The 115,343-nt window shown below is 55.6% G+C and carries 83 protein-coding genes, 1 tRNA gene and 1 riboswitch (1 of these 85 only partly in view); of the genes, 50 read left to right on the forward strand and 34 right to left on the reverse strand.

Annotation, left to right across the window (positions count from 1 at the left end; all coding sequences use genetic code 11):
- On the forward strand, positions 1-498 hold the 3' end of the coding sequence (locus tag SFX18_19365; protein MDX1965314.1) for a hypothetical protein. The gene continues 654 nt to the left of window position 1, outside the view; the window shows 498 of its 1,152 coding nt (coding positions 655-1,152); its start codon lies beyond the left edge, outside the window; it ends in the stop codon at positions 496-498.
- A gap of 113 nt (positions 499-611) precedes the next feature.
- Complete coding sequence (locus tag SFX18_19370; protein MDX1965315.1) at positions 612-1,394, forward strand: polyprenol monophosphomannose synthase; 783 nt, start codon at positions 612-614, stop codon at positions 1,392-1,394.
- A 219-nt stretch (positions 1,395-1,613) separates the two neighbouring features.
- Here the strand turns inward: SFX18_19370 and SFX18_19375 are convergent, their stop codons facing one another.
- From SFX18_19375 to panB, 3 genes are all read right to left on the reverse strand, one after another.
- Positions 1,614-3,581 (reverse strand): trypsin-like peptidase domain-containing protein, encoded by a 1,968-nt coding sequence (locus SFX18_19375; protein ID MDX1965316.1) that lies wholly within the window; start codon positions 3,579-3,581, stop codon positions 1,614-1,616.
- Positions 3,582-3,671: 90 nt separating this feature from the next.
- Positions 3,672-5,765, reverse strand: a complete 2,094-nt coding sequence (locus SFX18_19380; GenBank protein MDX1965317.1) for a thioredoxin domain-containing protein — start codon at positions 5,763-5,765, stop codon at positions 3,672-3,674.
- A gap of 360 nt (positions 5,766-6,125) precedes the next feature.
- The gene (gene panB, locus SFX18_19385; protein MDX1965318.1) at positions 6,126-6,929 is read right to left on the reverse strand and encodes a 3-methyl-2-oxobutanoate hydroxymethyltransferase; all 804 of its coding nucleotides are present in this window, start codon (positions 6,927-6,929) and stop codon (positions 6,126-6,128) included.
- Between the two features lie 224 nt (positions 6,930-7,153).
- Here panB and SFX18_19390 point away from each other — a divergent pair, with 224 nt between their 5' ends.
- Positions 7,154-8,020: a hypothetical protein gene (locus SFX18_19390; protein ID MDX1965319.1), complete on the forward strand. Its 867-nt coding sequence runs from the start codon at positions 7,154-7,156 to the stop codon at positions 8,018-8,020.
- A 121-nt stretch (positions 8,021-8,141) separates the two neighbouring features.
- On the opposite strand, the gene SFX18_19395 is transcribed toward SFX18_19390, so the two are convergent.
- The 3 genes from SFX18_19395 to SFX18_19405 all read right to left on the reverse strand — a co-directional run bounded on the left by SFX18_19395 (position 8,142) and on the right by SFX18_19405 (position 12,373).
- Entirely contained in the window at positions 8,142-8,513 is a 372-nt protein-coding gene (locus SFX18_19395) for a DMT family protein (protein MDX1965320.1), read from the reverse strand.
- Between the two features lie 89 nt (positions 8,514-8,602).
- On the reverse strand, positions 8,603-10,066 hold the full coding sequence (locus tag SFX18_19400; GenBank protein ID MDX1965321.1) for a c-type cytochrome domain-containing protein: 1,464 nt from the start codon (positions 10,064-10,066) through the stop codon (positions 8,603-8,605).
- Between the two features lie 180 nt (positions 10,067-10,246).
- A complete protein-coding gene (locus SFX18_19405) occupies positions 10,247-12,373 on the reverse strand; it encodes a hypothetical protein (GenBank protein MDX1965322.1) in 2,127 nt (708 codons plus the stop codon).
- Positions 12,374-12,559: 186 nt separating this feature from the next.
- A riboswitch (cyclic di-AMP (ydaO/yuaA leader) is annotated at positions 12,560-12,648 on the reverse strand.
- A 444-nt stretch (positions 12,649-13,092) separates the two neighbouring features.
- Here SFX18_19405 and SFX18_19410 point away from each other — a divergent pair.
- The 6 genes from SFX18_19410 (at position 13,093) to SFX18_19435 (ending at position 20,416) form a co-directional block, all read left to right on the forward strand.
- Entirely contained in the window at positions 13,093-14,313 is a 1,221-nt protein-coding gene (locus tag SFX18_19410) for a branched-chain amino acid ABC transporter substrate-binding protein (GenBank protein MDX1965323.1), read from the forward strand.
- A gap of 274 nt (positions 14,314-14,587) precedes the next feature.
- Entirely contained in the window at positions 14,588-15,541 is a 954-nt protein-coding gene (locus SFX18_19415) for a branched-chain amino acid ABC transporter permease (GenBank protein MDX1965324.1), read from the forward strand.
- A complete protein-coding gene (locus tag SFX18_19420) occupies positions 15,538-16,590 on the forward strand; it encodes a branched-chain amino acid ABC transporter permease (GenBank protein MDX1965325.1) in 1,053 nt (350 codons plus the stop codon). The genes SFX18_19415 and SFX18_19420 overlap by 4 nt, the downstream gene beginning before the upstream one ends.
- A 45-nt stretch (positions 16,591-16,635) precedes the next feature.
- Positions 16,636-18,006, forward strand: a complete 1,371-nt coding sequence (locus tag SFX18_19425; GenBank protein ID MDX1965326.1) for an ABC transporter ATP-binding protein — start codon at positions 16,636-16,638, stop codon at positions 18,004-18,006.
- Positions 18,007-18,119: 113 nt separating this feature from the next.
- Complete coding sequence (locus tag SFX18_19430; GenBank protein ID MDX1965327.1) at positions 18,120-18,830, forward strand: ABC transporter ATP-binding protein; 711 nt, start codon at positions 18,120-18,122, stop codon at positions 18,828-18,830.
- A gap of 110 nt (positions 18,831-18,940) precedes the next feature.
- Positions 18,941-20,416: a PhoPQ-activated protein PqaA family protein gene (locus SFX18_19435; protein MDX1965328.1), complete on the forward strand. Its 1,476-nt coding sequence runs from the start codon at positions 18,941-18,943 to the stop codon at positions 20,414-20,416.
- Positions 20,417-20,567: 151 nt separating this feature from the next.
- Here the strand turns inward: SFX18_19435 and SFX18_19440 are convergent, their stop codons facing one another.
- On the reverse strand, positions 20,568-21,251 hold the full coding sequence (locus tag SFX18_19440) for a phosphoribosylanthranilate isomerase (protein ID MDX1965329.1): 684 nt from the start codon (positions 21,249-21,251) through the stop codon (positions 20,568-20,570).
- Between the two features lie 273 nt (positions 21,252-21,524).
- On the opposite strand from SFX18_19440, the gene SFX18_19445 reads away from it, so the two are divergent.
- From SFX18_19445 to SFX18_19475, 7 genes are all read left to right on the forward strand, one after another.
- A complete protein-coding gene (locus SFX18_19445) occupies positions 21,525-22,346 on the forward strand; it encodes a PEP-CTERM sorting domain-containing protein (GenBank protein ID MDX1965330.1) in 822 nt (273 codons plus the stop codon).
- Between the two features lie 483 nt (positions 22,347-22,829).
- Positions 22,830-26,036 carry a hypothetical protein gene (locus SFX18_19450; protein MDX1965331.1) on the forward strand — a complete coding sequence of 1,069 codons (3,207 nt, stop codon included), beginning with the start codon at positions 22,830-22,832 and terminating at the stop codon, positions 26,034-26,036.
- 165 nt (positions 26,037-26,201) lie between these two features.
- Positions 26,202-28,493 (forward strand): SulP family inorganic anion transporter, encoded by a 2,292-nt coding sequence (locus SFX18_19455; protein MDX1965332.1) that lies wholly within the window; start codon positions 26,202-26,204, stop codon positions 28,491-28,493.
- Between the two features lie 117 nt (positions 28,494-28,610).
- Entirely contained in the window at positions 28,611-29,936 is a 1,326-nt protein-coding gene (locus tag SFX18_19460) for a beta-ketoacyl-[acyl-carrier-protein] synthase family protein (protein MDX1965333.1), read from the forward strand.
- A 249-nt stretch (positions 29,937-30,185) separates the two neighbouring features.
- A complete protein-coding gene (locus tag SFX18_19465) occupies positions 30,186-30,707 on the forward strand; it encodes a CBS domain-containing protein (protein MDX1965334.1) in 522 nt (173 codons plus the stop codon).
- Between the two features lie 348 nt (positions 30,708-31,055).
- A complete protein-coding gene (locus SFX18_19470) occupies positions 31,056-31,364 on the forward strand; it encodes a hypothetical protein (GenBank protein MDX1965335.1) in 309 nt (102 codons plus the stop codon).
- 170 nt (positions 31,365-31,534) lie between these two features.
- Positions 31,535-32,650, forward strand: coding sequence for a serine hydrolase (locus SFX18_19475; protein ID MDX1965336.1), 1,116 nt, complete (start codon positions 31,535-31,537; stop codon positions 32,648-32,650).
- A 55-nt stretch (positions 32,651-32,705) separates the two neighbouring features.
- Here the strand turns inward: SFX18_19475 and SFX18_19480 are convergent, their stop codons facing one another.
- Positions 32,706-33,662 (reverse strand): hypothetical protein, encoded by a 957-nt coding sequence (locus SFX18_19480; GenBank protein MDX1965337.1) that lies wholly within the window; start codon positions 33,660-33,662, stop codon positions 32,706-32,708.
- 144 nt (positions 33,663-33,806) lie between these two features.
- Here SFX18_19480 and SFX18_19485 point away from each other — a divergent pair, with 144 nt between their 5' ends.
- From SFX18_19485 to SFX18_19550, 14 genes are all read left to right on the forward strand, one after another.
- On the forward strand, positions 33,807-34,433 hold the full coding sequence (locus SFX18_19485; GenBank protein MDX1965338.1) for a Uma2 family endonuclease: 627 nt from the start codon (positions 33,807-33,809) through the stop codon (positions 34,431-34,433).
- 36 nt (positions 34,434-34,469) lie between these two features.
- Positions 34,470-35,108 (forward strand): Uma2 family endonuclease, encoded by a 639-nt coding sequence (locus SFX18_19490; protein MDX1965339.1) that lies wholly within the window; start codon positions 34,470-34,472, stop codon positions 35,106-35,108.
- Positions 35,109-35,147: 39 nt separating this feature from the next.
- Positions 35,148-37,505, forward strand: coding sequence for a heavy metal translocating P-type ATPase (locus tag SFX18_19495; GenBank protein MDX1965340.1), 2,358 nt, complete (start codon positions 35,148-35,150; stop codon positions 37,503-37,505).
- Positions 37,506-38,035: 530 nt separating this feature from the next.
- Positions 38,036-39,466 (forward strand): TolC family protein, encoded by a 1,431-nt coding sequence (locus tag SFX18_19500; GenBank protein ID MDX1965341.1) that lies wholly within the window; start codon positions 38,036-38,038, stop codon positions 39,464-39,466.
- 897 nt (positions 39,467-40,363) lie between these two features.
- Positions 40,364-41,131, forward strand: a complete 768-nt coding sequence (locus SFX18_19505; protein MDX1965342.1) for a hypothetical protein — start codon at positions 40,364-40,366, stop codon at positions 41,129-41,131.
- Between the two features lie 452 nt (positions 41,132-41,583).
- Complete coding sequence (locus SFX18_19510) at positions 41,584-41,991, forward strand: hypothetical protein (GenBank protein MDX1965343.1); 408 nt, start codon at positions 41,584-41,586, stop codon at positions 41,989-41,991.
- Positions 41,981-42,367 (forward strand): hypothetical protein, encoded by a 387-nt coding sequence (locus SFX18_19515; protein MDX1965344.1) that lies wholly within the window; start codon positions 41,981-41,983, stop codon positions 42,365-42,367. Before SFX18_19510 ends, SFX18_19515 begins: the two co-directional genes overlap by 11 nt.
- A gap of 839 nt (positions 42,368-43,206) precedes the next feature.
- A complete protein-coding gene (locus SFX18_19520; GenBank protein MDX1965345.1) occupies positions 43,207-43,797 on the forward strand; it encodes a hypothetical protein in 591 nt (196 codons plus the stop codon).
- Positions 43,798-43,992: 195 nt separating this feature from the next.
- Complete coding sequence (locus SFX18_19525) at positions 43,993-44,211, forward strand: helix-turn-helix domain-containing protein (protein MDX1965346.1); 219 nt, start codon at positions 43,993-43,995, stop codon at positions 44,209-44,211.
- A gap of 108 nt (positions 44,212-44,319) precedes the next feature.
- The gene (locus SFX18_19530) at positions 44,320-46,278 is read left to right on the forward strand and encodes a DUF3987 domain-containing protein (GenBank protein ID MDX1965347.1); all 1,959 of its coding nucleotides are present in this window, start codon (positions 44,320-44,322) and stop codon (positions 46,276-46,278) included.
- Entirely contained in the window at positions 46,275-46,463 is a 189-nt protein-coding gene (locus SFX18_19535; protein MDX1965348.1) for a hypothetical protein, read from the forward strand. The genes SFX18_19530 and SFX18_19535 overlap by 4 nt, the downstream gene beginning before the upstream one ends.
- Positions 46,464-46,487: 24 nt before the next feature.
- Positions 46,488-46,910, forward strand: a complete 423-nt coding sequence (locus tag SFX18_19540) for a hypothetical protein (GenBank protein MDX1965349.1) — start codon at positions 46,488-46,490, stop codon at positions 46,908-46,910.
- Between the two features lie 149 nt (positions 46,911-47,059).
- Positions 47,060-47,284, forward strand: a complete 225-nt coding sequence (locus tag SFX18_19545; protein ID MDX1965350.1) for a helix-turn-helix transcriptional regulator — start codon at positions 47,060-47,062, stop codon at positions 47,282-47,284.
- Positions 47,285-47,381: 97 nt separating this feature from the next.
- Positions 47,382-48,635 carry a tyrosine-type recombinase/integrase gene (locus SFX18_19550; GenBank protein MDX1965351.1) on the forward strand — a complete coding sequence of 418 codons (1,254 nt, stop codon included), beginning with the start codon at positions 47,382-47,384 and terminating at the stop codon, positions 48,633-48,635.
- Here SFX18_19550 and SFX18_19555 read toward each other — a convergent pair.
- Positions 48,609-48,682 (reverse strand) — tRNA-Val (locus SFX18_19555). The genes SFX18_19550 and SFX18_19555 overlap by 27 nt on opposite strands.
- Positions 48,683-49,097: 415 nt before the next feature.
- On the opposite strand from SFX18_19555, the gene SFX18_19560 reads away from it, so the two are divergent.
- The 3 genes from SFX18_19560 to SFX18_19570 all read left to right on the forward strand — a co-directional run bounded on the left by SFX18_19560 (position 49,098) and on the right by SFX18_19570 (position 53,849).
- Positions 49,098-50,042 (forward strand): AAA family ATPase, encoded by a 945-nt coding sequence (locus SFX18_19560; protein MDX1965352.1) that lies wholly within the window; start codon positions 49,098-49,100, stop codon positions 50,040-50,042.
- Between the two features lie 97 nt (positions 50,043-50,139).
- Positions 50,140-51,336 carry a DUF58 domain-containing protein gene (locus SFX18_19565; protein ID MDX1965353.1) on the forward strand — a complete coding sequence of 399 codons (1,197 nt, stop codon included), beginning with the start codon at positions 50,140-50,142 and terminating at the stop codon, positions 51,334-51,336.
- Positions 51,333-53,849: a DUF3488 and transglutaminase-like domain-containing protein gene (locus tag SFX18_19570; GenBank protein ID MDX1965354.1), complete on the forward strand. Its 2,517-nt coding sequence runs from the start codon at positions 51,333-51,335 to the stop codon at positions 53,847-53,849. The genes SFX18_19565 and SFX18_19570 overlap by 4 nt, the downstream gene beginning before the upstream one ends.
- 34 nt (positions 53,850-53,883) lie before the next feature.
- On the opposite strand, the gene SFX18_19575 is transcribed toward SFX18_19570, so the two are convergent.
- The 3 genes from SFX18_19575 to rsmH all read right to left on the reverse strand — a co-directional run bounded on the left by SFX18_19575 (position 53,884) and on the right by rsmH (position 56,912).
- Positions 53,884-55,482, reverse strand: coding sequence for a hypothetical protein (locus tag SFX18_19575; protein ID MDX1965355.1), 1,599 nt, complete (start codon positions 55,480-55,482; stop codon positions 53,884-53,886).
- A 178-nt stretch (positions 55,483-55,660) separates the two neighbouring features.
- A complete protein-coding gene (locus tag SFX18_19580) occupies positions 55,661-55,951 on the reverse strand; it encodes a hypothetical protein (protein ID MDX1965356.1) in 291 nt (96 codons plus the stop codon).
- A gap of 73 nt (positions 55,952-56,024) precedes the next feature.
- Entirely contained in the window at positions 56,025-56,912 is an 888-nt protein-coding gene (gene rsmH, locus SFX18_19585) for a 16S rRNA (cytosine(1402)-N(4))-methyltransferase RsmH (GenBank protein MDX1965357.1), read from the reverse strand.
- A 715-nt stretch (positions 56,913-57,627) separates the two neighbouring features.
- Here rsmH and queA point away from each other — a divergent pair.
- Positions 57,628-58,680: a tRNA preQ1(34) S-adenosylmethionine ribosyltransferase-isomerase QueA gene (gene queA, locus SFX18_19590; protein ID MDX1965358.1), complete on the forward strand. Its 1,053-nt coding sequence runs from the start codon at positions 57,628-57,630 to the stop codon at positions 58,678-58,680.
- 92 nt (positions 58,681-58,772) lie between these two features.
- Positions 58,773-59,408, forward strand: coding sequence for a phosphoesterase (locus SFX18_19595; GenBank protein MDX1965359.1), 636 nt, complete (start codon positions 58,773-58,775; stop codon positions 59,406-59,408).
- A 5-nt stretch (positions 59,409-59,413) separates the two neighbouring features.
- On the opposite strand, the gene hemG is transcribed toward SFX18_19595, so the two are convergent.
- Together hemG and SFX18_19605 are read right to left on the reverse strand one after the other, a co-directional pair.
- Positions 59,414-60,931 (reverse strand): protoporphyrinogen oxidase, encoded by a 1,518-nt coding sequence (gene hemG / locus SFX18_19600; GenBank protein MDX1965360.1) that lies wholly within the window; start codon positions 60,929-60,931, stop codon positions 59,414-59,416.
- Positions 60,932-61,020: 89 nt separating this feature from the next.
- Complete coding sequence (locus SFX18_19605; protein ID MDX1965361.1) at positions 61,021-62,430, reverse strand: MFS transporter; 1,410 nt, start codon at positions 62,428-62,430, stop codon at positions 61,021-61,023.
- Positions 62,431-62,696: 266 nt separating this feature from the next.
- Between SFX18_19605 and SFX18_19610 the strand changes: the two genes are divergently transcribed.
- The 3 genes from SFX18_19610 to SFX18_19620 all read left to right on the forward strand — a co-directional run bounded on the left by SFX18_19610 (position 62,697) and on the right by SFX18_19620 (position 65,728).
- Complete coding sequence (locus SFX18_19610; protein MDX1965362.1) at positions 62,697-64,142, forward strand: GTP-binding protein; 1,446 nt, start codon at positions 62,697-62,699, stop codon at positions 64,140-64,142.
- 337 nt (positions 64,143-64,479) lie between these two features.
- Entirely contained in the window at positions 64,480-65,361 is an 882-nt protein-coding gene (locus tag SFX18_19615; protein MDX1965363.1) for a hypothetical protein, read from the forward strand.
- Between the two features lie 196 nt (positions 65,362-65,557).
- Positions 65,558-65,728, forward strand: a complete 171-nt coding sequence (locus SFX18_19620; protein ID MDX1965364.1) for a hypothetical protein — start codon at positions 65,558-65,560, stop codon at positions 65,726-65,728.
- Positions 65,729-65,883: 155 nt separating this feature from the next.
- Here the strand turns inward: SFX18_19620 and SFX18_19625 are convergent, their stop codons facing one another.
- The gene (locus SFX18_19625; protein MDX1965365.1) at positions 65,884-67,092 is read right to left on the reverse strand and encodes an inositol-3-phosphate synthase; all 1,209 of its coding nucleotides are present in this window, start codon (positions 67,090-67,092) and stop codon (positions 65,884-65,886) included.
- Between the two features lie 405 nt (positions 67,093-67,497).
- Between SFX18_19625 and SFX18_19630 the strand changes: the two genes are divergently transcribed.
- From SFX18_19630 to SFX18_19640, 3 genes are all read left to right on the forward strand, one after another.
- Positions 67,498-68,694 carry a pyridoxal phosphate-dependent aminotransferase gene (locus SFX18_19630; GenBank protein ID MDX1965366.1) on the forward strand — a complete coding sequence of 399 codons (1,197 nt, stop codon included), beginning with the start codon at positions 67,498-67,500 and terminating at the stop codon, positions 68,692-68,694.
- Between the two features lie 381 nt (positions 68,695-69,075).
- Positions 69,076-70,305 (forward strand): adenine-specific methyltransferase EcoRI family protein, encoded by a 1,230-nt coding sequence (locus tag SFX18_19635; protein MDX1965367.1) that lies wholly within the window; start codon positions 69,076-69,078, stop codon positions 70,303-70,305.
- Positions 70,302-71,468 carry a DUF262 domain-containing protein gene (locus tag SFX18_19640; GenBank protein ID MDX1965368.1) on the forward strand — a complete coding sequence of 389 codons (1,167 nt, stop codon included), beginning with the start codon at positions 70,302-70,304 and terminating at the stop codon, positions 71,466-71,468. Before SFX18_19635 ends, SFX18_19640 begins: the two co-directional genes overlap by 4 nt.
- A 136-nt stretch (positions 71,469-71,604) precedes the next feature.
- Here the strand turns inward: SFX18_19640 and SFX18_19645 are convergent, their stop codons facing one another.
- Positions 71,605-72,864 (reverse strand): aminotransferase class I/II-fold pyridoxal phosphate-dependent enzyme, encoded by a 1,260-nt coding sequence (locus SFX18_19645; protein MDX1965369.1) that lies wholly within the window; start codon positions 72,862-72,864, stop codon positions 71,605-71,607.
- A gap of 328 nt (positions 72,865-73,192) precedes the next feature.
- Between SFX18_19645 and SFX18_19650 the strand changes: the two genes are divergently transcribed.
- Positions 73,193-73,507 (forward strand): hypothetical protein, encoded by a 315-nt coding sequence (locus SFX18_19650; protein ID MDX1965370.1) that lies wholly within the window; start codon positions 73,193-73,195, stop codon positions 73,505-73,507.
- A 269-nt stretch (positions 73,508-73,776) separates the two neighbouring features.
- On the opposite strand, the gene SFX18_19655 is transcribed toward SFX18_19650, so the two are convergent.
- The 6 genes from SFX18_19655 to SFX18_19680 all read right to left on the reverse strand — a co-directional run bounded on the left by SFX18_19655 (position 73,777) and on the right by SFX18_19680 (position 84,433).
- A complete protein-coding gene (locus SFX18_19655; protein MDX1965371.1) occupies positions 73,777-77,394 on the reverse strand; it encodes a BamA/TamA family outer membrane protein in 3,618 nt (1,205 codons plus the stop codon).
- A gap of 318 nt (positions 77,395-77,712) precedes the next feature.
- A complete protein-coding gene (locus SFX18_19660; protein ID MDX1965372.1) occupies positions 77,713-79,029 on the reverse strand; it encodes a glycosyltransferase in 1,317 nt (438 codons plus the stop codon).
- Between the two features lie 12 nt (positions 79,030-79,041).
- A complete protein-coding gene (locus SFX18_19665; GenBank protein MDX1965373.1) occupies positions 79,042-79,971 on the reverse strand; it encodes a GNAT family N-acetyltransferase in 930 nt (309 codons plus the stop codon).
- A gap of 112 nt (positions 79,972-80,083) precedes the next feature.
- Positions 80,084-81,247 carry a dTDP-4-amino-4,6-dideoxygalactose transaminase gene (gene rffA / locus SFX18_19670; GenBank protein ID MDX1965374.1) on the reverse strand — a complete coding sequence of 388 codons (1,164 nt, stop codon included), beginning with the start codon at positions 81,245-81,247 and terminating at the stop codon, positions 80,084-80,086.
- Positions 81,248-81,446: 199 nt separating this feature from the next.
- A complete protein-coding gene (locus SFX18_19675; protein ID MDX1965375.1) occupies positions 81,447-82,535 on the reverse strand; it encodes a class I SAM-dependent methyltransferase in 1,089 nt (362 codons plus the stop codon).
- Positions 82,536-82,765: 230 nt separating this feature from the next.
- Complete coding sequence (locus SFX18_19680) at positions 82,766-84,433, reverse strand: hypothetical protein (protein MDX1965376.1); 1,668 nt, start codon at positions 84,431-84,433, stop codon at positions 82,766-82,768.
- A 251-nt stretch (positions 84,434-84,684) separates the two neighbouring features.
- On the opposite strand from SFX18_19680, the gene SFX18_19685 reads away from it, so the two are divergent.
- Positions 84,685-85,809, forward strand: a complete 1,125-nt coding sequence (locus tag SFX18_19685) for a glycosyltransferase family 2 protein (protein ID MDX1965377.1) — start codon at positions 84,685-84,687, stop codon at positions 85,807-85,809.
- A 233-nt stretch (positions 85,810-86,042) separates the two neighbouring features.
- Here the strand turns inward: SFX18_19685 and SFX18_19690 are convergent, their stop codons facing one another.
- The 4 genes from SFX18_19690 to der form a co-directional block, all read right to left on the reverse strand.
- A complete protein-coding gene (locus SFX18_19690; GenBank protein MDX1965378.1) occupies positions 86,043-88,079 on the reverse strand; it encodes a hypothetical protein in 2,037 nt (678 codons plus the stop codon).
- Between the two features lie 226 nt (positions 88,080-88,305).
- On the reverse strand, positions 88,306-90,132 hold the full coding sequence (locus tag SFX18_19695) for a DUF1598 domain-containing protein (GenBank protein ID MDX1965379.1): 1,827 nt from the start codon (positions 90,130-90,132) through the stop codon (positions 88,306-88,308).
- A gap of 212 nt (positions 90,133-90,344) precedes the next feature.
- Positions 90,345-91,286, reverse strand: coding sequence for an alpha/beta hydrolase (locus tag SFX18_19700; GenBank protein ID MDX1965380.1), 942 nt, complete (start codon positions 91,284-91,286; stop codon positions 90,345-90,347).
- Between the two features lie 114 nt (positions 91,287-91,400).
- The gene (gene der / locus SFX18_19705) at positions 91,401-92,888 is read right to left on the reverse strand and encodes a ribosome biogenesis GTPase Der (protein ID MDX1965381.1); all 1,488 of its coding nucleotides are present in this window, start codon (positions 92,886-92,888) and stop codon (positions 91,401-91,403) included.
- A 270-nt stretch (positions 92,889-93,158) separates the two neighbouring features.
- Here der and ychF point away from each other — a divergent pair, with 270 nt between their 5' ends.
- The 6 genes from ychF to SFX18_19735 all read left to right on the forward strand — a co-directional run bounded on the left by ychF (position 93,159) and on the right by SFX18_19735 (position 101,033).
- Positions 93,159-94,250: a redox-regulated ATPase YchF gene (gene ychF, locus SFX18_19710; GenBank protein ID MDX1965382.1), complete on the forward strand. Its 1,092-nt coding sequence runs from the start codon at positions 93,159-93,161 to the stop codon at positions 94,248-94,250.
- A gap of 329 nt (positions 94,251-94,579) precedes the next feature.
- A complete protein-coding gene (locus tag SFX18_19715) occupies positions 94,580-96,280 on the forward strand; it encodes a hypothetical protein (protein ID MDX1965383.1) in 1,701 nt (566 codons plus the stop codon).
- A gap of 203 nt (positions 96,281-96,483) precedes the next feature.
- Complete coding sequence (locus SFX18_19720) at positions 96,484-97,509, forward strand: glycosyltransferase family 2 protein (protein MDX1965384.1); 1,026 nt, start codon at positions 96,484-96,486, stop codon at positions 97,507-97,509.
- Positions 97,510-97,538: 29 nt separating this feature from the next.
- Positions 97,539-99,227, forward strand: coding sequence for a hypothetical protein (locus SFX18_19725; protein MDX1965385.1), 1,689 nt, complete (start codon positions 97,539-97,541; stop codon positions 99,225-99,227).
- 194 nt (positions 99,228-99,421) lie between these two features.
- Positions 99,422-100,384 (forward strand): 4-(cytidine 5'-diphospho)-2-C-methyl-D-erythritol kinase, encoded by a 963-nt coding sequence (gene ispE, locus SFX18_19730; GenBank protein ID MDX1965386.1) that lies wholly within the window; start codon positions 99,422-99,424, stop codon positions 100,382-100,384.
- 40 nt (positions 100,385-100,424) lie between these two features.
- Positions 100,425-101,033, forward strand: a complete 609-nt coding sequence (locus tag SFX18_19735; GenBank protein ID MDX1965387.1) for a SpoVG family protein — start codon at positions 100,425-100,427, stop codon at positions 101,031-101,033.
- A gap of 42 nt (positions 101,034-101,075) precedes the next feature.
- Here the strand turns inward: SFX18_19735 and SFX18_19740 are convergent, their stop codons facing one another.
- Together SFX18_19740 and SFX18_19745 are read right to left on the reverse strand one after the other, a co-directional pair.
- Complete coding sequence (locus tag SFX18_19740; protein MDX1965388.1) at positions 101,076-101,987, reverse strand: N-acetylglucosamine-6-phosphate deacetylase; 912 nt, start codon at positions 101,985-101,987, stop codon at positions 101,076-101,078.
- A 114-nt stretch (positions 101,988-102,101) separates the two neighbouring features.
- The gene (locus SFX18_19745) at positions 102,102-102,992 is read right to left on the reverse strand and encodes a bifunctional 5,10-methylenetetrahydrofolate dehydrogenase/5,10-methenyltetrahydrofolate cyclohydrolase (protein ID MDX1965389.1); all 891 of its coding nucleotides are present in this window, start codon (positions 102,990-102,992) and stop codon (positions 102,102-102,104) included.
- 68 nt (positions 102,993-103,060) lie between these two features.
- Between SFX18_19745 and SFX18_19750 the strand changes: the two genes are divergently transcribed.
- Positions 103,061-103,843: a sugar phosphate isomerase/epimerase family protein gene (locus tag SFX18_19750; GenBank protein ID MDX1965390.1), complete on the forward strand. Its 783-nt coding sequence runs from the start codon at positions 103,061-103,063 to the stop codon at positions 103,841-103,843.
- A 58-nt stretch (positions 103,844-103,901) separates the two neighbouring features.
- On the opposite strand, the gene SFX18_19755 is transcribed toward SFX18_19750, so the two are convergent.
- From SFX18_19755 to SFX18_19780, 6 genes are all read right to left on the reverse strand, one after another.
- Entirely contained in the window at positions 103,902-104,687 is a 786-nt protein-coding gene (locus tag SFX18_19755; GenBank protein ID MDX1965391.1) for a hypothetical protein, read from the reverse strand.
- Between the two features lie 412 nt (positions 104,688-105,099).
- Positions 105,100-110,607: a hypothetical protein gene (locus SFX18_19760; protein MDX1965392.1), complete on the reverse strand. Its 5,508-nt coding sequence runs from the start codon at positions 110,605-110,607 to the stop codon at positions 105,100-105,102.
- A 359-nt stretch (positions 110,608-110,966) separates the two neighbouring features.
- Positions 110,967-112,223 (reverse strand): prepilin-type N-terminal cleavage/methylation domain-containing protein, encoded by a 1,257-nt coding sequence (locus SFX18_19765; protein MDX1965393.1) that lies wholly within the window; start codon positions 112,221-112,223, stop codon positions 110,967-110,969.
- Position 112,224: 1 nt separating this feature from the next.
- On the reverse strand, positions 112,225-113,382 hold the full coding sequence (locus SFX18_19770; GenBank protein ID MDX1965394.1) for a GspH/FimT family pseudopilin: 1,158 nt from the start codon (positions 113,380-113,382) through the stop codon (positions 112,225-112,227).
- A 73-nt stretch (positions 113,383-113,455) separates the two neighbouring features.
- Positions 113,456-114,406, reverse strand: a complete 951-nt coding sequence (locus tag SFX18_19775) for a prepilin-type N-terminal cleavage/methylation domain-containing protein (protein MDX1965395.1) — start codon at positions 114,404-114,406, stop codon at positions 113,456-113,458.
- Positions 114,407-114,467: 61 nt separating this feature from the next.
- Positions 114,468-115,316: a prepilin-type N-terminal cleavage/methylation domain-containing protein gene (locus SFX18_19780; protein ID MDX1965396.1), complete on the reverse strand. Its 849-nt coding sequence runs from the start codon at positions 115,314-115,316 to the stop codon at positions 114,468-114,470.
- Positions 115,317-115,343 lie beyond the last annotated feature (27 nt).

The following is a 115,343-nucleotide window of genomic DNA, read 5'->3' on the forward strand; positions in this document are numbered from 1 at the left end:
GCGAGCCGCCAGGAGCGGCGGTTGCTGTTGATCGATGGCACGACCGCGGGGAGCTTGGCCGAGTATTTTGGTTGGACGGCCGGCCCCGGTTGGACGGATGTGGTCACCGGTCAGGCGCGACTGAGCCAGACTTTGTGCCAAACACCCTGGCCGACGATCGATTTTCTAGGGGTGGGAACCATTGCAGCCGCCCCACAACCTGATACGGCCGCTTCCCTGGCCGCTATGTTGCAGGCGGTGCAGCGGGATTATCCCGCCACCTGGGTGGTTACCAGTGGACCATGGTCCCCCGTTGCACAGAATATTTCCCAACTCGCCCATGAACGGCAGTTGGTGCTGCATCCCGGCGCTCTGGGAGCGGGAGGAAGTTGGCAGGGCTTGCGGCGGGATTTAATAGAAAATAATGTGCTGATCGATGGGTGGATTGCTCTGGAATCGCCCTCGACTACGTCGAATGGCATGCCGGTAAAAATTCCAGGCAGCATGGTTTCGGCGTAAAATTTGGGATTTTAAGCGAATTTGTCGGCTGGAATTAACCGTTGGGGCGTTTCTGGCCTAAGTTTATAATACCCGCTGTAAAGATTGACCCGCAATTTAATTGGCTATCTTGCATGGCAGACACTTCCTTTGTTGCCGACGCTTCCCCGGTACACCAACAACTTGTCGCGGCAGGCAATCCCCGCGTGTTGGTAATGACGGCGACCTATAATGAGATCGAAAATCTCCCGGCGCTGATCGCCCAAATTCATCAATTCTTGCCCGCGGCCGACGTACTGATCGTCGATGACAACTCTCCTGATGGCACCGGCAAATGGGGGGACACCGCCGCCGCGGCCGACACACGAATCCATGTGATGCACCGCGCGGGCAAACAAGGCCTGGGTACGGCGATCATTGCCGGCATGCAATGGGCGATCGCGCGGGGATATGATTATGTGATCAATGTCGATGCGGACTTTAGCCACCATCCGCGCTATTTACCAGATTTGGTGGCGGGCATGGCCCCGGCAACGGGGGAGCCGATCGATGTGATGATCGGGTCGAGGTATGTGGCGGGAGGGGGAGTCGTCGGCTGGCCCCTCCGACGGCATCTGATGAGCCGGGGAGTCAACCTCTACGCGCGCTGGTTGATGTGGCTGTCTCCGCGGGACTGTAGCGGGGGGTATCGTTGTTACCGGGTCAGTAAATTGGCCGAGTTGGATTTTTCCCGAATGCTATCGCGCGGATATTCGTTTCAAGAAGAAATTTTATGGAGGCTGCGCAAGCTGGGAGCCAGGTTTGGCGAAACGCCGATTACCTTTGCCGACCGGGAAAAAGGCGTGTCCAAGATCAACAACCGGGAAGCTCTCAACGCCCTGGGAATTATCGCGCGGTTGGGTTTGTGGGGCGGGTGAGGGGCGAGTGGAGGATGGGTGGTTGCAGAGTGGGGTTGGGATAAGGGGTCCAGCAGGCTTTCGCGTGTTATAGAAATAAATGGCGCTATGCCCCCAAGGGGGTTATTTATCAATTTTTGCTTTCCGCCGATACCATCGGCGGCTTTGTGTCGTCCCCCCATACCATAAGCGGCTTTGTTTTTGCTGCGGAAGTCTATACCCTTTGCTTGTCCATGAGGGTTATTTTTTCTCGGTTTTTACCTCCGCTAAAAGTTTATTCGTTAATTCATTAATCTTGGCCGGCGGAATATCCTTGTGGCGAATCGTGCCCGTGGCGTCTAAAAGATACGTCGTGGGGTATTCGTCAATTTTGTAATCATCAACCGCCAGTCCCGCGTCCCCATCGAACCAGCAACGCCACGTGATGGTTTTGGCCTCGATGAGTTGTTGTAACCGTTCGGGAGAAGAGTCGCATAACACGCCCAAGACAACGAAAGGGGCGTTTTTGTGCTTATCAGCTAATTTGCGGACCAAGGTGTAATAGCTTCTGCTAAAGGAGTCCTTATCGGCAAAAAAGCATAAAAGCACGACTTTGCCGCGATAATCGCTCAGCATAAAGTCCGTCCCGGTTGCATCGGGACCTTCGATCTCCGGGGCGATGCGGCCAATCGCCAGGTTTTCCAGAATATAAATTTGTTCTTTGACCGTGGCTATCATGTCCGTAAATCCGGCTGGTTCGACATCGGGATAATTTTTGACCAGATAGCGGTAAAAGCTGATCGCTTCGTCAGCGCACTTGGGGTCGCGCTCGGTCTGGCGGGCTTTGCTGGCTCCCAGGCTAAAGCAGGCGACGGCGCGGATCGTCCGGTTTTCGTGCTTTTGGGCCATCCGTTTGAGATAGCTAAAACCCGAGTTGTGTCGGCAGCGTCCTAACAAAAACGCCAATCGGAGCGTTCGTTTGTCGTTCCACTTGGCGGAATCGATGGTCCGCAGCGTTTCCAAAAGAAGCGCGTCGCAACTAGCGGGGCAAGTCTCGTTGCATAGCACCCGCACCAGCATATCCAGCGCGTCGGTTCGCGCGGGGGATTGCGGATGATCCTTGACCATTTTTAATAGTTCCCGCGAGGTGGAAAGGGCGGGATGCTGTTTTTCCAGGCTGGCGATTTGTTCCGGCGTTTTGGCCCGCTCCAACCGCGTGCGGTAATTGTCCATGATCCCGTCATAGCCGCTGATCGCGCTTTTGATCTTGTTGGCGGGGGCGGTTAACTCCGCAAAGGGTACCGCCTTGTCGGTGGTTTTCTTTAGCAGTTCCGCCACATGCAGGCCGCTGGCGGCAAATCCCAGCTTGGCCCGCTCGACAATCCAGGTGTTCACGCCGATAACCTCTGCCGCGCCATTGAGCAACGGACCCCCGCTATTGCCGCCGGTGATCAACGTGGTGGTCTGCACCCATTGATACTCGTCCGGCGCGTCGATTTCCATATTAAATGGCTCGGGCAGTTCGCGGGTCTTTTGCAGGGCGGCGACCTCGCCCAGGGTGGATGTGTAGCGAAATCCCGAAGGATGCCCGACCGCCACCACGGATTCGCCCACCTCGGGCAACTCCGTGGCGATTTTTACGATTTCAAATTTTGCGGGGGGCTTTTCGATTTCCAACACCGCCAAGTCTCCGTCCCCGTCCCAGGCACGGCAACCCAAAACTTTATATTTCTTGCCATCGCGAAAGATCACATCCGCCGCGTGGGCGTCGTCAATCACGTGGTAATTTGTCACGACAAGACAGGCGTCATTGACCACAAAGCCGCTGCCCGTGCCGTAACCACGGCCACGTTCGTCCTTGGCGATGATCTGCACAATTCCGCCATCGACTTTCTCCAATAATTGCGGCAGATCGCTGGGTTCCAGGTTATGACTATGGGACGAAAATTCGTCGATAGCCGACGGTTCCAAAGCGGAACTGGTGATTTCCGTTTTGCCCCCTCTAACCGAGAGCGCCGCTTTCTCGGTCAGATCCACGTCTGGCGAGTTGGACGGATCCGACTTGCGCCGTGCCAACTCTTCCTCATAGATATTGTTGACCCGGACTTCATTCCAGCCGGTGAAATAGACAAACGCGATCACGCTGCTCAGGCCGACGATCGCCATGATCAAGGCGATCCGCACGATCAAGCGAAGTTGCGTAAAGGTATCGTTTTTGGCTTGCCCCATGTGGCCACCCCGCACAAATCAATAATTGTTGAAAAGAATGAGTTGAGCTAAAGTGGCTTTATTTTAACCTCGCCGCTCTGACAAAGCCAACTACCTGTGGAAATGAGTTTGAATTTGCGAAAAACCCAATAACGGCGCGGAGCACTGGTAATTCTGGCAAATATACAGGGTCGGTTGGCCCTCGGCCGTCGCGGGAGCGGTTTTTCCCGCTAATAACGGCTCCAATAGCGGAGAAATCGCATTTTCTTGTGCATTATTTGTCGGTGATAGCGCGGCGATGGGCCACAATACCACGCTCCTCCGCGGGTGCCAGGATCGCAAGACCGCCTGCCGCGCCAGGGGCCAATCGGGATGCTGGGGATCGCCGGTAAGGACCAGTTCCGCCGTTGGACCATTAGCCAAATCGACCGCCAGTAATAATAACCCCGCCGCCGTGGGAAACCGCGTCAAAAGCTGCCCAGCGCTGCGAAAAACTCCCTGTGCGGCGGTGGTATATTCCGTCCGGCCGGTTAAGCTGGCCAGCCGCGCAAACGCCAGCGCCGCTAGCGAATTACCGCTGGGGACGGCGTTATCCTGCAGATCCTTATGACGGGTGAGCAATTCTGCTTGGTCGCTGGCGGTAAAAAAGTAACCCCCCGCTGGGTCGGCAAAGAGTTGCTGCATCTTTTCTACTAATTCCACGGCCCTTTCCAGCCACACAACTTCGCCAGTGGCTTCAAAGAGCGACACCAGTCCATTGGCCAGGGCCGCATAATCGTCCAAATATCCCGCCAGCTTGGCCTGTCCCGCGCGCCAGGTGTGGAGCAGCTTCCCCTGCGAATCACGCAAGTCGCTCCATAAAAAATCAGCGCACTTCCGCGCCGCGGCCAAATAACGCTCTTCGCCAAGGACTCCCCCCGCCACGGCCAGGGCGTCAATCATGAGCCCATTCCAACTGACCAGCACTTTGTCATCCAAGCCGGGCCTGACCCGGGTGCCGCGGGCGGCAAACAATTTTTTACGCGAATCGGCCAATTGCTCGGCTAATTCCAGCTCGGTCATTTGCACCCGGGGGGTAAACGCGGCCAAGGGTAATCGCAGATTCAGGATCGATTCACCTTCAAAATTTCCCGCGGGCGAGACATCATACACTAGGCAAAACACCTCGGCTGCCTCCACGCCCAATATCTCTTGGACTTCCGCTGGCGTCCAAACATAAAATTTCCCCTCGACTCCCTCGCTATCGGCGTCCTCCGTGCTATAAAATCCCCCCGCCGGGTCGGTCATCTCGCGCAGCACATAATCGCACGTCTCGCGGGCGGTGCCGGCATAGGCCGGATTACACGTCGCCTGAAAAGCCTCGATATAACAAAGCACAAGCTGCGCGTTGTCATACAGCATCTTTTCAAAGTGCGGGACCAGCCACCGCTCGTCCACGCTGTAGCGGTGAAACCCCCCGCCCAAGTGGTCGTAGATTCCTCCAGCGGCCATTTTATCCAGCGTGGTGGTGACAATTTTTAAGAATTCGCCCCGCCCGCTGGCCTCCTCCAGGCGCAGCAGCAGTCTCAAATCCATGGGATGGGGAAACTTGGGCGCCCCGCCAAAACCCCCATGTTGCGGATCAAAGGTCCGCGCCAGGGCCGCGCCCGCCGCACGCAGCGTTTCCCCGCCGGGCGTCGCCGAATCCGCGGGGGACTCGGTCTCGGCCATGCTTTGCAAATAACTGGTGATCTCGGCGGCTTGCTCTAGGGCCTGGGCACGGCGATTTATCCAGGCGTCGTGAACGGCCAACAGTACCTGGTCAAAGCCGGGCATTCCCTGGCGACCGGTGGGCGGCCAATACGTCCCGCCATAAAAGGGACGTAAATCAGGGGTCAAAAAGACCGACATCGGCCAGCCCCCCCGACGGGTCAAAATTTGCACCGCCTGCATGTAAATCGCATCCAGGTCGGGACGTTCCTCGCGATCCACTTTAATATTGATAAAGTGTTCATTCATCAGGGAGGCGATTTGAGGATTTTCAAAGCTCTCGTGCTCCATCACATGGCACCAATGGCACGCCGAATATCCCACCGACAGGAATATGGGCTTTTGTTCCCCGCGCGCGCGGGCGAGGGCCTCCTCCCCCCAGGGATACCAATCCACGGGGTTGTTTTGGTGCTGGAGCAGGTAAGGGCTGGTTTCGGTGGCAAGGCGATTAGGCATGGGAGTTGGTGGCGGGACGATGGTTTGGGGAGTTTGGCGTTGCGGGATTTTGAATGTGGAATTATATCTCAGTCAGTCTGCTTGCTGCATTCTAACGCTTCTCCCACGGGGGGAGATTTCATTAAAGAATTAAAATGAAGATTTAATGGAAAATGCAGAAGTCATTTCGCCTTAAGAATGACGCCCACCGGAGAGAAATTAGCTTGAATTGTCGCGCTCCGCTGCGCGTCGCTGCTAAACAGTTGGCAATAAAGACTTAAAGATGAAGAAATAAAATGAAATTGCAGCAATTCTAACTTCATCATTCGTACTTCTAACTTTCCCCTACGGGGTCCTCGCTCAGGCTCGTCCCCCGCCTCCCTATTTCTCATACGCATGCGCCGCGTCGGGAAATTTTCCGGCTCGGACTTCATCCCGAAATTCGCTCACCGCCGCCAGGATCGTTTGGGACACGTTGGCGTACGATTTGACAAATTTTGGCGATGGCCCCGTCTGCCAGCCCACCAAATCATGAAAGACCAGCACTTGACCGTCGCAGTCGGGGCCGGCGCCGATGCCGATCGTGGGAATTTTTAGCTGGGCGGTGATCTTTTTGGCTAGCGGCGACGGGATGCATTCCAGCACGATTCCAAACGCCCCCGCGTCTTGGGCGGCCTGCGCGTCCACCAAGAGCCGCTCTTCGTCCCGTTGGACTTTGTATCCCCCTAGCAGGTGGATGCTTTGGGGACGGAGCCCAACGTGGGCCATGACGGGGATGCCCGCGGCGGTCAGGGCCGCGATAACGCTGGCTTGTTCGGCCCCACCTTCTAGTTTTACCGCCTGGCAGCGTGTTTCCTTAAGGATGCGGCCCGCGGCCGCGACCGCTTTATACGGCCCGAGGTGATTGGTGGGAAAGGGCAAATCAACTACCACCAGGGATTTTTGCACGGCCCGCCCCACCATTTCGGCATGATAGATGATTTCATCCAGGGTCACGGGCAGCGTGGTGTTATGCCCCTGCACGACCATGGACATGCTGTCCCCGACCAGGATCGCTTCGATGCCCGCCTCGTCCAATAGTTTAGCCGTGGGGTAGTCATAAGCGGTGACCATCGTCAGTTTGGGCCCCTCTTTTTTGCGGGCGACAAACCGGGGGACGGACATGGGCGGGGCGGGAGGGGACATGTCTAATAGGGTTAAGGGTAAATGCGGGTATTTGCAAATTTTACCGGGATATTTGCGAAAGTTCGAGCTAAATGCAATTCGCTGGGGGGGCTGGCGGGAATTTGAAAGGAAATAAAGTTCCGAGTGGCGGGCCGCACTTGTTCATGTTAAGTTGAAAGCACGTTTGCTCCTAGGGCCGGGGCAATACCGTCAAAATTCTTTTTTGGGGGAAGCGGGGATCAGTCATGCGGTTTCAACGGAAAAATTTGCCGTTAGCGTCTTTTGGTCCGTTGTTGGTGGTCGCAATTTCCGTATTTGCGTCGTGTTATGGCACCGCGATCATGGCGCAGCAGCAGCAGCCTCCCAAGACGGAAACCATGGAGACCGAGATCACCATTCAGGGGATCAAGGGGAACATCTGCCAAGCCATGATTGGCGAAAAGCCCTGGCTGTTGCAAATCGACCCGAAATTAACGGTGGAAGTGATCGGCACGGCGGAAGTGGACTTTTTGCCCTTGGTGCAGGCCCCCCTAATGCTGCGGTTCAAGGCGGAAGTTCATAAGAAAAAAATGGAAGCGACCGAGCCGGTCAGCGCGTTTGAAGTGATCAATATCTCGGAGCGGGATAAACCGGGCATCATTGACGATTCTCCCCCCAGCCTCGATGAACCCAAAAAAGGCCCTCCGCCCCAGACCGTGCCGGTGATTGTGCAAGGACCAGTGACTGGGCTTAAAAATGGGATCTTGCAAGTCGGCAAAGTCAAAATCAAAGTCGATCCCGCCGCCGTGATCGAACTTAATCTGACAGATCCGCGGGCGTTAGCGCTGCTCCCGCCCGCGACCCCCTTGACCTGCAAAATCGAATATTACCCCGGCATGGATGGTCGGGGAATTCTTAAGGATGTCAAAGTTAAACTAGCCGAACCGCTGGCCGCTCCTAAAAAGCCGATGCCCAAGAAACCAGCTTCTGCTAAAGATAAAGCCAAGAATAAAGGGAAGGATCCGGAACCCACCGCTGAGGAAAAACCTGACTCCGACAAAAAACCGGCTAATGAGGAAAAAACCGCCGAGACCGAAAAACCAGGGGATGAACCTACGGAAGAAAAAGAATAATGCGGGTCGGCGCAAAGGAAATATTGTGGCGACCAAGTAGTGTGGCGCTAGTGAAGCGCAGGTCGGCCACCCCAGGGTGCTGAACATTCCACTCTGGCATCTAATTCCCCGGAGAGCGTACTTAAGCCGCGGTTGACAGAATTCGCGGCACACAGATCACTAGCACCGCCGCCAGGATCAGCCCAAACGCCAGCCAGTCTCCGGGATGCACTTTTTCCCGCAGGTAAAGCCAGTTAAACAGCAAAAACGCAAGAATTGAGATAACCTCTTGCATGATCTTGAGCTGCGGAGAGCTGATCCCCCCGGCATGTCCCAGGCGGTTGGCTGGAACCTGAAAACAATATTCCGGCAAGGCGATCAGCCAGCTAGCCAAAATTGTTAGCCATAATGCGGAATGACTGAACCGCAAGTGGCCATACCAGGCGAGCGTCATAAACAGATTGGAACAAAATAATAAAGCCGCAGTCTGGAAATAAACGTATGGCATGGGCATGTTTCTTTTGATGTCGAGCACAAGAGTCAGATCCGAATTCAGCAAATCCGCCGTATGAACGAGGTCGAGTCCGCACTCTCAGAAGAGCGCTACGGGCGGGCAAAAAATCGCGCTAACGGTTCCGCCGACCCCGGCTTCCATAAAAGGACTTCCCCCGTGGAGGTGGTGCCCACGATCCAATCCCGCGCGGCAAAGTGCTGGAGGGTTAATAGATCACCGCTGGCTCCCTGGTATCGCTGGACTTGCCGTCGGCTGGCCCAATTTAGCTCATATATTTCACCGTCGATAGCCAGTAGCAGGTTTTCCCCCACCAGCGCGCTGCCGCGAACTTCTCCCTTGGGAATGGTAAACGGATTTCCCCGCTGGGAGCGATTTCGTTCCGCTTCGTCCGGGATCTTTTCCGCGTCTTTTTGGGATTTGGGTGAAAACAACTCTCCTGTATTACCGACCCATTCATGGATTTTTCCCTCGGCGGCGGTCCACGCATATCCAGCTAGGGGAGAGAAATCGCTCCGTCCCCGCGGATGTTCGACATCGGTAAACGTGCTTTCGATGTTGCCATTGCCAGCGTCCAGAAGACGGCTGGTTTTGTCGCGACTGGCGGTCAGCAGATACTTTCCATCGGCGGACCACGCTAAACAAGTCACCCAATCCGCGTGGGGCGACGTTTGCCAGACTTCCTCAAATTGAATTTCGGCTGGTGGATGCTTCTCGGGTGGGGCGGGAGTCTCTGGCTGGGTTGCTGGGGATGGGAAGGCTTTCATGGTGTTGATTTGCCGCCAAACCCGAACCGTCCGATCGGCTCCCGCCGCGGCCAGTTGGGTCCCATCGGGCGACCAAGAGACGGCGGTAAAGACCTCTCCCCCTTGGGCAAGTTCTGCGATTAAAGACTCGTGCTCCAGGTCATAAACTTGGACCACTCCCAACTCCGCGGGAATCCCACCCGCCAGCGCGATCAAATTGCCACGGGGGGAAATGGCCAAGGCTAAAATTCGTTCGGGTAATGGGCCAATACGCCGCAGCAGTTTTCCAGCGGGCAGGCTCCACAAGGTCAATTCACGGTAACCCGCCGTCAACAACCGCGCCGCGGAGTCGGGATTGGAGGCGGAATTTGCCACGGGGATAATTGCCGCCGCACTGATCGGCCAGGCACCTGGGTAGCGCGCGGGTGCCGGGGGGAGCGGCGCGCGGATGGCCACTTCGCGCAGGTGAAGAGTGGGATTGGCATGGTCGTAAGCGGCTCCGGCCACGATCCAGTTTTTTAGCGTTTGAATTTCCTCTGCGGAAAGCGCTGGACGCTCGAGCGGCATCCGCTGGGCGGGGTCGGCATGGGTGATCAAGCGCAACCATTCACTATCGGACAATTTTCCCGGAGTAAACGGAGCGGCCGTGCTAGCGCCGGGTGTGGTCAGTTTTTCCCAGGTATGCAGTTGGTAATCTCCCGCCGGATTTTTCAGACCGTGACAGGCGACGCAGTGTTTTAAGAGGATCGGCGCGATGTCACGGACAAAGCTGGGGGGAGGAGTACTTTCAGCCGCAGTCGCCGAGTTCACAGTCGCCGAGGACGCAGTTGCCGAGGACGCAGTCGGTGAGGCTTCTTGACAAAAGGAGTCGAGCGGCATTGCCAAAAGCAAGCAGACCCAAACCAGCGTTCGCTGGACCGCATTTGATATACAGCTTTGTGTCATATTAGCTTTCCTCCCTATCGTGGTGATCAATACACCTGCTGGATTTTACCCGATAAACACCTGCGGCTGCTTGGCGGGGTCGGGTTCGGCCTTGCGAATCAGTTCGCTGACCATCCAGGGGATGTTTCCTTCGCCAAAGAGCAAAAAGCTAAAACTGGCGGCCATGGGGCTTTCGTTGGACCAGCCAAAGTGAATTTCAGGAGGGGTGCCATTGCGCGAAAGCTCTAATGAAATAATGGCAATCACGTGGGCGATCGACACGCACCGCTGCACGCCAATGACAAACCGCCCCTCTTCCTCGCGAATGGTCATCAGCGGCTTCATTTCAAATTCGCTGGGGTCCCCGAGTTCGGCCTCGATAAACACCACCGGCACCTCCGGCCCCAGGCGGTGACGTTGGCGGATATTGGCGTCCTTTTGGATCAAATCGCGGTTGCCAGGACGATGCGGCACCAGGACGGGAAACTCCAAAAATTTCAGGCTTTCCCATAAAAAACGGGACTGGTCGTCGGCAAATTCAAAACCCTGAAACCGGAGTTCGGTGCTGCGCTGTAACCGCGACCAAAACGAAGCGACCAATATCGACAAGATAAAGCAACTGGCGATAATCATGCCGGTCGGTCGTTCATACACATTCGCGGCGGTCGTATAAAAAAACACGCCCGTAATCAGGGCGTACGCCCAGGGCCAAGCCAGGATACCTTGGTGGCGATGTTCCCGCCATTTGTCAATCAGTGTCGCCAGGCATGCGCTGGACATGAGCACCAGCACGCCCGTGGCATAGGCCGCCCCCTGGGCCGTGACATCGGCGTTAAAGACCCAGGTGACGAATAAATTGATAACGGTAAATAAAATCACCAGCGGCCGCGTGGCCCGCGCCCACTCCGGCGCCATGCCATAGCGGGGGAGGTACTTGGGCATCAGGTTGAGCAAACCGGCCATGGCGCTGGCGCCGGCAAAGGCCAAGATGGCGATGGTGCTAATGTCATAAATCGTGCCAAAAATCTCCCCAAAGATCGGCACATGCAGGCGTTGCAGGTTTTTCCCTTCGCCATGGGCCAGAAAGGCCAGCGTCCGTTCGACCGCCAAGCCACGGTAGCCCTTGGATTGGATTTTGTCCTTGTCGCCGGGCAAGTGATCCAGTTCGGCGGGACTCATCCGCGCGACTTCTTCCACGCTAAAGCGGTGCAAGAAAATTGGATTGACCAGTGTGGCGGTAACAATTGACGACCCGATCAGCATGACCGACATGATAAGCGCCGCCACCAATAACAACTTGCGGGTGTTGCGTATTCTTCCCGCGGGATGATGCGGGTCGTCTCCCGGATCCCCCTGGACCAGGGGCATGACCGCGACGCCGGTTTCAAAACCGCTTAGACCCAGGGCCAATTTGGGGAAAATAAGCAGGGAAATCCCCAAAATGGTCCACCAGCCGGTCCCCGACAGGGGAATATGGTCTGGATTAATTTCCCAGTGTCCGGATTGAACCGAATTGAACCAGTCGAAAAAGTACTGCGGATGAAAGATCAAATAACCGATCCCCGCGCCGATAATGATGGCGTTCAATGCCAAAAAGACCACGGTAATCGCCACGGCGACGCCGATGACTTCTTGAAATCCGCGCAGAAACATGGCCCCCAGCATGGTTAAGAGCGCCAGCGTAAACACCATCCGTTCGCGGTCGATGCCCATTGTAGCCAGCCAGGGGGGGGCATGGTTGACGCGGAATTCTTCCCAATAATGGTTTTCCACCAGATGGACTGCCGCATCCGCCGCGGAGAGCGTTTTTGTAATGATAAAATCCGTCGCGGCAAAGCCCAACAGCACCAGGACCAGGGTTTTTCCCACCCAGCCATGCAGCAGTTTTTCCAGCATGGCGATGGAGCCCTGGCCCAGGGGGGACTTGGATGCCACATGGCTATACACGGGGAGCGCGCCAAAGAGAGTCAAAAGGACCAGGACGCCGGTTGCTAGCGGCGCCAATAGTCCCGCGGCTTCAAACGCCAGGTAGGGCTGATAGCCTAGGGTGCTAAAGTAATCGACCCCGGTCAGGCACATCACCGCTAACCAGGGGCTTTGGTGGTGTTCGGCATGGCCCGGGTCGGTGGCCAAACTGGGAATGGGGGCCGTGGCGCCTTTCGTGGAAGGAAGCAAATTAGCGGCAGCGGTCATAGGAGCGGACATAAAATCGACCAAGGGGCTTGTACCGCGAAGAGCGGGCTTTCTTCAGGGCGCGTACTCTTTGCCCGGCACGGGGGAAGAACATCCCTCGGTAAATACCAGTCTAGCCGCGCGACTAATGCGAAAGCGAGCGTAATGCGGTTCTCTATAATAGAAACAGCAGAAACCTTGACGGATCTACGAGGTTAGCTGACGGGCGAGGGATCAAGGTCTCCCTTCCACAAGGATTAGCCCCACAATTGGGTTCCCCGCTGCCGCGTGGTTAGGGGCGTCTTTACAGAAGTGCGCCACCAAGCATGCCGCGACATTCGATCATCATCTGGACCTCATTGTAAGTTCCGCCACCCTAGAATCAAGAGAGCATTAACTTGGGCAATAAAACTTGTGAAAATTCCAAGTCATGACAAACTAGCGGAAATAAGCGAACTTTTACGCCTGTTAACCGCGATGAGTCAAATTTTTTCTAGGTATAGAGAGGGTGATTGAACCCCAGGGCAGAAATACTCATAAAAACTAGTAACGCCGCAGTTTGGTTTACGCTGGGTTGGGTGGGGTGACCCGCGGGGAGGGCTTGGTCCGCCGACGGGACCACCAGAAATGCCCTCCGATGGCGATCAGCCTCGGATGCGGGCCTTGAATTGACGCTCTACTTGCGGCGTTTTACAATGCGCAAACACTTTCCTTAACTAGACTTGGACCAAGGTGGCACCATGCAAAAATATTTCTTGTGGGCGGGCTTGTGGCTGGCCGCGACCAGTTTGACAACAATTTTTACTGCGGAATGCGGCTTTGCGGCCGAGACGATCAAGATTGTCAGCAGCCTTCCCCGCACCGGCAGCGCCAAGGACCAGACGGATTCGATTGTAAATGGGATCAAACTAGCCCTGGCCGAGGCCAACTACCAGGCGGGGGGGTTTACCTTGAAGTATGAGGACCTGGACGACGCCACCGCCGCCGCGGGCCAATGGACCGCCGAGCGGGAAGGGGCCAACGCCAAATCGGCCGCCGCCGATCAGGATGTGATGGTCTACATTGGGCCGTATAACAGTAACGCGGCAAAAATTTCGATGCCGATCCTCAACCGCGCTCCCCTGCTGATGATTAGTCCCGCGAATACCGCGATCGGACTCACCAAAAAGAACGAATTTGACCGCCAAGAACCGGGCATTTACCGCCCCACCGGCAAAATCAACTACACCCGCGTGGTCGCCACTGATGACTTGCAAGGTCCCTTAGGCGCGCTCTGGGCGAAAAGCCTGGGGGTGAAAAAAGTCTACGTCCTGGATGACAAGGAAATGTACGGCAAGGGTATCGCCACGCTCTTTGCGGACAAGTGCGACGAATTGGATATCGAAGTGCTCGGCCATGACAGCATCACCGTGACCAATGTCGAATTCAAGGCCCTGATGAATAAGATCAAAAAGGCCAATCCCGACTTGGTGTACTTTGGCGGGACGACGCAATCGCAGGGGGGCCAAATCGCCAAGGATATGGTGGCCGTGGGGTTAAAATGCAAACTGATGGTTCCGGACGGTTGCTGCGAGCAAGCGTTTATCGACGCTGCCGGCGCGGATAATCTGCATAATCGCTGCTATGTCACCTTTCCCGGCTTGCCCGAGGATCAATTGACAGAAGTTGGCCAGCAGTTTTATAAGAAGTACGAAGAAACCTATAACATCAAACCGCAACCGTATGCCATTTATGGGTATGAGGCGGGCCGGGTCGCGGTGGCGGCCATCAACAAAGCCAAACAGAAAGATCGCCAGGCGATCATTGACGCCGCCTTGAGCCTGCGGGATTTTCAGGGAGCCTTGGGCAAGTGGTCATTTGACGCCAATGGCGACACGACGCTGCGGCGGATGACCGGATTTGTCGTGCAAGATGGTAAATTTGCCGCCCCCCGTGTGTTGGATGAAATGAATGAGGAATAGTAGTCCTCTCACTCCGTGAGAGGAAACAGCGAATAGAATTTTGACAACCACCTTGTAACTCACATGTCCCATAATACTTATTGTTCATCACACGGAGTGTGATGAGTACACAGTAGTCCTCTCACTCCGTGAGCGGAAACAGCGAATAGAATTAATAACGTGTCGTTGTTCCCCCAACCACTTTTTAATTCCCAAACCCCAGCATCACACGGAGTGTGATGAGCACACTTTTTCAGCGCGAATTACCCCCCCCTCCCTTGATTGTCCAATCGCTATGTTACCAATGCTCTGGGGGGACGCCACGCTTTCCAATTTTTATAATCTGACTCTCACCGGGCTTACCCTGGGGAGTTTGATCGCGCTGATCGCCCTGGGCTACACGATGGTCTATGGCATTATTGGGCTGATTAATTTTGCCCACGGCGACGTCTTTATGCTGGGGGCGGTTCTGTGCTGGTGGCTCTTGGAACAGGCCCAAGTCAAGATGGAAGAACTGACCCTGGGGGGGGCGATATTGTATGTGTTGGGATTGCTGGTCGTGACCATGCTTGCCTGCGCCGCGCTCAATACCGCGATCAACCGCGTCGTCTATCGGCCATTACGCAAAGCCCCCAAACTGGCGGCCCTGGTCTCGGCCATCGGGGTCTCGTTCATCTTGCAAAATCTTGGCCAACTCTGGGCGGGGGCCAGTCCGCAAAATGTCACGCCGATTGTCCAGCGCAATGCCAATATCTTTGGCGAGGATGCTAGCCTTTATCTCAGCCGCTCCGACCTGCTGGTGATGGTTTGCGTGGTCCCGCTGATGCTGGGTCTGTTTTTATTGGTGCGATACACAAAAATTGGCAAGGCAATGCGGGCCGTGCAGCAAAATCCGGTGGCGGCGGAACTGATGGGCATCCCGGTGGAGCGGGTCATTTCGGTCACGTTTGGCATGGGAGGGGCCTTGGCCGGGGCCGCCAGCGTGTTTTATGCCTTTAGTATTGGCTCCGTCAAGTTTCAAATGGGGTACCAGAACGGGTTGTATGCCTTTACAGCGGCGGTATTGGGGGGAATCGGCAGCATCCCCGGGGCCGTGCTGGGGGGACTGCTCATTGGACTGGTAAAAACCTATGCCAGCGGCTACGGCAGCGAACAATGGTCCAACGCGATCATTTTCGGCATTTTAATTCTAATCTTGGTTTTTAGACCAGCGGGCTTGTTGGGCCGCAACACGAGGGAAAAAGTATGAAACCCCTCCGCCACTGGCTCCCCTGGACCTTGGGCGTTTTTGCCCTCCTGCCCATACCCATTTCCGCGCTTTCATGGGATGTGTTTGGCGATACCCTGAGTCTGCTGTTTGTGTATGCCATTTTAGCGCTCGCGCTGAATGTCGTCGTGGGTTACGCGGGAAATTTGCACCTGGGGATCGCGGCATTTTTTGCCATCGGGGTGTACGTGACGGCGATTCTGTGCGCGCAGTCGTATCCATTTCAAATTGGCGTGTTTCCCAGCTTGCTGGCGGCTTTGTGCGCGGCGGGACTGGTGGGGCTTATGGTGGGAGCGCCCACCCTGCGCCTCCGGGGGGATTATCTGGCGCTGGTCACGCTGGGCTTTGGCGAAGTCATCAAAGACACCCTTATGAACTGGTCGGCGATTACCAATGGCTCGCAGGGAATCTCCGGCGTGGTAACGCCCCAGTTTCCCGCTTGGCTGGCGGATTGGATTACCCAACGCGGTGGCAACCCCGACTGGGCCACCAACTACCTGTGGTTTTATTATTTTTTACTGGCCTGCCTGGCCCTGGTGCTGTGGCTTTTGGGAAATCTCGAATCCTCCCGCCTGGGCCGCGCCTGGGTCGCCCTGCGCGAGGACGAACTCGCCGCACAGTGCATGGGTCTTAACGTGACCCGCCTAAAATTGGCGGCTTTTGCCATTGCTTCGGCGTTGGCGGGCTTTGCCGGGGGGCTGTACGTTATGAAAATTCAAAACACGGCCAATCCCGAGTCCTATGGCTTTAACCTGTCGATTGAAATCCTTATGTGCGTCATACTCGGGGGATTGGGGAGCCGCCGAGGCGTGCTCTTGGGCGTGCTGCTGGTCAAGGGTTTTGATTTAATTCTCTTGCCAGCGCTGTCGCAACAAATTGCGGCCAATTCCGAATGGTTAAAGCCGGACAATTATAAATTGATGATTTACGGCATGGCCCTAGTACTGATGATGCAGTTTCGCCCAGCGGGAATTTTCCCGGAGGAACGGATCGCCCATGAACTGCAGGATCCGCCCCCGGCGGCAGCCTAACAGCCTCCTTGGCGCGGGGTTGGACAATATCTCTGGTGTGACACGATGAATCCGCTATTAGAAATCAACAACTTGACGATGAAATTCGGCGGCTTGACCGCCGTGCAGGATTTTACCTGGCAAGTTCCTGCGGGAGAAATCCGTTCGCTCATCGGTCCCAACGGCGCGGGAAAGACCACCGCCTTTAACGCGATTACCGGCATCTATGAACCGACCGCCGGACAGATTCGCTTTGCCGGGCGGACGTTGGAACTATCCCGCACGGCCTGGGTCTGGTTATGGGCCGGATTTGTCGGGCTGGTCACGGCGGTGGCGGCATTTTTGCTGATGGCGGGTCCCAATGAATTATGGCGTACGGCGGTTTACAAAATCTTTCAAGAGCAGCAAGGCTTGATAGAAGATGCAAAGGAAGCCGCAGCCGCTCCCTCTCCGATGATGGATGATGCCGCGCCAGGCAATGCCGTGCCTCCCGCTCAGATACCCCTTTTGCCCTGGAGTAAAGTCCGCGCGGCAATATACGACCATTTATGGGGGACGGGATTGCGAATCGACAAGCGTTCTTCCAAGAATTTTCGGATTGTCAACCAGGAAGACGAACAACTAGGCCGGGCCAGAACCTCCGAGGATGCCGCGGAGCTCTTGGCGACGTTGAATCAGATCATGGCCAGTGGCGTGGCCGACGGTTTGGACAAGCTCCGCGAAGACTCGCGGTTTCGGTCAATTGTGGAGGACGACACAAAATTACGTGAACAAGCGGCCAAAAACCGCCAGCGGGCCTGGTGGTTGTGGGGAGGGACCGCCACGGGTTTTGTATTGGGATTTTTAGGAGCTTTCACCGTCTGGAATAATAGCCGTCGCACACCGGACATCATTGGGAGCCGCGGGTTGGCCCGCACCTTTCAAAATATCCGCCTGTTTCGCGAAATGACCGTGCTAGAAAATGTGCTGGTCGGCGGCGACCGGCATATTGGCGGGACGCTGGCGGGAATGTTTTTGCACACACCCGGCCAGCAACGACAGGAACGCGCCGCCGCCGCCACGGCACGGGAAATATTGGAATTTGTCGGCTTAGGCCACCGCGCGAATCGACTGGCGGGTTCGCTCCCTTATGGGGACCAGCGACGGCTGGAAATCGCCCGGGCCCTGGCAACCAAACCGCAATTACTGCTGTTGGACGAACCCGGCGCTGGAATGAACCCCAGCGAGACGGCTGATTTGATAGAGCTGATCCGCCGCATTCGTCAACGCGGGGTGACAGTGCTACTGATCGAGCATCACATGAATGTGGTCATGGGTATTAGCGACCAGATCGCCGTACTCGATTATGGGCAAAAGATCGCCGCCGGGACCCCGGCCGAAATCCGCGCCAACCCCCGCGTGATCGAGGCGTACTTAGGGAAGGAAGAAGCGGGATAGTTAATTACAAATTACAAATTACAAATTACGAATTAAATACGGCCTTTCCCCTCATTCCTGACCCCTAATCACTGTCCCCTGACCCCTCGCCCCTATCCCCTGCCCCCTAACTCATGCCATTGCTCTCGCTCACGAACGTCTCCGCTGGCTACGGCCCGATTCGAGCCTTGGCGGGGATTTCGTTGACGGTCGAGCCGGGCGAAATTGTTACGATCATTGGCGCGAATGGCGCGGGAAAAAGCAGCACTTTGCGCTGTATCTCGGGCATTATCCGCCCCACCGCGGGGACGATCCATTTTCAAGGCCAACCCATACATGCCCAACCGGCCAATCAGATCGTCCGGTTGGGTCTCTGCCAGTCACCGGAGGGACGGCAGATTTTTCCCCGCTTAACCGTTCGCGAAAATCTAGAGATGGGGGCATTTACCCGCGCGGATGCCCGCAATGTACAGGCTGACCTGACAAAAATGTATCAGCTATTTCCCATTTTGCGGGAACGCGCGACGCAACTGGGAGGCACGCTTTCCGGCGGTGAACAACAAATGCTAGCAATCGCGCGGGCTTTGATGGGCCGCCCGCAATTATTGCTCTTAGACGAGCCTTCGCTGGGTTTGGCCCCATTGATCGTGCACAAGATATTTGAGGTCATTCGCCAGTTAAATGCCGAAGGAATGGCCATTTTATTAGTGGAACAAAATGCGCGCCTGGCGCTGCGCATTGCCTCGCGTGGTTATGTGTTAGAGACCGGCCAAATTACCTTGTGCGGCCCCGCCAAAGAGCTGTTGCACGATGAGCGAATTCGAGAAGCGTATTTGGGGGGATAATTTTTTTGTGGGCCGTCCTGGAAAATAGTGTTACAATCCACCACGGCGGCGGATTGATCGGGCCTGTCTTTTTGCTTTTTATTTTCATTTTTCAATCGAGGGATTTGCGCATGTTAGACCTTTATAAGTTGACTCTTCGCTGTGGCAAAACCATGCTCACGTGTCTGGCACTGTCGCCCGCCAGCCTGGTTTGGAGTCAAACAGCCGCTGCTCCCGCCGCCCTCCCCGTGGGAACATCCCCCGCTCCCGCGGTAACCGCGCCCGCATCCCTTCCTTCCACCGCGGTTCCCGTGGCTGGCGTCAAAGAGGCCGCTCCCCACCCCTCGCAAGCCTTGGCGGATTATATCGCCCGGCCCGATGAAAGTTTTTCTTGGAAAATACGGCGCAAATTTGACCTGCCAAAGGGGCGCGGCGTCGAGTTGATTATGACCTCACAAACCTGGAAAGACATCCCCTGGAAGCACCAACTCTACCTGTATATTCCGCAAACCGCCAGCACCAAGAATCACGCGTTGTTCCTGGTTGATGGTGGCGCTTGGAAGGCGGAGTACGAAGCTCCCGCCGAAAATAATGATATTTCCGTGGGGGGCCGAACAGCCCACTTACTGGAAGCGGCCAACGTGATCAAAGCTCCGCTGGTCATCCTGCGCCAGGTTCCCCAACAACCCATTTTTGATGGCAAGGTTGAGGATGAGATAATCTCTTTGACTTTTGAAAAGTACATGAAAACCGGCCAGGCCGATTGGCCCCTGTTGCTCCCCATGGTCAAAAGCGTGGTTCGTGCCATGGACACCGTGCAAAAGGTCGCCCAAGAAGAATGGCAGCAAAACATCGACAAATTTGTGGTGACCGGCGCGTCCAAGCGCGGTTGGACCACCTGGTTGACGGGCGCGGTCGAGCCACGGGCTGTCGCGATCGCCCCCATGGTGATCGATATGCTGAACCTCTCTCCCCAAATGGAACAACAGTTGGCCTATTACGGCGAATACAGCGAGCAAATCAAGGATTACACCGAAAAAAGCCTCCCCAAAATGCTCAAAACGCCCCGTGGCAGGCAGTTGCAGCAAATCATTGACCCCTTTGCTTATAAAGAAAAAATCACCCAACCAAAACTGATTATCCTGGGTACCAACGACCGTTATTGGACCGTGGACGCGCTCAACCTTTATTATGACGAGCTAGCGGGTGAAACAAACATCTTGTACGTTCCTAACAATGGGCATGATATCCAAGATATGCCCCGTTTGATTGGAACCTTGGCCGCCTTTTATGAACAAGCCGCCGGCGGAGTCACCCTGCCCAAGCTGACGTGGAAATACAGCAATGGTGAACAAGGCCTGCAATTGCAGGTAGGCTCGGAACCATTGCCCCAAAAACTGACCCTGTGGACGGCAACCAATAAAACCCGCGATTTTCGCAATGCGCAGTTTACGCCCACCACCATCGACAACGTTTCGGGCTTGACCACGATCAAGCTACCCCCGCCCGATGCGGGTTATAGCGTGAACTATGTCGAGGCCACCTACGACCGCCAGCCATTTCCCTGCACGCTCTCGACCACGATGCGCGTCCAGGGACAAGAGTAGCCTCTGAAAATTGAGCGTTTAATGTCGCGGCCTAGCGAATTCGTTATTGCTTGAATGATAAGGCGCTAGTCCACGGTTATTGCTGCGGCAACCGTGGGCTAGGGCCCTGTGTCTAATGTGCGCAACCCGAGCCGTTCGCATTGACACGACACTAGTGAGCGTACGCGCTTTTGGCCGCCTGGACAAATTGTCGACACAACTCCGCGTCTTTGCGGCCCGGGGTACTCTCTACGCCGCTTGCGGTGTCCACGGCATCGGGATGAACGGTGGATATGGCTTGGGCCACGTTCCGCGGAGTCAACCCCCCCGCCAATATCAGTGGAATATTTAAGCTCTGTCGCCAACTGGACAGACTTTGCCAGTCGGCGGTTATTCCTGTCCCTCCATAAGCTTTAGGTGTGTAGGCATCGATCAGAATTCCGTCGAGTTTCACACCCAGTTGGACACATTCACCTAAAAACGTATCAATTGTCAAAGTGGGAGGTCCTAACAGCCTGAGTGCCTTGATCAATTTAGGGGGGGAGACTTGGCGGAATAACTTAGACAAGAGGATCTGAATTTGTAAAAGACGGGCTGGAGTTTCGTCCCCATGTATTTGCCAGTAATTTAATGGCAAATCGGACGCGGCTCTTAAGTCCTGGTCTTCGGAGTTGACAAATAACCCCACCGTATGCAGGGAAGCGGGGATATTATTTAGTAATTCCCTCGCCGAGTCAAAAGTGACATAGCGACGGCTATCGGGGTAAAAATTTAGCCCTATGGCATCAACTTGGCTATCAATAATACCCGGTAGATCCGTCAGTTCAGTAATGCCGCAAATTTTAGTGGTAAACATGATCTATTTGTATAATAAAGAGTTTCAAAAGCTATGAAGCGATGGAATTCAAGCGAAAAAAAGATGCAATTGATATTCAAAAATGCCCTCACTTTCGTTGCCCTGACGATATTTTAGATTATAACAAATAGGTAAGGACAAGGGGTGAGTTCATTGCTGCCGCTGATCCGGCGTTGGCCCTGGCCGACGCATCTTGCGCATATTCACGGGGAGTGTGCGTGATTAATGTTTCATTGGATGCGGTAATTTCTATTTTCTTTGAGGAGACAGCTCATGAAGAAGTTTGTGTTATCAGGGCTTTTTATTAGCGCATTGGCCACGCTGGCCCAGGCCAATCCGGTCGTCATTGTCGATACCACGCCGGGTACGGCGGTCAATGATGGCACGATCAACGGCGGCGAATATGTCGGCCTGAGCCGGGGGATCAACGCCGGTTTTGGCAATGTGATTGGCTCCCAGTCGGAATTGCATGTTGATTCCAGTTTGGCTGGTGATCTGAACTTTGGCCTGCGCCAAGGTGGCGGAAATCTCTTTAACCAAGGGGTCATCTACATTGACTCTATTCCCGGTGGGTTTACTAGCACCGCCTCGTTCACGGATGGCGCCGACCCCTTGCGTCGGGCAATCTCCGGATTCAACGGGTTTGGCGGTTCGGGGAATACGCTGTTGCTTTTTGCTCCCGGCTTTGAGGCGGATTACGCCATTGGGATCGAAAGCGGATTTGCCGGTCTGTGGCAATTGAGTGCCGGCTCCCATACCTTTTTGTCGGCGGTCAACCTGACCCCCACCGGCAATCCCAATGCGAGCGCTTTCGAAATCAACACCACTTTGGCGTCAATTGGCGTGCCCTTGGGTGGATCTTTTGATTACGTCATGACGTACCTCAATGCCAACGATGGTGGCGGTCCGTTCCGTTCGGACGAATTTCACGGCGTCAAGCAAGCCACGGTTCCGGGGGGCAACATCGGCCAGGCTGCGTTGACACTAGCCCAAGGGGACTACAACACCTTTGTGAGTATTCCCGAGCCTTCCACCTGGGTTCTGCTGGGGTTGGGGAGCCTGCTAGCGGGTTGGTCCCTCAAACGCCGTGTGTAAATCATGGGTTGGAAAGGGATACCTGTTGCCAATCACGTCCGCTAGGATTTTTCTCCGCTCAATATAACAAATAGTTTCGCGAAACCACCGCATCCCTTTGCGGTAAGCCGCAAACGATTCCTGCAATATCTATCTGCATTTTTGCGAATTTATTACGGCAGGAACTTGCAAACAAAAGCACTTGGGCAATAAACCCCCAAGTGCTTTTGTATTTTTATTGTAATGAGCGGGAATAAAAACATTATTCTAACATTCTTATTACAATAAATTGTTGGGGGACAGATTTTCGGCTATTTCGCACTCCCTTTGCTTATCTTGATGGGGGGACTGACGGAAGTAAAAGGCCGTGAAGAATCATTCAGGAAAAAAATAGCCTTTGCGTGCCTAGAGGGGGTGAGTGGATTTTAAACGCTATTTCTGGCGCTGAGTGATTTGGGGGGGACATCGGGACATGTGGGGGGCGTTTTCTTAGGATAGACAACCATGAAGGCTGCTTGCCGCGCGATTTGTCGTGCTTGGGTGATGGGGTTGGGTTTGCTGGTTGGTGGTTGGGGGACGAGTTTGTCGCTGGCGGCGGATGTCTCTGCCCCCGCGTTTTTTCAATGGTACGAGACCAGTTGGCGGACCATGGAACGTCGCACGGCGGATGTCTTTGCGGCGGGTTATGGCTCGATTTGGGTTCCTCCCGTGGGAAGGGCGGAAGGAGGCCAATCCGTCGGCTATGACGTTTATGACCGCTTTGACCTAGGAAGCACGGGCAGGCCAACGTTTTATGGAACCGAGAGCCAATTAAAGAAAACAATCAACACCTGGCATCAAGCGGGACTAAGCGCTTATGCCGATATGGTCTGGAACCACGCGGCTTTTAGCGATAATAGCACGCCGGGATTTTTTAACGCGGGGGGATATCCGGGACTAAACATCACCCTGCCCGGCGCCATTGATGGCGACTTTCATAGCGCGTTTGCCACCGGCGACCTGGAAGGACGTTTGTCGGGACTGGTGGATATCGACCAGGGGACCAACCATTTTATGATCCGCAATCCCGTGCCGGGATTTGCCAATAATATCCGCGCGGGCACTATTCCCGCCTTTGGCCGTTTGGCGAATGTGCCAAATGAGAATAACCGCCGCTTCTACCCCGACCAACAGCAGCAACCGATCATGTTGTTTGACCCGGTCACGGGAGAGACCAATATCGCGGTCTATCCATTTAATAATTCCAATCCCCTGGCTGGAGACCCGGTGGCCGAAAATGCCCTGGGCTACCTCATGCGCAATAATCAGTGGTTGGTGCAGCATGTGGGCTTTGACGGGTTTCGCATCGACGCGGCCAAGCATATGCCCCTGTGGGTTTACAACTATTATGACCGTGCCGTGTATCGGTCAAATCCGCGAACCAACCTGGATGGCAGCCCCCGCCACGTGTTCGGCTTTGTTGAGGCCTTTGATAGTAGCACCTCCGTGCTCAACAATTATGTGAAAAAAAACATTAATCCGAATGACACTGGCCGGATCGGCGGAAATCGAGATGCGCTGGATTTTTCGCTGTTTGACGCATTTCAGAAAAATTTGACCAGCAACGGTGTGGTAAATAACTGGAACAACGTGCGCAACGCGGCGCTGGACGTGACGGACGACGGCCTGCATAACGGTTCCCGCGGGGTGATGTTTGTCCAAAGCCATGACAGCTTTGGCCCGCATTTAAACAACGTCGCGCACGCCTACATCCTGATGCATCCGGGAAACGCTATTGTCTATATGAATGGCAAGGAATACGGCGACAATCGCGACTTTCCCAAGGCGGGCCGCGGCGACGCCCTGGGCGGAATCTATGGAGACACGATCACCACGCTGGTCGAATTGCGCAACACGCATGGGCGGGGAAATTATCTGGAACGCTATTTGGAGAAGGAAAATTTTGCCTATGAACGGGAAGGCTCGGCCTTGGTGCTTTTAAGTAACCGGACCGACAGCGGGTTTGATTCACGGACGATGGATGTCAATTTTCCCTGGGGGACGTATCTGGTTGAACTGACGGGGAATGCGGCCCTTAATCCCAATATTCCCCAGGTGGTCCGGGTGCGGGATGATTTTTTTGAGGGGCCCACCAAGGTGGATGTGCGTTTCTTGCGAAACGGCGGCACAGGAGACAAAGGTTATCTGATCTACGGCCTGCAAAATCCCAAATCCCAAAACGGCATTGAACTGACCAATGTGCATTCGGTGCTGGAGGGGGGCACTCCCCCGCCTAACGACTATCAAAACGGGATTACTCGTCTGGCGGATATTTCCGTGATCAAAGGAAATACGTTCAACGTCACGCTCCACACGCAGGCCGTAACCCTGCCTAATGGCGTGCGCGATCCCGACGCCGATGGCGACAATGCGCTTTTGCGTATTAACGACGGTTTTGACGCCAATGGCAACGGCCAAGTGGATTATCGCACGCCGGGACCGACAAGCTACGGCTTTGAAGAGTTCGCGACCGTGCGGACACCCGGATATGGCAGCCCCACGGGGAATGGCGTTTACACCCAGACCATCGACGCCACGCGACTGCCGGAAGGGTACAACTTTATCACCACCCGTGCGTACCGCCGCCGTACCGACGGCGGCCCGGCGGTATTTACGGATTTTCGCGAAACAATTTATATCGATCGTCTCTTGCCGGTGAGCGCGGTGGATAGTTTTCACCCGTTTGGTTCCGGCGTGGGCGACAACGACATTTGGATTCGCTCACTTGATAAAACCGCCGACAACGTCAAGGTGTTTCTCAATCTCCCCGCGAATCAAACCGACGCGCAGATCCTGGCCCTAGTGAACGCGGGTCAGGGAAATACCGACCGGCTGGACCAGGATATATTCAAGACGGGATTTTTTGGCATGACCAGCGGCAACAACGCCGTGACGGTTGTCACCTACGAGATCACCGGCACTTACAATATACAGCGGCTGACCGGCGTTCAGCCCGCCAACGCCCGCGGCGCAGGTTTGGCGGATTTGAACTTTGACGGGCAAGTGCTGGTCAATGACCTGTATGGCGCTGGGAGCTTTGAGCAGGTGCTGTATTCCCAAAACGCGCAGTTCAATCCCGCGGCGGACCTGAACGCCGACGGCCGGATCGATAATCGCGATTTGTATGAATTAGGGGAATACTTGGTGGAGCGGCGTTTCTCCCAGTCGGTGCTCAACGAGTATGACCGCCTGCTGCGCCGCCGGGGAAATATGAACGCCCCGTTCAATAATGTCGATAGCTTTGACATTGACGCCTTGCGGGATAATCTTGGCAGCACGGCCTGGGTGTATGATTTGGATGTGAACGGCACCGCCGGACCCGAGGATGTGGATCTATTGGTCCGCACCATCTTTCACACCGACTATGGCGATGCTAACCTGGACACCCTGATCAATCGTGAGGACTTGTCGCTGCTACGAGCCAATTGGCTACTATCGGGCCGTCATTGGGCCCAGGGGGACTTTAGCGGCGATGGACTGGTCAACCAAATCGACTTGGCTTTTGTCCAAACCAATTGGAATTCCCTGTATGAAAATTTCACCCAGGCCAGCACGGCCGTAGGGGGCTTTCCCATTCCCGAGCCGGGTTACTTTTATGCGGTGGGCTTGGCTGTGGGAGCTGGATTCTGGTTTAACCGCGGATGGCGGGTACGCTCACGTTCATTTCTGTAATACTGTATACTGCGAATAATATTTCTTGAGGGACGCGGATTGCGGCTAGCCGAAAGGCGCCGATCCCGACGGTAATTTCTCAATTGCGAGCGGCGATAAGCTTGCTTACACTGTAGCTTCCCTTTGTATTTCAATTGACACTTATTCCCCCGCAAAGCACAAAAGATGACCTCCACCACTGCCAGCGCGGTCGGACTAGCTCCCGTGTGGATGCGGGATTTAATCGCGGGTTTGGCTGTTAGCCTGGTGGCGTTGCCGCTATGTTTGGGGATTGCACAGGCTTCGGGCGCTCCGTTGTTATCCGGAGTCTGGGCGGGTGTGATCGGAGGCGTGGTGGTGGGATGGCTCAGTAAATCCCCGACCAGCGTGAGCGGCCCGGCGGTGAGCACGGCGGCGGTGGTGGCGGCACAGATCCCGCTTTTGCAATCATACCACACATTCTTATTGGCGGTGGTGATCGCCGGATTCATGCAAATGGGGCTGGGACTGTTGCGAAGCGGCTTTTTGTCCGATTTTTTCCCCGGGAGCGTGATCAAGGGGCTTATCGCCGCGATTGGCATCATCCTGATCTTAAAGCAAATCCCGCATCTCTTGGGGCATGACGCCGACCCCGAAGGGGATTTTGCCTTTTTGCAGGTTGATCATTCCAACACATTTTATGAGCTGGGGGAAATGTTTTGGGATATTCATCCCGGCGCGGCGGTGGTGGGTCTGGGTTCCATAGGCCTGTTATGGCTCTGGGATACACAACCAGGCCTCAAAAGCATGCTCATCCCCGGGCAATTGGTGGTGATCGTGTTGGGGGTGGGGGTAAGCCGCTTATTTCAACGCCTCGGCGATGATTGGACGATCATTGCCAATAACTTTGTGCAGTTGCCACTGGTGCCGCAATTGGCGGATTATGCCAAGTTTCTGGCCTGGCCGGATTTTAGCCAGTGGACAAATCTGGCCGTGTATGGTTCGGCTGCCACCATCGCGGCCGTGGCTTCGTTGGAGACCTTGCTCAACCTGGAAGCCGCCGACCGCCTGGATCCCCGCCAGCGTATTTCCCCCGCCAGCCGCGAACTCTTTGCCCAGGGGGCTGGAAACGTCCTGGCGGGTTTGGTGGGGGGGATTCCCATTACCTCGATGATCGTTCGCAGTTCGGTCAATGTTCAAGCCGGCGCGCTCTCTCGCTGGTCCACGATTTTTCATGGTTTGTGGCTGCTAGTGGGCGTTTTATTTTTTTCATTTTGGCTCAACATGATCCCGCTGGCCTGTTTGGCGGCTATTTTGTTTTATACCGGGATAAAGCTGTGCAGTCCGCGGTTGGTAGGACAAATGTGGCAAGCGGGTTTTTACCAGTTTGTGCCCTTTGTGGTGACCGTGGCGGCGATTGTTTTTACCGATTTGTTGATCGGGGTGTTGATCGGCCTGGCGGTCAGCCTGGGCTTTATCCTCAATAGCAATCTTCGCCGCCCGATTCGCCGCATCGTGGAAAAGCATTTGGGGGGGGAGGTGTTGCATTTGGAACTGGCGAATCAGGTCAGTTTTTTGAATCGCGCGGTGATCATCAAAAATCTCGAAGCGGTGCCCCGGGGGGGGCAAGTGTTGATCGACGCCTCTAACACCGATTACATTGATCCCGACATTCTTGATTTGCTACGTGATTTTACCGAAAAATCCGCTCCCGCCCGCAATATCAAAGTCAGCCTGCAAGGCTTTCAAGAGCGTTATTTCCTGCAAGATCGGCTGCAATACGTGGATTATTCCACCCGGGAACTGCAAAACCAGCTTACCCCCGCGCAAGTACTGCAAATTTTGCTAGAGGGAAACCAGCGTTTCCTCAGCGGCCAGCGTTTGACGCGCGACCTGAGAAGGCAAATCGGCGCGACCTCCGCCGGTCAGCATCCCTTGGCGGTGGTGCTCGGCTGTATTGATTCCCGCACTTCCACCGAATTGATCTTTGACCTGGGGCTGGGGGATATTTTTAGCGTGCGGATCGCGGGAAATATCCTCAGCAACGAAGTGTTGGGAAGCCTCGAATATGCCTGCGCCGTGGCAGGCGCAAAACTGATCTTGGTCATGGGGCATACCCGCTGTGGAGCGGTTACTTCCGCCGTGGAACTGGCGCATGCGGGCAAAACCGCCGCTCAAGCCACCCATTGCGATCACTTGGAATCAATTGTCAGTGTGATTCAGGAATCAGTGTCAAAGAGGTTGGACAAACGTTTTGAGCACTTGTCAAAGCCTGAAAAGGATGCCTATGTGGATGAGGTGATCCGGGGCAATGTGGCGCATGTCGTCACTTTGATTCAGTCCCAGAGCAAGATGTTGGGGGGGCTATTAGCGGCTGGAAAAATTGGGATCGTGGGAGCGGTGTACGACGTGGCCACGGGAAGAATTAGCATTCTTTCCCCAACCGCACAGACGGCCACGGAATCCGTGCCAAATCACTATCTATTACGAAATGTGTGATATGGGTTTGCTTTCCTAGATCGTCCCCATTTCCCCACTTGGCCAGTTTGGCCGCTAGCAGGTATATTAAGGAAAGTGGATTCCCAGTAAAGTCTGCCTGGTTTGCGCAAATTTCCCATGCCCCCAGATTCCCGTCGTGTGGTTATCACCGGTTTTGGTCTCGTTTCTCCTCTAGGCGATACGCCCGAGGATTTATGGATCGCATTATCCAGTGGAAAAAGTGGTGTTGGTCGGTTGGATAGTATTCCCGCCGGGGCCTTGCCGGTGAATATCGCGGCCGAGGCTAAATGTTTTACCGGCGATGCCGATAACTTTGGCCCCCTGGATAAGGAATTGAAAAAAACCATTCGCAAAGCACAAAAAGTGATGTGCCGCGAGATTCAAATGGGTATTGCCGCCGCGCAAAAAGCCCTCTTTCACGCCGAATTAATTCCCGGTCCGCGGTACAATCCCGATCGCACGGGGACGCTCTTTGGGTCGGATTATATGCTCTCCTCGCCGGATGAGTTTAGCGCGGGGATAGCCGCCTGCCACGGCGAAAATGGCGAAAATTTTGTCTATGGCAAATGGGCGACGGATGCCTTTCCCCAGTTGTATCCGCTGTGGCTGTTGAAGTATCTGCCTAATATGCCCGCCGCGCATGTGTCGATCTTTAACGACTTGCGGGGACCAAATAACTCATTAACACAGCGGGAAGCGTCGGCAAATTTGGCATTGGGAGAAGCGTTTCGGACGATCGCGCGGTGCCACGCGGATGTGATGGTGGCGGGGGCCACCGGCACGCGCGTGCAACCGATGAAGGCCATCCACGCCGTCCAGACCGAAGAGCTAGCCCAAGCTGATCAGCCTGAACGGGCGGCCCGGCCGTTCGACCGGGACCGGACCGGCATGGTGCTGGGTGAGGGGGCGGGGGTGGTGATCTTGGAGGAATTGTCCCATGCCCTGGCGCGGGGGGCAAAAATTTATGGCGAGTTGGCGGGTCATGCTTCGGCCACGGTGGCCAATCGTCGCGGCGTGGCCGACCGGGCGTTAGCGTTGACGCATGTCATACGACAGACTTTGGCCGATGCGCGAATATCCTCCGCCGAATTAGGCCACATTCATGCGCATGGCCTGGGGACGCGCGAATGCGACAAAGCCGAAGCCCGCGCGATTTTAACGGGTTGCGGAGCGGAGGTTGGGGGGCGGATTCCGGTGGTCGCCGCCAAAAGCAATTTTGGCAATCTTGGTGCGGGAAGCGGCGTGGTCGAGTTGATTGCCAGTTTGCTGGCACTAAGAGAAGGTCGTTTATTCCCCGTATTAAACTATGAAACACCCGACCCGGATTGCCCGCTGCGAGTGGTGCGCGATTCTGATACCCCCGCTGGAAGTTCGGTGCTCAATCTTAATGTGACCCCCCAGGGTCAAGCGGCGGGAATTTTAGTGCGGACCTACACGGGTTGATCGGTGGTGCGCGGTTTTACCACGGGTAACGGGGGTGGTGTTTTTGCCGCGGCGCGCGGTTATAGGGGTCTGCGGGATTAACCATGGGGGAATGGTTAACAGCGGGAAAATGCTTTTTCCTGGAGAATTCGCCGGAATTGTGCGGGTGATTTGCCCATGTTCCTTTTCCAAGCTAACTGTTGATAGCATGATCACGCGCGGCGGCAACTTTGCCATGCGCGTCCGTGCGCTTCTAACGGGAATGCGGCCATGGATCGTCTCGACGCCAAACGAGAGCAAATTGCCGAAGTGATGCGGGAACGTCTGGCCGCCGACCAAATGTCAAATTGGCGGGTCGCGGATTGCATGACCCCCGCCCCTTTATGTATTGAGTCGCATACCAGTGTGGCGGATATCGTTCGGCTCTATCATGCCAAGCAATTCCGTCATTTGCTGGTCACGGATATTTGGCGGGGATTGGTGGGGGTTGTCAGCGACCGGGATGTCCTGCGTTGCTTTGGGCCCGATGGTAAGCAGGATTTAAGCTACCTCAATTCCATCACCGCGGCCGAAATTATGAGCCGCGATATTGTGCTGATCGACGCCGAGTTGCCCATTACCCAGGCCCTGCGGCTATTGCTGTTGCACGGGATAAATTGTCTCCCCGTACAGCGGGAGGGACAACTGGTGGGTATCTTAACCGGCACCGACTTGCATATCATGCTTGAGGCGCTCTTGGTTGCCCATGAGTCCGGCATTGTCGCTCCACGATCCGCGTTGAACGCGGTTTGACCGGCGCCGGCGTTAGGGATGATTAGTTTCTCCGGGCAAATACCCTGCTGATGGATGGGGGTACATTACTGCCACGGGGAAAGATATATGCCAGGCCATCCCGAATTGCTAAACTATCCTGCGGGGGATGGAAAATACCGGATTTGACTCTTGCGCTGATTGGCACAATCGTGAAGCGGGCGGTGAAATTCATCCCCCTCTGGCCGTCCGTGGACGATAAATCCACTATCCCCCAAGTTACGCCGGGATGGGTATATTTACTCTTCTGGCGAAGCATCGTTGATGGTGGGGTGTGCGGGGAAAGGAATCCTCCGGGCATGGTTCTTTCCTCTTACACCCACACGGCTTATGCCAAAAGACACTTTTCGTGTCGTGACTCGCGGCGCTGACGGCAAATTGCGTATTCGGGATTATAGCCAGCCGGACAATCTGCAACGCACCCACACGCAGATCGGAATTGACGACTGTAGCACCGATCTGGGCTTACGGGGAATGCCGGTGTTTCGCGGGTTGATTGGCCCCATGCCGGAGGGCAAAAACATCATTCGTTACGAATCGCCCGAAGTCTTTGAATCGTTGACCAAGGAATGGAGCCAGGCCAAGGCGACCCGTCGGCGGCGAATGCACGCGCCGGAAAACCAAGCCAGCTTGGAATAAGCGATTGCTTTCCCAAACAGATCGCCCCTGCCCGTGCCGCGCTATTGTGCGGCACTTTCTTGCAATTTGCCCCGGCCGCCGTTAACGTAAGGCAAACCCCCGATCAAATATATGACGGGGGAGAGCGTGCCTGTTAGGCGGTTATCTCAATCAGGAAAGGGGAATCAACGATGCGGATGCGCATTGCTTGTGTCATGTCGGCGGTGTTGTTAGTGTGCGGGTGGAATGCGCGGCCTCTGTGGGCGGCGGATGAACAGAGCTTACCGCGGGCCACGCCCGAATCGCAGGGTGTCTCCTCCGCCGCGATTAACGACTTTGTGGCCACTGTCGATCGCGAGATTGACACCATGCACAGTTTTATGCTGCTGCGACATGGAAAAGTCGTGGCGGAATGCTGGTGGAGCCCCGAAGCGGCGGATAAGCAGCATGTGCTTTGGTCGCTTAGCAAGAGTTTTACCGCGACCGCGGTGGGCCTGGCCGTCAAAGAGGGAAAATTAAGCCTGGATGATCCAGTGCTCAAGTTCTTTCCCGATCTGGCTCCCGAAAATCCCGGCGATAACCTCAAGGCGATGCGCGTCCGGGATTTGCTGCGCATGTCCACCGGACACCAGACCGAACCCCCCCGCACCGCCAATGAGCCGTGGGCCAAGACCTTTTTGCATCATCCGGTTCCATTTAAGCCCGGGACCCACTTTTTGTATAACACTTCGGCCACGTACATGCTATCGGCCATCGTACAGCAGGCCACCGGGGAAACCGTGCGAGAGTACTTGACTCCCCGTCTGTTTGAACCGCTTGGCATTCGCAATCCCCAGTGGGAAGAATCTCCCCAGGGAATCACCGTGGGAGGATACGGCCTGCATATCTTAACCGAGGATATCGCCAAGTTCGGGCAATTGTATTTGCAACAAGGAGAATGGCGGGGTAAGCGGCTGCTTACTAAAAACTGGGTCAAGGCCGCCACCGGCCGGCAAACCGCCAATGGCAGCAATCCGGCCAGCGATTGGGACCAGGGGTACGGCTATCAGTTTTGGCGTTGCACGCACGGGGCATATCGGGGGGATGGCCGGGATGGGCAGTTCTGCATTGTTCTGCCAAAGCAGGATGCGGTGATTGTCATGACCGCCAAAAATGGCGACATGCAAAAGCAACTCAGATTTGTCTGGGAAAAACTGCTCCCCGGCCTGCATGACAAACCCCTACCCGAGGATGAACCCAATCAGAATTTATTGCGGCAGACCATGAGCCAGTTAACAGTCCGCCCAATGGCGGAACAATCCCGGTAAGGCTTCTAGGTGTTGTTCGCCACGCCAAAAGCCGCCGGGACAGCGCCTCTGGTTGCTATCGGACCACAGGTTGGAGAGTGGCCCCGTTTCGATTCGCGGGCCATGTCCCGTTCGTCGAACCAGGTGGAGCTGCCGATGGCGACGTGGGTTGCGGGCTGGGCTGGGGTGTTAAACCGGGCAAGGTGTACAGACTAGTCCCGCTGTTAGTGGGGGGCATGGCCGGCGCGCTAACCGGCGTGCTAGCGGTAACCGTCGGCGGTGCGGCGGGGGAAGATGGGGGCGTCGCGCCGCTAGGGGATCGCTGCGCTAAATTGGCCGTTGCCGGAGAGTTTGGGGAGAAAGCGGACGACGCATAGTTTTGGCCCGACACGGGTGCCGACGGCGTCGCTGCGGAAGGAGCCGCAAACGGTTCGCTGCCGCCGCTGGTTGTGGGGGAGGGGGCAACGGCATTAGGCGTGGCGACGAGCGCGGTATTAGCGGGAGTATTTAGCCCCGGCGGCACATCCCGTATCGCCACCCGGCGAATAACTTCTTCTTCGACTTCGCGCTGGACCCACTTGGCCACTTTTTGGGTTTGTTGTTGGGGAACCCAGTTGCGGCGGGTAATGGGAATTTGCTGGGGTTCTTGCCGCCATTCGTAGCGCGTGCGGGGGACATACCGCTGTTGCATGTATGGCGTGGCAAAAGGGTTCCAGCGATTAACCATATATTGTTCAGGCACCCATTCAGTAATGGGAACTTGGTACTGCCGCATGACGGTTTGGTACTCGGTTTTTAGCTCTTCCCGGTAGGCGGTGACGGGCTGGTCCTCGTATTTGGTTTCCCACACGGGTCGCTTGAGAACTTGTCGCGTTTCGCGCAGGGTAACGCCATTTTCGGTCCATTCGCGGACTTGAACACCGTTTTGTTGATATTCACGCACATTTTGAGGATCGGCCGCCAGGCAAAATTGACTAGCCGCAAAGCACAGCGTGCAGGCTAATCCCGAATATAATGATTGGCTGTAACCCATGATTCACTCGTTGGCAGATGGCATCCTGATGTTTGCTAAGATTGGGACGTCTCTGTTATAATCGGCAAAGTCCTCCTAAATTCTCCATGCGCAAGCCGTCGCAATTTTTTTGCTAGCATTGATGAATTCAATGCATTTACACGCATGTCCACCCTAGCAAAAGAAAGCATCACGATCACAGAGTTCCTCGACCAGGAACAGCATTCCCAGGTCCGGCACCAATTTTACCGTGGCGAAGTCTTTGCCATGGCAGGGGCCACGGAGAATCACAATCAAATCGCGGCAAACTTGGGTGGATTATTGCATGCACAATTCAAAGGACGTCCATGTCGCTTTTTCCCATCTGACATGATGGTCGAATGCCCCAGCGGACTATGGACCTATCCCGATTTAGTTGTTTTCTGCTCTGACCCGCAATACACTGATTCCAGAAAGCTAGTTTTGCAAAACCCCGCGTTACTGATTGAAATTTTATCCCCGGGCACCGCTAACTACGACCGCACGATCAAATTCGACCATTACGCCACACTGGAAAGCCTGCGGGATTATCTGCTCATCGCCCAGGACCAACCCCGCATCGAGCACTATCATCGCGAGACCTTAGGCGCGGATTGGGCCTTTCGCATTTATGCCGCTTTAGAAGGTACCCTGCAACTGCCGGATTACGGCCTGCGACTTCCCCTGCGGGATATTTACGAACGGGTCGAATTTCCCCCGCCCGAACCATCCCCGGAAATTCCGCAGGTTATAACCACGTTTCCACAGTTATGATAATGTTATTGCATCCTTTTTGCAGGTATGTACGTCATGTCCTCAGTGGCCAAGAAGTTGATCTCGATAGCAGAGTTTCTAGAGCTAGAGCAAAAGTCCGTCGTGCGCCATGAATACTACCGCGGCGAAATCTTTGCCATGGCGGGCGCGAATGCATCTCATAATCAGATCTCATTTAATTTGAGCGGACTTTTTTATGTGCAATTTAGAAACACAACGTGTCGAAGTTATGTGGCGGACATGCTGGTCAAATGTCCTTCGGATTTACTCTGTTACCCCGATTTAGTGGTTTTTTGCCATTCTCCGCAGTTCGCGGACCAACGCCAATTGACGTTATTAAATCCCTCTCTGCTGATCGAAATCCTCTCTCCCACGACCGAAAAATACGACCGCACGATCAAATTCGACCATTACGCCACACTGGAAAGCCTGCGGGATTATCTGCTCATCGCGCAGGACCAACCCCGCATCGAGCACTATCATCGCGAGACCTTAGGCGCGGATTGGGCCTTTCGCATTTATGCTGGTTTAGAAGATACCCTGCAACTGCCGGATTACGGCCTGCGACTTCCCCTGCGGGATATTTACGAACGGGTCGAATTTCCCCCGCCCGAACCATCCCCGGAAATGCCCTCGCGAAATTTGCTTACCCCGCCAAAGTTTCCACAAAGTTGATCCTTAGATAGAACCAATAATATTAAATATTTGTGTTCCATGCAGACAATCTCCTTGCCGGTGATCCAACCGGACCCGCCCGTGGTCGATCCGGTTTGCGGGATGCGGGTCAACCCCGCGCGGGCCGCGGGTGTGACCGAGTACGCGGGCGCGACATATCATTTTTGCAGCTTGTCTTGTCGTTCCAAGTTTCTGGCAAATCCGCAAAAATATCTAAATGCCGCCGCTGTAGGCTCCTTTTCCAGCATGTCCCCGGGGGAACAGCCAACCACGAATCCCGGCGAAACTGTCGATTATATTTGCCCGATGGACCCGGAGGTGCTAAGTGACCGCCCGGGACCGTGTCCCATTTGCGGCATGGCGCTCGAACCGCGGGTCGTGACGCTCGACAGCGGACCTAACCCCGAATTGATCGACTTTCGCCGCCGTTTTTGGATCGGCTTGGCGTTGAGCTTGCCCATTATTATCGTGGCAATGGCGGATATGGTTCCCGGTTTGACTTGGCATCATTACGCGCAATCGCTGAATTGGGTGCAATTGATTTTGGCGACGCCGGTCGTGGGATGGTGCGGCTGGCCTTTCTTTGTAAGGGCCTGGAACTCCTTCGTCCAGCGCAGCCCCAATATGTTCACCCTGGTTGGCTTGGGCGTGGGGGCGGCATATGGCTATAGCCTGTTGGCCACGGCTTTTCCCTGGTTGTTTCCCGCGGGATTTCGGCAAGCCGACGGTTCGGTGATGCCTTATTTTGATACCGCCGTGGTGGTGGTCATCTTGATTCTCTTGGGACAAATCTTGGAGCTTACCGCCCGCGGCAAAACCAGCCAGGCCATTCAACGCCTATTGGGTTTGACTCCCAAAGTCGCGCGCAAGATTGTCTCACCGGGAGAGGAAGTGGACATCCCGCTGGATCAAGTAAGCGCGGGGGATGAATTGCGCATCCGCCCCGGTGAAAAAATACCCGTGGACGGGGTCGTGCTCGAGGGGCAAAGCGCGGTGGACGAAGCCATGATCTCGGGTGAACCGATTCCTAGCGAGAAGGAGCCTGGGAGTACCGTGCTGGCCGGTACGATCAATACCACGGGCAGCTTGCGAATTACAGCGCAAAAAGTCGGCGCTGATACCATGCTAGCGCAGATAGTTAAAATGGTCAGCGAGGCCCAGCGCAGCCGCGCCCCCATTGAACGGACCGTGGATCAGATTTCGCGGTATTTCGTGCCGGCGGTGGTGGCGATTGCCGCTGCCACGCTGATCATTTGGAGTCTCTGGGGGCCAACTCCCCCATTTGCCTATGCCCTGGTGAATGCCGTGGCCGTTCTGATCATTGCCTGTCCGTGTGCCCTGGGTCTCGCCACGCCGCTTTCTATCATGGTGGGGATCGGGCGCGGGGCCGAGCAGGGAATCCTGGTAAAAAATGCCGCGGCCCTGGAAATTTTGGAACGGGCGACGGTACTGGTCGTGGACAAAACAGGCACCTTAACCGAAGGGAAGCCCCGGGTAACTTCCGTTATCCCCCTTGGTCAATTCAGCGCGGAAGATGTTTTACGCCTGTCCGCCGCCCTGGAACAAGCCAGCGAACATCCCCTGGCCCGGGCGGTGATTCTGGAATCACGCGCCCGCAAGCTGGAAATTTCCCCAATCCACAATTTTACGTCCCACACGGGACTAGGCGTCAGTGGCCAGCTTGGCGACCGGCAATTGCTGCTGGGAAATGCAAAATTTCTCGTCCAACGGGGCGTAAACGTCACAGCCCCATCGGGGCAATTGCCAGACCAGCCCAGCGCGGCGGAGAGCGTCTTATTATTAGCCGTGAATGGTCAATTGGCGGGGCGAATTGGCGTGGCGGATCGCATCAAAGAGTCCACGCCCGAGGCGATTCGCCTGTTACATGCGGCGGGTCTAAAAATTATCATGCTTACCGGGGATCAGCGGGCGGTGGCCCAGGATGTCGCCCGCCAACTGCAAATTGACGAAGTCCACGCCGAAGTCTTGCCGGCGGAAAAGTTGAAAATTGTCCAAGAATTGCAAGCGACGGGAGCTATCGTGGCCATGGCGGGGGACGGCATTAATGACGCTCCCGCGCTCGCCCAAGCCGATATCGGCATTGCCCTGGGGACCGGCACGGATGTGGCCATGGAAAGCGCAGACCTGACGCTGGTCCGGGGAGACTTGCGGGGGATCGCCCGCGCGAGAAATTTATCCACCGCCACCCTGGGAAATATTCGTCAAAATCTATTTTTGGCGTTTGTCTATAACGTGGTCAGCGTCCCCATCGCCGCGGGCATCTTGTATCCCTGGTTGGGGATCATGATTTCCCCCGTCTGGGCCAGCGTGGCGATGAGTCTCAGTTCGCTGTCGGTTGTGACCAATGCCCTCCGTCTTAATGCCCAAAAGCTATAAAATATTTCGTTTGTTTTTAGTATTGAAAGCTGGAGTTGTTACTTTAAATGATCTGAAACCTGCTAGCGACATTCACATGGTATCACCAAAAGGTTAAATCACCATCAAGTGGCGTTATCCAAACAACCGATATTATCCATATTGCCGGTATAAGTAGCTAGTCCTCTGTCAACGATTTGTTTTCGGATGAGCCGTCGGGGGTGAGTCTGTGGTTTGCGCGGCAAGAGCCGTAGGCAGTGCTTCGCGGCCGATCCGCCTCACTCGAATCTTTAGTGTCGACGGAGTACGAGTTTATTTATGCTTCCCATCAGCGTTATGGGATTAGGTTATCCATAATCAATACGACAGCATTTTGGAAAATAATATTTTTTGACACCACACCCTGGCTGGTTGAACGCATCTTCCTTTCTGCTGGCATAGGGATCGTGGCCAGTTCCTAGCGACTTGCTTATTCAACTACCGCAACCATGTTCCTTATCGCGCTTTTCGGCTTTTTCCGTGGTTGCTGTCGCGTGGGTACCAGTAGGGTGATGCGCTCTCTGGTAGGGGTTTTGTATGGCTGTGGGCTGGTGTCATTTTGCTTTGGACAGACGGGCGCATCGGTGGCTCCCCTGCCACCTGTTCCCGATACGACGCTTCAAACTCCCCTTGCCGACGTTCACTCCACCTCAATAGAAACTTTCACCGCCGCCGGTCAAACGGTTATTCCCCCGGTCGCGGCTGTGACCGCCGCCACGCCGCTACCACCCATTACCCCGGAAACAGTCGCTGTTCCGACCCCAGCCCCAGCCTGGAATTTGCAGGATTGGGAACGGTTGGCCCTGCAAAACAACCCCTCCCTGGCGGAAGCTTTGGCCCGTGTTAACGCCCTCCGAGGCAAATGGGAGCAAGTGGGCCTCCCCCCCAATCCTTACGCGGGATACTCCAGTCAGCAGACCGGTAGTGGCAATATCGCCGAGCAACGGGGCGTGATATTTGGCCAGGAATTTGTGTTAGGACATAAACTGCAGCTCAACCGGGCGGTAGCCAGCCAGGAAGTGCGCCGTGCCCAGGAGTTTTATGCGGCGCAAGAATTACGTGTCTTAACGGACGTGCGGATCGCTTATTTTGAGGTGTTAATCGCGCGACAAAGACAGGAGCTAGCAAGCACGATCGTGACCGTGGCGGAGTCGATGGTACGGATCACCCAGCAACGGTTGGAAGCCCGGGAAATTGGCAAGACCGATCTTTTACAAAGCACAATTGAATTGGCTTCAGCCCGTTTGTTGCAACAACGCGCGCAAAACCAAGCTATCGCGGCTTGGCGTAAATTGACCGCCACTGCCGGCCTGCCGACTCTTCCCCCGCAACCCCTCGCGGGAGATCCCGCCGCGCAAATTCCTCTGTTGGAATGGAACGCCATTCTGGGAAGGCTACTTGCGCAAAGTCCCGAAATTGCCGCCGCCCAGGCGGAAATTCAACGCTCCCGCTGGGCGTATCAGCGGGCCATGGCCGAAAAGCGGCCGAATGTAACGTTTGAGGGGACGGTCCAGGACGACCGGGCGATCGATGGCATTAATGGCGCGGTGTTAGTCACGCTGCCGGTCCCCTTGTGGAATAAAAACCAAGGGGGAATCGTACAGGCTGGACACGAAGCCCTGGCCGCCGAGCGGGCGCTTAATACCCTGGAATTGGACTTGCAACAACGTCTGGCCGTGGTTTTTGAACGGTATGACACCGCCCGGGTTCAAGTCGAGCGTTACACCCGGCAAATCCTCCCCATGGCGCGGGAAAATTTGGAATTGATCCGCCAAGCCTATCAAGCGGGTGAGTTTGACTACATGCAATTTTTGCTGGCCCAACGGACTTATTCCCAAACCAACCTTGAGTATCTGTCCGCCGTTCAAGAACTACGCACGGCCACCACCGAGATAGAAGGTCTGCTCCTTAGCAACAGCCTCCAAGCCACGAATAGCAGATAATCGGGGAAAAACTAGCATCTGGCTGGGTGGGGAAAGGGATTCTCAGCCGCAAATGTCGGTTGTCGTTAATACCGCGATGCAAATAACCGTGAATAAGCAAATCAAAAACTCGGAAAATGTTTAGAACTGAAACAGAAGTTACCGGGGAAGCCCACCCAAACCTCTGCAAATGCTTTGTAATTTTCTGCAAACTGCCTAGGAAATGACCGGAAAGGTGGCGAGTTGCCTAAAGAATTTCCCGGGAATATTCATGATGCCCAGGAATACAGCAATAAAGATTGGGCGATACTGGACTCGAAAGATTGCAGTATTTCCCACGAAAACGGGGATTCGCAAGTAAACCTCTGCAAATGCTCTGCAATTTATGAAAATTGCCCCCCGGAACTGCAATCCGAGATAGCCCAACTGGTTGCCCTCTGGCCCAGTCTCTCTCAGCCAACCCGCGAGCGGATTCTTGCACTCGCAAAAGAGAATCCGTTTTGCAAAGACACAATGACACAATGACAGAACCCCTTTTTTCACGGGGATTTCGGGGTTGTGTCAATCGGCCCATGTTCTTACGCGTGGAATTCTGGGGTTGAGAAATTCGGCGACATACTTAAATAGAGTTTGCCTTCGCCATTAGATATGATTAAGCTAGCACGCAGTACTGGGCATTCACTGCAGGGTAAACGCAAACTCTGCATATGACTAGGGTAACTGGGCGGCAACAAAATCAACGCAAATTCAATTGACTGAAAATGCGAATTTTCGTATGAGGATGAGCAACGATGGAAAACGCATATCAAATTCAAGTTGTGTAGTCAATTTAAGTTAGGATGTTTGGGTAGCTGCCTATCCTATTCAAAGTTTGCGTTAGCCCTGGCATTCACTGGAACTCCAATTTGAGCAGAAATTATGAAACAAGCAATAAAGATTCTAGCAGTGTCGATCATGTTTGGATCGGCGATATTCTGCAAAAATGCACTTGCTGATATCGCTTTTACCACAACCGCAATTTATACGCAGCCGCCGCTTTTTTTCGGTAAAGGTATCTGGACTATTGAACGTTCTCCTCTGGGATCAGGACTTCCATTAGCTAGCCCGCAAGATTCGTCTAATGGATTCGTTTTTGCAGATAAAACCATATTTCGATATGTTGCCACATCCGACGCTGTTGGCACAAGTGTTGGATTTAGTTGGGCAATTGAACGTGGGTATTTGGCAAATGATGGTGAATTATTCACACTGCATTCTCAGTTCGCCTACACAGCGCAGCTCTTGGATAGCAAAGGGAAAAGTTCAGCAACTTTTTTCGACATGACAACTGTACACCCACTTATAGGTGGGGGAGCCATTGCACGCGATGAAAGTGGATCACGTGTATTACCCGTGAATGGAGACGTGGAATCGATTCATGCTGAATCCTTCGCTTCGCTAATCATTCCGCCATCTGGAGGGGGGCGACTTGTGCAGGGTGGACTTCTAGTGCTTGGCCCTTCGGCTGCTGGCCAAGAGTTCCTTATTGAATTTGATGGAGTTGTATCTGAGGTATTTCGTTCCAATATTACAAGTGGAGTGCCCGAACCAGCCTCTCTTGCCGTATGGATGGGAGTTGGGATAATTGGCTATATCTCTTTTAATCTCAGGAAAACAACTCCCTGGCGAAGAAGCCTGGGGGGGTAAGTGGGATGGTATGCACGGGCAGGCCCCCCACGCCATTGGATACCTTATTACGTTTCTCTCGACTAAAGTTTACGCCGAAAAAGTCCGGGGCGAATACACATAAGCAAAATAGCGTGAGTCTCTAAACGCTTTCCTGCCAAGCAATAGCTACCAGCAAATGCCACGCTTTAAACAAGCAGCGGCTATTGCGTCAGACTAGTTCAAGTAGACAATCGAGCACGCTCTGGCAAAATACAGGTAAAGCAGGCGAAAATGAAAGTTAACCGTAAGATATTATTCAGTAATGACTTACGGCATTTTTGTGGAATTAGCTTGCAACAAATTAATATTCCCCTGAACCGCCCAGAGAAATACGATATAGTATAAATAGATGATAATGGTAAAATGCGGGATTTTTAAAATGTTCAACGGATTGCCTTGACGTTATTTTGCTATCCGCGCAAACTCTTGTAATGAGTAGCTGGGCACTGAGCATCGAGACAATCCACCCAACCGACCATTTGAAACAATGGTCTGTTGGATTTGAAACGAGTTTGTTGCAGCAATACAAACGCGACATGCTCATTTTGGCTCGTGCAAAACTCGCGCAAACAGTTCTTGAAGGAAATGTGGAAGCGATTTTCAAGGGATGGAACAGGTCCGATACAGACAGAGATTGGGTTTATGTTGGCCGTCCAGCCAATGATTTTCGCAAACTTGATTTAACGACAGGCAAGCCATCGATTGTTTGCCCTGCACCAAAAGGTATGGTGTACGCGATATTCATCAAGGACTGCGGTACAATTTGTAATTGGGGTTGGAAACAGCTCGACAACGACAGACCAGAAGGGGTTAACGGAGACAAAGTTTATGGCCACTGACAATTTGCTAGAAATTGCCGGTTTTGATCCAACAGACTGCGATTTCAGACCATACTGCGCTCATAATGAGACTGCGGATACTCTCCTGATCCGAATCAGGGAGGATGCCGACTACTATGTTCGGCTCAACCAGCACGTTACAAAGCTTTTATCAATCGACACTAACGAGCTTGTTGGCGTTCTGATAAAGAATATCTGTGCCATAACAAGCGATCTTCCAAACTTTGTTAAAATCAAACACGGTAAGGAATGGCTCACGGTTGTATTGCTTAAATCATGGGAACAAGAGCAAGATCAATCGGCAAAGAGGCAAATGGACTCTTTTGCACAAGAATTCTTGGATAATGTTTCTGACGAAAGCTTATGCTCGCATTAAACCCACTTCTGCGTTAAGTTGCTGGAGTTGGATTAGTTCAACCAAAACTTTGATACGCATACTAACGCGATTAAATCGAGCCGGTTTTGCCCAGCAAGATATAGCCCCCCCTGTCCCCCCAAGGATAACAGGGGTGGAATGAATGAATTTTGCTCGTATTTATGCGATTCTAGACGACCGCAATTGCTAATAGCCCCGGGAAGGACCCGGCAAACAGTTGTGAGCGACGTGCCCTAAGTATTTGATTTATAATAAGTTATGTATGATCTGGCTTTCAATGCCCCCTATCTGGATTATGTACTGGTGCGTTAAGCCCGTCGGGCAAAGAAGAATGACTAGCAGGGCCTAGTCGCACATTCTCGACTTTCAGGGTTTTTTGACCCAGACCCCCCTGGCTGAAAAGCACGCGGGGAGTCTGATTATCCCAATTCCGTAACCTCAAAAATAGGTGTTAAATTGGGGTATTTCGCTTGGAGAATAACCGCAGACCCCAGATACCCCACCGCTAACCCTCTGGGAAGCGTCTGGGAATGGCTAATTCCACGGGAAGCGGACGAAATTCGCGGCTGATTGCGCTCGTTTTGGCAAAACTGGCAGAAAACCCCGTAAAAACCGCTTGTTTTGGCCGTCCCTCGCGTGCGCGCGGGAGACTCGACTTTAGCCGCATGGCTTTGCGAAAAATGCAAAAATGGTAAGTTCTATGTAGCGGTGGCTTTCCGGGTTCGAAACTGGAAAGTGTAATCAGACTGGCGTGGGCAGGGTGGCTCTCTTACCTTGCCAAATTGCACGGCACTTTGCCCAGGCCAGCATCCGCAATCTTTTAGGCAAGGATGCGAAAAATGGAAAATGAAGAAGAATTGCTACGCTATGCTCATGGGTTGCAAATATACGCAGACTTGGCAAGGAGAGGCGCAATTCCGCTTGAAAATCAGACAAGTGCTTTCGAATTCGCTCATAATCTTGAACAAGCAAGTTCACTAATCCTGGAAGAGTGGAGATTTGCAAGATACAAGGAAAAAATCAAAACTCAATCTTTACCAACAGAGGGAGCTAAAAGTGGATCTAAACTATGCGATTCCAGCGGCGCGCCCAAAGTTGCCATGCTCTATGGGGGCATTGAACTTAAAGGCAAGCACGCTGAAATAGAGCGGATTGCCAAAGACACAACCCAAACCGTTAACGCGCGGATCGTGGCCATTGACGGGATTCTGAAACTTCCCCCGAATGTAACGCTGAAAACCCTGGCCGAAACATTCGGGGTAACGCGGGCGGCTATCGGCAAGACGGATTGGTGGATAGAAAACCGGGCGGGGAAAGATGACGAAAACCAAGGTCGACGAATACAGGGCCATAAAGATAAAACGTGCATTCCCCAAAATCATAGGGCAAGAAACAACCCCTATGCTGGCATCGATGACAGCGACGAATAGCCCATCAATTAGCATGTAAACTGGTTGGCGCGCGGTTGTCAGCGAAAATAATTTTAGAAATTCGTAATCTGCAATTTACGCTCTCATTCCCCCGCATTCTCTAGCGGGGTTGGCGCAATCGGTTGGCGCAAGGGGATTTGTAGTATCAGCCCAATTTTAGGGCTGGCACTCCACCCTTGAACCCCAGGTGAACCGATGGCCCTTGCAATCTACAAGCAAGCCCCCGCCCCCGAGCAAGCCACCCTCTTGGTGAATTCCAAGACAGCGGCGCGGATGCTATCCATTTGCACAAAAACCCTCTGGCAAATGAGCCGGGACGGGGAATTGCCCTGCCTACGGGTGGGGCGGCGAACGCTCTACAGCCCCGCGAAACTGCAAGCCTGGATTGATGCCCAGGCGGTTGCCAACCCCTAACAACGCCCAGAGCCAGCGCGGCGGCAACCGGCTGGCTCTTGTTGCGATTCACATAACCTTTAGTGTTGGGCGAGCGTGGCAAGCGACAGCCCCCGGAGTGATTATAGCATGGACGCCCGAGAGAGTGAACTCTTGCAACCCCCGCCCTTAGCCCACGAAAGTGAAGCGGCGATTTTAGGGGAATTGATTCTTGACATTGAAAACCAAGCGGCAATTATCGGCAGCCTGCGCAGCGAAACTTTTCATCACGCCTACTATAAGGAAATTGTCACAGCGGCGATTGCCCTTTATAGCCGAACCGGCGCGCTGGATACAACGCTATTGGTGGCTGAACTAAAGGGGCGGGGGCTGGTCGAAAACCCGATGGCCGAAATTGCCAAGCTAGCCCGGGGCGGATTCCTGCCTGGCAATTGGCGGGAACATTTGGCCCGAGTGACAGCCGCCCATTCTCAGCATGAGCGGCATTTTGCACTATTGCGAAATGTGGAACAGAACAAGCTGGGGCAACCCCTGGCGGAACTCCCCCCCGATAGCAGCCCGCGCAAGGCACGGCCCTTATTGGGTTGGGAACCTTTTCCCGTGGATGCCCTGCCCGGCACAGTGCGGGACTACGTTGCGGCGGGGGCGGAATCCATTGGTTGCGATCCGGCATTTATCGCGCTTCCCATGCTGGCGGCACTCGGGGGGTTGTGCGGGGGCGCGGTGCGATTGCGGCTAAAAGATAGTTGGCACGTTAGCCCGAGCATTTGGGCCGTGGTGGTGGCGGAAAGTGGCTCCCAAAAATCGCCCGGTTGGAAACTGGCAACGGCCCCTCTCAGCGCAATCGAGCGGCGGCTGGCCATAGAAAACCAGCAAGCCGAGCGCGCGCATGAAGAACAGCAAATGCTCTATGCCCGCAACCTCAGAGCGTTTCACGCCGGGAAGTTGAGCAGCCCCGGGGAGCAGCCCAGCGAACCGGCCCCCCGGCGGTTGGTTGTGGCGGATTGCACGATTGAAGCCCTGGCCCCGATCCTGGCGGCGAATCCGCGCGGGCTGTTGCTATCGCGGGATGAACTAAACGGCTGGCTGTGCGGGTTTGATAAATACAGCAACTCGCGGGGGGGCGCGGACGCCAGCGCGTGGCTCAGCATTTATAGCAACGCGGATTTTACTGTTGACCGTAAGAGTGGCAAGCCCCGGACGTTATATGTGCAAAATCCCGTGGTTAGCATTTGTGGCACGATTCAACCGCGAACCCTCACACAGGCCCTCGGGAGTGAGCATCGGGAAAACGGGTTGCTGGCCCGTTTCCTAGTGGCGGCTCCCCCGAGCAGCCCGCGCGTATGGCGGGATGCGGATTTGCCCGCGAGCCTATCTGGCCCGATGCAAGCCCTGGCCGAGCGGTTGCATAGTTTCAATCCGCACAACTCCGGGGAAGAATTTCGTCCGGCAACCCTGGAGCTGGACGGGGCGGCACGGCGACGATGGATTCAATTTTACAACGAACACGGGCAAGCAATGGACGGGCTGAGCGGTGATTTGCGGGCAGCCTACAGCAAGCTAGAAGAAACGGCCGCGCGAATAGCCTTACTCTTGCACTTGACGGTATGGGCGGATGAGGGGGGCGGGACAATCGGCCTCCTGGATAGCGGGGTGGTTGGCGGGGCGGTGGAAATTGTGAAGTGGGCGCGGCGGGAAACGGCCAGAGTGTATGGGCTGTTACACGAAACCGATTCCGAGAGGGAAACGCGGCAAATAGTTGAAATTGTCCAGCGGCATGGGGGTGAACTATCGGCCCGCGATCTGATGCGCGCAAGCCCCCAGCAATTTCCCAAAGCGACGGATGCCGAGCGGATGCTATCACGGCTGGCCCGAGAGGGGCTGGGGGACTGGGCAACCCGGCAGGGAGAAACCGGCAGGCCGGCGCGCGTGTTCCGAATGGCCCTCGACAACCCGGCCCATGACACAACCCCCCCCGATACCCCCCTGGAAATTGACACAACCCCCAATAACGCGGGGAATAATGAGTTGTGTCATTCTGTCATTAAGGAAAACAATTTCGGCGCAAGCCGATTGGGGGCGGCATGAGACGCCCCGAGAGACAACTAAAACTCCCCTTTGATGAACCAAAACCGTGGCAAACCAACCCCCCAGATACCACGATTCCCCCCCTCGACAGTGAGCAAGCCCGGATTGCGATAAACAATTTTTTAGCGGAACTCAGAGAGTACCAAGCCAACCGCGAACAACTTCCCGAACCGTTACCATTTTGACAACCCATTTAAGGAGCAAGTTTCATGGCCAAGTCTACCATTCACCAAAAGCTGTTGAGTTTAGCCCGGGAGTATTTTGGTGAGACTGCCTATGTGTCGCATATCAAGCTGGACAGTGACTCAATGGGGCGGCGCAACGCTGCCCGGCGACGTTGCGCAGCAATCAAAGAGCGGCTAAGGGAATGGGAGAGTGACTATTCAACCGCGTCTGAAGAAGTCCGCAATAGAATTTGGCCGGATATATGTGCTATGCGGTGGGATTTAGAGGGGTTGGAAGGCTACATTTTAAGTTACCCCTGGGAGGCGGGCTACACGGATGGCAACTTTCCAATTCCGTTGTGCTACGGCGATACAGCGGAAGAACTTTATGCGGACATTTGTTTTCAGGATATGAGCAATCTTCACTTAAACGATGCTAGGGAATCCAACGCGATTAAATTGCATTAGAGAGCGTTTTGGGCAGCCCCTGGACTTAGAACCCATAATCCACAACCGAGCGTTAGGCGAGCGTTTAGCGTGTTCATCGTATCAAGCGGAACTGTGCGGAATCCCTGGATAAGCTTGCATAATTCGCAAGTGATTCCTATAATTCAAGTATGGCCCGCAAACAACCCACGATCATTGAGCAACTGAATAAAATCCTGGATAACTCGGGAGTTTCACGCTACCGAATTTCCCGAGAGACTGGGATTCCCGAGAGCACGCTTAGCCGACTCGCCAGCGGCAAGCAGAAATTTTCCCCCCGGCATTTAGATACCCTGGCCAAGTTATTTCAAATTGAACTTGTTCCCCACAAACCCAACCCGATCCGCGAGCAATAACATGGCAACCATTTACAGCAATAATGGGCGACGGCATTTACAATTCTCGGATGCCAAAACCGGGAAGCGGAAAACGCTCAGTCTAGGAACGCTCAGCATGGCAGATGCCCGCTTTGTGGCCGCCCAGGTAAGTTACCTTGAGCAAGCCACAGCGGCGGGAGTGATGCCCGGCAAGGGGGTGCAAGAGTGGCTGGAATCCCTTAGCAATGAATTCTACGACAAGCTAGCCAATACGGGTTTATGTGAGCCACGAAAAGCCCCCACAGTGACTACGTTGGGCTATGTGATAGCCGACTATATTAAAGCCCGCCCCGAAGCCAAGCGGGCGACAGTGGCAATCTGGGAACTGAGCGGCAAGCTACTAACAGAATACTTTGGCGCGGATTGCGACGTGACCAGCATCACTAAGGACCAAGCACGCGCGTATCGCAATTGGTTAATCACTGGCAAGCTGGTTAAATCCCGTCAGAAGAACGGGAAGAAGCCCGCCCGCAAGCTTAGCCCCTCGACAGCCCATAAGCGGCTAAGACTAGCCAAGACAATCTTTGGGGAACTGGTTGAAAACGGGGTGTTATCCGTGAACCCGTTCAAATCCATTACCATTACCCCCACAGTTGATTCCCAGCGAAATGTTTATGTCAAAGCCGAGCAAGCCCAGCGATTGATGGAACATTGCCCGGATAGCGAATGGCGACTCTTGGTGGCTCTTGGCCGTTTCGGTGGATTCCGTAACCCTTGTGAGGGGCTTACGCTCAAATGGCAGCATATCGACTGGCAACGGGAAGTTATTCAAATCCATTCCCCCAAGACGGGTTTAAGGGAGATTCCCATTTTCCCCGAATTGCGGCAACCTCTGCAAGAATGCTGGGAAGCGGCCCCAGAGGGAGCGATATTTGTCATAACCCTGCATCGTAGCCAGTTTGACGTTAGCATCGATTCGCGCAGCACCAACCTTACCAAGCCCCTTATGGACATTCGCGCCAAATCTGGATTGCCAGCATGGCCCAAGCCCTGGCACGCATTGCGGGCGGCGTTTGTGACCGATCTAGTGGAACGTGGGGTGCCGATCCCCACTGCGGCAACATGGACAGGACATAGCCCGGCTATTATGGCCAAGCATTACCTACGTGCAACCGCCGATGATAACGCCCGGGCTGTGCGGGGGGAGTTTTCCAACCCCACTATAAAAGAATCAGCCCCAATCAAATCTGCAAATGCTCTGCAATTCTCTGCAAACTGCCTAGGAACTGAGCGGAATGGAGCAGACTTGCCTAGCGAATTTCCCGTGAATATTGATAATGCCCACAAAAACAGCACTATCCAATGGGCGATACTGGGCTCGAACCAGTGACCCCCAGCTTGTCGAGCTGGTGCTCTAGCCAACTGAGCTAATCGCCCGCTCTCGCGGCTAATCAGTCTTATCGTAACATATCACGGGGCAACTGCAACCGACCTCGTGGGGATTCCCGGACAAAATCTGGCTGTCTAACCTGACAAGCGCCAGAATGCCTAGGTTCGCGATTCCCCGCAAATTTTACACCCCAGCACGCGCAAATTACTGAGAAATCCAAATTTTTAGCCTGGAGTCGATGATTTGTGTGCCGGATCCCGGCGGAGGGTCACTGGACGTTCCGGGTGTCCCGCTGTAACATGGGCAAAGTAACAAACGTGGGGAAAAAGTGAGCCGAGGGGGTCTATTATCGACCCGCAAAAGCTGTTGCCCGCGTCTGGGGCACGATTTTGTTTGGGCTTTTCTTAATTTCCGTGGCGGTCGATTCCCTTTGATTTTCCCAGTCCCAGGCAAGCTCGGGGTATGACTTCCACGGAACTCTCGCAGTGCATTGCCAGCCTGGAACACAACATTGGCCAAGTTGTGCTGGGCAAGCCCGAAGTGATTCGCCTGGCGGTGGTGACGCTCTTGGCCGGAGAGCATCTGCTGCTGGAGGATGTACCGGGAGTGGGAAAAACGCTCTTGGCAAAATCCCTGGCTCGGAGCGTGGAGGGGGATTTTCAGCGAATTCAGTTTACCCCGGATTTGCTGCCAACCGACATCATTGGCGGAAATATTCTCGATCCGCGGACCCAAGAATTTCAGTTTTTTGCCGGTCCCGTGTTCGCCAATATCGTCCTGGCGGACGAAATCAACCGCACCACCCCCCGGACGCAAAGCGCCTTGCTGGAGGCGATGAGCGAGCAACAGGTCAGCATTGATGGCGTGACCCGCCCCTTGCCCGATCCATTTATGGTCATCGCCACGCAAAACCCCTTTGAATTTGAAGGGACTTACCCCCTCCCGGAAAGCCAACTCGACCGCTTCTTGATGCGGATTTCCCTGGGATACCCCAACCGCGCCAATGAATTGCTGGTCCTCGCCAACCACCGCTCGGGAGAACCCTGGAAATTGCTGCAACCAGCGGCCAACCGCCAGCAAATTGTGGCGTTACGGACCGCGGTCCGCAGTGTCCAGGTAGAACCGTCTCTGCAAAATTACCTGCTCGACCTGGTTCATGCCACCCGCGAGGCGGACGATCTGCAGGTGGGCGTCAGTACCCGGGGAGCCTTGTGCCTGTACCGGGCGGCACAGGCCTGGGCATTTGCGGCGGGACGCGCCTACTGCATTCCCGACGATATCAAGCATCTGGCCATACCCGTGCTTTCCCATCGGGTGCAATTGCGGCAATACTCGGCCCAAGGTCTGCGCGCCGCACAAGAACAAATCATGACGCGTCTGGTGCAAAACGTCACGCCCCCCCGCTAGCCAACGGAAATTTGATTATGTTCCGCTAAATCTGTTAGAATAAGCAGCATGGTGAAAGCGGTTTTGCGGCCCTATTCTTTAGCTCGGCGCTTCAGCTATGCATCGCCTGTTGTCGTCTTATCCCACGCAAGAGGGTTGGTATTACCTGTTCCTCCTGGCATTTGTGTTTACCGGCGCGATCCTGCGCGAGATCAACCTGATGCTGTTGGTTGGCGGGTTAATGGTGGGACCCCTGGCCTATAATTTTTTTGCCAGTTGGCGCCAACTGCGGGGCATCACATTCAGGCGGCTTTTGCCCCAGGGTTGTTTTGCCCGGCAGCGGCAGTACATTCAACTGGAATTGACCGGCAAATCGCCCAATTTGCAGGGACTACAAATTACCGAAAAGCTGTATCACGCCGATAATCCCGGCGAATCATTCGTGATCGAGGCGACTGTCCCCTGGAATCAATCCGGCATCCCCGCCCAGGCCAGTTATTCGGTGTTGCCGCTCAAGCGGGGAATCTATCGTTTTCACGCCAGCCGGCTCAAATCCGCCCGTCCATTTGGCTTATGGCAAAGCCAGGCCAAGCTGCTAGTGGACTGTGAATGGCTGGTTTGGCCCCGGCTGGCCCAGGTGGATTGGCAAAAGATCTCCATTTTGTGTGGCCAGGCCATCCATGACCACGCGGAACAAGGTCGCTCGCGATTGGCGATGTCGGGTGATTTTGCCGGTTTGCGACCGTGGCGGCTGGGAGACCATCGTCGGTTAATCCATTGGCGAAGCACCGCCAAGCGGGGGGAATTGCTGGTCAAGCAATTTGACGAACCCGCGCAAGAAACCGTGGCCATCGGTGTTGATTTATGGTGCGAACCGTCCGCCGAGCCCGAGTCGGGATTGCGGATCGAGCAACTGCTGGCCATGGCGGGGAGCTTGATTTGGCAACAGCAGCGGCGGGGAGCGCAGCGGTTGCATTTACTGATCGCGGGAAAATCATTTCAAGCTTGGACGGGAGCGGCCCAGCGAACCACCTGCGAACGTTTTTTGACAGAATTGGCCCTGGCCGAAGCGGCCACTAGTCCGGGGCTTGCTCCGGGGCGGATATCCCGGCCGGGTAGCGGGACATTGTTGGTATTGACGGGGCGTGATGTGCGCGCGCGGCGCACCGCGGCGGGGAAAGCCACGGAAACCGCCGGTGAACGATTGCTCCGCTTTTGGGAATCCCACTGGCCGCAAGGCCGGGTCGTTTTGGTCGAGGTCGGCGATCCCCGCTTGACCGCCGCGTTTCAGTGGATCGAGGAACCAACTAAATGAAAACATCCACCTCTCCGGCAACCGCCGCGAATTGGCAATGGTTTTTACCGCAATGGTCCAACCAGGGCCGTGTTTCGGCCGCTCCCGCGACCGAGCAGCAGTTGCCCACTTCCTTATGGCTGTGCGCCGCCCTGGCTTGGCAAACGGCTCTTGGCTCCGCCATGTACGCCTGGAGCCAAAATCGTCCGCTCTTGGGGACGCTGGCCATTATTATCTCGCTGGCCAGCTTTTATTTAACGGATGTCCGGCGTTGGGTCAATTTGCACTGGGTGATCGCAAATGGCGCGGCCCTGGTGGCCGTGTTTTATACCACCACCGCCTTTCAGCGTTTTGATCCCGAACAGCAACTGTTGTCGATCGCGGATTTGCTCTTGTATTTGCAGTTTGTGCTATTGTTCCAGCAAAAAGTCCCCCGGCTTTGCTGGCAAATCACCGTGCTGAGCTTTTTGCAAGTGCTGCTGGGAGCGGCCCTCACCTTTAATTACTCGTATGGCCTGTTATTGATCCCTTATTTTACCGGGGCCATCTGGCTGCTGGTGCTGCTGAATGAGGATCGCCTGGCACGCGTGGCCTGGACTGTCCAGCAGGATCTTCCCCGGCTAGTCCCCACAGGTGAAAGCTCCACCCTGGAGCGGGGGTGGTTGGGAGGGTACCTGCCCCGCTGGCGCCCCGAACATTTACGGTTATTGACGCATTCCCTGGTGACATCCTTGCTGGTCGCCTCGGTCATTTTTTTTACCGTTCCCCGCATCCGCTCCCAAGCCTGGACCCTGTCCAATCAACAAGTCCAAAGCGTCGTCGGCTTTGACGATACCATCAATTTAGGCCAGGTGGGTGAGGTATTTGAAAGTCCCGAGTTGGTCTTTTTGGCTAAATTCACCGACGTCGCCAATCAGCCCCGCATCATTCAAGGGGAACCTTTGTTTCGCGGATCGATCCTGAATCAATATTATCGCGGCAACTGGAAATATTTGGGCTGGCGGATGCAAGACAACGAACCCACGCCGCTGGAACTGCTCCCCCAACGGGCGACGGAGGTCACCAAGCAAGAAATCACAATCGAGCCGCTGGACCAGCCGATTCTCTTTCATGTCCAGCCGATTTACCTAAAAGATTCGCGGGGGCGCCAATCATTTCCGGTCCGTTGTAATGAAAACAATCGAAACCTGTATCGCGAACAAGAAATCGGCCGTATGCGGTTAAATTACGAGGTGCTTACCACGGGCATCGTCCAGGGGCGGCAACACCCGATCATTCCCGAAATTTTAGAGCTGAATGTCCGCGAATGGCAGCAACTGTTGCAATTGCCCGCGCGGCAAGATATTCGCCAGATGCCGGGCGACACGTTTCGCATCCCGCGGGATATCCCACCTGAAAACTCGCGGGATAATTTAGCCGTCTTGGGACAGATTGCCCAGCGGGAAATCGCCGCGGCCAATCTCAATCCGGATGCCGAGGATTACCGCTTTCAGGTGGCGCGTGTTCTCGAGCGTTACCTCAAGTCCGAACGCTTTTCCTATACATTGCTGGGACAACCACGAAATCCCGAGGTCGATCCCATCGTGGATTTCTTGACCGAGAACCCCCGCGGCCATTGCGAGTATTTTGCCTCCGCCCTGGCCCTAATGCTCCGCACCCAGAATATTCCCGCCCGGGTGGTCGTGGGTTACAAGGGGGGTGACTATAACCAGGTGGGCGGATATTACCAAGTGCGGGAAATGCACGCTCACGCCTGGGTGGAGGCATACTTGGAAAAATACCAGGTGCCAGCGGAGCTATGGCCCCCGGGATATGAAAATTATCGCGCTGGGTGGTTGACGCTCGACCCCACCACCGCCGTGCGCGATCCGCAAAGCGCGTTTAACGGCTTGTTTGGCGGTTTGGCCGACCTGGGGGATTACATGCAAATGGTCTGGAACAACTATATCATCGGCATGAATGCCGATCGCCAGAATCAAACCATTTACGCCCCCCTGCGCGAGCAATGGCAGATATTTGCGGATTGGATGTCGGGCCAAGATCTCGATTCCGAAACCATGTCCGCCTGGGCGTATGCCGCGACAATTGTGCTGCGTTGGGGAATTGTATTGATCTTGGCTGGAATGGGCTGCTTTGGCCTTTATCAGCTAATCACCTGGATACGTCGGCATTGGCGCAGCGGAAAAAGCGTCACCGATACGACCGAGTCGCCGTCCCCCACGGACCCCGCGCTGGTTCAAAGCGGCGAATGGTGGCGGCAATTGCTGGCTATTGGCCAACAATTGCGAATAGCACCAACGGCGGGACAGACACCGCGTGAATTTGCCGAGTCCCTGCAAGCCACGTTGCGGGCCACGGACCCCACGTCGGAATCCTGCCACGCTCCGCAAGAGATCGTGGATTGTTATTATCAAGTGAACTACGCGCGGGTCCCCCCCACGCCGGCGCTGGTGGATCGGGTGGAAGCGGCGTTCGGGGTGCTGGCGCGGCACTGCCAGGCAATAGCTGCCCCGGGGCTGCCTTCAACTGGCTAAATCAGCCCGGGTTGCCGCTCATTTTCTTATTGGTTTAGCGGTGAAAAATTAATGGCTGGCGATCCGCCGTGGGATTGACCGCGGACGAAGGAAGCAATTCCGCATAGTTGGCTTTTAAATAGTCAACTGCCGGGATTTCCAATGTGCCCCCTGGCTGCAACCGATCTCCCCCCGGCTGCAAGCGTCGATTATGCTCGTACAACGCTTTATAAAAGGCGCCATTGCCATACATGCGCTCGGCTATCGCATAGTAGCTGTCTTGGGCCTGAACCACGTAACTGCGGGGAATGGTGGAATTTGTGGATCCGGTAGTTGCTTGATTGGAAATCGCTCCTTCCGCCTGATAGCCCAGCTGCTGGGCCGTGAATGCGGGGTCTCTTTCGTTTGGGTTTACGCCGGTATCAAGACCCGGTGGGGGAGAAACTTTGTCCGCCGGAGGAATTCCCGCTGTAGGAGTGCTAAATCGCAGCCGTCCAGGTTCGCTCAATTGGGTGTCAGATCCGTTAGAAGGTGATAAAGGAGCGGTGCTCGCGTTGCCGGTAAAATTTGGAATTCCGCTGACGGAGCCAGAGGAACTATCTTCCGCTGTGGCGGCAAAGGCGGGAGTCCCGGCCCGTGGCACATACGGAGAAGCAGCGGCTACTCCCGTGGAATTCGCCGGAGCGAATCCCGTAGCCACGGTCATGTTGCTACGGGGAGGCAACTCCCGCGCGGCGTCGGGAATCCGGATGGGTTGGGAAGGGGGTTCAATGTCGCTGGACTGCTGGTGACTGATGGAGTTTTCGCTTGTCGCAAGGGGTTGTAAGGGGGAAAGCGGACTTTCATTCGTGAGGGTTGTTTGACGTAATGCGGAATTCGTAGCGCTATCCGCGGAATGATAAGCGGAAGTTTCCGGACCGGACGTATTATTTAATACCGCCGGGTTTTGGGCCTGCTCTAAAGCACCAACTTCGGTGGGGAGGGTGTCATCGGCGGTTGTTGTTGATGTTAGTGGCCGCGGCGCAACATCCGCGGTAGAAGTGGTTGCAGCGTTCCCCTGGCTGGCATCATCCGGAGCCAATGGAGACGGGATTTCCCGCAGTCGCATCGGATTTTGTGCGGAACCGGGTAGAGCGCGGGGATTTGCCGGGGTGGCATCATCCGTGGCATACGCATTCGGGGAAGCTTCGTTCGCGCTATTAAGACCGTGATCTAGCGGAGTAATTGCCTTGGAAGCCCCGGCCGCCGGATCGTTATACGCCGGGGAGTTTCCCAGCTCGTCCGCATAGGGTGTGGCGGCATTTTCCCGCGGAGGATGATTCGTTGTGAGTTCCGAGGATGTCCCGCCGGAATCTGACTGATTTAGCGGGGCATACCCTGTCCCCGAAGGGGAGTCAATCGTGCTGGCATTGGGAATATCCGTAGTTGATCTGGTGGGGCTGGCCGCGGGAAAGGAAGCCGCCGCGGCTCCCTCTCCGGGGTCAAAGCTAGAGGATCCCCTGGACGCTGTATTGGCTTGACCTGCTGGGCGAGTAAAGGGGTCCCCCGACAGATCACTGGCACTGCCCGCGGATTCATCGCTGGCGGAATTGCCGCCGCTGCCAAGTTCGTCATCCGCCGCGACACTGGCCGAATACCGGGATTTCGCATTCACCCCGCGAGGTTCCAAGGATGCCGGAGAGTCGCCTGCAAGGGAATAAGCTCCGCCTGAACTTTCCGTTGCCATACGGGTCCCCCCTTGCGCGGGGAGGCGCGTGGGTGTCGTAGCAGATTGAGGGCTGTTTGTCTGCAAGTTGGTGATTGTGTCGCCCGCCGCCGAAATGGCCGAGGCGTCACTGGCGGCTTTTTTTTTCGCCGCTCGCGCTGGTCGTGGCGGACTTGGCCAAATATTGTTCGGCATCCAGTTCCACTGGCTTGCTCAATCGCTGGTAAAGCACATACCCAAAGATAATCGTCAACAGGCCTAATACCGTCAGGCCGATTTTTGTCTCGCGGGGAAGCGAGGCCGCGGCTAAGCGGGGCTGATAGCGTTTTTTTTCGCCATGATTGGCCGGGGAGTTGGTATTTGCGGCGGATGACTCGGCAGTTTTGGGATGCTCGGACTTTGGTGCGGAAGGTTGCATCGCGTAAACCTATGTAAAAAAAGTTTGGGAAAATGCCGGGTTGCGGAGGCCCGGAGCTAGGGTGCTGATTTAACTAAATGGCGGGAGGCCGACGTTCCGCGACCCGCAGCTTGGCGCTGCGGCTACGGGGATTAAGGGCAAGTTCTGGTTCGTCCGCGGTGATCGGTTTTTTCGTCAAATTTTGCAAGCGCGGATCCGAGCGAAACGCTTCCTTTACCCGGCGATCCTCCAGCGAATGAAAGCTGATAATCGCCAGCCTGCCACCCGGTAATAAACAGTCCGGTAACAGGGCAAGTGCTTTGTCCAACTCTCCTAATTCATCATTGACGGCAATTCGCAAGGCTTGAAAGGTGCGCGTGGCGGGGTCGATTTTGTCCCGGGGGGATCGGGGAACCGCGCGGCGCAAAATCTGCGCGAGTTGTTGGCTGGTGCGTAATTCCATGTGCCGCCGCTGTTCCACCAGTAGCCGCGCGATTCTGCGGCTATGCCGTTCTTCTCCATATTGGTAAATCACATTCGCCAGTTCCCGTTCCGGCAATCGCATGATCAATCTCCAGGCGGGTTCGCCCCTGGTCTGGTCAAATCGCAAATCCAATTCTCCGTCGCTGTCAAAACTAAACCCCCGCGCTCGATCCGCCAATTGGTCGCTGGATAAACCCAAATCCAGCAAAATTCCCGACACCGCCGGACGGCCCACCTCGGCTAATAACGCGGGCAATTCGGCATAACTACCCTGGGCCACCTGGATGGGGAGACCCCGCAGGAATTGCGTCGCCCGCTCTACCGCCGCCGCATCGCGATCCACCGCCAATACCGAGCCATCCGGCGCAACCCGCTCGGCCAAGGCTCGCGCGTGTCCCCCGCCACCCAGGGTCCCATCCGCATAGCACTGTCCCGGACGGGGGTTCAGCCAGGCCAGGATTTCCGCCAGCAGCACCGGAATATGGACGGACGGTTCCACGAACTACCTGAGAGCCTGTAATATCCCTTGCCTGTTCATTCGGGAAACGCGACTTCACCTGGCCGACACCATCCTGGCGCAGTTAGTAACCGCAGTGAAATACCCGCGACGGGAACTTTTGACAAGAGCAACCCCACTAGAGGGAGTTTATTCGCTAGCAAGTTTAATGAGTGGGCAAGAGTGATAAGACGCGAGTACGCAAAGAAAAAACTGGTCCGAGTTCCTTCCTGGATCACTCGCATGGACCAGAATGTGGCTGCGTGTCTTGATCGGGAAATATCCCCCATCAAAAACCACTTTTCGCCCAGTCTGACATCGTGTCGGACTGTTGTACCCCAAGTGTCTGCACCGTGGCCAAACGGCAAACAGTGGGGGAACAACCGACGAACGGTTCATCCGCCCTTAACGCGGAATATGTTAAATTATTAATGTAAAAAAACTAAAAATGCCGGCGTGTCACCAGAATTTGAAGCTGCCCGGACAGGCACTGTAATTTATCCCCCGTACCCCCCGCGTCAAGCTGCCAAAATGGCCCGGGGGAGTCGTCAGGGGCGGCGGTTTTTCGTAGAATCAACCCCAGTTAGGAGTTCCGCCAACTCGGATTTTCCTAAGTTTTTTGCTAGCACAGGCGATAACTCGGCAAAATTAGCCGCCATTCGCCTATTTTTAGCGGGCGTCAGTTGTTGTCGCGTTTTTTTCACGGATGATTTTTTAGATGTCCTCCACCGGTCTTTTTGATTATGAATTGCCCAAGGAGCTGATCGCGCAGCATCCGCTGGCCAATCGCGGTGATGCCCGGCTGCTGGTGGTAGAGCGGTCCACGGGACAATTGCGCCACGCGCACATCCGCGATCTGCCCGACCTGCTGCAAAGCGGCGACCAACTGGTCACTAATGACTCCCGCGTGCTACCCGCCCGCTTTTTTGGGACGCGGGTCGCCACCGGGGGGCGCGTGGAATTGCTGTTTCTAGGCTCGGATGAAACCGGCCTGTGGCAAGTGCTAGTCAAAGCCCGGGGAAATTTGCAGCCCAAAGAGGTCATCCAACTTCAAGACTTGCAAGCCCGCGAGACGCTGAAGCTGTGGTTGTTGGAGAAAGCGGCGGATGGGATTTGGACGGCGTATGTCGAGAGTAATGAACCACCCCCCGTCATCCTAGAACGGATTGGCCGGATGCCGCTCCCCCCCTATATTCGTGATGGCATGGAGACTGAGGAAGACCGCGATCGTTATCAGACGGTCTATGCCAAGGTGCCGGGGTCCGTCGCGGCGCCCACCGCCGGTTTGCATTTTACGCCGGAAATTTTGCAAAAATTAGCGGATCGGGGAATTCCCCGTCACAGCGTCACCTTGCACGTGGGCCTGGGGACTTTTAAGCCGATCCAAACCACCGATTTGGATGAGCATCCCATGCACGCCGAATGGGCCAAGCTGGGGGGAGCGACGGCTGGCGCGTTGCAAGCGGCCAAACAGGCGGGGCAACGGATTGTTGCCGTGGGGACCACCACCACCCGCGTACTGGAAACTGTCGCCGCGGAATATCACGGCGCGCTCCGTTCCTGGAGCGGCGCCACCCAACTGTTTATTCGCCCCCCTTACACCTTTCGCGCGGTGGATGTGCTGTTGACCAATTTTCATTTACCCCGAACGACGCTGCTGCTGTTGGTCAGCGCGTTTGCGGGGACGGAACTGATGCGCTCGGCGTATCAGGTGGCGGTACGCGAACAATATCGCTTTTATAGTTACGGCGACGCCATGCTGATTGTATAAAGGCCGGATCGGATTTTCGTTGGCACACACGTAACGGACGGGGTAGACCTGGGTTAGTTTTATCATTTGGCATTTTTACAGGATGTTTTACCATGACGGCGATTGCCACGGTTGTGGAACAGATTTTGGTGATTCCCACTTCGCTCCTACACGAAATTGGGCATTTTCAGGGGTTCTCCGCCGAAATTGACCGCTATTTGCCAAAAATCCTGGACCCCCGCGTGGCCAGTTACCGCCCCCGTCCCCAAATGGAAGAAGACCCGACTTTTAAACAACTCATCCCCTATGTGGTCTTTGCCCATGGTGCGGCGGAAGGTCCGCTGACTGTTTTTCAATACACGCGCGGCACCGGGCAGGGGGAAAAACGCCTGCACGCCAAGCGCAGCATTGGCGTGGGGGGGCATATCTGCAGCGATGACCGCCATGCCGGAGAAAGCACCGTCTATCTGGAGGGGATGCGCCGCGAACTGGCCGAGGAAGTCGAATGGAACGGCGCCGCGCCGGATCGGATTATCGGTTTGATTAACGATGACCTCACTCCGGTCGGGCAGGTGCATCTGGGCGTGGTCCATTTGGTCATGTTGCCGCAGCCGGGCCTTACCGCCCGCGAAGCCGCCATGGTGGACGCGGGATTTGTTCCATTGCCGCGCTTATTGGAAGAACTGGACCAGTTTGAAACCTGGTCGCAATACGCGCTCGCGGCTTTGGGCAAAATGCGGTTATCATAAGCAGGTTAGTTTGCCACGAGAAAGCTGGCGGCGAGTTTTTCCGCGGCGATTTCTCCTTGGCGAATGCATTGCGGGATGCCCACGCCACGGTAGGCCGCCCCGGCCAGGGCAAATCCCGGCAACCGCTGGGCGAGACCTTCGATGCGCGCGACCCTCTCCAGATGGCCCAGGTGATACTGCGGCATGGTGTGCTGCCAGCGGGCAATGCGGACCAACCGGGGTTCCCCCTGAATGCCATAAATTTCCCGTAGTTCGCCAGTCGCAAGTTTCACAAGCGCGGCATCATTCAGGTCATTGAGTTCCGGCTGCAAAGCCCCCCCCACAAACACCCTTAAGAGCGCCATTCCCGCGGGAGCTCGGCCAGGAAATTTTTCGCTGGCGTAGCTAACCGCCAAGATGCCGCGGCGTTCCAGTCGAGGCACGACCATTCCAAACCCTACCAGCGGCCGGGCAAATTGCGTCTGTTCGTAACCCAATATTACCACGCTGCTCCCGGCGTATTCGATAGCCCGCAATTCCGCGGCTAACTCCGGTGCGACATACTCCACTAGCGAGGCGGCGGCGGGCGCCGGCGTGGTCATTATCACTCCGTCAAACAGTTCCGGTGGCTCCGCGGGGTTTGACCAGACCTGCCAATTTGCGGCTGTGGGGGCTAATTTTGCTGCCAGGGGGGGATTTTTTACCAACCGGGTCACGCGTTTAGCTAGCTGGATGCTCTCTTGGCCCAGGCTATTGGCGGCGGCGGCGATCAATTGCTCCATTCCCTGGCGGGGAGCCATGAATTGACTGTACCGAGCTCCGCTGTCGGCTTTTTCCTCCGTCGCGTTCATCGTCCGCGCCGAGCCTCGCGAGTTTGCTTTACTGCGCCCGGTCAAGGGCCGCTGCAACCGGCTGTTTTGCCAAGCTAATAAACTCGCCTGCAAAACGCTGCCATGCTGGCGTTCCATCTCCAAAAAGCGGGGAAGAGTCGCGGCCAAACTTAGCTTAGTCGGATCGGCGGTATAAATTCCCCCGATGAGGGGCTGAATCAGGCGTTCGTACGCTTCCCGGCCAAATCGGCGCAAGGCAAAGGACTCGAGACTTTCGTCGTTTTGTCCCGCGGGTCGGGCTTCGATAAATAATTCCGCCAGCAGGCGTAGTTTTCCCCGCCAAGAAAGCAGCGGCGTGGTTAGCAAGGACCCCAGTTGATTGGGGGCCATGAGCACAAATCCCTCCGGCACGGGGTGCGGCACGCCGCGATATAAGATCGACGCCTTGCGTTGGGCCGGGTTGGTCGGTAATAGCTCGTCCCATAGTCCCAGTTTATTGGCCAAGGGGAGTCCCGCGGCGTCGGGCGTCAAGAAGTTGTCCGCGCTTAACTCTAATAAAAATCCCCCCTCCCGCACGGTCTGCAGGACGCCCCCGAGTCGCGTGGCGGCTTCCCACAGTTCCAATTTTGCCGAGGGCAACAGTTCCTTGACCCGCAAGGCCGCCGCCAGCCCCGTAATGCCCCCGCCAATAACTAGGATTCGCGGTGGCTGCATAAGTGGCTGTGATTTCGCGGTTTACCCGAGTAAGGATGATGTTTGATTTTAGGCCACGGGTTGTGCTAGGGTAGCGGCGTGGCAAGAGATCATTCCGCCTGAAAATCGCTTCCCTTAGCAGGCGGATGAAAGAAAAATAGTAACATCAGCGCCGCCACTCCCGCCGCCGCCGACGGTATCAACAGCAACTGATTATATGCGATCACCTTTTCGGTCGTTCCCGCCACGGCTCCCGGCACTTCGGTGGTAAAGTATCCCCCCAGCCGCTGCCAAATCAACCGCGACAAAATCGGTCCCACGCCTAAAATCAAAAAGTTAAACATCCCCTGGGCGCTAGCGCGAGCATCCTTGGGAAAATACTCATCCACAAAGATATATAATGTGGCAAAAAAGAACGCATAACATATCCCATGCACCAGATTGATCGCCACTGCGACGTAGGGATCGGGAAAGAGCGCAAAAACCGCGAACCGCAGGGCATGCCCCAGAATCCCGATGATCATCGTAAATTTCCAACCGAGGTTCTTGAGCACATAGCCCAACACCGCCATGGTTAGGATTTCGGCGATTTGACCAACACTCATCGCGGGCTGGATCCAGTTGGACGGCACGCCCACTTTTTCCAGATAAGTAAATGCATACACGAAAAATCCGTCGTGGACCGTGGCATCGATCAACGTCACCAAAAACAAAATCAAAATGAACGGGTACTTTAGTAACTTGAGAGCTTCCAGCCAGGCTTGGCTTTTTTCACCCGTGACGATGGGCTTGGGCGGAGTGTGCGGCAATAGCAGGCTGTAGCCCGCCAAGAGCAGCGCGGCGATCCCCGAAACGATAAACGCCCAGGATTTCCCCTGGTTGAGTGCGACATCCTTGAGCGGTGTTCCCAGGGCCGTTCCCAGGTACTCGACCATGCCGTTGGTGGGCGTTTGATTGATTTTTACCCAATCGGCCAAAATAAAGATGAACGGCCAACTGGCGGCGATCCAGCCAATAGTCCCCCACAGGCGGACGGGGCCAAATTCCTTTTGCGGATCGCTCAGATTGGCAAAGGCCAGCGTGTTGGCGACTGAAATCGTCGGCACATAAAATAGGCAATGCACGGCCATCAGGGCAAAATAAATCCAAAAGTTAGGCGCGGTGGCGGGGGGATTTTCACCGCTAAAGTGATTCCAGGCCATTAGTCCAAAGCCCAGCATCGCCAGTCCGCCGATCAAATGACTGAATGCCAGATATCGCTCCGCGGCAAAGTTGCGATCCACAAACTGATTGGCCACAAACATAGCCAGGATCGCCGCGCAGGGAAACGCGATATTGAGCAGTTCCTGCTGCCACGGTTCAAATCCCAAGCCCCCTTTGTCAAAAAAGCTGAAACTGAGCGGCAGCCACGCCCCCCAGATAAAAAGCTCGAGAAACATGAGCACGCCCAACTTTAGCTTGATCCATGGAGTGGCGGACAATTCCGCCTGGGGGGCAACGTACGGATTAAAGTGGGCCATGCGTGGACCTTTGAAAACGATAAATAGCGTGAAAAAGAAGTCGAAAGCCGCGGTAGAATAAGTGCACGCCCGCCCCCTGCAATTTCCCCGGAAGTTCCTTAGATTAAAGTCCCCGGGTCGCACTGACAAGCAACGTTCGCGAATTTTGCCCAGAAACAGGCTAAAAAAGTTGTTAGACCTGTCTATTGGCCGTGGAAGCCGCAATCTTGGCAGCACGCCGCCACTGACGCGGGATTTCCCCCTTTTTTGCGTGTGAGATTCACAAGATGCCCGGATATGCTGAAAACTGGCTGACCCGGCGAGCTAAGCTGACGCAAGCGACCGTTTCCGCGGTGTTAACGCCGCTGGGGCGTGGGGCGGTGGCCACAATTGGCGTGGCCGGACCAAATGCCGCGGCTTGCGTGGATCAATATTTTTCCGCGGCCAATGGTCTATCCCTGGAACGGCAGCCTTTGCATGCCATTCGCTACGGTCGCTGGCAATCAACAGGGCTCGCCCAGACTTCGCAAGAGCGGCGGGACGCACAATTGCCGCAAAGTACCCCCAGTGCCGAGGATTTGGTTATCTGCCGCTTTCCCACCCATGTGGAACTGCATTGTCACGGGGGGACGGCCGCAGTGCAGGCGATCATGGCCAATTTGCAAGCAGCGGGTGCCATGCATATTACCGGTCGGGAATGGATCGATTTACACTCGCCATCTTGCCTGGAGGCCGCCATCCAAGCGGCACTTGGGGAGAGTGTGAGCGAGACCGCGGTGCTGGCCATTTTGGCGCAAGAGTCGTTGTGGCGGGAAGAATTAGCTAGTTGGATCACGTTGCTTGACCAATGCGGGCCCCTTGTCGCGCCTTTGGCAGACATGCGGGAGTTATCGCAGCGGCTAAAATTTTTGCACAATCGCCTGCATGAACTATCCCAAACCGCCCGCTGGGCAAAACACTGGACGACTTCTTGGCGGGTGACGCTGGCCGGACCGCCAAACGCCGGAAAAAGCATGCTACTCAATTCACTCTTGGGTTATCAGCGGGCGATTGTCTCCGACATGCCCGGCACGACGCGCGATATGGTTACCGGGACGATCGTGTGGTGTGATTGGCGGATCGAATTGCGCGACACCGCGGGCCTGCGCGCCGCGGAGGATGAAATAGAACAAGCTGGTATCGCGCGCACGGCCTCCGCGCTGCAACAGGCGGATTGCGTGGTGGCGGTCATGGATCTAAGCGAGCCTCAGGAGCTTTGGCCGTTGACTTCCCTCCGGCGGATTTGCCAATCGGTAAAATCAGTGGTGCTAGCCGCGAACAAGTGCGATTTAATTCCCGATCGATCGGCTCAACAGCGGATTCTTGCGGAGGTTCGCGATTTTGCCGCCCAAGCGGCTCATCCCTTCAATGCCCCGACGGTGATTTTAACCAGTGCCCGGGATGGCCAGGGGTGCGCCGAGTTGCTGGATTGTGTCTGTAGGCAGTTGTGTCCAGTAGGGAGCGGCTTCCACGGGATCGGGTTATTTAACCCGGATCTGGCGGAGGATCTGGCGGTTTGGTCAGGGATGTTGGGGCAGGTTGACCACGATTTGAAAAAGGATGAATTGGTAATGCCAAATAGCCCCGCGCTCCTGGCGGTGGAAGAACAGTTGCGGATTGTCCGGGGGGAAATCTCGGCTTGGTTGATGGGCGGGGGGAATTTCCCAGGAACTAGCGAACAGATGATTACGTAGAAAAATAGGTGCAAATCATGCCGATTGTAGGGGCATTCTGGTCCAGAACCGGCTCTTGTCGCGGAATTTTAGCTATTTCCGCGTCCAGAATTGACGGGGGGAATTGCGGGTAATTATAGTAAATGCAGGTTTACCCCGGTCCGAGGGTCGGATGTGGTGGAACTTTTCGGCTGGTTTGTGTCCCCGGTTTGGCCGCGATTCCGCGACCAGGGGGGTGGGGATGGGATTGAGCGGCGATCAAGGGTCATGATGCCCTGGCACAGGATGGCGGTAAGATTTAAGGAACAAAATTTTTCCGCAAGGCTTTTTGCACATCCAGCAAATCTGGAGAGGCGACATGAATCTGATTGGCAAAATCTTTGTGTTTTTGATTATGTTTTTGTCCGTGGTCTTTATGACCATGGCCATGCTGGTCTACGCCACGCATAAAAATTGGCGGGCCGAGGTTGAAGGCTCGACCGGTCCAAATAAGGTTGTCGGCTGGAAACAAAAGTACGATGACCTGACTAAACAGCATGAGGAACTCAAAGCGCAAAAAGACGCTCTGAAGGCGCAATTTGACGCCGAGCGGATCGCCAAGGAGCGGGCATTGTCGCAGTTGCAGACCAAGCTCGCCCTGGTGACGAAGGAACTGGACGATAAGAGCGTTGAACTAGCCGCGAAATCGACCGAGGCTTCCACCTTGAATGAACAAGGGAACAAGCTGGCCGACCTGAATAAATCCTATGCCGAGTCCGAAAGCAAAACCCGCGCGGCGCTGGTCGAGGCCCAAAAGTCCAGCGACAACCTCTTTAAGAGCGTGGTTGCCCTAAGCGATAAATATCACGACCTGGTCGCGCAGATCCCCTCACTACAAGAACGGGCCGAACAATTGGCCCGCCAAGTCGCCAAGGCATCTTTGTTACTCGGTACGTTTGGCCGCACCATTGAAGATCCAAGTGATTTACTCCCTCCCCCCATGGACGGCACGATCACCGCGCTGAGTAAACGGGATGACCCCAATCTAGTGGAGCTATCCCTGGGCAAGGATGATGGCCTGCGGACTAACCATCGCATCGACCTGTATCGCGGCAACGCCTATTTGGGAAATGCCGTCGTGACCGAGATTTCGCCCGATGGGCGGACCGCCGTCGCCAAGATTGTCGACCGCAAGGCCCCGGTTCGCGAGGGTGATAACTTTACCACCCGCTTGCAATACCTGACCAAAAATGGCAAGTAGCCCGCAGCGTCCCTCAGCCCGCAGCGTTAGCAAGGGACATCACTGTACTCTTCATAGTCCTCTGTGAAGACAACCAACCCAACCCGCAGCCTTAGCATCTGACACCCAACTTTGCTGGCCAACGGCCCTTTGCATCCGGCGATTCAGATCACCACATACAATCAGTCATCATTGTTCGATTGGAGCTTTCCCACCTATGGCCGCTGTGACCAAGCAAAAAGCAAACGTCTATACCGTGATGCTGGTGATTTCGTTTTTGTGCCTGACCTTGGGGAGCGTCTTTTTATACTTTGAGATGCAAACCTATGCCCCTAATCCCACGGATACGCCCTGGAAAGTTCCCGGCGAGTTGAAGTCCCCAAATTAGCAATAGATAAGACTGGGAACAAGACAGCGCGTTTCATCCCATCTCTTCGCCAGCCTCTCCTGCCCCGCGCCACCGCCGATACCATCGGCGGCTTTGTGCGTCTCTCCCGCGCACCCCCGCTTTTGATAGGCGGACCTACGTCAGCCCTTCACCGGTTACTTCTCGCCTGTCTGGCGTACCCAAGCCTCCAGCATTTGAAACTGGACGCCAAAGTCGTGCTCATCGGTGCCAATCGGGCTTTTAAAGAACGGGGCCAAAAACGTCAGGGCTCCGGTATCTCCGTTGCGCCAGGCCCGCTCGGTCAGCCGCATCAGGTCCAGCACCAAGGGAGCGGCCAGGATTGAATCGCACCCTTGCCAGATAAATTGCATCACCATCGGCGTCCCTAGAAAGCCGCGAAAGTGAATGTGGTCCCAGGCGGTTTTCCAATCCCCCATGCTTTCGATGTATTCAATACTGACCAGCGTTTGCGGTGTGTAGCCCAGGATTTTTCCCAGCAGGCGGTCCTTGCTGGTGACTTTGCTCTTTTTATTAATCGGATCATCCAACACTTTGCCGTCCATATTGCCAAAGATGTTATGCCCGACCCAGCTCATGACGTCCAAATTGCGTTTGGCAAACATGGGGGCCAGCGTGCTTTTGAGCAGGGTTTCCCCCGTTTTGCCGTCATAGCCGTAGTGCCGCGATTTGCGTTGGATGGCCAAATCCTGAATAGCCGCCGGCGTGGCCCCCAACGAGGGGGTAAAATTGATAAACGAACAGCCCAGGTCCAGGGCCGCAATGGCGTACAGGCAACTGGCGGGAAGCGGGCATTTGGCCCCATCGTCCAACAGCGGCTCAAGTTGGGCATACGTCGCGGGCCACGAACTGCTGTCGGTTACCGGTTCGGTACTGGCCACGTAGACCACCACCACATGCTCAAGCTGGTGCCGGGCCTGAAAATCCCGCAAATCCCCCTGCAATCGGGCGATGGCCGCGTGGGGTGTCTCGCGCAGTTCCCGCAAACCGCTTTCGGCAAATTTGCTGATCGTCGGACCGCAATTTATGATGCTACCCGGCCGCAATTCTTGCTCAATTTTTTCAAACTCAGGACGGCATTTTTCCAACAGGCTCCCATCAATGGCGTGGCTTTCCCCGCACATGCGATACGCCTCGTCATACAACTTTCCCGGGCGGATGTCATGCCCGCCGATCACCCAATCTCCCCAGTTCCGCAGTTTTAACCCGGCAAACGGGGGGGTGGCCGTAATCAGTCCGGTGGTCCCCAGCCAACCTTGCTGCAGGGCAATGAGTCCCGTCATGGCCGTGGTGGCCACGCCACCTTTGGCACCAATCAACCACAAACCGACGCGCGCGTGGGGCATTTTCTACAAACCTAAAAAAATTTTGACAGACAAAAATGCAAGTTACCGGGGTTTTTGGCAGGACGGGTTATCACCGCCGTCGCGCGGCATTCCGCCGGAATGACGGCAAAAACCGGGCGGTATGACCGGCAAGTCGCAAAAACAGGTGGGCCAAGGGGAGGAAACCCGCTTGGAAGCGAACCGGGGAAAAATTAAGATTGTCAGAAGGTTGCCGCACGGCGTCAAGCCAGCACGCCCCCGCGAATACAAACTTTTCCCCACGCCTACCGTTTATATTAACTTGCCACGGGGGGCGGGGGATAGTCTTGAACCCTTCCGAGTGCCGGTTTTCCCCCCGTTAGGGAATACCCATCGCTCGGTGATCCATCTTTTTGCAGTTTTTTCCCACGAAAGTCAGGCTCACCCATGCCCGCTGTGTCGCAGTTGGTCCAATCCCTCGAACCGTCCGCCACCCTGGCCATGGCCGCCAAGGCCAAGGAACTAACCGCCGCCGGTAATACCGTCTACGACTTTAGCGTGGGCGAGCCAGATTTCACCACCCCCGACCATATTTGCCAGGCCGCCATCCAGGCGATGCGGGACGGGCATACGCATTACACCGTGGCCAGCGGGATACCCGAGTTAAAATCCGCCGTGGCAAAGGCTTATGAAGCAGCCCATGGGCTAAAGTACACCCCCGCGCAGGTGGTGATTAGCAATGGTGCCAAGCATTCCTTGCATAATGCGTTTACCTGCTTGTGCAATCCCGGGGACGAGGTGCTGATTCCCGCCCCCTTTTGGGTTAGTTACGCCGAACTGGTCAAGCTGACGGGGGCGCGGCCGGTCATCATCGCCACCGATGAAGCCCACGACTTTAAGCTGACGCCCGCGCAACTCCGCGCGGCGCTGACCCAGCGGTCGACCATTTTGTTGCTTTGTTCCCCCAGCAACCCCACCGGTTCCATGTACACACCGGAAGAACTGGGGGCCTTGGCGGACATTGTGTTGGAACGAAACCTGACGGTGATCAGCGATGAGATTTATGAGCGGCTGGTGTATGGCAATCATCGATTTGCCAGCTTTCCCACGGTGCGACCAGGATTGGCGGAGCGCACGATCGTGGTGAATGGCGTGAGCAAGGCCTATGCCATGACCGGTTGGCGGATCGGCTGGACGCTGGCGCCCGTCAATATCTCCAAGGCGATGGCCGACCTGCAAAGCCAAGAGACCAGCAACCCCTGTAGCATTAGCCAATACGCCGCCTTGGCCGCGATCACCGGCCCGCAAGCCTGCGTCGGCGAGATGCTGGCGGAGTTTGCTAAACGACGCGATTATGTGCGCGAGCGGATCAACCAAATCCCGGGACTATCCTGCCCCGAAATGGGGGGGGCGTTTTACGCATTTATGAATATCAGTAAATTTTTAAACAAAACCTATGCCGGCGCGCGGGTGGAAAACTCGGCCCAATGGTGCCTGACGCTGTTGGAGCAACAGGGGGTCGCCACGGTGATGGGCTCGGCCTTTGGGGCGGAGGGTTACGCGCGAATGAGCTTTGCGACCAGTCTAGATGTCATCCGCCAGGGCTTTGACCGGATCGAGGCGTTTCTTAAAAGCGCGGAGTAGGTGGGGTTGGGAGAAGCCGCCACGCACGCGTCAATTATTAACGGAGAGCGCAGACGTATTAGACGATGTTCTGGCACCACGAAGTGGTGTAGGATTGTAGCCGGTGGTGCCAACCTCCGGAAAGCTATCAAGGCAATAAGATAGCCGTAAACCGGTAGCGCAGAGGATTCGCCCGCGGCTCGAATTACTGCAATACCTTCGCTGCGGGTGCCAAGTAACAAGTTAAATAAGTGGCCGCTGACTGACTTGGGTTTTCCTCTTGAATCAAAAGATTGACATTTGACATAATTTAGATATTATCAAAGTTATTCATAGTGTGTACATTAGTTCAATTCTGATTTGAAAACAATTTCAAGTCCATAAAGGATAATTGGATGAAGTATGGCGAAGAAAAGATCAATCACCAAACCTGGCACACGCAGCAGTGCATCCAACAATTCTAAGCATCAGGATGTTAATGCGGTCCCATCTTCATCCAAATCGCTAAACCGTAGCCTGGGTGACGCCAAGCGCGCCAAGCAGGACGAGTTCTATACACAGTACGTTGACATCCAGAAGGAAGTCGAAGCCTATCTCGAGTTCAACCCTGACACTTTCAGAGACAAAATCGTCTACTGCAACTGTGACGACCCATTCGAGAGCAACTTCTTCAAGTACTTCGCGGCTAACTTCAACAAGCTCGGCCTCAAGAAACTAATCACCACCAGCTACGATGGTTCTCCCATCGCCGGACAGGGCCTTTTGTTCCCGGAATATGATCAGGGTGATAACACGCGCCCACGGCCACACTCGATCGCCATCGCCGTAGAGATCGAGGAAGTGACCGACCTCAATGGCGATGGCGCTACGGGTATAGACGATGTAAAGCTCTTTTTGGAGCGAAATGCCCACAGCCGCACCCCCCTTAAGGGCGGGGGTGACTTCCGCAGCGCTGAATGTGTCGAATTGCTCAAACAGGCGGACATCGTTGTCACCAACCCGCCGTTCTCGCTATTTCGGGAGTATGTGGCGCAGCTTGTGGAGCATAGAAAGAAGTTCCTAATCATCGGAAATCAGAACGCCATAACATACAAGGAAATCTTCCCTCTCATTAAGGAAAACAAGTTGTGGCTTGGAGTCGACAACGGGGGTACGAAGTGGTTTCAAGTGAAAGAAGACTACGATATACAGACTGAATCTCGTAAGAAGATTGTGAACGGTGTTAAATACTTCAGCATGGGAAGCATCGTGTGGTTCACTAATTTGGACCACGGTCGGCGTCATCAAAGGCTGCCACTCATGACCACGACTGAGAATTTAAAGTTTAGTCGGAATATCAAAGGCAAAGCCGCTTACGATCGATACGACAATTACGAGGCGATCGAGGTTCCATCCTTTAGAGAGATCCCCAGCGATTACGACGGTGTAATGGGTGTTCCAATCACATTCCTCGACAAATATAACCCTGAGCAATTCGAAATCATTGGGGCAACCGAAAGCGAAGGCAAAGGATTTTCAAATGGACTGTGGCTAGGAAATACGGCACAAGCCTTAGTCAAGGGCGAGAGAGTCTATAAACGACTATTCATCAGACATCGCAACTTGTCCACCAAGGGGTTGAAGAAAAAGTGAAAACCACGCTGCAAACCGACATCACTGTCGCCAAAATCTGCGAAGGCTTCGTCTACAACCAACTGGAAGGCAAGGGCCTGTTCGGCCTTGGCGGAAAGCTTACGATTCAGCCAGAGTACCAGCGCAACTATATCTACGCCGACGGTGGAGGCAAGAAAGAGCAGGGGGTCATCGAATCGATATTGAAGGGGTATCCGCTGGGGCTGATATACTTCAACAAGGTGGCAGCGGACAAGTTCGAGGTGCTCGACGGCCAGCAGCGCATCACCAGCATAGGGCGGTTCGTTACCGACAAGTTTGCGATCATGGAGAACGCAAATCCTAAGATTTTCAGCAGCCTGCCCTCCGATCAGCAGAAGAGGATTCGCGACTCAAAGCTGCTGATCTATGAATGCGAGGGGACTGAGACAGAGATCAAGGAGTGGTTTAAGACAATCAACATTGCTGGCGTGCCGCTGAATGAACAAGAATTGCTCAACGCAGTCTATTCTGGCCCATTTGTCACCAAGGCCAAAGAAGAGTTCAGTAACAGTCAGAACGCGAATATCTTGAAGTGGAGCGCGTACATCAAGGGTAGCGCGAACCGGCAGGAGTTTCTTGAGCAGGCGCTGGAGTGGGTGAGTAAGGGGAACATCGGCGCGTACATGAGCGCGCATCGTAATCAGAAGAACATCAACGAATTAAAAACTTACTTCAATGCGGTGATTGATTGGGTTTCGACGGTGTTCAACGAAGTGCGTTCAGAGATGCGCGGCTTGGAATGGGGCCGGCTTTACGAAACTTATCACCACCAGAGCTACAATCCTGCGAAGGTCGAGGCCGCCGTCGAAAAACTTATGGCCGATGAATACGTCAGCAACCGCAAAGGAATTTTCGAATATGTGTTGGGCGGATCAACCGACAAGAAGCTCCTCGCCGTCCGCGTGTTCGACGAGAAGACGAAGAAGGTTGCGTACACCAAGCAGACACAGGAGGTGAAGGGGAAGAATAAATCAAACTGCCCACTGTGCGCCGTGAGCGACAATGCGAACAAAGCAAGAATCTATGATTTTGAAGAGATGGACGCGGACCACGTATCGGCGTGGAGTAAAGGGGGCGAAAGTTCGGCTAAGAACTGCGAGATGCTTTGCACCACCCATAATCGTGCCAAAGGTAATCGATAATCTGAGTGTATTATATCCAGCTTCTACTAGCCAAGAAAATATTTTATCCTGGGCCATGTAGCCACTTCATCCAATCCCAAAGCACAGATTTCAAATCATCACTCATCACTCATCATTCATCATTCATCATTCTCACCTACTCTCCCTGATTCGCTCCCACGCTGGCCGCTTTTTCCCCCAGCAGGCACCGGCCGATTTGCCGCGCCGCCTGGCGTAGGCGGTTTTCGTTTTCCACCAGGGCCAACCGCAAATAGCCCTCGCCCGCCGGGCCAAAGCCGCTTCCCGGGCTGACGGCGACGTGGCCTTCGTCGAGTAGCTTGCCAGCGAAGTCCATCGTGTTCATCTGCGACGCCCAGGGCTCGGGGACTTTGGCCCAAATAAACATTCCCGCGCGGGGGAGGTTGATCTCCCAACCGTGGCGGCGGAGGCCGTCGGCCAGGACATCGCGGCGGTGCTGGTAGATTTTACTTTGGCCTTCGACGGCGGCATCGGTATGCCGCAGCGCGACGATGGCGGCGATTTGAATGGCGGTGAACATGCCGTAGTCGTAATAGGTTTTGATGGTCCCCAGGGCGCGGACCATTTCGGCATTGCCGCTGCAAAAGCCGACCCGCCAGCCCGCCATGTTGTACCCTTTGCTCATGGTGGTAAATTCCACGCCTACATCCTTGGCCCCCGGCGCGGAAAGGAAACTCGGCGGCTGGTACCCATCAAACGCGACGTCCCCATAGGCAAAGTCGCTAATCACCATAAAGCCGTACTTTTTTGCCAGTCGCACCACATCCACAAAAAATTCCGGCTCGACCGTCACGGCCGAGGGATTGTGCGGATAGTTCACAATCAGCAGTTTGGGCTTGGGATACAGATGCTCGCAGGTGTAGGCGATATTTGAGAGAAACTTTTCGCTGTCGGAGACTTCCAGCGTGATCGCATGCGCCCCGGCTAGATTCACGCCATGCACATGCACCGGAAAGAACGGCGCGGGGACAATGGCCGTATCTCCCGGCCCTAGCAGCGCGAGCAGCATGTGGCTAAAGCCCTCTTTGCTCCCCAGGCAGACCACGGTCTCGGACTCGGGATCGAGCCGCACGCCATACTTGCGGGCGTACTTGGCGGCGACTTCGCGGCGCAGGTTTTGAATTCCCAGGGCCTTGCTATAGCCGTGGTTTTTTGGGTCGCGGACCGCTTCGATCAGTTTCTCCACGACCAGGTCCTGCGGGGGGTCGCTGGGGTTTCCCATCCCCAGGTCGATCACGTCCAGCCCATCGCGCCGCATTTGATATTTTTTGGCATTGATGCGGGCAAACAGATACGGCGGCAGCCGCTTGACACGGTCGGCCACCTCAATTTTAAAGGGGCGGATGTCGTCGCGGGGGTTGTCGGTGCGTTGATCCATAAAAAACAAAGTAAGAAGGCGGAATTCAGAATGCAAATATTACTAGCTGCGACGTTTGGCAACTGACCGGCACCCTTTAAGATAGCGAATTTGCGGGAGTTCGTGAATTGCAGGAGCAGCGGGGAATTTTTGCGGGGAAAACGACTCAAATGACTCGCGGTACCCGGTTTGCCGCAGACACGGATACCCCTGGCCAGGTTCAGGCCTGTAGTTTGCCCAGTTTGCCAGATGTCGGACAATATGCCCAATTCCCCGCTAGCGGGTCACCTTTGGCGGTTTTGCCGCCGATAGGATCAATATCGATCAATTTTGGCCTGGGAGGTGTGAAATGACCCGTAATATCCTGTTGGCGGGCGGAATCTTGGTGTTATTAGCCCTTGCTCCCGTGTCTGCCCTATTTGCCGGGCAGCCGCTGGTCCGGCTCGAGACCAAATTGCGTTCCCACGTGCCGCAACCCCCCGCCGCGGCGCAGCCAGTTACGCCCGCGCCGCAGTATATGCTGCTACAGGGCGCTCCCGGCGGGAATGGTCAAACCGTGCGGGCGACGCCGTACGCCTATGGCTGGTTCGGCGTGGGCCGCCGCTCGCATTATGAATACAGCCGGGGGTACTATGGGCAGACAAATTTTTGGCACGCCCGGTGAGGTGGGGGTTGGAGTTTGGAGGATGGAGTTTAGAGGATGGAGTTTAGAGGATGGAGATAAGCATTGGATTCTCGCAAAGCTACTGTTAAATCGAGCGAAGCACCCCAGGACCCCTGCACCTCCGCAAGCGGCGTCCCTTGCTGACGCTGCGGGCTGATTGGTTTCTTCACAGGGGACTGTGAAGACTACACTGGTGTCCCTTGCTGACGCGGCAAGCTGAAACTCTGCCTTCAATTCTTAATTCATAATTCTTAATTCATAATTAACAGCTACCTTCCCAGACCGACAAAGAATGTAAAGACCTGGGTTTGATCCCCGGCGGCGTCGTTGACGACCGTGGCAAAGTCCAGCGCGATCGGGGCGGGGCCTAGCGCCGGGACGGAAATTCTTAGCCCACCCCCCAGGGCGACGCGAAAGTTCTGGGAATTGATCGTGTAATCCTGCTCGACCGTGCCAAAGTCACAAAACGCCACCGCCCGCAAGGAATCATCGGCAGTGATTGGGACCATGTATTCCACCGTGCCGACCAGTTGCAGCGGCCCACCGACAATCACGTCGTTAACCCGCGGCGAGGCCCCGCGAAAGCGAAACCCGCGGAGTGTCGAAAAACCCCCGATAAAAAAGTTGTCGTAAATCGGCGTGTCATTTCCCGAGATTCCAAAGTCCCCGCCAATCGCCAGCACCTGACGGCCCGATCCATCCGCCCGCTGTGTCAGCGTAAAATATTTGCGCATTTCGACCGTTGCCCGCGGGTAATCAAATGACCCGGTCACGTACTCTACCTCATACTGGGCGAACCATCCTTCCGTGGGTAAAAACGGGCTATCACGCGTATCATGGGCCAGATTGATCCCAAAGCCGTATAGGTCATTATGGCCGACGACTTCATTCAGTTCCGGAACCGTCGTGACGCGCGGGTTGGAAATGTTAATGTTTTCGATCCGAAATTTGGTGCCGATGGACAAATCCGGGCGGTAGGGAATCTGATAAGCAAAGCCAAATCGCCCCCCCACGCGTTCTTCGTACCAGTCGCGATAGCCGCGCTGAAAGTAAAAGCCGCTCATGGAGAGCGCTACCGGCGAATCCCACAGATAAGGCTCTTGAAAGCTGATGGTATAGCGGCTGACTTGACTGCCGGGAGCGGCCTCGAGGCGAAAGCGCTGTCCCGCGCCGCGCCATGCCCGGCCCGAGACAAAATCGTTCCAACTAGTGGCGGGACGCCAAATGTCAAAGTTTTGCTCGTCCAGCACGATATTGCCAATGACACCCGCATTGGAATTCACGCCCACGCCAAACATTAGCCGGCCGGTCTGGGTTTCGGTGACGATTCCCGTTAAATCGACAAACCCGCCTTCTGGAACCACTTGCCAGGGTTGTTGGGGATTGATTGGTTCGCTCGGCTGGGGCAGAATCCCCGCCCCCTGGCCTGGCACCCCATTTGGTTGTCCTATGCCGCCGACAAGTGGTTGGCCGTTGGCATTAATGGCCGGGGACCAGGGACTGGCGCTAGGGTCGGTGGGGGCAATGCCGCTGGGGGCCACTGCGGTTCCCGGGGCATAGCCCGGCACGGTCAGGTTGCCTCCGGAGGGCTGCCCGACAAAGCTTTCAGTCGCGGGATCGGCTAAGTACTGCGTAGGCTGAACAGGATATTGTCCTGTGGTATTTGTCGCGGCGGTGTAAAACGCGGGCTGCGCCGCATAACCGGTGGTTGATCCCGCCTGGGGGTAAGCATCGGGCATAATGCCACTGGGGGTAAAGCCAGTTGCGGATTGCTGGTATGGCATACTACCGCTGGCTACATAATTGGCATTGGGTGTGGCGGGGGTGCTCCAGCGATCCACACCGACAGTGCTACTGGGAATATAGGCGTTACTGGGAACGTAAGCGGTGCTAGGGCTGGCAGGGGGGATACCGCTGTTGGTACTTGCCGGAGTAGTGGAATTTGCGGCCCAGCGTGTGTTGTCTGGACTTTGAAAGCGAACGACAGTTTGTGTCGGGGGCGTGACCGTGCGCTGGAGCGCGGTATCCGGCACGGTAAAGTCCCGATTGATCCGAGGGCGGTCAGGATGGAGTGCCGCGGAAGGAGCGAGCGGGGTCATTGCCGATGGGCGCGGGGTGGATTCCGCCGGCGTGTAATTTGCCCGCCAAAACGTGGGCCGACTGGTAGGATGCGATGCCGCGGGGGAGGGAGTAGCGGTGCTAGGAGCGGCGGGAATAGGAGCGGCATCGTTCGGCGTTACGGGATAGGGGACTGCCTCTAGCGGGAGATTGTGATATGGTAGTCGCAGTTCTGGTTGCGCTGGTGGGTTGACCGTGGCGGGGGGCGTGCCGGGAACAGCATCCACGGCGGTCCCGCGAATGATCACCGTAACGGTGGGAACGTCCGGGCTTTGAAATCGGGATTTGCCGTTGCGATTGGTCGAGGTGTTTTTGCGGGCGAGTTCGCGTGCTTCCTCGTCCAAGCCCTCGGGGGGCGTTACCACGATTTGCGGCGGGGCGCCCTTGGTCGGATCGTTATTAAACAGGCCGCTCCGTTTCAGGCGAATTTCGTCCGCGCGAATGAGCCGCGTATCGACGATATCCCCCGGCCGCAGCGAAATCCGGTTGAGCACCGTGCGCTCGCGCGAGTGGGAGGATTCTCCCGACGAGCCGCGAATATCGACCAAAATCTGGCCAACGCGGTAAACGGCCCCTTCCTTGATGCTAAAGACAATGTCCAGCTCGCCCGGTGTTTCCAAAAAACGCGTCTCGGCGTCGATATCGCAAAAGATGTGCCCCTGTCCGCCGTACAAATCGCGAATGGCGTTAATGTCGGCGTTCAGCTTGGCCTGGTCAAAGTACTCGCCGCTTTGTTCCTGCAATTTGGAGAGCAATTCGGCTTGATTGAATTTTTCGTTGCCAATCACCGAGAAATTTCGCACTTTATAGCGCGGGCCTTCGTGGATGATAAACGTCAGCGTGAGCCAGCCGCTGGGGCTGACATCTAGCTCGCGGCTGATCCGCGCCTGAAAGAAGCCCAAGCTGCGGTAGTACTCGGTCAGGGTCTTGATATCGTCGTCAATCTTGTTGCGATCGACATGCCCGCCAATCCAAAGGATGCCAGGCTTGGACTGGATTTGCGTATTCAGCCGGGCGTCGGTGGCGATGGTGTTCCCCACGTACTGCGTCCACCACACCTTTTGGCGGTTCCCCTCGTTTATGACAAAGACCGCCCCTTTGTCGCCGACTTTGTTTCCCTCCACCACGCTCACGTACGCCTCGACAAAACCTTTTTCGTGGTAGTAATTTTCCAGGGTGCGGCGGGCTTCCTCCACCCGATGCGGATCAAGCGCGTCCCCCACTTTAAGCTCGGCTTGCTTTTTAAGCGTGCTTTCACCGATCTTTTGCATACCGATGAATTTTACATAGCGCAAGAGAGGCCGCTCCACCACCTGAAAGGTCACCAGCAGACCATCTTGCAGGGTTTGGTAACGGGGCTTGATCGAAACAAATTTTCGCGTCCGGTCCAGTGCCCGTACGTCATCCTCGATCGTCTTGGGATCGTACAGCGTCCCCGCCCGGGTGGACATCTTGGGTAGGGTGCCCACATTGCTGGCCCCTTCGATGCGGACCTCGATCACGCGGTCGGTTCCGGCAATGGGGGCCGGGACGGCGTTGGCGGCGGCATTACCGCCAGGCGCAGCGCGCGGCGTGGCGATGGTCTCCACCGGAGGGGGCAAATTTGCCGGAAACGTCCCGGCGGGTGACCCAACGGCGGTCCCCGCCGCGGGGTTGGTCAATGCCGGGCCGCTGCCGGCCAATCCCTGGCCGCTGGCGAAATTTATTTGGCATCCAAGCGCAAACCAGCTTAAAGCCAGCAGGCCCAGTGCTTTGCCATGACGCATCATGCCCAGCATCCGTTTCTGTAGTTGCGGGAAAGCGGCTATAGCAACCGCGAAAAGTCCCGTGCGCAAAAAAACCATTACAAAACTTGGCCGCTTGCTTTCCCGGGGTTCAAGCGGACAATGTGGTCGAAAAGAAATACCGCAACCCGTCAATTGCGACAAGGGAGATTTGGGGGGTTGCCGATAGTCATTTAAGAAATATTGTAAAATTACAATAAATTCATTTAGGTTCGGTCCGCCTCCCTGGGGAAATATATTCGCAAAAAAGCAACTCGCGGGATCTCCCATCAACACGCGGGTGGACGGGCAGAGCATGGCCGCTCAAGCCGCCCGACGCGCGGCCAGGGTGTTCCTGGGCAAGGTTTCCGCCAGCACGCTGGCATACAGTTCCTCGTATTGAGCGATAATCCCTCGCGGTTCATGCCGCGCAAACGCGATTCGCCGCGCGTTTTGGGCTAACCGCGCGGGTTGCGGGTCCGCTAGCACGGTGAATATGCCGCGAGCCAGGTCCCGTGGAGCAAAATCCCCGGCCAAATAGCCCGTTTGGCCGGTGTGCACCACTTCCCCCGCCACGCCTGTGTCAAATGCCACCACCGGCGTTCCGCATAACAGCGACTCGCTAATCATCATGGGTCCGGCATCCTCTATCGACGGGCAGACAAACAAATCCGCCGCCTGATACGCCCGCGCTAGTTCTGGTCCATCCCGCAAGCTTCCAACTAACCGCGAGGGAAAGGGACAATGCCGGGCCAAAAATTCTCCCCTCTGACCGATAATCACCAATTCCACATCTTCCGCTGTGCAGCCGGCGGAGCATTTTTCCTGTGTCATAATCCCACGCAATTGATGCAGGGCCGCGATTAGCTTGGCCCCCCCCTTGCGCGGCTCATCCAAATATGACGCGCCAAATAGCACCAAGCGCTTATCCAATGGCAGGCCCAACTGTTCCCGCGCTTGCTGGCGATCCGCCGGGATAAAGACCGTGGTATCCAATGGCAGGGGGATTTCCGCGATCCGGTGACCCCCAAATAGCGAACTGGCACGGGCTTTCTCCGCCGCCCAACGCGTGGGGGCAATGATGGTCAGGGGCAAATCGGCCAAGTGCCGCTGCTTTTGTTGCCATACTTGCCGTGATACGTCATTCGGAGAAGGCTCCGCCAACAAGGGACAATTCCCACAGTTGACGGTAAATCCCTGACAGCCAAAAGAGTAATGACATCCCCCTGTTAGCGGCTCTTGGTCCAGCAAATGCCAAAAGAGGGGCACGCCCAGACGGGATGCCAGTTGGCGGATTTGCCCGGAAGACAAAAAACGGGTGATCCAGTGCAAAAAGACCACGTCCACCTGTCCCCGCTGCGCAGCTAGCGTACGGTCCAGGTCGACGCCAATCTGGCGGTCATGGTTAAAGGTAAACTTGGTCTGGGGCGTCCCCCAGCCGGGAAGATGACGCAGAAATTTGTGCCAAGTGGCCAACACTGGCGAGATGGCGGCGGCGACCACGCTGTCATCGGAGGATTGTTTATCCCGCACGATCATTCGTGAGGCATGGCCGTACTGCTTTAGAGATTGATGCAGGCGAAACGCGACCTTGGCGGCTCCGCCATGCTGGTCAGCCGTCGAAAAATGCAGCACGCGCATGCTAACCCCTGTTTATGCCACGCGCTGGCCGGACCAGCCGGACAAATTTAGATCGCTGACCAAAGGGGTGGTGGTAGGCCTTTGTCGTGCGGTGGAAATTGTCGCGGAGCGCATTTTTTGGAGTGGCCAAAAATGGTAGTAATTTTCCCGCTTGGCCAGGGAAAAGCCATGTTTTTCGTACAAACGGCAGGCGGGCAGGTTATGCCGCTGCGTGACCACGCTGGCGGTGTGGCAGGATTGACCCAGCATCCATTGCTCGGCGGCGGTAAGCAGCAGTTGTCCCAGGCCGCGTCCCCGTTCGGACTCGGCCACGGCGATCAAGTCGATCTGCCCCACGGCTTCCTTGACGGAGATGGTCACGATACCGCGCGGCTGGGCGCTATCCGCCCGATAAGCGGCGAGGACGGCATTGGCCAATTCGCCCTTGACGCTCCGTTCGATCCAAATTTTGTATAGTTCTTGAAATTTATCGACGGGAATGTTGGCATCCACGGCGAACCGGCTGCATTGCCCCGCCGCCACCGCCAACTGGTACAAGTCTTCGCAAGGGAAAAGCTGGGGGTAGCTCTTGACATAATATAGCCCCCCCGCCGCCCAAATGGTCTGGTTAAAATTGGCTCCGGGCGTCAGTTGTTGCTCCGGGGTAGGAGACGTGGACGCGATCGCCGCGACGCGCGGCAGGGTCATGCTAAAGGTTGTCTTGCAATCAACCAGTTGCCCGGCGAACTCGGCCAGGATTTTTTCAGCCGGGACACGGTCCGCCCGCGTTGGCCAATACACGAGCGCAAAGCCCCCCGCCCGCATGGCGGTGAGCAAATTCGCTAATTCGGCGTCGCTTAGCTCGGCGGCAGTGATCCGTCCGACTTGCCAGCCAAAATGGCGCGAATCCCACGCGCGTGGCTCTAGCGGCAGTGGGGCGGTGGTTGGCAGGGATGGTGGCATGGGATCGGTACAAAAGTCGCCGGGGACAAACGTGCGGGGTGGGTCCAACGTGGTCGAAATTGTCTTATTCCTATGAAAAGGAGGGCGGCCGCCGGGCGCGCCGCAATGGTTGTTAGGCCGCCGCGCGTTTGGTGGCGGTTTGGCGGAGGAATTTTTTGATCTGGCTGGTGACTTCTAATTGATCGGCTTCGGTCAAGTCATAGTAAAACGGCAGCCGCACCAGCCGATCGCTATAACCTTCGGTAATGGGCAAATCGCCGGCCCGATAACCAAAACTTTGGCCGACCGGGGCGGTATGCAGCGGCACATAATGAAACACGGCCAATATGCCCTGCTGTTTTAAATGGTCGATGAGCGCGCCACGGGCCGCCAGGTCAGGGAGCAGCAGATAAAACATGTGGTAGTTGGTTTGGCAGTTTTCGGGGATGCGCGGCAGGCGGGCCAGGCCATCCCGTTCCAGGTCGGCCAGGTGGAATTCGTAAAATTTATAGATTTCCCGGCGGCGCTCGGCGATGTGGTCGCGCAGTTCCAACTGACCGTACAAAAACGCGCCGCACAGTTCACTGGGGATATGCGACGAACCAACATCCACCCAGGTGTACTTGTCCACCATGCCGCGGAAAAAGCGGCTGCGGTTGGTCCCTTTTTCGCGGATAATTTCGGCCCGTTCATAGAACCGTTCGTCATTGACGCACAGCGCGCCCCCTTCGCCGCAGATGTAATTTTTTGTCTCGTGAAAGCTGTAGCAACCCATGTGACCTAGGGAACCCAGGGCGCGTCCCTGGTACGTGGCATTGACCCCTTGGGCGGCATCCTCCACCACAATCAGGTTGTGTTGCGCGGCCAATTCTAATATGGGGTCCATCTCGCAAGAGACTCCCGCGTAATGCACGGGAAAAATCGCCTTGGTCCGGGGAGTGATGGCCGCCGCGATCAGGTTTTCATCAATGTTGAGCGTGTCGGGCCGAATGTCAACAAACACCGGCCGCGCGCCGGTCCGGACCACCGCGTTGGCCGTCGAGACAAACGTGTATGAAGGCAAGATCACTTCATCGCCGGGGCCAAGCTCGCACAGTTGGGCGGCCATTTCCAAAGCGGCCGTGCACGATGGCGTCATCAAGACATGGGGGATGTTAAACTCCCGCTCCATCAGCCGCGCGCATTCCTTAGTAAAGTGGCCGTCGCCGGCAATTTTGCCTTGGGTAACCGCCTGGGCGATATAAAATAGCTCTTTCCCGGCGATAAACGGTCGATTGAACGGAATCCGCGGCGTCATGCCTGTGGCTCCAATCTTGATTTCTGGTGACTTATTGTCGATTGCCCGTTCTGTCAGGTAGCGGAATTCGCCAGCATTCCGACTTGTATGATCCTATCCACCATCTTTCCTCGCCCCGCTTCGGAACTTTTGCAAGTTCCGCTACACCTGGGGCGGCGATTATGCTCGCTCATTTCCCCCGCGACAATACCAAAATTGTCTAAAAATGCGGTCCCGCGAGCGGCGCTTTTCCTCCGGGCGCGGACAGAGTCGGGGACGCCTCCTCGACGCGAGGCTTGCTGGCTTCGATCACAAACCCGCTATCGATATTTGCCGCCGCCGGATGATGGCGCAACAGCACGTCCAGGTACTTCAATGGTGATAGCACATACGTCAGCGGCATGAGCAGCTTATACAGGGGTCGAATGCCCAATGAGAGCACCATTGCCAGCCATTCCTGCATGATCCAAACCAAAGCGGATGTCGGCCCAGCGGCGGGTTCCACGCTGGTGATCTGAAAATCGGCGAACAACTGCCGCATGCCGCTGATCGTAAAACGCTGATAATCGTACGGCGAGGCATGGTACCCTTGTAAAAATGGGATAAAGCACAGCACCCGCCCCCCGGGTCGCAATACCCGCAGCATTTCCGCCACATGGGCCTGGGGATGCGTGACATGTTCCAGGACCGCCACGCTAATGACGCCATCCAGGCTATTGGCCGCCAGGGGAAGCTGCTGCAAATCCGTCACGAGGTTCACATTTTCATAATTCATGCCATCGCAGCAAATGATCCGGGGGTCATGCCGCAGCGGCCCCGAACCCAAATCGGCGACGAACTCCCGTTGCAAATCAAAACTTGCCAAAAAGCGATTGATCCGCCGATTTAAGAACCCGGTGTACACGGGGGAAATCTGGTCGATCGCCAACTGATAGCGCGGACCCAGCACCCGTTTGGCGGATTCCTTGACTTGGTTAAGCCAGTCGGTTTTGACATCGCTGGTGGTAAAACCCCCGCAACGAATTTGCACATTTTCGGCGCCAGAACGATGTACCTGCTGGGCGGTGATGCCACAGGGGTGACATACTAAATCGGGCAACTCCCCGGAGGAAGCAGTTGCTCCAGGATGTGCCGCCTGCCCATTGACAGCGGAGCTAAATGCCCCCTGGCAGCGGGGACAGCGCAATTTGGCCAGCAGTTTGCTGGCGGGACTATTATCGCTGGCTGGCGTGGCTGGGAAGGAGCCTGGGCCAGTAACGGGGCGAAGGGGTGATTTGGTGACTTCCGCTGGCAAACTGAGCGTAGGCATTGTGACATCCCTGTCAAAATATGCGATTTACAAGCATGCGCAGCGGCATGCCAAATTTGGCCGCGAGTATAGCCCCGATCCCAGGCGGAGGCTAGATAGATTCTTTGGCCAGAGAAAAACCAGGCCCCGGAAGATAATAGTTGTGCTAGCACCGAATAGGAAAGAGCAGAGCGCGGGGTGCAGCACAGTGCTGGGAAAATTATACTGCGGGAAAATAGTGCAGTGCGAGATTAACGAAATGCGGGGGCCAGGGGACGGGCGGGTTTTGCCGATTTGCCGGTTCCTGCCAGATTCGCGGAGGGAGCCACGTTTGCGGCCAGATACTTGAGATAGTCATACAAGCCATAATCCCGGTCAATCAAATTTCCTTCCACATTAATCGTGGCTTGGTCACTGTATTGGACATATAACTCCTCAATGACATTCGCGACCAGGTTGACCGTGTCCGCGTTGTTACCGGTATCTATACGGACTTGCTTGAGGGTGCTGCCGCCATTCGCCAGGGCCACGGTCAGGATGTTTTCGGTGGGAACGAATATGACAGGATGACCCAACAAAGAGTGGTTTGTCGTCTGGCCCGCCTCGGATAGTTTCAGGTCATTGCGAATCTGCACAACTTCACCCCCCAAAGTGTCTTCTGAAAAGATACTCTTGGGCTTTGATTCCAACAGCGTGTAATACTTGCCAAAATTGAGGGTGTCGATTCCCTGGCCCAGGTTGATATTCAATTTTCCGTTCACGACGGAACGGGCGAACAAAACCTGATCGTTATACAGATTTGGGTTTGCCAATTGGAATGGCGCACCACCGGCAAAATCCGCCACAATTCGCGTGTCGCCATCATAGCGATTGACGTCCAAGCCAATGGTGTCGTTACCATAGCCGGTATTGATCGTGACATTCTGGAAAAAATGCGATGAGAAAATGCTGACCAAATTGTGCCCAAAACCGGTGTCAATGGATGTCGTCCCCAGGACGCGCATTTGTCCCAAGGAGATCGCATCGTTATCGATCCCGCCGGTGACCCGTAAATCATCAAAAAACGTGGTGAGGGAATAGAAATCGTTGGTGCCATTTCCCAGGTTGATATCCGCGTCCGCATCGCCGTAAATTTGATGCATCAGGATTTGATCGTTGCCATCTTGGCCCTGGACTGTCAGGTTTTTTGTAATGACCAACTGGCTAGCATAAGTGGCCATTGCGTTAGGCATTCCTCCCGGCGGAGTATTGGGGAAGCGAATGCTTTGAGTGGTTTTGATAATTTGCTGATCAGTATAGTTATTGTAAAATAATGTTAAATATGACCCTTGGTCATAGTAACCAAGTTTAAGAATATCATTTCCCCCGCCCAATTCCGCCGTCAGGCTTTCTAATACCAAACCATCCACCGAAATTGCATCGCTGGCCCCCCCTAAATCAATCACGACAGACTTCACGGCTTCCAGATCAAAATGTAAGAAATTGCTTAAACCGTTCAATAATGTCATTTCATAGGCTGGTACCAAAGTGTCACCATCAATAACGATAATACTATTTACATTAGCATCCCGTGTTACAAAAACATCCCTGGGCCGAGGCACAAAGTTAATCTCTGAATTACTGTTGTACCCCTGCACCACGATTTTTTTACCCAATCGTTGAAATGTGTTCAGATCATAGGCATCCTGATACGACACACTCAGAAAATTGGCGTCCGCATCGCCGACGATGCTCAACACACCGTCCGCAAGGGTGACGGTCACGTTCCCGGCCATGACTGTCCGGGACTCCAGGGATTCAAACTGGCGAGCGGGAGGCTGCGTGGAATACCGATCCCGATAGAGGGGGCGTGGCTGGCTCTGTGACCGCTGGTAATGTGCGCCGGTAAAAAGACTTAATAGAAATCGCCCGAGTGTCATGTTTTGCCCCTTGATCCTGTTTAGCCATGCGTCTGAAACCGAAGGCTTTGAACCGAAAATTGCTCCACGTTGGGTTTAAGTAAAGCATTTCTCCGGTTTTTTTGTATCTTGAGCTTAACCGAATTCCCCGACAAGAGCAACTTTTTTGCTCTTGTGATAGGTGGTTCTTCTGACGATAATTCGCGGCCTTTAATTCCGCATGTTTCGGCTCATCAAAATGTAACAAAGCACGTCAAATTTGGCTTAAGATCATGATACAAAAAGACTTTCGTCAATTGAGCGGGACTGGTAGCGGCAATCGCCTGACCTCGCCCCTGTCCGCAAATAATCCACGGGAAGCCCTGCCCACCGCGGAACTGACCACGGGCCTGAGCGTAGTGGTCCCCGTCTATCGCAGCCAGGAGACGTTGCCCCCGCTGGTGGCCGAGCTAGCCGCCGTGCTCCCCCAACTTGCTAGCAAATATGAGCTGCTGTTGGTCAATGATGGCAGCCCCGACGATAGCTGGCCGGTAATTGAGCTATTGTGCCAAAAGTACCCCTGGGTGCGTGGGATTCGGATGATGCGTAATTATGGCCAGCACAATGCGATTTTGTGCGGGGTCCGCGCGGCCCGTTGCGGCACGATTGTCACGATGGATGACGATTTGCAGCATCCGCCAGCGGAAATTTCCAAGTTGCTCGCCAAGCTGGCCGAGGGGCATGACGTGGTGTACGGGACGCCGTCGAATTTGCCCCATTCCTGGTGGCGAAATTTTACCTCGCGCTTTACCAAACGGGCGTTTGCCCTGGCCACGGGGAATCACACGATCAAGGATATTAACGCCTTTCGCGCGTTTCGCACGCATTTGCGCGACGCCTTTGCCGATTTTCGCAGCCCCCAACTGCAAATCGACGTGCTGCTCTCTTGGGGGACAAATAAATTTGCCACCACTCCCGTACGCCAAGAACCGCGCAGCGTGGGGCGTTCCAACTACAGTTTTATGAAGCTGGTCAACCATACCATGCTCTTATTAACGGGTTTTAGCACGGCCCCTTTGCGGCTGGCTAGCTTTACCGGATTGGCCTTTACCGCGCTTGGCTTTTTTGTGCTAGCTTATGCGGTCATACGTTACTTTGTGGGGGAGGCCCAGCCAGGCTTTCCGTTTATCGCGGCGATTATTTCAATCTTTAGCGGGATACAGTTGTTTATCTTGGGGATTATCGGCGAGTATCTGGCCCGCATGTTCAACCGCAGCCTCGAGCGTCCGCCGTATGTGGCCAGTGAACAAATCGGCCAACTGGCGCTGGGCGACTCCGCCTTGGGGGATCATTCCAGCACCGAAATCGTCGATCCGGCAAACTGGAAAGGGACTCTCCCCGTTTGCAAAGCCGCATAGTTGGACGCTTTTCACGCTCGGCTACGAAAATAATCGCGATAAAAGATCTTATCCAAAATAAATGCCGCGCGGCATCCGCGGGCCAGACGATGTCAACGATTCGAGGTCAAGGGGACCGCACGGCGGGTTGGGTTTTACAATGCCTGTCGTACTATGTTTTTGGCACCATGCATACCATACAATTTGGCCGCGAAGCATATTCTGGCGGTCGTAAATGATACGCTGTTCGTGGGTTATTCTTGTTCCAGCAGGCTCAGGCTATTGTCCAGCGCGGATTCTTGTTGCTGAGGGGACAACCGGGATTCCCGCTCCCACTCTGGCACTTCCTTGACCACCCGGGCCACAATGCACCGGGCGGAGTTAAAGTGACACACCGATTCGATTTTATGCAGGTAATGCTCTTCGATAAATGGCCCCAGCAGTTGCAAACAGATCGGCTGGGTCACCTGCAGTAGATCGTCGCGGGAACACATTTCACGGGCCAGATCGCGAATCCCAAAATGCGCTTTCATTCGCTCGTTAAATGGCGTTCGTTGGGGCCAGCCCAGGGCTAAAATGCGCACACCCGCCAATTCCCGCTGGCTGGACAGCGGCCCCATCGCCTCATACGGAAAGCAACTGGACCAGCAGACAAACAGGCGTTCCTGCTGGTTGTCGGCTTTCATGGCGGTCAGCACTTCCTGGTACAACCGTCGTTCTTTGATCCTTTCTCGCCCTCGCCGATATTGCGTATAGACATGCACCGTCAGGCCCACGATCACCAGTCCGACCAGGCAATTTGCCAGAACACGGTAGGGTTGCAGGCTCATTCCGCGCTTGGCGGTCGAGTGGGTTTCTCCCCAGCGAATCCACAGCCACAAGCGGGGCTTTCCTTGCGCATAAAACCGCGTTCGCCAATGGGAGTAAAACAAGGTCACGCAAATGGGAAACGCCAAGATGGGCAAAAATACCCGCGGCGGGGGAGTTTTACGAAAGACAATCAAATAGCATAACAGGGCCACCGCCATTCCCGCGGCCGCGGCGATAACCACAAAATTCATCCGCCGCCGCTCGACAAAAAATAGCGCTAGCGGCCAGGCCAACAAGAGTCCCTGCGTCGTGCGATGATGAAAAATTTCATAAATTCCTTCCCACACGGTGATCCATGTGGCCCGTTCCGCCTGCCAGGGATACGCGGCCAGCAACTTTTGCAAATTTTCCTTGCTATAGATCACGGGATCATCGTAAAACCAACACATCATCATGCTAAAATCGGCTTGGGACCAATTTACCGTCTGAAACACATGTTCCGTTTCGGGCGTGTAGCGCACCCAGCCTTCGTCATTAAATTTGACCCGCAGTTGATTGTACTGATAAAACGACGCCCAGCCCGCGTCCTGGGCGTAGTACCACTGATGGTAGCGCTCGGCGGCTAACACACCCAGCGTGGCCAAGCCCAACACGGCGCAGGTTACCGCCGTGGTAACAAGCCAGCGTCGTTGGCGCAGCCCCGCCAAGAGTAATACCGGCGCGGCCAAGGCCAAAACAAGGAAAAACGCGTCCAACCGCACCAAGCCACTCATCATCAAGCCACCCGCTGCAAGCAGCGACAAGATCCAGGGGCGTAACCGGTTCCCAGCGCGAAATTTGCCTGCAGCGGGATGGGCAGGCGAAACAGCTCCCCATTCACGCTGCGCGGCCAGCAGCAACAGAGCGCCCCCCGCGCCAATCAGGTAACCCGTGGTGGTAAATTGCACGTTATTGAGGAAGTATAAGCCCCCCGTGGCAAAATAAAGCCAAAAAATCCCCATGCGCAAGCGCGTGTAGCGCTGGCTGATGATCGCATATAACAAAGCGCTATTGGCCAGCCAGTGCAGGCCGTATAAATACATTCCGTACCAGGGCAAATGAGGCAGCGTCTGGTAACAAAACTTCAGCGCGCGGCCGATCAGCACGTTGGTAAACACCAGATGCTCGTCCGGGGCCAGGGCGATCCCCTTGCCTGAGGCGATCATATTCATGACCGCGTCATCGTTGGTGTCAAACCCCGGCACAAACACGGCAAACACCAAGCCCAACAAAATCGCCACATGCGTTAGCGAAAAACTGGCCGGCGACCGCCGGGCCCACCGCTCACAAGAGGCCCAGCCCGAGCGGCCGTAGCCGCGGAGTCGCGCGGCCCAGGGATACGGGTTGGACGTATTGACGGGCGGATCGATTTCGGCGCGACGACCAAAGGGACGTCGCAAGCGCGGGGGACGAAGGGCGGGGCTGTCAACAACAGTGGACACGCGGGATTTGCCGGAGAAAAATTTGCCCAAATGATGAAACGGGGCGAAATATAACTCAAACCGGCGGCATTGACCTAGAGCAGTTGCGCGGAAACGCGCAAGCAATGCTAGCTGATAGCGTAAATTGGAAACCGATTGTGTGACTTAGACTGAAAAAAACATCAGCCCAGGGAAATATAACGCCGCTCTATGAAAATAAAATGACTTCGCAATTTATAGACGCGGCCTAGTCCCACCACCACGACGCCGCCGCTTGGGGGCGGGTGTGGCCATGGTATTTGTGCTCATTGTGCAAAAAGCCCTTGGTCTCGGTAAAGAGATTGTCCGGATCAGCTAGCTTGGCGAGATCGACCCGCACCCCGCCGCTAATTCCCACAATGACTTGCTTCTTATTGACCACGCGGTGATTCACCACGGATTCCACCCACGCGGGGGCCACATCGCGTTGTGGTTGATAGGAACCCTCCGCGCCAAAGCAGGTCATATGCCACTCCGCCCGCTGGTCCAGGTCGTGTTGCTGCACAATCGCCCCCAATAGCGCCAGGTCAAACAAATTTCGCAAATCGGCATACACGGGATACTTTTGGGCGAGTTGCTCAAATTTGGCGGTAAAACTGCTGGTGAATTGGCGGTTTTGGTCGGTGGCGTTTCCCGTGTGCTGGCGCGTGCCGTCCGGGTCCAACAGTTCATTCTCGCTGAGGACCTGCACCCCCTGACCGCGAATGGCAAAAGCCTGTCCATCCACCGACCGCACCACTTTTTGATAATTCACGGCAAACCACCAGCGCAAGACCTCTAGCGGGGGGGCGCTTTCGCCCGGAGCGACACGTATCGCGTCCAAATAGTTCGTCACGCCCAGGACACCGGGTTCCAGTCCGATCCCGACCAGTTTCATGCGATAATCGGCCTCTACCAGCACCCGGGCCGCGCGGGTGCGGGGATCCAAGCCGTAAATTTCGATTTTTTGCCTCCCTAACTGTTGGCGGATTTGTTCCACCCAGGCGTCGCGGGCTTGTTTGCCGGGAGGAAGCGGTTTTTGGGTGGACGCGGTCAAAAATTCTTGCGTGGCGGCCAGGCGCTCTTTGGTGGGTGTGATGGAACAGCCAAAGATGGCGTTTTCTTGACTGAGCATGTGACGCAGGATCACCACGAGATCATCCAAATGCAACACAGGAGCTCCGGTGCGGGTGCTCAGGCAGCGGCCTTCCGGATCGCGCCGCCAACCCGCGGCGGGACCGGCAATGACAATATCCCGCTGTTGGGGATAAACAAAGATGTACTGAATTCGTTCTAGACCGGCCAGATAACGCAGATCGTCGGTCAAGGGGCGTCCCTCGGCCAAGGCGCGTTGCACGGCGGCTTCGAGTCGGACTAGGGAGATTTTGCGCAGGGCGCTCGGTTGTTCGATGGTGCCGCGCGGTTGTTGATTTTCTGTTTGAATTTTTTGTTGCAGGGCCGCCAATTGGGCCGTATCGTCCAACGTGGTGCGGCGTACTAGCAAACCCGTGGGATCGCAATAGACTCCCCCTTCAAATCCCTGGACATCTCCTTGGCCGCCATTTATTTTCCAGGTGTCGGGGGCGACGGTATTGGTGATCAAGTCAATCAACGCGTCAAAATCCGCCTCGGCTCCGCCGGTATTTCCCGCGGCATCGTTGTTGTTGATTTCAGTCGCGGTCTCCACCGGCAAATAGTGTGCGGGACGGGAGGGACCAATTTCGCGCAGCATTTGTACGCGAACGATATCGCTGGAAAGCTCAAAGGCGGTTCCGATCGCCGCGTTCCGTCCCCCCGCGGCGGCCTGCGCCGTCGCGATCCGAGTGATGGCCGCATCGCGCTCCGATGGCGATGATATCTTTCGCGCTTGGGCCAGGGCCAGGGAGAACTCTCCCGCCGCCAGATGATCCGCAATGGTATCGCCAGAGCTGGTCACGGCAGGGGGGCGATCCGCCCCGACTAACGGGGAATTTACCGCCGGTCCGCTGAAAAATACCAAGAGCGCCAGCATACTCGCGATCGCACCGAAGATCGGACCAAATTGCCTCTCGCGCATCGCACACCTCTTTAAAAGAAGATACTAGAATAGTCGCGCCTGTTCCGGGGCGCATCTCTAACCTAAGAGCGCAATATCGCGCGCGGGAGAGGGACTGTCAAGCAAATCCGGCTAGAGATGATTAAAGCTATGATTTTTGCCGCAATACGCTAGTTCTTTTACTAACCAGTGGGGGCGATTGACTAGCGCAAGGGGATCGTGGGGGGAAGTTTTCATTTGCCGGGCTGGGAATTTAGCACGCCGGCTTTTTGCAAAAAAGTTTCGATATCTCCCCACGCCGCCATCACGTTGGGGGGGTGGTCGTTATGGCCTCGATCAGTCCAACTAATAAACGTCGCGGCGGAATTAGCGGCGGCCAGGGCAGCACCATGCTCATGGGGAACAGTCCAATCAAGTTTGCCGTGCAGAATCAACAGGGGCTTTTGCCATGTGGAAACTGTGGCAAGATTGTCAAAACGCTCGCTACACAGGGCCCCCGGCAACCAATAGCGCCCCGCCATATCAATCAAGCTGGTATAGGTTGATTCCAAGATCAGCGCCGCCAGCGGCCGCTCCCGCGCGAGCGCGCAAGCCGCGCCGCCGCCCATGGATCGTCCATGCGCGACGACCCGCGTCGGATCCACATCCGGCCGCTTGATCAGTTGATCATAGGCCGCGACGGCGTTGGCGGAGATGGTCGCCTCGCACGGTTCGCCGCTGGAGCGGCCATAGTCGGGATATTCGACCAGCGCGACCCCGCAACCCCAGCTGCGGTAGGTTTGCAATAGCGTGGGCCAATCGTCAATTAACTCGCCATTGCCATGAAAATAGATAACCAGCGGCGCGCTGGCGGAGGGAACCACCTGCTTTTTTTCCGGGGAGGTGGCGCTTACAGGATGGATGGCGGCGGGTGGGTTAACGATCTTATTTGGCATCAACGGGGGCAGATACCAAACTTCGACTTTAGCGCCGTCCCGTTCCAACCAAAAAATTTCCCGCCCGGTATGATCCGCAAGCGGTTCGTTTGCCGACCGATGCCGACCGGGAAACATAATATGTCGCTGGGAAACGTACATTACGACCACATAAGATCCATACAGCAATCCCAAGAGAATTCCCCATCCCAGCCATCTGCGGGGAATAAATCGTGTTTTGGATTTGGCGTTTTGTGGCATGGTAAATACGTCTAAAATAGAAATTAGTTTCGGCTTTAATCCGCCGCGCCCAATCCTGTGGCGTGTAAAATTTATCCTGGGTGCCGCTTTGCGTACTTGCGATAAATCGCGGGATTATCCCCGCGATATTCCCGAGGGGCTTTCTTCTAGCTCATCATTGTAGTCTTCTCCCAACACGTCCTCCGCCAGCACGTCATCAAGGCTGTCATCCAGCAATTCCGGTTCTTCCTCGCTAATCATTTCCCGCAACTCCGGTTGCATCAGGTCGGCCGCGCTGTAGGTCCGCTCCTCCCGCCGACGCAAGTAGAGCTTGATCGGCACTTCGCCAAACGGCAGGTTATCCCGAAACACGCCCAAGAGATACCGCCGATACGTGGGCATGATCGCCAGGGGGTCGTTGCAAAAGAGCACGATGGTGGGGGGAGCGGCGTCCACCTGGGTGGCGTAGTAAATCTTGAGCCGTTTGTTTTTGACGATAGGGGGGGGATTTTGCTTGAGCGCGGCTTTGATCACGCGGTTTAGCTCGCCGGTGCTGACCCGCGCTTGGGTTTGCTTAAAAAGCATTTGCGCGTGATTGATCAGCGCCTTCATGTTCTTGCCGGTTTTTCCGGTGATAAACGCGATCGGCACGTGATGCATCGAGCGAAACGTGTCGCGCAAATACGTGACCCATTTCTCCGTGGGCAACTCGCCGTGCAGCAGGTCCCACTTATTCACCACAAAGATGCAAGGCTTGTAATTTTCCTCGATATAGTCGCATAGTTGTTTGTCAACCTTGCTAATCGGCTGCATCGGATCAAAAAACAAAAACACGATATCCGCGCGGCGAATGCTGCGTTCGGCGCGGTGCTTGCTGTAAAAGTCGATATCGGTGGTGACGCTTTTGCGGCGGCGCAACCCCGGGGTGTCGATCGCCACAAAGGTTTTGCCATCCAGTTCAAACCGCACATCAATGCTGTCGCGCGTGGTCCCCGCGATCTCGCTCACTATGACGCGCTCCGCCTGCGCCAAGGTATTGATAAATGTGCTTTTGCCCACATTGCGGCGGCCCACAATCGCCAGTTTCATATCGACATCGGCGGGTTGGCCATCCCCCGCCGTGGGTTCCGGCAGCCGCTGGACAATCATGCTTAGCAGTTCGCGGCGGTTGCGGTTTTGCAGCGTGCTGACCCGGATCAATTTTCCGCGGCCTAGCTTATAAAATTCGTCCGCCTGCGTGTCATAAGTGTCATCGTCGGTTTTGTTGGCGACCAGGATTGTCGGGACATCGATATAGCGGAGCCGCTTGGCCACGTCATAATCAGCCGGAGTCAACCCCGTCCGGGTATCCACCACAAACAAAATCACCGCCGCGGATTCGAGCGCGGCGTCAATCTGGCTTTCCACGGCCTCATTAAGATTGTCCGGGTCGTCAAATCCCATCCCCCCGGTGTCCACAATTTCAAAAAAGCGGTCATCCTCGCATAATAAATAGGTCAAACGATCGCGCGTCACCCCCGCCGTCTGATCCACAATGGCTAGCCGCTTGTGCGCTAACCAGTTGAACAGACTTGACTTGCCGACATTTGGCCGGCCAACGATGACGACTTGGGGAACTGCCATAAAAAAATCAGGAAATATCAAATCCGTGCGCTAACGTAAATTTAACTATTATTGTAGTCTAATTGCCCCGGGATTTTTGGGATAGGTGGTTCCAGGCATGGCTAGAATCTCCTAAGTCAAAATCACGCCATGAGTTAAGTTGCCGCAACCTGGTTGGGCCTTGCCCAATCGCCCGAAAACCATCACACTGCCAGTTCGCCCGGCGGCATGTATTCTTTGGGATAAACTTAGCCTGAACGGGTATTTTTTTTGTTACAGGAGCAGCTCCTTATGGAGGCGGGAATCGTCGGTTTGCCAAATGTGGGTAAAAGCACGCTATTTAACGTGCTTACCAGCAGTCAAGCGGCCCAGGCCGCCAACTATCCCTTTTGTACGATTGAACCAAATGAAGGGATCGTCAGCGTGCCGGATCCGCGGCTAGATCGGATTGCCGCCTTGATCCAACCCCAACGCATCGTTCCCGCCATGCTCAAGCTGGTGGATATCGCGGGTATCGTCAAAGGGGCCAGCGAAGGGCAGGGCCTGGGTAACAAATTTCTTAGCCATATCCGCGAAGTTGACGCTATTTTGCAGGTGGTTCGCTGTTTTGACGATCCCGATGTCACGCACGTCGCGGGCAAGGTGGACCCGCTGTCAGATATCGAAACGATCGAAATGGAGCTAATGCTGGCGGATTTGCAATCGATTGAGACATCCTTGCCAAAGGCGCAGCGGGCCGCCAAAGGAGGGGACAAAGAGTTAAAACTCAAGGCCGACGCCCTAGAAATCTGCCAAAAGCAACTCGCCGAAGGATTGCCCCTGCGGACATTAAAGCTAGAGGAAACACTTCGCGCGGCGGTAAAAAGCTACGGCTTTATGACGGATAAACCAATTTTGTTTGTCGCGAATGTGGACGAAAACGACCTGCACGGCACGGGACCCCTGGCCCAGAAAGTCCGCGATTACGCGGCGAACCATGGCGCCAATGTGGTTCCGGTTTGCGCCAAGTTGGAGGCCGAAATTGCCGAACTAGCCCCCGCGGATCGGGCGGAAATGCTGGAATCCGTCGGCCTGACCGAGCCAGCGCTCAGTGTACTAGCGCGCGAGGCTTACCGCACGCTGGGCCTGCAAAGCTACTTTACCGCGGGAGAAAAGGAAGTTCGCGCCTGGACGATTCCCATCGGAGCAACAGCACCGCAGGCGGCCGGGGTGATTCATACGGACTTTGAAAAAGGCTTTATCCGGGCCGAAGTCTACAGTTTACCCGATTTGGAAACCTATAAAACCGAAAAAGACCTGCGCGCCGCGGGAAAACTACGGACCGAAGGGAAAGGGTACGTAATGGCTGACGGCGATATTTGTCATTTCTTATTTAATGTGTAACACCCGCCGTCAGGGCCGCGGCTAGGAAATTTACCATATTCGAGGCAGGCTTAACTCATTACCTGGAAATAATTTGCGGCAAACCTTTTTTCCGGCAATTGCCGGGATGTCGGTAAATTGGGTGGTGAACGCTTGGTTTGAGTAACTTTAACGATTACATAAACTCTATTGCAGTCTCATCTTAAAGCAAAAATCGCGCACCCCGGTGGGTGACTTTTGGCTTGCATTTGGCAACAAAACGGCGTAATGTAAAAATTTGGTTGATAGCCCGAGACCATATTTTTACTCTATTTTGACAATTGCGTTGAGCGGTCTCATTCATCATTCGCATGCAAGACATTTTACTTTATTACCAGCAAATCACTCCGACGACTTGGATTTACTTGTCGTCGTTGCTCACGATTAGCTTGTATTTTAAATTCAATCGCGTCTGGAGCTTAAGAAATTTTGACCTCCTGGCGTTAATTTGTTTCGCCCCGGGTTTGGTCTTGGTTGATTCGGGCAAAAAACTCGCCCGCGCCGATATCGAATTAATCGGCTACATCTGGATCTTTGCGGTCATTGGCGTGTTTTGCCTACGGATGCTGCTTGACCCCATGATGGTCCGTCGTCCGCTTTTGGAACCAAATATGACCCTCGGCGGGATGACATTTTTAGCCGCTTCATTATTAGTATTTCTCATAGCAAAAATTCTGACCGTGGGACCTGACGAGCTGGGTGATAAAAATTTGGCAAAGCCCGCCAGCCCGGCTCCTGCTATCGTCGCAAAAGCAGACATAACCGATCTGGGCACTGCCGCGGATTTAGCCAAAAGCAATCTGCCGGAGGAAAATAAGCGGCCATCCGCACCGCCCGTCTCAAGTGCAGTTCCCCCGACGGCTGCGGTGGAATCACCCCCTCAACAACCATTGGAAAAACCAGCGGCCTCTAGCGATGTGGCAGCGGTAAAAATTCCGCCAAAGAATGACCTTCCATCCCAAACCGAAAAATCCACGCAAGATATAGCAAATCCGGTTGGGGCCAATGCTCAAGGGGCGGATGCATTAGTGACGGCCGATCCGTTAGCAATCGCCAAAAGCGAAGCCGATCCCTATGAGCAAGCCAAAAATTCCATCAGCGAAGAAGCCAAACTAAGCCAAAGTGGGCCTGGATTTTGGTTATTTCGGGTGATTCCCGACATTGCCACCCCCATTTTTACCGATCAATCCGAAAACGCCAGCAAGTCCGTACAACAACAAAGCGAAGCCCGCAATATTGCGGCCGCCCGCACGCTTTCAATCTTTGGTCTGTTGGCGGTGGTGGCGGGGATTGTGGTGATTGGATATCAGCACTTTGGCAATCTTACGACCGGGATCGCCGCCGCGCTCTTGTACATGCTGTTACCCTATTCCGCGTTTTATATCTTGTTTGTAAAGCATATTTTGCCCGCCGCCATTCTCACCTGGGCGATTGTAGTTTATCGCCGCCCCTTGTTGGCCGGATTGATGCTGGGGATGGCCAGCGGCATGGTTTATTATCCGATCTTTTTATTGCCGTTGTGGGTGTCGTTTTATTGGCAGCGGGGATTGTGGCGATTTGTGGGGGGGGTGCTGGCGTCGATGGCGTTGTTAATGTTGATCACGGCGTTTTATGCCAGCGGCGTGGATGACTTTTCCAGTAAAATCCGCCTGATGTTGGGATTTATTTTTCCCACGGAGCAACCGGAAGGTTTTTGGGGAGTGATTGAGCTAAAATATCGCGTCTATCGCATTACTATCTTAGCCGCGCACATCGCGCTGTGTGGCAGTTTTGCCATCTGGCCCGCGCAAAAGAATTTGGGGACGCTCTTAAGCTGTTCGGCGGCGGTCATGCTCAGCACGCAATTTTGGGCGGCGTTTGGCGGCGCGGTCTCGATGGCTTGGTTTTTGCCGCTGCTGTTGCTGACAATCTTCCGTCCCAATTTGGAGGATCGGATCGCGTTGTCGGTCCTAGGCGAGGGGAAATGGCTGACGCGGCGAAGCGTACCGGGAATTCTCAGCCAGGCTGCGTAACCATGGGCCATTTTTCGATATAAAAGTTTTTGCTAGTGCTAGCCCGGGTTGCTTCCAGCAAACATAATTGAAAATCCATGTAACTAGATGTTATTTGTTAGAGGAAATCATCGGTAGCTTTGCAACCCACCTCCCTCCCGCCCCCCCTTGCGCTGGCGCTAGCGGGTAACAGTTTTAGCCCCGCCTTTTCGCCGCTGGTCCCCATGCTCTCCGCCGTAATTCCCGTTTATAACGAAGTCGAGAGCCTGGAACCCTTGTACGGGGAATTGGCCGCGGTCGCGCGGGATCAGCAACTCGAATTAGAGATTGTGTTTATTGATGATGGCTCCACGGATGGTTCATGGCGGGTCATAGAGGAACTGGCGTTGCGGGACGCGCGGGTGCGGGGGATTCGCTTTCGCCGCAACTTTGGCAAGGCGGCCGCGCTGTCGGCGGGCTTTGCCGCGGCGCGGGGCGAATTTGTGCAAACCTTGGATGCCGATTTGCAGGACGACCCGCGCGAGATACCTCGGTTTTTGAGCGCCCTCGAGACCGGCTTGGACGTGGTTAGCGGTTATAAGCAAATTCGTCACGATCCCTGGCACAAGGTCGGACCCTCCCGCGTGTTTAATGCCCTTGTTAGTTGGTTGACGGGGGTTAAGCTGCATGACCATAACTGCGGCATGAAATGCTACCGCCGCGAAGTCCTGGGAGAAGTCCGCTTGTACGGCGAATTGCACCGCTTTGTCCCCGTATTAGCCGCGGCCCGCGGCTTCAAAGTGGGAGAGATCGTCATCCAGCACCGCGCGCGAAAATTCGGCGCGTCCAAATACGGCTTTAATCGCTTTATCAAGGGATTTTTAGACTTATTGACTGTTAAATTTTTGACCGGCTACGGTCAACGCCCGCAACATTTACTGGGGACGATCGGACTTATTTCCTTTGGGTTGGGACTGCTGGGGTTGGTGGGTTTGGCGTTGGGCTGGTCGTATGACCAAATCTGGGGCGGGGCGGGGCAAATCCAGCCATTGCACCAGCGTCCCCTGCTGATGTACAGCATGTGCGCCTTTTTGTTTGGGGCGCAGGTCCTGATGACTGGTTTATTGGCGGAATTGCTGACCGCCTATTATGGGCCAGATCACACCGCCTATAGCGTGGCGGAACGGACGATGGCGCCCCCGGATGACACCTCCCCGGGGCAACCCGCCGGGTCCATCCGGCCCCAACATCCCGCGCGGGTAACTCTCTAAGGCGTAGGATCACATCCCGGGGGATAACCATGCAGCCATCTTCTCTCTTGGATTCCCCCGCGGCATTTCGCCGCGCGATTTACGCGCTTTTGATTGGTATCGCGGCCGCGCAATGGCTGGGGCGAATCATGGCGGTCAATTCATTGGATGTGATCGGGCTGGAACGGGACCTCAACAATCCCTCCAATCTGGCCAAGCGGGTCGAAAGCACCCGTAAAAACTGGCAATCCCGCGGAATTCCCTTTTCCGAGGAGCAGCTCCTCGCTACTGTAAAGCAATCCGTGCAACTGCAACGCCCGTTTCTAAGCGGTAATGACCGCAGCCGCTGGCTGACCGTCCGGGCGCTCGTGGAAGGGGGAACCTATGAGATTGATGAATACTTTCAGCAGCCCGGTTGGGATTCGATCGACATTGTGTGCAAGCCCAACGCGGCGGGAGAGTTGCGGTTTTACTCCAGTAAACCGCCATTCATGGCCACGGTTATCGCGGGTCAATATTGGCTACTACACAAGTTAACCGGCTGGACCCTGGGGGATCATCCCTACGAGCTAGGCCGAATCATGTTGATCACGACCAACATCCTCCCCGCCGTGATTGCGTGGTGGCTGTTGGCCTTGCTAATTGATCGCTGGGCTATCAGTGACTGGGCCAAAATCGCCCTAGTCGCCGGGCTTTGCTTTGCCACCATGCTCACGCCTTTTATGATCGCGCTCAATAACCATTTGTGGGGCGCCGCCAGCGCGGTTTACGCCATCTGGTGTTGGCAGGGACTCTTTTTATCCGGCACGCAAAATACTCTCCCCCGGATGTTGTGGCTAGCCTTTTGGACCGGTCTTTGGGCCGGTGTGTGTGTTACCTGCGAACTGCCCGCCGCGGCTTTTTTGGGGTTATTACTGTTACTTTTGCTTTGGCAATTTGGCCTCCGCGCGGCTCTTGCGGCGACGGCGGGAGCCGTGTTTGTTTTGGCAATGACGTTAGGATTAAATTATTTGGCGATAGGGACGCTCAAACCGGCCTATGCATTTGGGGCGGGTGATGCCCGCAATAGTCGATTATCTGCCGCAGCCGATCAAAACCCGGATCCTGCCCCGGACAGTGCCAAAACCTTCAAACGCGATCCCGCGGCCAATCCCAGCTCTTGGGCCCCATTATCGGTCACGGCCCCTAATCCTGCGAATTGGTACGATTATAAATACACCCGTAAAATTGACGGGAAAGAGGTTAAAAGCTACTGGCTGGCTCCTAATAATCCCATTGATCAAGGAGAGCCGCATGTCGGCGTGTATGCATTTCACGCGTTGGCGGGGCATCACGGTCTGTTTTCACTGACACCGCTGTTGTTATTAACGGTGCCGGGGTTAATCATCTGGCTTCGTCACGGCACCCCGGAACAGCGGCAATTTGCCCTACTTATCAGCGCGGTTAGTGTTATTTGCACCGGTTATTTTATTTTCGGGATGAATCAGGCCCAGCGGAATTACGGGGGCAACACAACTGCCTTTCGTTGGTTATTGTGGTTGCAGCCGCTGTGGATCATCGCGGCAATTCCCGCGACCGATTGGCTGGCGGGCCGCCGTTGGGGCCGCTTCGGTTTTTTGGTTTTGCTGGCCCTGTCTGTCTTCTCCGCCAGTTACCCAACCTGGAATCCCTGGGTACAACCCTGGTTATGGAATGCCATGCAATATTGGGGCTGGCCGACGATGTCTCTAGCGGCATGAGGATGTCAGCCGCTTTGGGATTTTAGTTCTGATGGGTTGTTTTTGGCACTCCCATGCGAAACATGAGAACCGTCAGCCAGGACAAGCTTGCGTGAAACCGCAGAAAATCGCGGGAGTTCGCTGTATCAAGGTTCTTATTATGTTTTTTGACTCTTTCCATCTCTAATTTTATGCAACTTTTAATAAATTCATGCATGGATTTGAACTATTGGTGGGTGCACACCCCGGCGAAGATAAATATCACACTAGAAGTTTTGGGTAAAAGAGCCGATGGCTATCATGGCATTCGCAGCTTAATGTTGCCGATTGCTCTTTATGACACACTCCGGTTGGACATCCCCCCCCGATTGGCAAATGAGAACAATTCTCAATTGCAGTTGGATTGTTATTGGTCGGAGCAATTCTTTACGGGGCGAAAATTGGATTGTTACGACACGAAAACAAGCGATTCATCACTGCCGGGAAGAGAAAGCTTACCCACGGATCATCATAATTTGGTTTACCGCGCGGTGGAGTTATTGCGAAAAAAAACCGGTTTTTTGCAGGATTTGCGGTTAACGCTATGTAAGCGCATCCCCACCCAGGCGGGTCTGGGGGGTGGTTCGAGCGATGCCGCCGCGGCGCTCGTGTTGGTGAACCAGGCCTGCCGGTTAGGGCTGGATTGCCGGACATTGCAGGAATGGGGGGCGGAAATTGGAAGCGATGTGCCGTTTTTTATTAGTCCCGAACCGGCGGTGGTGGAAGGACGCGGAGAAAAAAAGGTTTCCATTTCTGGCGTTCCTCGGTTACATTGGATTTTGATTAAGCCGCGTGTGGCATTATCCACCGCGGCCGTTTATCGGCGGTTTGAATTGATGGCGGGTGAACCGCGGGCGACAGTCGATTTTACCTCGGCGGCGACCGCGGCGCTCTTAACCGGTGATGTGTGCTTATTAGGCAAGAATATGCACAATGATCTGGAATCGGCGGCGCACGTATTGGCAGCAGAGATTGGCACAATCAAAGATGAATTGCGGCAGGCGGGTTGCATGACCCAATTGATGAGTGGCAGCGGTTCAAGTTTTTTTGGTCTGGCACGTTCGGCTCGTCACGCCAGGAAGATTGCGGGACGATTGCAAGCCCGTGGCTTGGGTCAGGTCTGGGCATTGCAGAACTGAATTGTGGGCGACCACTCTCATGATTGGATGGAGAGTGCCAATGGATATCACCGAAGTACGCATTAAACTAACCGAAGATAGCAGCGAGCGCTTGCAGGCGTTTTGCTCGATTACATTTGATCATTGCTTTGTCATTCGTGATCTCAAGATCATCGAGGGGACAAATGGCCCTTTCGTGGCCATGCCCAGCCGCAAATTGACGGCGCATTGTCCCCAATGTGGCTGTAAAAATCATTTGCGGGCTGGTTATTGCAATCAATGCGGGATGCGATTGCCCCCCGACCGCGTGGTAAAGGATGAGGATGGCCGGGCCAAGCTTTACGCCGACATCGCCCATCCCATCAATTCTGTCTGCCGAGAAATGATCCAAGAAAAAGTGGTGGCGGAATATTATTTGGAGTTGGAACGGGCCAAGCAGCCGGGCTATGTTTCGCGGTATGATGATTACGATTACGAGGATTTTCATCCCGCGCGCAACACCCATGCCCGCCATAATCCGCCGCATTACGCCAAATCCGCCGCGCCGGATAAACCCGCCCAGCATGCCCCCCGCGCGCCCCATGTCAAACACCAGCCCCCCCCCAGCGCCAATCATCATAACCACCCTCCCGCCGGTCAAGCGGGGGACTTTGGAGCGGGCATTTTTTAAGTTTGCTCTTAATTAGGTAATCCATCCTTTAATGCTCAGTCGCTAGCGCGGATCAAGGACTGAACGCGGATTGAGGGTGGTCAGTCGCAAGATATCCCCTGGCTCGAGCGACGTTTCGGTGGACAAACGCTTCGCCGCCAATGTCAATCCCACCGCCGACCCCACCAGATGCCCCCCGTCCGGCGACCGCGCGACCAGATCGGGACCGATCCGCAATTGCCAGCGGCCCAGCGTATAGTCTCCCGGTCCCAACCCCGCCGGGGCAATGGCGTCGCTGACCACGATCGCCCGGTCGATCCCAATCAGGCGGAGGTAATTTTCTAGCACAAAAAACGGCACATGCGCGCCGTCGGCAATCAGCGTGACCAAAAAGTGTTCGCGCAGGGCCAGGACGCGTTGAATGATGTTATCATGCCGGGGTAAGAGAGCCGGGCAGCCGTTTCCCAGGTGCGTAAAGAGGGTGCAGCCCGCTGCCGCGGCGGCGCGTAATTGCGCTCGACTGGCGTCCGTGTGTCCCGCCGCGACGCACACGTTCCGTTCTGCTAAAAAACGCGTTACGCGCAGTTGGTCATCCGCCTCGGGTGCCAGGGTCACCAGTCGGACCAGCCCGTTTCCCGCCACGAGCAGTTGTTCCATGCTGGAAACATCCGCTGGCAAAATCGCGTCGCGGGGGTGCGCGCCGCGGTAACCGTCGGCCGGATTCAAAAACGGCCCCTCCACATGCAATCCGATCAAACAATCTTGGATGTGGGGTAGTTCGCCATAATAGGCCGCCAGCCGCGCCAACCGCGCACACATCACGGGTACATGATCGGTGATAACCGTCGCCAAAAACTGTCCCACTCCATCCGCCACCAATTGCGCGCAGGCCAGTTCCATCTGCGCCGCGGTTAGTGTGTCACTATTGAAATCCACGCCGCCATAACCGTTAACTTGTAAATCGCAGGGAAGCATGGTTGTCCAAATTTTTGCCCCGTCAGAGTTTTAGTGTCGTCATCACACTCCGTGTGATGCATCAAACTGCAATGGCAGCGCAACCTTAGGGTAATGACCAATTAACACACCCTCTCACGGAGTGAGAGGAGTACAATTCGTCGCCAGTTGCGCGGCGGTCAGTGTGTTAAGGAGCAGCATGGCCACGGTCAGCGGCCCAACGCCTCCGGGGACCGGGGTAATGGCTCCAGCAACCTGTTGTACCGCGTCAAAGTCCACGTCGCCGCATAGCTTGCCCATGGCATCCCGATTGATCCCCACATCGATGACGGTCGCCCCGGGGCGCACCATTTCCGCTGTCACATACCGCGGCTGGCCAATCGCCGCTACCAAGATTTCCGCCTCGCGCGTGTGCCAGGCGACTTCCCGCGTTCGGCTATGGCAGACGGTGACCGTGGCATCGGCCCCTTTTTGCAACAGCATATTAGCCAGCGGCTTACCCACGATGTCGCTACGACCCAGGATCACGACCCGCCGACCCGTCAGAGAAATACCCGATCGCTGGCAAAGTTCTAACACCCCCCGGGGGGTACAAGGAAGAAACCGGGGTCGTCCCTGCACCAACAAGCCGACATTTTCCGCGTGAAACGCATCCACGTCTTTACGCGGGTCAATGGCGTCCAACACCCGCGTGGTGTCGATATGCGCGGGAAGGGGCAACTGCACCAAGATTCCATGCGTGGCGGGCTGATCGGCCGCGGGCTGGTTCAGGCGATAAATCAATTCCAATAATTCCGCGGTTGTGGTGGACTGCGGCAGGGTGTACAGTCTTCCCCGCATCCCCACTTTTTCACACGCCAGGGCTTTATTGCGCACATAGACCTGGCTGGCGGGATTTTCCCCCACCAGCACCACATCCAGCGCGGGGACTACTTTCGTGCGCGTGACAAATTCGGCAACCTGGCCAGCCAGTTCCGCCTGAATTTGCGCCGCACAGGCTTTGCCATCAAGAATCCGGGCCGTCATTGTTCGCCAATCCCTTTATATCGCGGGCGGGGTTTATCCCATGAGCCGATTTGTAGTAGAATTCTACCATGCCCGCCATGCAACTGGGAATCGCCTTATCGTCTTTGGGAATGCCGCTGAAGCACGCGCTGCCACTGTGCGCGCATTGGCAACTTTTGTTCGTAGAACTCGACCTGCGCCGGCAGTTTCAACCCGCTGACTTTGGGCCGAGCGCGATTCGCCAATTTCGCAAGTTATTGGCCGATTACAACGTTCGTGTCGGCCAAGTAAGCTATCCCACCCGCCGAGGTTTTGGCGAATCGGCCGACCTAGAGGCCCGCTGCGCCGGTATACGCGCCGCGATCAAATTCGCCGCCGCCCTGAACTGTCGACAGATTAGCACCCAAATCGGTCCCCTCCCCGCGGAATACACCACTGGCGGCGGTCGCCTGTTGGTGGATGTCCTTACCGACCTGGGTCGCTTTGCCGATCACTTGGGCGTGCAAATTTGTGCCCAATCCGTGGGACAACCCGTGGCGGATTGGCAACAATTGCTGAGAAATATACCAGAAGGCTTGCTGGCGATCGATTTTTGTCCGGCGCAACTGCTGGCGGAAGGGATTGACCCCGTGGAGTGGCTGGCCTCCGTGTCCACGGCGATTCGGCTGGTGCGGTTGCAAGACGCCACACGAGGTTTTGGCCGGGGAAGGGGGCAACTGCTCCCCCTGGGGACAGGCAATGTTCCGTGGCCGGAGCTGTTGGGAACGTTGCAAGAGCACAATTATCGCGGTGGCTTTATGCTGGATCTGTCAGGCAGTACAGACCCCGAGCCAGCCCTGGAACAAGCGGTGACATACATCCGCGCGCTCTAAAGGGTTTCTTCCGCTAATTTTTCCATAGAACAACAACCACTAACGGCAACGGCGGTTTCTATTTTAACAAGCCAGGGGCCGCGCCTTGATTCGCTTGGCGTATCGGGTCGGAGGGAAGTGTGGCCATGGGGCCATTTGGCGGAGTGGTGGATGGGGGTGTGTTCGCGGCGGGTTGCTGCGCGGTGACGGTTGTGGTCGTTGCCGGAAAGGTAGTTGCGGTGGTGGTCGCGGGTGGCGTTGTCCCCAGGGTGGCGGGGGCGGTCCCCGCCGCGGGGGGCACATAATTTGGGTCGCTGCGGCGTTCAATTTCGGCCGCGATCGCCTGCTGCTTATGCTCTAAATCGGTTTTGTTCTCAAAATCCATCAGTAGCGGTTCTTCGCCGGGAAACACTTGCAGGGCCATGCCGGCGATTCGCCATCCTTGCTCGGTGGTGCGCAACGCCCACAGCACTTGCTGCTTTTCCATCGCAGGGTCGCTTTTATCAACGTATTCACAGCCGACGTGGGCGACCATCCCTTTGTCGGTTTGCAAAAATTGCACGGCCTTGATGCTGTATTCCAGCCCCGGACTGCTGGGAGGGTTAATGTCCAACGAGGTTTGCTGAATCGTTTGGCGAGCCGTGGGAGTGATGAGGGCGTCGGCGGCGGATTTGTTGCCGGATTTGACCGCGGCCATGAATTCCAAGACGATTTGATCCGCGGTCTTGCCATCGGCAGTTGTCGTGCTAGCAGTGCCCGATTGCTGGGTAGCGGCGACGGGAGGGGTATTTTCGGCGGACCCGCAACCCACCAGACTTAGCAGTCCGCAGCAACTCCCCACGAGCAAGAAAATCCTGGAAAACATGGCCATTCCCCACGCAGTAAAGGCAAAATAGCGGCATGATCCAAATAGCCGCCAAGCGCAGCGCGACGTCATGCCGCGCCGTCAACACGGGGAGCGAGATTACTGGAATTTACCCAGCGACGTCAAGGTCAGAAATGCCAGCAAAGCATAGTGTATTTATGTCACTACGTGTGATGAATCGATTAGCGGTAAAAGTTTTAGCCGCTTAGAGATTACCGATTGTCGTTTTCCCCTCACGGAGTGAGAGGAGGACAATGTAGCCCGCATACTCCGTGTACGGAAAAGCTAGCGGTGCCGAAAGATCATCGATCCGCGTGTCAATTTCCCCTCCTAGCACACTTGGTTCATCAACCGCCAATGCCATCGGCGGCGTTGTTCCTCTCACGGAGTGAGAGGAGGACAATTCCGCTACTTACTCGATAAATTTTTTGATCAAAAACGCCTTATCCACGTTGTGGTTTTGGCCACGTTCAAAGGCGACGGGGCGGCTGCGGTCGATAATCGCAAATCCGCGATGGCGCGTGATCTCTCCCGTGTCGCTCCCCAGCTCTTGGCCGATCAAAAACGCCGGCGCTTGCGGGTCACCCGTGGTGTTGCCATTGGGCGTTACTTCAAAGTAACCGACTGTGACCCAAATGGCGTACACATTGGACCGGGTGGTGACCAGATTTGAAATGCGCTCCATATTTTGGGTCGCCAGGGGGTAATGCTGCGTGGGATTGCGGTACTCGTCCGTGGCCAGGGATTGCTCGGGACCAAATAGCAGCGTGGCGCCATCTGGTTGGCCGTTGACGTCGGGCTTGGTCCGCAACAGCGTCACATCCAGCGGATTGAGCGGCGCGTTCCCGGGTTTGGTCGTGCTATAGTTGGGGATCACCAGCGCGTTTTCATTAGCCGAGCGGAACGGATTGCCAAATTTGGTGATGGGATTGGCGGCGGCATGTCCCCGACGCGAACTGACCAAATCTGCAAACGTGCCGCCGTATTTGCCCCGCGTGGGATCATTCCAGCCGTTCATCACGGCATCCCACGCGCGCTGGTTGTTGACCGTGTTGATGTTCACACGGCCCGGCTCGCGAAAATGCGAAAAACTGTGAAACGGTGGACGAAAACGATTGAGCGGGGACGTCGGGGGGATCACCGCCGCGCCGCTGGTCCCGCCGGGATTCAGCCAATCCTCATTTCCCGCAAAGCGCGGGGCCGTCGCCACCCAATCTAAAATCCGATAAAAACCGTGGGCCTGTTGGTTAGGCGCTGTGGCGGGCTTGGTCGCAAAAAAGTTCAGCATATGGCCATAGGCCGGTCCCGGCGGCGTCGGCGGCGCCCCGCCGTACCAGGGGTTCAGGCTGTTGGCCGTGTTATCCACGAACAGCGGCTGCCCGGGGTTTTGGGGTTGCAGGTTGAATGCCTCGCTCCCTAGACGACTGGCGGAACAGGCGGGGACATGCATGATTTCGTAGGGATTATGAAACGGGCGATTCGCCCAGGACATGTTGGGAAACGCCCGGCGGGGACTGCCGCGATAGCGCTGATTCGTTCCGTAGGTGGCGTCATCGATGGGATCGCCATAGGTTTGGTTCAGGTAGCCCAGCGATTGGCCGGGCTTGGTATTGGTCTGTTCGATGTCCTCCTTAAAGACCAGCGTCATGCTATTTCCCGTCAGCACGTCGGTCCGGCGTTCGCTGTTTTGCCGCCAAATGTTGACCTGGTCGGCGCGGGGCGTATTGTTGGGCATGTAACCGGCCAGATCGCCGGGCATGGCCGCGCGCTGTCGCGAGGACAAAACCGGATGGGCGTTTTTGCCATTGGGATCATCCGGATCAAAGTCGCTATCATTGAATTTGCCGCTATCGGCCGAGGGGACGCGGTCATCGCCGTTGAACACCGTCAGGTCGATCGGCAGCCAATCGACCGTGATGTAGGGGTTGCGCTCGGGATGGTAATGGGCCGTCGGGTCCGCCACCCGTTGCAGGACAAGGGTTTTATAGTTGTCGGTTGTTCGGGTTTCGAGCAGGTTTTGCTGCTTGAGCGGCATATTTCCGCGGCTGTCCAGAGGCTTATCCAAAAAGAGCTTTGTCGTATCGACTTCATCCAAGTCGCCGTACGCCTCGTCCAGGCCGGTTTCGGGATTGGTCTCATTTGGCCGGGGATAATAGTTGGCGGCCGACCACACCGGCTCTGAGATGCTAAAGCCGACATATTCATTCGTCCAATCCGTGCGATTGGCCCCCCCCGCCGCGTGTTTGCTGGTGGGAGATCCAAAACTACCGATCGTAATGAGCGCGGCGGAATTGTAATTAGCCGTGGGCTGGTTGGGATTGCCCGCGGTGTTAGTGATCTGCACGGTGTTCTTGCCGTTTTGTAGGATAAACTGGTTTTGGTTATTCAGGCGAAACTTAAACTGCTGGGGACTGCTGACGCGGGCTTCGGGTCCGCCCATCATGGCGGCGGGCTGCAAATCATGTCCCAGGGGAAAACAGCGCAGGCCATTCCTGTCAAAGCCCATCTGCCCCGACTTGGTCGTCCCTCCGGGAACGATGACCGCGTATTGCCCGCCAAACAGCGACAGATTATCAATGTCTCCGGGAGGATTTCTTGTGGGAAAGCTGACCAGACCAGGATTGGGTGGTGTGTTGACCTCGTTATAGCAGTACAGCAAATCATTATCGGGAATTTGCGGATTGATGTCCTGACGCTGGGCAAAGACCACGATCCGTTCGATATCGGGATATGTCTGTCCCTGGGCGTTGGTTTGAATGGTCGGTGGCAGCGTGGTGCCGTTGGGATTGGAGGCGGAGTGCATGTTCCCCGTGACAAACTGCGGCGTTTGGTACGTGGCATACAGCGCCTGGTTGGGATCGCGGGACTTGGTCAAAAAGTCGTTGTTGGGATTGGTGTTGGGCCGGGTTACCACAATTCGCCAGACGGGGATGCCGTCGGGGGTGACTTTGTTCAGTTTGAGCCGCCAGCACTGATTGGCTGTGTCATAATCGTACAAATCCGGGCATGCCTGCACGGAAATGGGGCTATGCGTCGCGTACAACTCCACAAACGCTGGCCCACGCGGAATAAGAGCCTGATCCAGATCGGGATCGTCATCGCGCAACATATCCTTGGGATCGGTGTCATCCATGCCGTTGCTGTCTCGTTTTTTCATTGCCCCGTCGTCATGCTTGGAATCGCGGACGCGGCGGTCGTGCCAGGCGATACCCTCCGTCAATAAGAGCGCGGGAGCCTCGCACCCCCAGACAATCCGCTTGTCGCTGGATTGGGTATTGTAGGTTTCCATCGGGGAGATGATGCCGTTAGCCTCGACATCCCACCCCTGGTTGAGCGGGTTCACATCGTACTCAAACGGCGTCATGATGTTGTCGCTGTCCATGTACTCCACCACATTAATCGCCCATTGCGCGATGCGGCGGCGCAGTTGCTCGCTGGCGGCGGAAACCGTGGTTTGGGCGTTCCCTTCTAGTTCTCCCGTGGACCAGAGCATGAGCATGTACAGATACTTGGCCACCTGCTGCCGGACCAGCGGATTATCGTTGAAGTCGGCCAGATTGTTGGTGTCGGACAAGTCGTTGACATTAACCCCCTGGGTCAACTGCATGGCGTGCGTGCCGTTAATCTGGGCGTTCGCCGCGCTCACGCCATAGGCGGTGTTGAGCGACGCATAATTTAGCTGATGTACGCTGCTGTTAGCTGGTTGGATCGTCGTGGGGTCGCCGGGGGTGCTGTAATACTCGCTCATTTCATCCACGACGCCGTTGTTATTATCATCCAGGCCATTACCCAGCGGCCAATTCAGATTAAACTTTTGCCCGGCCAGCATTTCCGGCGGTAAATACTTGCGAATTTCCGCCTGCTTTTGCGCGGGAGCGACGGTGGAGACCAGCGTCGCCCAGGGATTGACCACCTGGTTATTGGCGTTGGCGATGGTCTCTAGCAGATGCGTGGTGGGCTGGCTATTGGCCCCGTTGTTGGGGATATAGGGCATGTGGACCGGCGTGTGCCAGCTTTCGGTGGTAAAGAGGTTGCGCTCGGGGACGACGCTGGAATTTGCCGCGCTGCCGTCAAAGGGACGCATCCGCCGCAGCCGCAGCGGCATTTGCAATGAATCAATATCGTTGGCCCGCAGGATCGCTTCTAGCTCGCTGGGGCTAAAGGGATTATCCACCTGGGGACGGGCAATCCCGCGAGGCGCGCCCGCATGTAACAGCAGCTCATACGGAGCATTGAGCATCTCTTGATTGGGCAGGGCTTTGGTGCCGCTTTTGATGATGTATAGCGGATTTCCCTGAAAGTCGATTCCCGTGGCCAAACGCCCCCAGATATCCGGCGGGGCCGAGCCATACACGCCTAAATAATTTAACCCCGAAGCGTTGGGAAAGGTCAGGTTAAACGCGGCGGCGGGGCTGCCCGTGTAATCGCGCGGCGTCCCTCCCGCCCGCAGCACCCAGGCCCAATGCGCGGGGCTGGCGATCCCCGCCTCGCCATTGGCGGCGTAACGACCATTGGGGGCGTTAAAAAAGAGGGCTGGGTCGGCGTTGAGGGCGATGCCCAGGTTGATTTCCGCGGTTCCATAACCCGACCCGGCGGGCAAGATAAAGCCCCCCGCCGCACCCCCGGCGGCGGTCGCCAGCGGGGGCATCCCCGGCACGTTCGGACTATTGTAGATGGCCATATCCTGGGCCTTATTCCCGGCGGTGTTCAGATTAATCCGGCCATCCATGTCCAAAATGAGCGGGGCGATCAAGCGCTTGTACAGGCGGCCATCCTTGGTCATTTGCAAGGGAAAGTTCGGATCAATCCAGACGCTATCGGTGATGCCGTCGCCATCGTTGTCGACATCCCACTGCAACTGGCGATTGTCCGTCTGATACAGCAGTTGCAACCGCTGTTGGGGATTGACCGCCGCGTGCGTGGGATTACTGCCGGTAAAGTTGGGGTGTTCCAGCGGATTGGGGCGAAACATCAGCGTCCGCAGCAGCCTATTATCATTGCCCGCGGAATTTGCCAATGTCCGCAGCAAATCCGGATCATGAAACGAAGGCTTTACCTGTCCCGCGACGTCCAGCCGGATGTTTTGATTATTTAAGTCGTAATACGCCAAAAACGCGTTTTGCACGTCCGGGGCGTCGTACGATTCGTTCATGCTCCAGACCGCGGGATTGAGGTGCATGCCCAAGAGTCCGGCGTTGTTAATAAGCAGCGCCAGCGGCTGGCTATTCATGCTAACAAAAGAGAGCTGGCCGTCGGTCTGATTATAACCCACGCCGGTGCCGGAAAATTCCCGCCCATTGATGAGAACGGTGTCCCCCTGGAGGGGTTGGACGGCGGCCCCCAGTTGATCGCGAAAGGACTGCACAAACAGGGTAATGCGGTTGGTATTTTGGGGAGTCTGGGAACTCACAATCCTCGAGCTGAGGACCTTGGCGTGGTTGGCGTTATTGGCGGTGCTAGTACCGATAATGCTAATGACCCGGCCGTCATAATAGGCGGGGGTGGTGTTAAAGGACTGGCCATTCTGGGGGACTAAATCCAACGCCAGGACCATATTATTTGTGCCGGGTAGGTTGGCAGTTACCGACACCACCTGCGCGCGAACGCTCTGGCTGCCAAAGATATCTTCTAACAGGGACTGGTGGATGAGCGCCGAGCCGGGAGAGAGCTCTCCGCGGAGCAGCGCGTAGAGCGACATGTCCACTTCGTTTTCCGGCGGGTCGCCGGTGATTTCCAGATTTTTGTACTGGTTGGCCGCGCGGCGGTTGGTATTAGCCACCAGCACAAACGTGACGGAAATCATCACAAACAAAAAGAGCAGCGTCAAAACCACCAAGATCAAAATCCCCCTGCGGTTGGCGCGCGCGGGGTGTTTTCGCCGGGGGAGCGGGGTTTGAGCATCAAAATTCAGAGGGGACATCTCTCGGCTCCGCATAAACGCCGCTTCCTGTTTGGCCCGGAAACGGCGTGGGTGTGTCAGCTTGGTGTGATTCATTCACAAAAGGAAACGAAGAAGGGGCTTTTCTGGCTCACTTCACGGACTTCGTTAACTCTTGTTACAGGTAATTTGTTTAACAGGAGAAAGCAGAGGGAGCGGAGTAATGCTATTCTCCGGTCTCTGCTAACTCTGCTATCTCCTGTTCAAATCTTCCATTAACTTTTGTTCAATTTCTGCCAGCCTTTTGTTTTGGCTATTTGGCGGCTACATGTCCTTCTGTTCGGCGACGGAGTAGCCTCCTAGGGTCTTTTATTCGGCGACAGAGTAGCCTCCTACAGCCCTTAATTCCACAAATTTGGACCTTCCAGGTGGATCGTCTTGGTATGGACCATGACCGCGTCATCAAAGATCACCAATTTGCCCGAGACGCCGCCATTGCCGGGGATCATCAGGTCCGGCCCGGCCAGCGTGATCTGCCGCGAGCGGGTGTTGGGATCAATATTTGACGCGCTGAGAATCTTGACCCATTGATAACGCCGGGGTCCGTTATTCACCTGATAATGCAAGAGCGCCCATTCTCCCAGCTTGACGAGCAGCCAGTTTTTAAGCGCGGCGTCACTCACGCTAATCGTCGCTTCGCCGCCGCCAATCCCCGCGCCGGGGACAATGGTCACATCCACTTCCCGTTCGCGGGGAATCCCTTTGTCATTTCCATCCCGATTATCCGAGTCCAGCAGCACCGCCGAGGGCCGTTTATAAAACACCACAATCGACAGTTGCACCGGCATCCCGCCGTAGGGAATGCCGCGAGCAATGCTGCTTTGCGAACGAGGAAGCATCGAACGGCTGGGATAAGCGTCCCCCACCCCCGTGTTAGGGATGGGCTGCAGCATCGCCATCCAAGTGTAGTTCCCCTCAAATGAGCGGCGAATGATGCTAGCGGGGGGAACAGGTGTGTTAGGCGAAATATTATTCGTGGTATCAAACCGATTGCGCGGGGGGCCGTCCGTGCTAAACGGTGTGTCGGTCAGGGTTTCGTCCTGCAGGGTAAAGATCGCCTCGATCGGGGCCACTGCTCCTAGGTTATTGGCCAGGCCCACGCTTTTTTGGTTGTTGCTGTCCAGGCGGGTCGATGTCCGGACCGAAATCCGCGGAAATTGCACACTTGGTCGTGGAAAGGACGGACCCCCCTGGTGCGGCACCATATCGACGCCGGCGGGCCGGGCGGCATTGTCCAGGCCCAGCAGGATCGGGTCGATAAAGATAGGTTGGGTTAAGATCGCGGGGATGTTGGTCGTGGCGTTGCTTTCGTCATATAGCGAGGTCCCGCTGGCCTGGCACCACAGCCGATAATCGGCAAATCCCCGCGTGCGAAACGTCCGCGACGCGTTTAAAGCCAGATTGGCCTTGCGCTCATCCTGGTCCGCCTGGGCGACGTCATTTTGGCCCAGGGGCAGCAGGGCCGCGATACTCAGCAGGCCCACTGCCAGAATAAAGATCGAGATAAGGACCTCGATCACACTGATGCCGCGTTGGGCGTGCCGGGATGAACCCCCCCGGAAAGCGGGGTGTTGTGGGAACGTGGGTAGTGGATACATGTTATTGGCCTCCCGCTTGTTTCGCGCCGCTGGCCAACTCACGCGAGGTTTTGAGATCGTTCAAATTGCGATTTCCTTGCCACATCGCGTTTGTTACCGGCGTGGGGGGGACCGCCTCCGCCACGGTGACCAAACCGGTCGAGGGATTTACCGCCACCCAGACCGCTTCGGCGTTTAAGTACCGCAGGGAGGGGTTTTGCTCTTGTTCCCGCCGCAGCGTGGTCAACAGATAAATCATCGCCGTGGGCCGGATGGCGATGGGTAATCGCCCAGAGGTGGTGTTTTCCACATAAATGACTTGATCGACCCGGCCACTGGGGGCAAAGGTGATAATGAGCGGCCATGAAACGCTGCCAGCGGTGGCGGTGTCCCGGTCGGCCAGTCGGCTAAAGTCCGCGTCGCGGTTATCCGGGCCGATGCCCGAACTGGTCAAGTCGATAATGGGAAAAGGGACATTCCCCGCCAGAGTAACAGGCGGGGCGGCGGACTTGCGCGGTTGGCGAATGATTTGAAATGGGACGCCGGCGTTGGGATTGGTGGTTGCGCCCGTGTTGGTCTGGGGAGGGGAAATATCCTGCAGCGCGCTCCAACTGATGGTGATCCGGTCGCTACTGGTAAACGGCTGACCAAAGGGACGGGGCCCCAGCCGATAATACGGCCCGCGAAAGTTAAAGCGAATGAGATCCCCCCCGCGGACCAGGCTATACAGGCTGGCGTCATTGGGGCTAAAGGTCAGGCTGGCGGTCCCCTGCGGATTACCGGCGGAGGGCTGCGCCGTGATCCGCACTTGCACGGTGGAATTGAGCGTATCCCCGCTATACGGCGGAGGCGTCTCACACAGGAACATGGTGTTAGACTCGACCGGTTCGGGCTTATTGGCGTTATAGCCGGTCGCGCCGCTACCCGGGAGCCGCTCGATCCAGATCCCCGCCGGACGACCGGTCTCGACCGCGCGGGCGCGGGCCAATTCCAAATAGGTGGCGACCTCGCGGGCGGCTTCACGAATTTTGCGGGCATTTCCCGGAGGAGAAAGCAGCGGAATGGTCGCCGCGGTAATCATGGTCAAGATCACCATCACCACCAACAACTCCACCAGCGTCAACCCGCGCCGCGGGAAACGAAAGGCGCTAGCATCGAATGTTGTTGAATTTGGGTTCATGGGATGACGGGGCGCATTAGTTGATCGAGGGAGTAATTTTATGTTCATTCTTAATTTTTCATTCTTAATTGAATTACGGGTTTAGCAACTCGTGGTTGGTGATATTGTCATGCCAGTTTTCCTCAACGCCGCCGGGGTCGGTGTCGCCAGCCAGAGTTTTATTCGTGGTGCCGTTTTGGTTTCGCGTGCCCCGGCCGTTATCGGTAAAGTAGGGGTCGCGGTATTGAAATGGCACATTTTTGACTTCGATGTCATATCCCTGATCCGCGCCGCCGGAATAAATCAAGGGGTAGAGGGCATAAGCGTGCTCATCCACCCGCAGCAGGTCATACGGGTCATGGTGTTTGTCTAAAAACTGTTGGTTGCGGACGCTGTTTTCCACATCGCGGTTGGGAAACTGCACCGCCGAATCAAACCGTGGCGCCCAGCGCAAAAAGCTGATCGGGCGCCCCCAGGCGTCTAAAAATTCCTTCATCCCGTCGCCGTCAAAATCGCCGATTTCGGTCTCGCCAAACTGCGATAAACCGTCCGCCTCTCCCAGTCCGTAAGCCACGATCATGTATAAACATTCGGCGCTTTCAAAGCGGGTAAATTCGGAATGGCTTTTGCTGGGATTCGCCCGGCTGATATACGCCCGCGTCACCGAGGGAAGCGTGGTAAAAATGTTGGTCGGTTGCAGATAATCGGCGTGGCGTTCCGGCATTTCCAGGCGCATCAGGTCCCGCAGGGCGTTCAGCCGCAGCAGCGCGGCCTGCCGCGGCTGGGTTTGCGGCGGAATGCTAATCGGCACCCGCCGCGACATGTAGGAGTCGTATTTCTCCATGATCAGCGTGTGCAGCTTGGCGATGGTGCCGCGGGTTTTGGCCTCGCGGGCGTTGTTTTGGGTGCCGGACAAACCGACCAGGACCATGCTGGCGATCATGCCCAGGATCACCACCACGACCAATAACTCCACCAGCGTCAAGCCGCGGCGCGCGGCATGACGGTTGCCGACAATTGCCGTGAGTGATTGTTCATATTGCATGGTTCTTCAAATTCTTTCCCTGACCCACTTCGTAATTTGTAATTCGTAATTTGTAATTGGATTACGGTTTTGCATCCCCCAGCGTGCCGGTGCCAAAGTTGGTGATATTGTCAAGGTCTGCGGGGGAGTAGTTTGTGCCGTTGGGATATCCTTTGTACGTGCCAGCCCCGGAGTCGGTGCCAAAGTCCCCGTCTAAACCGGCCGAAACGATCTGAAATGTTTCGGGGTTGATCGGCACGATGTTATTGGGGATGGTGGTCGCGTCCACATACGCTTTGCAAAAGCCGCTGCCATTTCCCCCCGTGGCGACATAACGCTCGTTATCCAGCGCGTTCTTGAGCGGGGATTGGTCCAGCTTGGACTTGCGGTTGATGTCAAAATAAAGAAAAGGAGACCCGTTGGTGTGCGGGGCGGTGTATTCGGCAAGTTGAAATTGTATGCCCGAAGGCATGCTGGGCAGATTGATGGTGCGGGTGAGCCGAATCCGACTTTTGTCAAACGCGTAATCCGGCTCTAGAGGATCGACAAATTTGGTGCTAATGGGTCGGCGGACGTTCTTGCCGTAGCCGGAAAGGCAAAACACCAAGATCTCGGCCGGGGTAAAGGTTTGCTGTGATAATTCGTTGACGATTCTGCGTTCATTTGCGTCCATGTTTGGAAAGACGCTCACCAAGTGCGCCGCCAGGTCGCGGCAGTTCGAAGGCGGATAAGCGCCCCGTTTGGCCTTGTAGCTTTCACATGCGCCGTGCAAGCCGTCGATCTCTTGCTTAATCACGGCCCGCCGCGCCGCCGCCAGCGCCCCCATGACCGCCACGCTGACCAGCGCCGTCAAGATTCCAATAATCACAATCACCACCAGCAGTTCAACTAGCGTAAAACCTGTACGGCGGGAAAGGGCGACACGATCCATAAAATTCGTCCTGAAAATGATGTGTGG

Source organism: Pirellulales bacterium, assembly GCA_033762255.1.
Taxonomy (GTDB): Bacteria; Planctomycetota; Planctomycetia; order Pirellulales; family JALHPA01; genus JANRLT01.

What these genes read in the sequence shown, in the direction of transcription:
- SFX18_19370 (MDX1965315.1), top strand. Translation starts at nt 612, where the DNA reads ATGGCAGACACTTCCTTTGTTGCCGACGCTTCCCCGGTACACCAACAA.
- SFX18_19375 (MDX1965316.1), bottom strand. Translation starts at nt 3,581, where the DNA reads ATGGGGCAAGCCAAAAACGATACCTTTACGCAACTTCGCTTGATCGTG.
- SFX18_19380 (MDX1965317.1), bottom strand. Translation starts at nt 5,765, where the DNA reads ATGCCTAATCGCCTTGCCACCGAAACCAGCCCTTACCTGCTCCAGCAC.
- panB (MDX1965318.1), bottom strand. Translation starts at nt 6,929, where the DNA reads ATGTCCCCTCCCGCCCCGCCCATGTCCGTCCCCCGGTTTGTCGCCCGC.
- SFX18_19390 (MDX1965319.1), top strand. Translation starts at nt 7,154, where the DNA reads ATGCGGTTTCAACGGAAAAATTTGCCGTTAGCGTCTTTTGGTCCGTTG.
- SFX18_19395 (MDX1965320.1), bottom strand. Translation starts at nt 8,513, where the DNA reads ATGCCCATGCCATACGTTTATTTCCAGACTGCGGCTTTATTATTTTGT.
- SFX18_19405 (MDX1965322.1), bottom strand. Translation starts at nt 12,373, where the DNA reads ATGACCGCTGCCGCTAATTTGCTTCCTTCCACGAAAGGCGCCACGGCC.
- SFX18_19410 (MDX1965323.1), top strand. Translation starts at nt 13,093, where the DNA reads ATGCAAAAATATTTCTTGTGGGCGGGCTTGTGGCTGGCCGCGACCAGT.
- SFX18_19415 (MDX1965324.1), top strand. Translation starts at nt 14,588, where the DNA reads ATGTTACCAATGCTCTGGGGGGACGCCACGCTTTCCAATTTTTATAAT.
- SFX18_19420 (MDX1965325.1), top strand. Translation starts at nt 15,538, where the DNA reads ATGAAACCCCTCCGCCACTGGCTCCCCTGGACCTTGGGCGTTTTTGCC.
- SFX18_19425 (MDX1965326.1), top strand. Translation starts at nt 16,636, where the DNA reads ATGAATCCGCTATTAGAAATCAACAACTTGACGATGAAATTCGGCGGC.
- SFX18_19430 (MDX1965327.1), top strand. Translation starts at nt 18,120, where the DNA reads ATGCCATTGCTCTCGCTCACGAACGTCTCCGCTGGCTACGGCCCGATT.
- SFX18_19435 (MDX1965328.1), top strand. Translation starts at nt 18,941, where the DNA reads ATGTTAGACCTTTATAAGTTGACTCTTCGCTGTGGCAAAACCATGCTC.
- SFX18_19440 (MDX1965329.1), bottom strand. Translation starts at nt 21,251, where the DNA reads ATGTTTACCACTAAAATTTGCGGCATTACTGAACTGACGGATCTACCG.
- SFX18_19445 (MDX1965330.1), top strand. Translation starts at nt 21,525, where the DNA reads ATGAAGAAGTTTGTGTTATCAGGGCTTTTTATTAGCGCATTGGCCACG.
- SFX18_19450 (MDX1965331.1), top strand. Translation starts at nt 22,830, where the DNA reads ATGAAGGCTGCTTGCCGCGCGATTTGTCGTGCTTGGGTGATGGGGTTG.
- SFX18_19455 (MDX1965332.1), top strand. Translation starts at nt 26,202, where the DNA reads ATGACCTCCACCACTGCCAGCGCGGTCGGACTAGCTCCCGTGTGGATG.
- SFX18_19460 (MDX1965333.1), top strand. Translation starts at nt 28,611, where the DNA reads ATGCCCCCAGATTCCCGTCGTGTGGTTATCACCGGTTTTGGTCTCGTT.
- SFX18_19465 (MDX1965334.1), top strand. Translation starts at nt 30,186, where the DNA reads ATGGATCGTCTCGACGCCAAACGAGAGCAAATTGCCGAAGTGATGCGG.
- SFX18_19470 (MDX1965335.1), top strand. Translation starts at nt 31,056, where the DNA reads ATGCCAAAAGACACTTTTCGTGTCGTGACTCGCGGCGCTGACGGCAAA.
- SFX18_19475 (MDX1965336.1), top strand. Translation starts at nt 31,535, where the DNA reads ATGCGGATGCGCATTGCTTGTGTCATGTCGGCGGTGTTGTTAGTGTGC.
- SFX18_19480 (MDX1965337.1), bottom strand. Translation starts at nt 33,662, where the DNA reads ATGGGTTACAGCCAATCATTATATTCGGGATTAGCCTGCACGCTGTGC.
- SFX18_19485 (MDX1965338.1), top strand. Translation starts at nt 33,807, where the DNA reads ATGTCCACCCTAGCAAAAGAAAGCATCACGATCACAGAGTTCCTCGAC.
- SFX18_19490 (MDX1965339.1), top strand. Translation starts at nt 34,470, where the DNA reads ATGTCCTCAGTGGCCAAGAAGTTGATCTCGATAGCAGAGTTTCTAGAG.
- SFX18_19495 (MDX1965340.1), top strand. Translation starts at nt 35,148, where the DNA reads ATGCAGACAATCTCCTTGCCGGTGATCCAACCGGACCCGCCCGTGGTC.
- SFX18_19500 (MDX1965341.1), top strand. Translation starts at nt 38,036, where the DNA reads ATGCGCTCTCTGGTAGGGGTTTTGTATGGCTGTGGGCTGGTGTCATTT.
- SFX18_19505 (MDX1965342.1), top strand. Translation starts at nt 40,364, where the DNA reads ATGAAACAAGCAATAAAGATTCTAGCAGTGTCGATCATGTTTGGATCG.
- SFX18_19510 (MDX1965343.1), top strand. Translation starts at nt 41,584, where the DNA reads ATGAGTAGCTGGGCACTGAGCATCGAGACAATCCACCCAACCGACCAT.
- SFX18_19515 (MDX1965344.1), top strand. Translation starts at nt 41,981, where the DNA reads ATGGCCACTGACAATTTGCTAGAAATTGCCGGTTTTGATCCAACAGAC.
- SFX18_19520 (MDX1965345.1), top strand. Translation starts at nt 43,207, where the DNA reads ATGGAAAATGAAGAAGAATTGCTACGCTATGCTCATGGGTTGCAAATA.
- SFX18_19525 (MDX1965346.1), top strand. Translation starts at nt 43,993, where the DNA reads ATGGCCCTTGCAATCTACAAGCAAGCCCCCGCCCCCGAGCAAGCCACC.
- SFX18_19530 (MDX1965347.1), top strand. Translation starts at nt 44,320, where the DNA reads ATGGACGCCCGAGAGAGTGAACTCTTGCAACCCCCGCCCTTAGCCCAC.
- SFX18_19535 (MDX1965348.1), top strand. Translation starts at nt 46,275, where the DNA reads ATGAGACGCCCCGAGAGACAACTAAAACTCCCCTTTGATGAACCAAAA.
- SFX18_19540 (MDX1965349.1), top strand. Translation starts at nt 46,488, where the DNA reads ATGGCCAAGTCTACCATTCACCAAAAGCTGTTGAGTTTAGCCCGGGAG.
- SFX18_19545 (MDX1965350.1), top strand. Translation starts at nt 47,060, where the DNA reads ATGGCCCGCAAACAACCCACGATCATTGAGCAACTGAATAAAATCCTG.
- SFX18_19550 (MDX1965351.1), top strand. Translation starts at nt 47,382, where the DNA reads ATGGCAGATGCCCGCTTTGTGGCCGCCCAGGTAAGTTACCTTGAGCAA.
- SFX18_19560 (MDX1965352.1), top strand. Translation starts at nt 49,098, where the DNA reads ATGACTTCCACGGAACTCTCGCAGTGCATTGCCAGCCTGGAACACAAC.
- SFX18_19565 (MDX1965353.1), top strand. Translation starts at nt 50,140, where the DNA reads ATGCATCGCCTGTTGTCGTCTTATCCCACGCAAGAGGGTTGGTATTAC.
- SFX18_19570 (MDX1965354.1), top strand. Translation starts at nt 51,333, where the DNA reads ATGAAAACATCCACCTCTCCGGCAACCGCCGCGAATTGGCAATGGTTT.
- SFX18_19580 (MDX1965356.1), bottom strand. Translation starts at nt 55,951, where the DNA reads ATGCAACCTTCCGCACCAAAGTCCGAGCATCCCAAAACTGCCGAGTCA.
- queA (MDX1965358.1), top strand. Translation starts at nt 57,628, where the DNA reads ATGTCCTCCACCGGTCTTTTTGATTATGAATTGCCCAAGGAGCTGATC.
- SFX18_19595 (MDX1965359.1), top strand. Translation starts at nt 58,773, where the DNA reads ATGACGGCGATTGCCACGGTTGTGGAACAGATTTTGGTGATTCCCACT.
- hemG (MDX1965360.1), bottom strand. Translation starts at nt 60,931, where the DNA reads ATGCAGCCACCGCGAATCCTAGTTATTGGCGGGGGCATTACGGGGCTG.
- SFX18_19605 (MDX1965361.1), bottom strand. Translation starts at nt 62,430, where the DNA reads ATGGCCCACTTTAATCCGTACGTTGCCCCCCAGGCGGAATTGTCCGCC.
- SFX18_19610 (MDX1965362.1), top strand. Translation starts at nt 62,697, where the DNA reads ATGCCCGGATATGCTGAAAACTGGCTGACCCGGCGAGCTAAGCTGACG.
- SFX18_19615 (MDX1965363.1), top strand. Translation starts at nt 64,480, where the DNA reads ATGAATCTGATTGGCAAAATCTTTGTGTTTTTGATTATGTTTTTGTCC.
- SFX18_19620 (MDX1965364.1), top strand. Translation starts at nt 65,558, where the DNA reads ATGGCCGCTGTGACCAAGCAAAAAGCAAACGTCTATACCGTGATGCTG.
- SFX18_19625 (MDX1965365.1), bottom strand. Translation starts at nt 67,092, where the DNA reads ATGCCCCACGCGCGCGTCGGTTTGTGGTTGATTGGTGCCAAAGGTGGC.
- SFX18_19630 (MDX1965366.1), top strand. Translation starts at nt 67,498, where the DNA reads ATGCCCGCTGTGTCGCAGTTGGTCCAATCCCTCGAACCGTCCGCCACC.
- SFX18_19635 (MDX1965367.1), top strand. Translation starts at nt 69,076, where the DNA reads ATGGCGAAGAAAAGATCAATCACCAAACCTGGCACACGCAGCAGTGCA.
- SFX18_19645 (MDX1965369.1), bottom strand. Translation starts at nt 72,864, where the DNA reads ATGGATCAACGCACCGACAACCCCCGCGACGACATCCGCCCCTTTAAA.
- SFX18_19650 (MDX1965370.1), top strand. Translation starts at nt 73,193, where the DNA reads ATGACCCGTAATATCCTGTTGGCGGGCGGAATCTTGGTGTTATTAGCC.
- SFX18_19655 (MDX1965371.1), bottom strand. Translation starts at nt 77,394, where the DNA reads ATGATGCGTCATGGCAAAGCACTGGGCCTGCTGGCTTTAAGCTGGTTT.
- SFX18_19660 (MDX1965372.1), bottom strand. Translation starts at nt 79,029, where the DNA reads ATGCGCGTGCTGCATTTTTCGACGGCTGACCAGCATGGCGGAGCCGCC.
- SFX18_19665 (MDX1965373.1), bottom strand. Translation starts at nt 79,971, where the DNA reads ATGCCACCATCCCTGCCAACCACCGCCCCACTGCCGCTAGAGCCACGC.
- rffA (MDX1965374.1), bottom strand. Translation starts at nt 81,247, where the DNA reads ATGACGCCGCGGATTCCGTTCAATCGACCGTTTATCGCCGGGAAAGAG.
- SFX18_19675 (MDX1965375.1), bottom strand. Translation starts at nt 82,535, where the DNA reads ATGCCTACGCTCAGTTTGCCAGCGGAAGTCACCAAATCACCCCTTCGC.
- SFX18_19680 (MDX1965376.1), bottom strand. Translation starts at nt 84,433, where the DNA reads ATGACACTCGGGCGATTTCTATTAAGTCTTTTTACCGGCGCACATTAC.
- SFX18_19685 (MDX1965377.1), top strand. Translation starts at nt 84,685, where the DNA reads ATGATACAAAAAGACTTTCGTCAATTGAGCGGGACTGGTAGCGGCAAT.
- SFX18_19695 (MDX1965379.1), bottom strand. Translation starts at nt 90,132, where the DNA reads ATGCGCGAGAGGCAATTTGGTCCGATCTTCGGTGCGATCGCGAGTATG.
- SFX18_19700 (MDX1965380.1), bottom strand. Translation starts at nt 91,286, where the DNA reads ATGCCACAAAACGCCAAATCCAAAACACGATTTATTCCCCGCAGATGG.
- der (MDX1965381.1), bottom strand. Translation starts at nt 92,888, where the DNA reads ATGGCAGTTCCCCAAGTCGTCATCGTTGGCCGGCCAAATGTCGGCAAG.
- ychF (MDX1965382.1), top strand. Translation starts at nt 93,159, where the DNA reads ATGGAGGCGGGAATCGTCGGTTTGCCAAATGTGGGTAAAAGCACGCTA.
- SFX18_19715 (MDX1965383.1), top strand. Translation starts at nt 94,580, where the DNA reads ATGCAAGACATTTTACTTTATTACCAGCAAATCACTCCGACGACTTGG.
- SFX18_19720 (MDX1965384.1), top strand. Translation starts at nt 96,484, where the DNA reads ATGCTCTCCGCCGTAATTCCCGTTTATAACGAAGTCGAGAGCCTGGAA.
- SFX18_19725 (MDX1965385.1), top strand. Translation starts at nt 97,539, where the DNA reads ATGCAGCCATCTTCTCTCTTGGATTCCCCCGCGGCATTTCGCCGCGCG.
- ispE (MDX1965386.1), top strand. Translation starts at nt 99,422, where the DNA reads ATGGATTTGAACTATTGGTGGGTGCACACCCCGGCGAAGATAAATATC.
- SFX18_19735 (MDX1965387.1), top strand. Translation starts at nt 100,425, where the DNA reads ATGGATATCACCGAAGTACGCATTAAACTAACCGAAGATAGCAGCGAG.
- SFX18_19740 (MDX1965388.1), bottom strand. Translation starts at nt 101,987, where the DNA reads ATGCTTCCCTGCGATTTACAAGTTAACGGTTATGGCGGCGTGGATTTC.
- SFX18_19745 (MDX1965389.1), bottom strand. Translation starts at nt 102,992, where the DNA reads ATGACGGCCCGGATTCTTGATGGCAAAGCCTGTGCGGCGCAAATTCAG.
- SFX18_19750 (MDX1965390.1), top strand. Translation starts at nt 103,061, where the DNA reads ATGCCCGCCATGCAACTGGGAATCGCCTTATCGTCTTTGGGAATGCCG.
- SFX18_19755 (MDX1965391.1), bottom strand. Translation starts at nt 104,687, where the DNA reads ATGTTTTCCAGGATTTTCTTGCTCGTGGGGAGTTGCTGCGGACTGCTA.
- SFX18_19760 (MDX1965392.1), bottom strand. Translation starts at nt 110,607, where the DNA reads ATGTCCCCTCTGAATTTTGATGCTCAAACCCCGCTCCCCCGGCGAAAA.
- SFX18_19765 (MDX1965393.1), bottom strand. Translation starts at nt 112,223, where the DNA reads ATGTATCCACTACCCACGTTCCCACAACACCCCGCTTTCCGGGGGGGT.
- SFX18_19770 (MDX1965394.1), bottom strand. Translation starts at nt 113,382, where the DNA reads ATGAACCCAAATTCAACAACATTCGATGCTAGCGCCTTTCGTTTCCCG.
- SFX18_19775 (MDX1965395.1), bottom strand. Translation starts at nt 114,406, where the DNA reads ATGCAATATGAACAATCACTCACGGCAATTGTCGGCAACCGTCATGCC.
- SFX18_19780 (MDX1965396.1), bottom strand. Translation starts at nt 115,316, where the DNA reads ATGGATCGTGTCGCCCTTTCCCGCCGTACAGGTTTTACGCTAGTTGAA.